The 115,343-nt window shown below is 60.7% G+C and carries 105 protein-coding genes and 3 pseudogenes (1 of these 108 running past the window's edge); 48 read left to right on the forward strand and 60 right to left on the reverse strand.

The genetic code is table 11. From position 1 onward, the window contains the following. From HY852_RS05485 to HY852_RS05520, 8 genes and pseudogenes are all read left to right on the forward strand, one after another. Positions 1-201 (forward strand): annotated as a pseudogene (locus tag HY852_RS05485) (phenylacetate--CoA ligase family protein); the annotation flags it as partial. Between the two features lie 360 nt (positions 202-561). Next, a complete protein-coding gene (locus tag HY852_RS05490; protein WP_291603218.1) occupies positions 562-1,044 on the forward strand; it encodes a hypothetical protein in 483 nt (160 codons plus the stop codon). A gap of 445 nt (positions 1,045-1,489) precedes the next feature. Further along, positions 1,490-2,674, forward strand: coding sequence for an HAD-IIIA family hydrolase (locus tag HY852_RS05495; protein WP_291603220.1), 1,185 nt, complete (start codon positions 1,490-1,492; stop codon positions 2,672-2,674). 244 nt (positions 2,675-2,918) lie between these two features. Beyond that, the gene (locus HY852_RS05500; RefSeq protein WP_291603222.1) at positions 2,919-3,875 is read left to right on the forward strand and encodes a GDP-L-fucose synthase; all 957 of its coding nucleotides are present in this window, start codon (positions 2,919-2,921) and stop codon (positions 3,873-3,875) included. Between the two features lie 30 nt (positions 3,876-3,905). Then, positions 3,906-5,111 (forward strand): glycosyltransferase family 4 protein, encoded by a 1,206-nt coding sequence (locus tag HY852_RS05505; protein WP_291603224.1) that lies wholly within the window; start codon positions 3,906-3,908, stop codon positions 5,109-5,111. A gap of 411 nt (positions 5,112-5,522) precedes the next feature. Further along, on the forward strand, positions 5,523-6,470 hold the full coding sequence (locus tag HY852_RS05510; protein ID WP_291603225.1) for a lysylphosphatidylglycerol synthase transmembrane domain-containing protein: 948 nt from the start codon (positions 5,523-5,525) through the stop codon (positions 6,468-6,470). Positions 6,471-6,561: 91 nt separating this feature from the next. Then, entirely contained in the window at positions 6,562-8,187 is a 1,626-nt protein-coding gene (locus HY852_RS05515) for a hypothetical protein (RefSeq protein WP_291603227.1), read from the forward strand. 114 nt (positions 8,188-8,301) lie between these two features. Beyond that, positions 8,302-9,027, forward strand: a complete 726-nt coding sequence (locus HY852_RS05520; RefSeq protein ID WP_291603521.1) for a class I SAM-dependent methyltransferase — start codon at positions 8,302-8,304, stop codon at positions 9,025-9,027. A gap of 98 nt (positions 9,028-9,125) precedes the next feature. On the opposite strand, the gene HY852_RS05525 is transcribed toward HY852_RS05520, so the two are convergent. From HY852_RS05525 to HY852_RS05555, 7 genes are all read right to left on the reverse strand, one after another. Continuing rightward, a complete protein-coding gene (locus tag HY852_RS05525) occupies positions 9,126-9,899 on the reverse strand; it encodes a class I SAM-dependent methyltransferase (RefSeq protein ID WP_291603228.1) in 774 nt (257 codons plus the stop codon). Then, positions 9,896-11,017, reverse strand: coding sequence for a DegT/DnrJ/EryC1/StrS aminotransferase family protein (locus HY852_RS05530; protein ID WP_291603231.1), 1,122 nt, complete (start codon positions 11,015-11,017; stop codon positions 9,896-9,898). The genes HY852_RS05525 and HY852_RS05530 overlap by 4 nt, the downstream gene beginning before the upstream one ends. Further along, positions 11,017-11,403, reverse strand: coding sequence for a cupin domain-containing protein (locus tag HY852_RS05535; RefSeq protein WP_291603233.1), 387 nt, complete (start codon positions 11,401-11,403; stop codon positions 11,017-11,019). Before HY852_RS05535 ends, HY852_RS05530 begins: the two co-directional genes overlap by 1 nt. Positions 11,404-11,468: 65 nt before the next feature. Next, entirely contained in the window at positions 11,469-12,707 is a 1,239-nt protein-coding gene (locus HY852_RS05540) for a class I SAM-dependent methyltransferase (RefSeq protein ID WP_291603235.1), read from the reverse strand. Positions 12,708-13,292: 585 nt separating this feature from the next. Continuing rightward, the gene (locus HY852_RS05545) at positions 13,293-15,209 is read right to left on the reverse strand and encodes a hypothetical protein (protein WP_291603237.1); all 1,917 of its coding nucleotides are present in this window, start codon (positions 15,207-15,209) and stop codon (positions 13,293-13,295) included. Positions 15,210-15,464: 255 nt separating this feature from the next. Continuing rightward, the gene (locus HY852_RS05550) at positions 15,465-16,550 is read right to left on the reverse strand and encodes a glycosyltransferase family 1 protein (protein ID WP_291603239.1); all 1,086 of its coding nucleotides are present in this window, start codon (positions 16,548-16,550) and stop codon (positions 15,465-15,467) included. A 41-nt stretch (positions 16,551-16,591) separates the two neighbouring features. Further along, complete coding sequence (locus HY852_RS05555; protein ID WP_291603241.1) at positions 16,592-17,626, reverse strand: glycosyltransferase family 2 protein; 1,035 nt, start codon at positions 17,624-17,626, stop codon at positions 16,592-16,594. A gap of 437 nt (positions 17,627-18,063) precedes the next feature. On the opposite strand from HY852_RS05555, the gene HY852_RS05560 reads away from it, so the two are divergent. Continuing rightward, positions 18,064-19,377: an aminotransferase class III-fold pyridoxal phosphate-dependent enzyme gene (locus HY852_RS05560; RefSeq protein ID WP_291603243.1), complete on the forward strand. Its 1,314-nt coding sequence runs from the start codon at positions 18,064-18,066 to the stop codon at positions 19,375-19,377. 6 nt (positions 19,378-19,383) lie between these two features. Here HY852_RS05560 and HY852_RS05565 read toward each other — a convergent pair whose 3' ends face one another. Genes HY852_RS05565 through neuB form a run of 8 tightly spaced genes read right to left on the reverse strand, consistent with a single transcriptional unit; the run spans position 19,384 to position 26,303 of the window. Continuing rightward, on the reverse strand, positions 19,384-20,043 hold the full coding sequence (locus HY852_RS05565) for a hypothetical protein (protein WP_291603245.1): 660 nt from the start codon (positions 20,041-20,043) through the stop codon (positions 19,384-19,386). A gap of 4 nt (positions 20,044-20,047) precedes the next feature. Further along, positions 20,048-20,824: an imidazole glycerol phosphate synthase cyclase subunit gene (locus HY852_RS05570; protein ID WP_291603247.1), complete on the reverse strand. Its 777-nt coding sequence runs from the start codon at positions 20,822-20,824 to the stop codon at positions 20,048-20,050. A gap of 9 nt (positions 20,825-20,833) precedes the next feature. Continuing rightward, complete coding sequence (gene hisH / locus HY852_RS05575) at positions 20,834-21,472, reverse strand: imidazole glycerol phosphate synthase subunit HisH (RefSeq protein ID WP_291603249.1); 639 nt, start codon at positions 21,470-21,472, stop codon at positions 20,834-20,836. A gap of 47 nt (positions 21,473-21,519) precedes the next feature. Then, positions 21,520-22,698: an N-acetyl sugar amidotransferase gene (locus tag HY852_RS05580; RefSeq protein WP_291603251.1), complete on the reverse strand. Its 1,179-nt coding sequence runs from the start codon at positions 22,696-22,698 to the stop codon at positions 21,520-21,522. 37 nt (positions 22,699-22,735) lie between these two features. Then, a complete protein-coding gene (locus HY852_RS05585; protein WP_291603253.1) occupies positions 22,736-23,548 on the reverse strand; it encodes an SDR family oxidoreductase in 813 nt (270 codons plus the stop codon). Further along, complete coding sequence (locus HY852_RS05590) at positions 23,545-24,585, reverse strand: nucleotidyltransferase family protein (protein ID WP_291603255.1); 1,041 nt, start codon at positions 24,583-24,585, stop codon at positions 23,545-23,547. The genes HY852_RS05585 and HY852_RS05590 overlap by 4 nt, the downstream gene beginning before the upstream one ends. A gap of 6 nt (positions 24,586-24,591) precedes the next feature. Beyond that, the gene (locus tag HY852_RS05595) at positions 24,592-25,224 is read right to left on the reverse strand and encodes an acetyltransferase (protein WP_291603258.1); all 633 of its coding nucleotides are present in this window, start codon (positions 25,222-25,224) and stop codon (positions 24,592-24,594) included. Continuing rightward, entirely contained in the window at positions 25,221-26,303 is a 1,083-nt protein-coding gene (gene neuB, locus HY852_RS05600; protein ID WP_291603261.1) for an N-acetylneuraminate synthase, read from the reverse strand. The genes HY852_RS05595 and neuB overlap by 4 nt, the downstream gene beginning before the upstream one ends. A gap of 172 nt (positions 26,304-26,475) precedes the next feature. Between neuB and HY852_RS05605 the strand changes: the two genes are divergently transcribed. From HY852_RS05605 to HY852_RS05615, 3 genes are all read left to right on the forward strand, one after another. Next, on the forward strand, positions 26,476-27,222 hold the full coding sequence (locus tag HY852_RS05605; protein WP_291603264.1) for an acylneuraminate cytidylyltransferase family protein: 747 nt from the start codon (positions 26,476-26,478) through the stop codon (positions 27,220-27,222). Continuing rightward, entirely contained in the window at positions 27,219-28,382 is a 1,164-nt protein-coding gene (neuC, locus tag HY852_RS05610) for a UDP-N-acetylglucosamine 2-epimerase (RefSeq protein ID WP_291603267.1), read from the forward strand. The genes HY852_RS05605 and neuC overlap by 4 nt, the downstream gene beginning before the upstream one ends. A 597-nt stretch (positions 28,383-28,979) precedes the next feature. Next, positions 28,980-29,933 (forward strand): NAD(P)-dependent oxidoreductase, encoded by a 954-nt coding sequence (locus HY852_RS05615; RefSeq protein ID WP_291603269.1) that lies wholly within the window; start codon positions 28,980-28,982, stop codon positions 29,931-29,933. An 8-nt stretch (positions 29,934-29,941) separates the two neighbouring features. Here HY852_RS05615 and HY852_RS05620 read toward each other — a convergent pair whose 3' ends face one another. The 8 genes from HY852_RS05620 to HY852_RS05655 all read right to left on the reverse strand — a co-directional run bounded on the left by HY852_RS05620 (position 29,942) and on the right by HY852_RS05655 (position 39,512). Continuing rightward, entirely contained in the window at positions 29,942-31,492 is a 1,551-nt protein-coding gene (locus tag HY852_RS05620) for a hypothetical protein (protein WP_291603271.1), read from the reverse strand. Between the two features lie 97 nt (positions 31,493-31,589). Next, a complete protein-coding gene (locus tag HY852_RS05625; RefSeq protein ID WP_291603273.1) occupies positions 31,590-32,915 on the reverse strand; it encodes a lipopolysaccharide biosynthesis protein in 1,326 nt (441 codons plus the stop codon). A 58-nt stretch (positions 32,916-32,973) separates the two neighbouring features. Then, entirely contained in the window at positions 32,974-34,362 is a 1,389-nt protein-coding gene (locus tag HY852_RS05630) for a hypothetical protein (protein ID WP_291603275.1), read from the reverse strand. Beyond that, positions 34,362-35,717 carry a LegC family aminotransferase gene (locus HY852_RS05635; RefSeq protein WP_291603278.1) on the reverse strand — a complete coding sequence of 452 codons (1,356 nt, stop codon included), beginning with the start codon at positions 35,715-35,717 and terminating at the stop codon, positions 34,362-34,364. Before HY852_RS05635 ends, HY852_RS05630 begins: the two co-directional genes overlap by 1 nt. Next, on the reverse strand, positions 35,600-36,598 hold the full coding sequence (locus HY852_RS05640) for an NAD-dependent 4,6-dehydratase LegB (protein WP_291603282.1): 999 nt from the start codon (positions 36,596-36,598) through the stop codon (positions 35,600-35,602). The genes HY852_RS05635 and HY852_RS05640 overlap by 118 nt, the downstream gene beginning before the upstream one ends. Before the next feature lie 279 nt (positions 36,599-36,877). Continuing rightward, positions 36,878-37,975 (reverse strand): DegT/DnrJ/EryC1/StrS aminotransferase family protein, encoded by a 1,098-nt coding sequence (locus HY852_RS05645; RefSeq protein WP_291603285.1) that lies wholly within the window; start codon positions 37,973-37,975, stop codon positions 36,878-36,880. 8 nt (positions 37,976-37,983) lie between these two features. Further along, the gene (locus HY852_RS05650; RefSeq protein ID WP_291603287.1) at positions 37,984-38,454 is read right to left on the reverse strand and encodes an acyltransferase; all 471 of its coding nucleotides are present in this window, start codon (positions 38,452-38,454) and stop codon (positions 37,984-37,986) included. After that, entirely contained in the window at positions 38,451-39,512 is a 1,062-nt protein-coding gene (locus tag HY852_RS05655; RefSeq protein ID WP_291603290.1) for a Gfo/Idh/MocA family oxidoreductase, read from the reverse strand. Before HY852_RS05655 ends, HY852_RS05650 begins: the two co-directional genes overlap by 4 nt. Before the next feature lie 172 nt (positions 39,513-39,684). Between HY852_RS05655 and HY852_RS05660 the strand changes: the two genes are divergently transcribed. From HY852_RS05660 to HY852_RS05675, 4 genes are all read left to right on the forward strand, one after another. Then, positions 39,685-40,983: a hypothetical protein gene (locus HY852_RS05660; RefSeq protein WP_291603294.1), complete on the forward strand. Its 1,299-nt coding sequence runs from the start codon at positions 39,685-39,687 to the stop codon at positions 40,981-40,983. Beyond that, on the forward strand, positions 40,980-42,329 hold the full coding sequence (locus tag HY852_RS05665; protein ID WP_291603297.1) for a hypothetical protein: 1,350 nt from the start codon (positions 40,980-40,982) through the stop codon (positions 42,327-42,329). Before HY852_RS05660 ends, HY852_RS05665 begins: the two co-directional genes overlap by 4 nt. Beyond that, the gene (locus HY852_RS05670; RefSeq protein WP_291603339.1) at positions 42,329-43,510 is read left to right on the forward strand and encodes a glycosyltransferase; all 1,182 of its coding nucleotides are present in this window, start codon (positions 42,329-42,331) and stop codon (positions 43,508-43,510) included. Before HY852_RS05665 ends, HY852_RS05670 begins: the two co-directional genes overlap by 1 nt. Positions 43,511-43,855: 345 nt before the next feature. Beyond that, positions 43,856-44,860, forward strand: a complete 1,005-nt coding sequence (locus HY852_RS05675) for a glycosyltransferase (protein WP_291603341.1) — start codon at positions 43,856-43,858, stop codon at positions 44,858-44,860. Positions 44,861-44,895: 35 nt separating this feature from the next. Here the strand turns inward: HY852_RS05675 and HY852_RS05680 are convergent, their stop codons facing one another. Together HY852_RS05680 and HY852_RS05685 are read right to left on the reverse strand one after the other, a co-directional pair. Next, positions 44,896-46,413: a hypothetical protein gene (locus HY852_RS05680; protein ID WP_291603343.1), complete on the reverse strand. Its 1,518-nt coding sequence runs from the start codon at positions 46,411-46,413 to the stop codon at positions 44,896-44,898. A 210-nt stretch (positions 46,414-46,623) separates the two neighbouring features. Then, a complete protein-coding gene (locus HY852_RS05685; RefSeq protein ID WP_291603345.1) occupies positions 46,624-48,873 on the reverse strand; it encodes a CARDB domain-containing protein in 2,250 nt (749 codons plus the stop codon). 177 nt (positions 48,874-49,050) lie between these two features. Here HY852_RS05685 and HY852_RS05690 point away from each other — a divergent pair, with 177 nt between their 5' ends. Continuing rightward, positions 49,051-49,350 (forward strand): hypothetical protein, encoded by a 300-nt coding sequence (locus tag HY852_RS05690; RefSeq protein WP_291603348.1) that lies wholly within the window; start codon positions 49,051-49,053, stop codon positions 49,348-49,350. Between the two features lie 263 nt (positions 49,351-49,613). On the opposite strand, the gene HY852_RS05695 is transcribed toward HY852_RS05690, so the two are convergent. The 5 genes from HY852_RS05695 to HY852_RS05715 form a co-directional block, all read right to left on the reverse strand. Continuing rightward, positions 49,614-51,125 carry a tripartite tricarboxylate transporter permease gene (locus tag HY852_RS05695; RefSeq protein WP_291603351.1) on the reverse strand — a complete coding sequence of 504 codons (1,512 nt, stop codon included), beginning with the start codon at positions 51,123-51,125 and terminating at the stop codon, positions 49,614-49,616. A gap of 16 nt (positions 51,126-51,141) precedes the next feature. Then, entirely contained in the window at positions 51,142-51,684 is a 543-nt protein-coding gene (locus HY852_RS05700) for a tripartite tricarboxylate transporter TctB family protein (RefSeq protein ID WP_291603354.1), read from the reverse strand. A 165-nt stretch (positions 51,685-51,849) separates the two neighbouring features. Then, positions 51,850-52,836: a tripartite tricarboxylate transporter substrate binding protein gene (locus HY852_RS05705; protein ID WP_291603356.1), complete on the reverse strand. Its 987-nt coding sequence runs from the start codon at positions 52,834-52,836 to the stop codon at positions 51,850-51,852. Positions 52,837-52,976: 140 nt separating this feature from the next. Beyond that, complete coding sequence (locus HY852_RS05710; protein WP_291603360.1) at positions 52,977-53,774, reverse strand: enoyl-CoA hydratase/isomerase family protein; 798 nt, start codon at positions 53,772-53,774, stop codon at positions 52,977-52,979. A 31-nt stretch (positions 53,775-53,805) separates the two neighbouring features. After that, positions 53,806-55,005, reverse strand: a complete 1,200-nt coding sequence (locus tag HY852_RS05715; RefSeq protein ID WP_291603363.1) for an aminotransferase class V-fold PLP-dependent enzyme — start codon at positions 55,003-55,005, stop codon at positions 53,806-53,808. Positions 55,006-55,174: 169 nt separating this feature from the next. Here HY852_RS05715 and HY852_RS05720 point away from each other — a divergent pair, with 169 nt between their 5' ends. Next, entirely contained in the window at positions 55,175-58,201 is a 3,027-nt protein-coding gene (locus HY852_RS05720; RefSeq protein ID WP_291603523.1) for an FAD-binding and (Fe-S)-binding domain-containing protein, read from the forward strand. After that, the gene (locus HY852_RS05725; RefSeq protein WP_291603365.1) at positions 58,194-58,622 is read left to right on the forward strand and encodes a heme-binding protein; all 429 of its coding nucleotides are present in this window, start codon (positions 58,194-58,196) and stop codon (positions 58,620-58,622) included. Before HY852_RS05720 ends, HY852_RS05725 begins: the two co-directional genes overlap by 8 nt. 39 nt (positions 58,623-58,661) lie before the next feature. Here the strand turns inward: HY852_RS05725 and HY852_RS05730 are convergent, their stop codons facing one another. Together HY852_RS05730 and HY852_RS05735 are read right to left on the reverse strand one after the other, a co-directional pair. Next, positions 58,662-59,438 (reverse strand): enoyl-CoA hydratase/isomerase family protein, encoded by a 777-nt coding sequence (locus tag HY852_RS05730; protein WP_291603367.1) that lies wholly within the window; start codon positions 59,436-59,438, stop codon positions 58,662-58,664. Positions 59,439-59,638: 200 nt separating this feature from the next. After that, entirely contained in the window at positions 59,639-61,732 is a 2,094-nt protein-coding gene (locus HY852_RS05735) for a molybdopterin-dependent oxidoreductase (RefSeq protein ID WP_291603369.1), read from the reverse strand. A gap of 331 nt (positions 61,733-62,063) precedes the next feature. Here HY852_RS05735 and HY852_RS05740 point away from each other — a divergent pair, with 331 nt between their 5' ends. After that, on the forward strand, positions 62,064-62,846 hold the full coding sequence (locus HY852_RS05740) for a cyclase family protein (protein ID WP_291603370.1): 783 nt from the start codon (positions 62,064-62,066) through the stop codon (positions 62,844-62,846). Positions 62,847-63,004: 158 nt separating this feature from the next. Here the strand turns inward: HY852_RS05740 and HY852_RS05745 are convergent, their stop codons facing one another. Beyond that, positions 63,005-63,730: a Crp/Fnr family transcriptional regulator gene (locus HY852_RS05745; protein ID WP_291603524.1), complete on the reverse strand. Its 726-nt coding sequence runs from the start codon at positions 63,728-63,730 to the stop codon at positions 63,005-63,007. 338 nt (positions 63,731-64,068) lie between these two features. Further along, a complete protein-coding gene (locus tag HY852_RS05750) occupies positions 64,069-64,782 on the reverse strand; it encodes a helix-turn-helix domain-containing protein (protein ID WP_291603372.1) in 714 nt (237 codons plus the stop codon). Between the two features lie 152 nt (positions 64,783-64,934). Here HY852_RS05750 and HY852_RS05755 point away from each other — a divergent pair, with 152 nt between their 5' ends. Next, positions 64,935-65,252 (forward strand): cytochrome c, encoded by a 318-nt coding sequence (locus tag HY852_RS05755; protein WP_291603374.1) that lies wholly within the window; start codon positions 64,935-64,937, stop codon positions 65,250-65,252. 20 nt (positions 65,253-65,272) lie between these two features. Here the strand turns inward: HY852_RS05755 and HY852_RS05760 are convergent, their stop codons facing one another. Genes HY852_RS05760 through HY852_RS05770 form a run of 3 tightly spaced genes read right to left on the reverse strand, consistent with a single transcriptional unit; the run spans position 65,273 to position 68,298 of the window. Continuing rightward, positions 65,273-66,376 (reverse strand): MlaD family protein, encoded by a 1,104-nt coding sequence (locus HY852_RS05760; protein ID WP_291603376.1) that lies wholly within the window; start codon positions 66,374-66,376, stop codon positions 65,273-65,275. A gap of 3 nt (positions 66,377-66,379) precedes the next feature. Further along, positions 66,380-67,159, reverse strand: coding sequence for an ABC transporter ATP-binding protein (locus tag HY852_RS05765; protein ID WP_291603378.1), 780 nt, complete (start codon positions 67,157-67,159; stop codon positions 66,380-66,382). A 2-nt stretch (positions 67,160-67,161) separates the two neighbouring features. Continuing rightward, on the reverse strand, positions 67,162-68,298 hold the full coding sequence (locus HY852_RS05770; protein ID WP_291603379.1) for an MlaE family lipid ABC transporter permease subunit: 1,137 nt from the start codon (positions 68,296-68,298) through the stop codon (positions 67,162-67,164). Between the two features lie 165 nt (positions 68,299-68,463). Between HY852_RS05770 and HY852_RS05775 the strand changes: the two genes are divergently transcribed. From HY852_RS05775 to HY852_RS05785, 3 genes are read left to right on the forward strand one after another with little or no spacing between them, the layout of a single operon-like run. Next, positions 68,464-68,739, forward strand: a complete 276-nt coding sequence (locus HY852_RS05775) for a hypothetical protein (RefSeq protein WP_291603380.1) — start codon at positions 68,464-68,466, stop codon at positions 68,737-68,739. A gap of 1 nt (position 68,740) precedes the next feature. Continuing rightward, entirely contained in the window at positions 68,741-69,247 is a 507-nt protein-coding gene (locus HY852_RS05780; RefSeq protein WP_291603381.1) for a phage holin family protein, read from the forward strand. Between the two features lie 21 nt (positions 69,248-69,268). Next, positions 69,269-69,697 (forward strand): hypothetical protein, encoded by a 429-nt coding sequence (locus tag HY852_RS05785; RefSeq protein ID WP_291603383.1) that lies wholly within the window; start codon positions 69,269-69,271, stop codon positions 69,695-69,697. Positions 69,698-69,759: 62 nt separating this feature from the next. Here the strand turns inward: HY852_RS05785 and HY852_RS05790 are convergent, their stop codons facing one another. Continuing rightward, on the reverse strand, positions 69,760-72,453 hold the full coding sequence (locus HY852_RS05790) for a bifunctional acetate--CoA ligase family protein/GNAT family N-acetyltransferase (protein WP_291603385.1): 2,694 nt from the start codon (positions 72,451-72,453) through the stop codon (positions 69,760-69,762). A 311-nt stretch (positions 72,454-72,764) separates the two neighbouring features. Here HY852_RS05790 and HY852_RS05795 point away from each other — a divergent pair, with 311 nt between their 5' ends. From HY852_RS05795 to HY852_RS05805, 3 genes are all read left to right on the forward strand, one after another. Further along, a complete protein-coding gene (locus HY852_RS05795) occupies positions 72,765-73,748 on the forward strand; it encodes a zinc-dependent alcohol dehydrogenase family protein (protein WP_291603387.1) in 984 nt (327 codons plus the stop codon). Between the two features lie 8 nt (positions 73,749-73,756). Beyond that, entirely contained in the window at positions 73,757-75,310 is a 1,554-nt protein-coding gene (locus HY852_RS05800) for a bifunctional aminoglycoside phosphotransferase/ATP-binding protein (RefSeq protein ID WP_291603525.1), read from the forward strand. Positions 75,311-75,407: 97 nt separating this feature from the next. Further along, positions 75,408-76,259: a CHAD domain-containing protein gene (locus HY852_RS05805; protein WP_291603526.1), complete on the forward strand. Its 852-nt coding sequence runs from the start codon at positions 75,408-75,410 to the stop codon at positions 76,257-76,259. A 15-nt stretch (positions 76,260-76,274) separates the two neighbouring features. Here the strand turns inward: HY852_RS05805 and HY852_RS05810 are convergent, their stop codons facing one another. Then, a complete protein-coding gene (locus HY852_RS05810; protein WP_291603388.1) occupies positions 76,275-78,137 on the reverse strand; it encodes an alpha/beta fold hydrolase in 1,863 nt (620 codons plus the stop codon). A 55-nt stretch (positions 78,138-78,192) separates the two neighbouring features. Continuing rightward, entirely contained in the window at positions 78,193-78,561 is a 369-nt protein-coding gene (locus HY852_RS05815; protein ID WP_291603389.1) for a hypothetical protein, read from the reverse strand. A gap of 169 nt (positions 78,562-78,730) precedes the next feature. Between HY852_RS05815 and HY852_RS05820 the strand changes: the two genes are divergently transcribed. Further along, positions 78,731-79,459, forward strand: coding sequence for a CBS domain-containing protein (locus tag HY852_RS05820; protein ID WP_291603390.1), 729 nt, complete (start codon positions 78,731-78,733; stop codon positions 79,457-79,459). Between the two features lie 199 nt (positions 79,460-79,658). Here the strand turns inward: HY852_RS05820 and HY852_RS05825 are convergent, their stop codons facing one another. The 7 genes from HY852_RS05825 to HY852_RS05855 form a co-directional block, all read right to left on the reverse strand. After that, positions 79,659-80,228 (reverse strand): flavin reductase family protein, encoded by a 570-nt coding sequence (locus HY852_RS05825; protein WP_291603391.1) that lies wholly within the window; start codon positions 80,226-80,228, stop codon positions 79,659-79,661. A gap of 9 nt (positions 80,229-80,237) precedes the next feature. Continuing rightward, a complete protein-coding gene (locus HY852_RS05830; RefSeq protein WP_291603393.1) occupies positions 80,238-81,470 on the reverse strand; it encodes an acyl-CoA dehydrogenase family protein in 1,233 nt (410 codons plus the stop codon). A gap of 105 nt (positions 81,471-81,575) precedes the next feature. After that, positions 81,576-82,844 carry a CoA transferase gene (locus tag HY852_RS05835; protein ID WP_291603394.1) on the reverse strand — a complete coding sequence of 423 codons (1,269 nt, stop codon included), beginning with the start codon at positions 82,842-82,844 and terminating at the stop codon, positions 81,576-81,578. Between the two features lie 213 nt (positions 82,845-83,057). Continuing rightward, on the reverse strand, positions 83,058-83,492 hold the full coding sequence (locus HY852_RS05840) for a GNAT family N-acetyltransferase (RefSeq protein WP_291603395.1): 435 nt from the start codon (positions 83,490-83,492) through the stop codon (positions 83,058-83,060). Between the two features lie 177 nt (positions 83,493-83,669). After that, positions 83,670-84,548 carry a hypothetical protein gene (locus HY852_RS05845; RefSeq protein ID WP_291603396.1) on the reverse strand — a complete coding sequence of 293 codons (879 nt, stop codon included), beginning with the start codon at positions 84,546-84,548 and terminating at the stop codon, positions 83,670-83,672. 19 nt (positions 84,549-84,567) lie between these two features. Further along, positions 84,568-85,932, reverse strand: a complete 1,365-nt coding sequence (locus HY852_RS05850) for an MBOAT family O-acyltransferase (protein WP_291603397.1) — start codon at positions 85,930-85,932, stop codon at positions 84,568-84,570. Positions 85,933-86,011: 79 nt separating this feature from the next. Then, positions 86,012-86,311 (reverse strand): hypothetical protein, encoded by a 300-nt coding sequence (locus HY852_RS05855; protein WP_291603398.1) that lies wholly within the window; start codon positions 86,309-86,311, stop codon positions 86,012-86,014. Positions 86,312-86,693: 382 nt separating this feature from the next. Between HY852_RS05855 and HY852_RS05860 the strand changes: the two genes are divergently transcribed. Continuing rightward, positions 86,694-86,879, forward strand: a complete 186-nt coding sequence (locus tag HY852_RS05860) for a hypothetical protein (protein WP_291603399.1) — start codon at positions 86,694-86,696, stop codon at positions 86,877-86,879. A 269-nt stretch (positions 86,880-87,148) separates the two neighbouring features. Further along, on the forward strand, positions 87,149-88,438 hold the full coding sequence (locus HY852_RS05865; RefSeq protein WP_291603400.1) for an NRAMP family divalent metal transporter: 1,290 nt from the start codon (positions 87,149-87,151) through the stop codon (positions 88,436-88,438). Between the two features lie 272 nt (positions 88,439-88,710). Here the strand turns inward: HY852_RS05865 and HY852_RS05870 are convergent, their stop codons facing one another. After that, positions 88,711-88,872: a hypothetical protein gene (locus HY852_RS05870; protein ID WP_291603402.1), complete on the reverse strand. Its 162-nt coding sequence runs from the start codon at positions 88,870-88,872 to the stop codon at positions 88,711-88,713. 212 nt (positions 88,873-89,084) lie between these two features. Here HY852_RS05870 and HY852_RS05875 point away from each other — a divergent pair, with 212 nt between their 5' ends. Beyond that, complete coding sequence (locus HY852_RS05875; protein ID WP_291603403.1) at positions 89,085-90,302, forward strand: mandelate racemase/muconate lactonizing enzyme family protein; 1,218 nt, start codon at positions 89,085-89,087, stop codon at positions 90,300-90,302. 7 nt (positions 90,303-90,309) lie between these two features. On the opposite strand, the gene HY852_RS05880 is transcribed toward HY852_RS05875, so the two are convergent. Further along, positions 90,310-90,600 (reverse strand): hypothetical protein, encoded by a 291-nt coding sequence (locus HY852_RS05880; protein WP_291603404.1) that lies wholly within the window; start codon positions 90,598-90,600, stop codon positions 90,310-90,312. Between the two features lie 140 nt (positions 90,601-90,740). Beyond that, positions 90,741-91,718 carry an arginase gene (gene rocF / locus HY852_RS05885; RefSeq protein WP_291603405.1) on the reverse strand — a complete coding sequence of 326 codons (978 nt, stop codon included), beginning with the start codon at positions 91,716-91,718 and terminating at the stop codon, positions 90,741-90,743. Between the two features lie 283 nt (positions 91,719-92,001). Here rocF and HY852_RS05890 point away from each other — a divergent pair, with 283 nt between their 5' ends. Further along, a complete protein-coding gene (locus HY852_RS05890; RefSeq protein WP_291603406.1) occupies positions 92,002-92,262 on the forward strand; it encodes a hypothetical protein in 261 nt (86 codons plus the stop codon). A 100-nt stretch (positions 92,263-92,362) separates the two neighbouring features. Here HY852_RS05890 and opgC read toward each other — a convergent pair. The 3 genes and pseudogenes from opgC to HY852_RS05905 form a co-directional block, all read right to left on the reverse strand. Further along, a pseudogene (opgC, locus tag HY852_RS05895) lies at positions 92,363-92,655 on the reverse strand (OpgC domain-containing protein); the annotation flags it as partial. A gap of 85 nt (positions 92,656-92,740) precedes the next feature. Next, entirely contained in the window at positions 92,741-95,503 is a 2,763-nt protein-coding gene (locus HY852_RS05900) for an EAL domain-containing protein (RefSeq protein WP_291603408.1), read from the reverse strand. A gap of 67 nt (positions 95,504-95,570) precedes the next feature. Further along, on the reverse strand, positions 95,571-96,788 hold the full coding sequence (locus tag HY852_RS05905; protein ID WP_291603409.1) for a FecR family protein: 1,218 nt from the start codon (positions 96,786-96,788) through the stop codon (positions 95,571-95,573). Between the two features lie 262 nt (positions 96,789-97,050). On the opposite strand from HY852_RS05905, the gene HY852_RS05910 reads away from it, so the two are divergent. The 3 genes and pseudogenes from HY852_RS05910 to HY852_RS05920 all read left to right on the forward strand — a co-directional run bounded on the left by HY852_RS05910 (position 97,051) and on the right by HY852_RS05920 (position 99,288). Then, a complete protein-coding gene (locus HY852_RS05910; protein ID WP_291603527.1) occupies positions 97,051-98,706 on the forward strand; it encodes a POTRA domain-containing protein in 1,656 nt (551 codons plus the stop codon). A gap of 62 nt (positions 98,707-98,768) precedes the next feature. Further along, positions 98,769-98,858 (forward strand): annotated as a pseudogene (locus HY852_RS05915) (alpha/beta hydrolase); the annotation flags it as partial. Positions 98,859-98,970: 112 nt separating this feature from the next. Further along, positions 98,971-99,288 (forward strand): c-type cytochrome, encoded by a 318-nt coding sequence (locus HY852_RS05920; RefSeq protein WP_291603411.1) that lies wholly within the window; start codon positions 98,971-98,973, stop codon positions 99,286-99,288. Positions 99,289-99,501: 213 nt separating this feature from the next. Here the strand turns inward: HY852_RS05920 and HY852_RS05925 are convergent, their stop codons facing one another. Continuing rightward, positions 99,502-99,843: a phasin gene (locus HY852_RS05925; RefSeq protein WP_291603528.1), complete on the reverse strand. Its 342-nt coding sequence runs from the start codon at positions 99,841-99,843 to the stop codon at positions 99,502-99,504. A 357-nt stretch (positions 99,844-100,200) separates the two neighbouring features. Between HY852_RS05925 and HY852_RS05930 the strand changes: the two genes are divergently transcribed. After that, positions 100,201-100,446 (forward strand): hypothetical protein, encoded by a 246-nt coding sequence (locus HY852_RS05930; RefSeq protein WP_291603413.1) that lies wholly within the window; start codon positions 100,201-100,203, stop codon positions 100,444-100,446. Positions 100,447-100,503: 57 nt separating this feature from the next. On the opposite strand, the gene HY852_RS05935 is transcribed toward HY852_RS05930, so the two are convergent. Continuing rightward, positions 100,504-101,556, reverse strand: coding sequence for a hypothetical protein (locus HY852_RS05935; protein ID WP_291603415.1), 1,053 nt, complete (start codon positions 101,554-101,556; stop codon positions 100,504-100,506). 255 nt (positions 101,557-101,811) lie between these two features. Between HY852_RS05935 and bamA the strand changes: the two genes are divergently transcribed. The 3 genes from bamA to HY852_RS05950 all read left to right on the forward strand — a co-directional run bounded on the left by bamA (position 101,812) and on the right by HY852_RS05950 (position 105,939). Continuing rightward, positions 101,812-104,148, forward strand: a complete 2,337-nt coding sequence (bamA, locus tag HY852_RS05940; RefSeq protein WP_291603417.1) for an outer membrane protein assembly factor BamA — start codon at positions 101,812-101,814, stop codon at positions 104,146-104,148. A 368-nt stretch (positions 104,149-104,516) separates the two neighbouring features. Beyond that, complete coding sequence (locus HY852_RS05945) at positions 104,517-104,876, forward strand: hypothetical protein (protein WP_291603419.1); 360 nt, start codon at positions 104,517-104,519, stop codon at positions 104,874-104,876. 64 nt (positions 104,877-104,940) lie between these two features. Continuing rightward, positions 104,941-105,939, forward strand: a complete 999-nt coding sequence (locus HY852_RS05950) for a DUF3592 domain-containing protein (protein ID WP_291603421.1) — start codon at positions 104,941-104,943, stop codon at positions 105,937-105,939. Between the two features lie 54 nt (positions 105,940-105,993). Here the strand turns inward: HY852_RS05950 and HY852_RS05955 are convergent, their stop codons facing one another. After that, positions 105,994-106,569 carry a hypothetical protein gene (locus HY852_RS05955; RefSeq protein WP_291603423.1) on the reverse strand — a complete coding sequence of 192 codons (576 nt, stop codon included), beginning with the start codon at positions 106,567-106,569 and terminating at the stop codon, positions 105,994-105,996. Between the two features lie 50 nt (positions 106,570-106,619). Continuing rightward, positions 106,620-107,153: a GcrA family cell cycle regulator gene (locus tag HY852_RS05960; protein ID WP_291603425.1), complete on the reverse strand. Its 534-nt coding sequence runs from the start codon at positions 107,151-107,153 to the stop codon at positions 106,620-106,622. 170 nt (positions 107,154-107,323) lie between these two features. On the opposite strand from HY852_RS05960, the gene HY852_RS05965 reads away from it, so the two are divergent. After that, positions 107,324-107,959, forward strand: a complete 636-nt coding sequence (locus HY852_RS05965; protein ID WP_291603426.1) for a S24 family peptidase — start codon at positions 107,324-107,326, stop codon at positions 107,957-107,959. A gap of 143 nt (positions 107,960-108,102) precedes the next feature. Next, positions 108,103-108,378: a hypothetical protein gene (locus tag HY852_RS05970; RefSeq protein WP_291603427.1), complete on the forward strand. Its 276-nt coding sequence runs from the start codon at positions 108,103-108,105 to the stop codon at positions 108,376-108,378. Between the two features lie 48 nt (positions 108,379-108,426). Here the strand turns inward: HY852_RS05970 and HY852_RS05975 are convergent, their stop codons facing one another. Further along, positions 108,427-109,401: a quinone oxidoreductase gene (locus tag HY852_RS05975; protein WP_291603428.1), complete on the reverse strand. Its 975-nt coding sequence runs from the start codon at positions 109,399-109,401 to the stop codon at positions 108,427-108,429. A gap of 110 nt (positions 109,402-109,511) precedes the next feature. After that, on the reverse strand, positions 109,512-110,180 hold the full coding sequence (locus HY852_RS05980; protein ID WP_291603429.1) for an NAD(P)H-dependent oxidoreductase: 669 nt from the start codon (positions 110,178-110,180) through the stop codon (positions 109,512-109,514). A gap of 168 nt (positions 110,181-110,348) precedes the next feature. Here HY852_RS05980 and HY852_RS05985 point away from each other — a divergent pair, with 168 nt between their 5' ends. The 3 genes from HY852_RS05985 (at position 110,349) to HY852_RS05995 (ending at position 113,046) form a co-directional block, all read left to right on the forward strand. Continuing rightward, positions 110,349-110,543 carry a hypothetical protein gene (locus HY852_RS05985; protein WP_291603430.1) on the forward strand — a complete coding sequence of 65 codons (195 nt, stop codon included), beginning with the start codon at positions 110,349-110,351 and terminating at the stop codon, positions 110,541-110,543. 173 nt (positions 110,544-110,716) lie between these two features. Next, positions 110,717-111,664 carry a MoxR family ATPase gene (locus HY852_RS05990; protein ID WP_291603431.1) on the forward strand — a complete coding sequence of 316 codons (948 nt, stop codon included), beginning with the start codon at positions 110,717-110,719 and terminating at the stop codon, positions 111,662-111,664. A 5-nt stretch (positions 111,665-111,669) separates the two neighbouring features. Continuing rightward, positions 111,670-113,046, forward strand: a complete 1,377-nt coding sequence (locus tag HY852_RS05995) for a VWA domain-containing protein (RefSeq protein ID WP_291603432.1) — start codon at positions 111,670-111,672, stop codon at positions 113,044-113,046. A 33-nt stretch (positions 113,047-113,079) separates the two neighbouring features. On the opposite strand, the gene HY852_RS06000 is transcribed toward HY852_RS05995, so the two are convergent. Further along, a complete protein-coding gene (locus HY852_RS06000; protein WP_291603433.1) occupies positions 113,080-113,265 on the reverse strand; it encodes a hypothetical protein in 186 nt (61 codons plus the stop codon). A 327-nt stretch (positions 113,266-113,592) separates the two neighbouring features. Here HY852_RS06000 and HY852_RS06005 point away from each other — a divergent pair, with 327 nt between their 5' ends. From HY852_RS06005 to HY852_RS06020, 4 genes are all read left to right on the forward strand, one after another. Further along, a complete protein-coding gene (locus HY852_RS06005) occupies positions 113,593-113,808 on the forward strand; it encodes a hypothetical protein (RefSeq protein ID WP_291603434.1) in 216 nt (71 codons plus the stop codon). Between the two features lie 237 nt (positions 113,809-114,045). Continuing rightward, positions 114,046-114,504 carry an Hsp20 family protein gene (locus tag HY852_RS06010; protein ID WP_291603435.1) on the forward strand — a complete coding sequence of 153 codons (459 nt, stop codon included), beginning with the start codon at positions 114,046-114,048 and terminating at the stop codon, positions 114,502-114,504. Between the two features lie 80 nt (positions 114,505-114,584). Further along, on the forward strand, positions 114,585-115,076 hold the full coding sequence (locus HY852_RS06015) for an Hsp20/alpha crystallin family protein (RefSeq protein ID WP_291603436.1): 492 nt from the start codon (positions 114,585-114,587) through the stop codon (positions 115,074-115,076). Between the two features lie 93 nt (positions 115,077-115,169). Then, positions 115,170-115,343, forward strand: the 5' portion of a protein-coding gene (locus tag HY852_RS06020; RefSeq protein ID WP_291603437.1) for a hypothetical protein. The gene runs 297 nt beyond the window's last position; only the first 174 of its 471 coding nucleotides appear in the window; its start codon is at positions 115,170-115,172; the stop codon falls past the right edge of the window.

Below are 115,343 nucleotides of genomic sequence, written 5' to 3' on the forward strand. Positions count from 1 at the left end.
CTGCTGCGCCTGGTTGTCGCCCGCCAGGGCGAGACCGACGCGATGAACTTACGGGCGGAATGCGCGGAGGCGACCGTGGCGCTGCGCGCCGAGGTCGCAGGCACATTGCGCACCGTGACCAAGCTCGGCGGCAATGTCGAACTGGTGACCCCGGGCACGCTGCCGAACGACGGCAAGGTGATTGCTGACGAGCGAAGCTAGGCTCCCCTGCGGCGCGATCGAGCCACGGTCACATATGCTTGATCCCTGGTGCTTGATTCCTGGTGCTTGATTCCTGGTGCTTGATTCCTGGAGCGAGATGGGACCAGGCAATCAGATCGTGCTCCAGGTTCCTGATTGAGCATGATCTGCGCGCAAACGCTTTGCGTTTGTCGCGTGGAAAACCGGTGCCCGTTTTGCGCTAACGCGGCCCTTCGGGGCCGGATCATACCTAGATGCGATCGCGAAGCGGTCGCAAATTGCGGCACTGTCAGCGCTTCATTGGGCGCTGACGGGAACTCCATTTCCTCGCGGCGCCCGCGGGTCTAGGTTCCTCCGCCGTATTGGTGCGGGAGGTCCGGTATGTTCTCACTGCGTGGAATTGGCTTTGCTTGGGGCAAACGTGCCAAAATCGCCACAGCCCTGATCGGGACAGCGCTCTATTTCGGCGCGGTGTCTTGGGCGAAGATCTCCTATCACCCCGACACCAACTTCACGGCCGGACCGAACGTTGCGGGCGAGAAGATCTTGCTCCTCAAGCCGTTCACAAGGACGAACGGATTTGGCTTCGCCAGCGAGCGGCCGACCTTGTTCGAATCTGTCGTCGACACCGATGAGGAACCGCATCGCTCACCCGTTGCGCTGTTCGAAAACACTACTCGTCTGGGGCCCGCACACAGTTCGAATGGCGACATTGGGGCATTTGGCCACGGCCGGTTTGCGCATCGAAGAACGAACGGCGCCACAGTCTTCTTTTCCGCGAGCGACAATACCGATCCGAATACGAATGGGCGGGCCTACTGGATCGTCAAACCTCCCCATCCTGTTGCATCTACTCAGGATTGAACCCCGATCGCCCGAAAACCTGGGTCTGCAATCACCCCTGCCGTCGCGATTGAAGACACCTCCGACATTGATTGATGTCGATGACGTGATTGCCTCCCGCTTAAACAAAAGCGCGGTTCATTGGAGGGAGGCGGCACCATGACACTTCACCCATATACGAACCCATATACGTATGATCACCTGCCAGTTGTCGATTATCAGCATCATCCCGCATATGGCGCAGCCTTTCCGAAGCCGAGCATCGGAGAGCGTATCTCGGCACTGGTGACGTTTGCTTCAGACGGAAGCTCATTGAGCGTGCGCAGGCCCGGCTGGGCCTGAACCTCCTTCTGCGGACGAAGCGTGAGCGCCCGTCCCCGCATCCGCGCGGCGGGCGCTCTGTCGTTTTGCAGCCGGTATATTCTTGACAAACTACCGGCAAGACGGTGAACAAGAGCCGCAAACAATGCTGCGGCAATCCGTCATATCCATTGGCAACTTCAGGGGTGACGAGCCCTCGTGTCAGCCGAGCTGCCTGAGGCTTCACATCGGGGGGCGCACTTTTCTGGACGTGCTGATCGACGAAGTTGCGCGTTACGACCTGTTCGACGAAATACTCCTTCTCACAGATGACACATCCGGCCTGATCGAAGCCGGTTACCACGCCACGGTCAGAGGCAGGTCGCGGCTGTCAGTCGCCATCGAGAGGGAATGCGTGGGCGTCGGTGGCGCTCTTGGCCGCGCCTGGAATCTGCTGAACAGCCGTTTTCTGCTCCTCAATGCGAATTCATTCTTCGATTTCAACCTGCTGGACCTGATCTCGCGTTCGGCCGACAGCCTCGTCCATGCCGCCCTGCTCGCCGCCACAAAGGACGACCGGCATGCAAGGGTTTCGCTGGACGGAGACATCGTTTCGGGGTTGCTCGCGCCCGGACAGGGCAGGACGTGTCCCATTGTGTCCGGCATCTGCGTTATTGACCGGCGAATCCTTGCCAAAATCCCCCGTCATCCTGCTTCGCTCGAGCAAGTGTTTGAGAAGCCGATCGCAAGCGGTGCGGTGCGAGGAACCGCGTATCACGGGTATTTCACGGATATCGACTTCCCCGATGAGTTTGCGCGCGCCGCTCTCGAATTGAAGGAAAGACTGACTCGCCCGGCCGTCTTCTTCGACCGCGATGGCGTTCTCAACCACGACGCCGGCTACGTATTCGAGGCGAGCAAGTTCCAGTGGATGGAGCGTGCGCGCGAGGCGGTCAAACTCGTAAACGATGCCGGATATTTTGCGTTCGTCATCACCAACCAGTCCGGCGTGGCGCGCGGGTTCTACGAGGAAAGCCACGTCCACGCCCTGCACCGGTGGATGGCGGACGAGTTGGCCACCATCGGCGCGCATGTTGATGCCTTTGAGCATTGTCCCGATCACCCGGACGCCGCCGTCGAGCGGTATCGTCGGGTGAGCCCACGGCGCAAGCCGGGACCCGGAATGATAACCGACCTGTTGGAACGTTTTCCTGTGGCAGCCGCCAACAGCATCCTGATCGGCGACCAGCCCACCGACCTGGAGGCGGCCCGGGCGGCCGGTATTCAGGGTCTGTTGTTTCAGACAGGAAACCTCGAAATATTTGTGCGGGAAGCGTTGAAACTGCCCTAGGCGAGTCGATCCACCAGCCTCTGAACAGTGGGTTCGGTCGACTCCCGGCTGTTGACACCAAAGCGGCCATGCCGAGGTAATCAGTGCCCTGCTCAAGGGAGTTGCCTGCCCGGGAGTTCGCTTGACAACCGATTCACACTGGAAAAGAAGTCGCGACGAAAGAAGCAAGATGCGTTAGACGACTTTTCGACAGCTCATCAGGGAAATGATTGCGAGCGATGTTGCGCACGCCAGGCGGTCTAAAATGACAAGAAGCGGGTTTGAACTGAAGAACAAGACCGTCTTTGTCGCCGGCCACCACGGCATGGTCGGCAGCGCGCTGGTGCGCCGTCTGGCGCAGGAAGACGTGCGGCTACTCACGGTCGATCGAGGCGAGATCGATTTGCGCCACCAGGCGGCGGTGTTCGAGTGGTTTGCCAAAGTGCGTCCGCAAGTGGTGTTCATGGCTGCCGCCAAGGTCGGCGGCATCGTCGCCAACAACACTTTGCGGGCCGAGTTCATCTACGACAACATCGCGATTGCCAGCAACGTGATCCACGCCGCGCATGTGCATGGCGCCGAGAAGCTGATGTTCTTGGGCTCCTCCTGCATCTATCCCAAGCTTGCGTCGCAGCCGTTGCGCGAGGATTCGATGCTGACCGGACCGCTCGAGCCCACCAACGAGCCCTACGCGATCGCCAAGATCGCGGGTATCAAGATGGTCGAAGCCTATCGCAGCCAGTACGGCTCCGATTTCATCAGCGTGATGCCGACCAACCTCTTTGGTCCGGGCGACAATTATCATCCCGAATACAGCCACGTGGTCGCCGCCCTGATCCGCCGTTTCCACGAGGCGAAGCTGTCCGGTGCCGCGAGCACGGTGGTGTGGGGCACCGGCACGCCGCGGCGCGAGTTCCTCTATGTCGATGATCTCGCGGATGCCTGCGTGCACCTGATGAAGACCTATTCGGACGAGAAGCTGATCAATATCGGCACTGGCAAGGACATCACCATCGCCGAATTCGCCCGCGTCGTCGCCGAAGTTGTCGGCTATCGCGGCGAGATCACCTTCGACACTTCACGCCCCGACGGCACCCCGCGCAAGCTGCTCGACGTCAGCCGCCTCGCCCAGCTCGGCTGGCGCGCGCGAACCCCGCTGCAGGAGGGAATCAGGCTCGCGTATCAGGCGTATCTCCGCGAACATACGACTCCTTCCAGCTGACAGCCGCTCCGGCCCTCAACACGTCATCAAATGCACAAGACACCGAAGGTCCTGATTGCCACGCAGTGCTTTCCTCCGGATCCAAGCACCACGGCAACCTACATAGGTGCTATCGCGAACGCGCTTGCGGCCGACAACAGGGTTGTTGTCTTGTCAGCCTCGCCGAACTCCGGCACGACTGGTCCCTGCAATCCCGAGGTGATCGCGATACCGAGCTGGACCCCGGAGAAAGGCGCGCTTGTCAAGCGCATGATTTCCATCGTTCTCCTTGCAGGACGAATGCTGTTTTCCGTGCTGACTCGCACCTCTGCGCGTGACGTCGTGTTCTGTGTCACGACCCCGTTCACGCTGCCCTATTTTGCTATTCTTGGGGCAAAGCTCCGCGGCGCCGCGGCTGTGCTGCTGATCTACGATCTTTATCCGGAGGCCCTCATCGCCGCCGGAATGGCCAGGCCCTCCTCGCTCACCACACGGCTCATAAGGTTTGCCAACGGGCTCATTTTCCGCGCCTCGGATGCGATCATCACCATCGGGCGCGACGTCGGACCTTTGCTCCTGCGCTACTCCGGGGTTCGTCCCGACAAGATCCATTTCATCCCCAACTGGACATTGCTGCCAGGCGGCTATCGCGAGATCGACCCGGCCAACCCGTTCAGGCGCGACCAACAGCAAAAGCTCGTGGTGGGGCTGTCGGGCAATCTTGGCTTTACCCACAGCCCCCGAACTGTCTTCGAAGCAGCGCAGCTGCTCAGGCACGATCCTGACATTCACTTTCTTCTGTCGGGCTGGGGCCTTGGCTGGAAAGAACTTCTCGAGCTGCAGAATTCTCAACGGCTGGAAAACGTCACGCTGATAGAGCCCGTGCCGGAAAGCGAGCTCGTTGATTTTCTCTCGTCAGCCGATCTCTGGATCATTCCGTACCGCCGCAACACCGCGGGCGTCTCGGTGCCAAGCCGGTTTTACAATCTGCTCGCTGTCGGGCGCCCGATCATGGTGTCGGCGGAATCAGACTCGGAAGCGGCGCTGGTGGTGAAAGAAGACAATGTGGGCTGGGCCGTGCCTCCCGAAGATCCCGTCAGGCTGGCGGAAGCGATCCGTCAAGCAGCGCAGGATCGCGCTGGCACGGCGCAGAAAGGCCAACGCGCGGCAAAGCTGGCGGTGAAATACGGTGAAGTGGACGCGCTTGCGCGCTACCGCAAGGTGATTCTCCAATCCCTGCGAACAGCGCAAGCTTAACGCGACCGGCAATGCGTCACGCGGTGCCGCAAGTCGCTCTCGTCGGTTGCACATAACGCAGTCAGAACACCGCCCCGGAGGCCGGGCCAGCGGCCAAGCTCCGGCTGCTCGGACAGGGGTTCCCCTTTCCCGCCTTTCTGGGTCCGTTACGAGCGGATCTCTCCAGCCTTAAAGCTTGACAACAAAAGGCAAATTCGGGACATGCTCGAACTCCTGAATGATGCACGCGTCCGTGCCGTGACAAGCGAGAGCGATGAATGACGGCGGATACGTCCAATAAGCGCCTCGCCCGATATCACCGTCCCTTTCGAATTGGTTTCGTCGCTTTGGTCGCGCGCAAAGCTGGTCCGTTCGCATGAGTGGAGCACAGAGAGATTCTCAATGAGGCCGCTCCTATCGCTCCTGAAGCTAGTGATCGTCCCGGCCATCATAGGGGTAGTTGTTTGGCTCAGCGGCATTCGGGAAATTTACGCCGTCATTCTTCGGTCTAGTTTCAGCGAAGTCGCGGGGGCCTTTGTCCTGTCCATGATCGCTGTCGGCTTGACTGCCATCAAATGGCGCTTCGTCATACCGGCGATCGGGGTAGCGGAGCTTTTCAAGGCGGCGCTGATCGGCCAATTCTACAGCTTTTTCTTTCTGGGTCAGGCCAGCGGAGAAGCCGCAAAGATCTACCTGATCTCCCGTGAATCCGGCAATGTCAGCGGCGCGACGGTATCGGTGTTCACGGACCGGTTGACTTCCTTCATCGGACTCCTCACCGTTTCGGTGCTCGGGTTCGCGATGTCCTCGAGCCACTATCCACAGAAGCTCCAGCAAATAGCGCTGATCGGACTGATGCTGCTGGTCGCCATACTGGTCGCACTGCGCCATGATGCCTTCTTCTTCCATGCTGAACGTATTGCAACATGGTTCGAGAGCAGGGCACCCGCCTATTCGTCCGCGATCGCAAGGGAATTGCGCAGGGCGATTGAACAATGGCACGCAGCGGTCAGCAACCCGTGGCGGGTCATGGCGGGGGTACTGGTCGGCGCGCTGGTGCACATCGTCAACGTTCTGACGTTCATGGTCTTGGCGGTCGGAATCGGGGTCAACATGGACTTTTACGATTGGTGCTGGGTCGCAGGGTTGACGAGCGTCGCCGGGCTCATTCCTATTACGATCGGTCAAATGACCGCGGGAGGCGCGCTGGTGGCTCTGCTTCACATGCAGAACGTTTCAATGGTGGATGCGGTGGCGCTTTCGGCGCTCATCATAGCGGTCAATGGCATGCTCGCGATCGTTGGAAGTCTACTGGAGTGGCGCCGTTTGCACTTTCGAGTCGCAGCGCCGTCCGCCTCGGACGGAATATCAAATCCATAGTGCTGGCCTGCCAGCAAGTACTCACCAACCTCCACTGCGCGCTGATTTGCCGATGCTCGTAGAGCCGATGCGGACAAGAACTGAAGATCTCATGGCCAAAGCAAGCGACCGCTTCGCACTCTGGATGCTGGCTCCTTGCCTTCTCTTTGCAATCGCCCAACTCGGTTTCAACGCACTCACGCTCGATACCTGGATGGACGAGGGCAAGTACCTGATGAAGGGCTACTGGTATCTGACCGGTCAGATCCCGCCCTATTCAACGATCGATCCGACATTCTACATGCCGCTGTCGTTCTACAGCGTCGGTTCGACCGAGTGGCTGTTCGGCATCGGCTACCTCCCCGGCCGGGCGCTGATGATCCTTTTCGCGGTCGCATGCCTCGTGCTGGTTTATCTGACTGGCGCGCATCTCGGCCGTTCGCGCCTCGCCGGCGTCGGCGCGACCGTCCTCGTCGCCGGCTACCCCGTCACCATGACCTATTTCGCGACAGCCACGCCCTACGCGATGGTGAGCTGCCTTTCCGTGGCGCTCATTCTCGTGCTTCTCACGGTGAGATCGCGACGGATCGCGTATGGCGCATCAGGCATCATTCTGTGGGCACTCCTGTTCACCCGACCCGATATGATGCCGATCGTCATGATCCTGGCCGGCTGGGCGCTGCTGATCGAACCGCGGCGAAGGATCGAGTGCCTTGCGGTCGCCTTTTTCACCTTCATCACGGCGTCCGTGGTCACGGTATGGGTGTTCGGACCGGGATTGCTGCAGGTCGTTCTGGACGTACCGGGGTTGGCGCAGATCGCAGCAGCCGTGGGCATACCGCCCGCACCGATCTCCGGAATCCTGCCGCTCACCGTTTCACCGCTGGATCCCGTGCTCCCGCTCCGCGAAGTTCCTAGGTATTTCTATATTTATTTTTTTCAGCCTTACTTCGCCGTGGCAAGCGTCACCCTAGTGACGATCGCGCTTCGGATTTTTTCCGTTTGGCGCGAGAGCAGCGAACGTCGGGTGAAGCCGATCGACCTGATCCTGGCTTATTTCTGGATCACCACCATACTTCATTATCTCCTGTCGCTGTCCTACTGCCTCAACTGCATCATTCCGTACACGAACTATTTCCTGCCGGTGGGGGCCCTGAGCGTGGCCAGCCTGCTCGGCGAAATTTTCAGGCTGACGCGTAGTCCGCGTCCGATGTACGCAGCGTTCGGCTACCTGTGCATCACGGCTGTGGCGATGCAGATCTCTCCGTCCTTTCCAACCCTGCTGCGTCCGGAGTCCGACAATGTCAGAGCAGCCGCGACGCAGCTTTCGACCGAGCTGCGGCCACGGCTCCCGCCTACGGGCCGGGTCCTGGTCCTGTGCGATCGCGTCGAGGCGGCGCAGGCGGTCTGGCTGGCCGGAGGTGTCATCGAGCCGCGGTCATTGTATCTTCCGCTGAACTTCCGCGAACCAAGACCCGGTTTGACGAAAGACGATCGTGACAAGATAGACTCCGTGGTCTGGGAAGCGGGATTTTGGAGCGAGGGCAGCATGCGTCGCGCCCTGACCCAGGGATATAGCACCCTTCTGATCGAGCGCCGCCAGAGCTACGGCGATCCGCTCGGCCGCACGGTGCGCGACGGCATTCCATTCGGCGACGTGGTGGCGATGCACTTCCGACTGACCGCGACTTTCACCGTGGGAGACCGGACCTTCGAACTCTACCGGCGGCGCGAGTAAACCGCCCGCGCAGACGCATCTCCGCAGGGCCCGCGATCAGTTGTGAATTCGCGGGCGGCGTGGCAAGTTAGAAGGAAAGTTCCAATCAGGCCTGTCTCAGAGGGGCGCCGGATAATGTCCGCACGGGAAGACAATCTTCAGCACTACGAATCCATCGCCGATCATTTCGACGAAACATACAATCGCGAGAATTCGAACCACCTCTACAAGATCGACCAAATCTCGAAAGTGATGTTCGACAACCTGCCGTCGCTCGGCCGATACGACATCATGGAGCTTGGCGGGGGGACAGGCATTCATGCCTTCCATTTCCTCGAAACCAACGCCCATCGCAACATCCGCTACACCCTATCGGACATCTCGCCGCGGATGCTCGAGAAGGCGAAAATCCGGCTTGGAAAATTCGACGTCGAGTATGTCGTCTCGGCGGCGGAGAACATTGCCACCGACAAGACCTTCGATGCGATCTTCTGCAGCGGCGCGATGCATCACTTCGAGGACGCGCGAGCGTCGATTGAATCGATTCGCGACCACCTGAACCCCGGCGGCGTAGTCGTGGTCTGCGAACCGATTGTCTGGAACCCGGTAAACTTCTTCAAGGCTGCGAAAGATCCGCTGGAGTGGAGTCAGTTTACGGTCACGCGCTCGAACGTCGCGCGCATGCTGGAGGAAAACGGCTTGACCATAAAGGTGAACCGCGTTCTTCACTGGCGTGCCGGAGCTGAATTCGCCCGACGCCTCTGGCCGTTTGAAAAACTCGAGGACTATACCTTCCTGAACATGGCCGCAGTGATGTACCTGCTGGCGGCGACCAAGGAGCCCGGTCCGCAAACCAGCTGAGCATGCTGGAGACCGGACGCCGCTTCTTCCGAAACGAGCCTGCTCGACAAATGGAACGAGGTGAGGATGCGAAGGCCGCCCATCTGCATCGGGAGGATTCAGACCGCCGTCGCGACCATGGCGGCAGCCCATTTACGGGCGCTCGCGGGAGCGTCGATATCCGGAAAACCCGTCAGCGCCGTCAGACGGAATCCGCTGATTCGAAGCATGAGCTCGAGCTCCAGCGGAAAGAAATATCTGACCCGATGCGTCTCCACCGCCTCATCGATCACCCGATCGCCCTTCAAACGCGTCACCTTGATCGACATTTCACAGCACTGGCTGTCGGGTAAATGGCGGCCCGACGAGGATCGAACGAGCCGCACGTCCTCGCTTTCGAACTCCCGCGTATTTTCTCCGGGGGGGTCAGCGACCACCGCGGGCCCATACCAGAAATCGGCAATCAGCAGGCCGTCGCGGCGCAAATTCCTTCGCGCAGAGCCGAACGCGTTCAGAACGTCATCATTGCTCGATAGATAGCCGATGACGTTGAAGTTCATCAGCGCTGCGTCGAACGGCTGTTCGGCCGAGAAGTTCCTGATATCGCCGCACTGAAATCCCGGATTGGCTTCAAGCTTTTGCTGCCTTGCGCGTTCTCGCGCACGCGCCACCATTGGTTCGGAGCGGTCGACACCGGTCACGTCAAATCCGCTCCTGGCGAATATGACGGCATGCTTACCGGTTCCGCAGCCGAGGTCCAGGAGCTTCCGAATCTCGCCGCGCCCGAATTTGGCGATCAGCTTTCCCATCGCCTCGCATTCGGCGGCATAGTCCTTTTCGGCATAGACCGTGTCATAGGCCGCCGCATACGAGTCGTTGAAAACCCCGGTCATGAAATGACATCCCTGACCGCTGCGCAAACGCGATCGATCTGCATCTCTGTCAAGGTGAGACCCGAAGGCACATAGAGGCCGCGGCGCGCAAGCCGCTCGGTCACAGGATAGCTGCTTCCGGCAAACAGCCCCCGTTCGCGCAGAACGGGCTGCTCGTGCATGCCGAGAAACAGCGGCCGCGTGTCAATCCCCTTCGCGCGCAGGCGTTTGGCAAACTCCACGGCGTCGAAGGGAACGTCATCCGCAAGCACGAGGCAGTACATCCAGTATACGTTCTTGGCCCAATCCCGCTCCACCGGCAGCGCGATTTGCGGCAGCTCCGAGAGCCGCTCGTGATAGGCCTTGGCCATCTGGCGTTTACGCCGGATATGATCGTCGACACGATTGACCTGCGCCACTCCGACCGCAGCCTGGAGATTCGTCAGGCGATAGTTGTGGCCGATTTCCGTATGATAGAACCGCCGCTCCGGACGGAAACAAAGATTGCGCAAGGATCGTAACCGGTCGGCGTAGTCGTCGTTGCTGGTGACAACCATCCCGCCTTCGCCGGTCGTGATGATCTTGTTCGCGTAAAAGCTGAAACAGGCCATGTCGCCGAGTCCGCCGACACGGCGGCCTTCGACTTCCGCACCGTGGGCTTCGGCAGCATCCTCAACGATGCGCAGATCGTGCCGGGCTGCGATCTTGAGGATGCGCCGCATATCGACCGGATGACCGAACATGTGGACCGGCATGATCGCTCGCGTCCGGGAGGTAATCGCGGCCTCCACCTGGTCGGGATCCATGCACCAGGTCTCGGGATCGCAATCCACCAGCACCGGCACGCAGTCGGCTTCGAGCACAGCAATGGCGCACGAAATGATTGTGTAGGAGGGAATGATGACCTCGGAGCCGGGCTCGAGGTTCAACGCCTTCATGGCTACCTGGAGCGCTGTGGTTCCATTGCTCACAGCAACGCCATGCGCCGCGCCGCAGTATTGCGACCATTTTCCCTCGAATTCGGGGATGAAACGTCCCTCCGAGGAAACCCAACCCGTTTCGACACACTCCTTCACCAGCGGCAGCGTATTGTCGCCGATCAGGGGCTCGGAAACCGGGATAAACGACCCCGGTTCCACTACGACCTCGGCACTATCAAGGGCTGATCAAGGCGAAACGTATCGGTCTCGTAATCCTCGCCGCCGCGCGGACCGCGCGTCAGCACGAGAAACGTCGTGTCTTCGAGAGCTTCAAACGCGTGCCGTTCATGGGGAACATTGAGGATCAAATCGTTGGGGACCAAGATCACTTCCGTCGGCTCTTTGCCCGGCATTTGCGAAACCACACGAAGCTTTCCGTCCAGCACATAAAGGTACTGGTAGGTTTCCTTGTGATAATGGTTGGCGCGAACCGCGCCTTTGCGGCTGCGGATGATCGTTACGTATTCGATATGCCCTTCCTTGAGCACATCGATGATTTCCCCGCGTTGATCCTGAAACGCGATCGGAACTTTCGTCACATCCATCTCGTAACCCCTACTGCCCAAAAACAGAAACTACAGAAGCGCCGGGCAGGAGCGTCTGGGTGGTGTCAGCCGACGATCCGCGGCGTCGGAATGGGGATGATGAACTTGCCTCCCCGGTCCGAGAATTCCTTCAGGTTGTTCATTATTTCTTCCGCAAAATTCCATGCAAGAAGAAGCGCATAGTCGGGCTGGTGCGTTAGTAACATATCGTCCGGAACGACTTCAATACGCATCCCCGGCGTGTAGCGTCCGATCTTCAGCTTCGATTTTTCCGTAACGAAGTCGAGGAACTCGGTTCCCAAGCCGCAATAATTCAGCAGCGTCATTCCCTTCGCCGGCGCGCTCACTGCCACAATCCTGTTGCCGCTCTTTTTCAGACTGATCAGCAACTCGCGAAGCGCCTTGCGATTGTTGGCCACGTTTTGCGCGAACTGCTTGAGAGTATCCAGTTCGTGAATCCGCTCCCGTTCTTCATTTGCAAGCATTTGGTCGACGATCGGAGCGACAGGATCGGCCGACGTTCCGATCCGGCGCACAAACAAGCGGATCGATCCGCCATGGATGTCGCGAAGCTGCGCATCGAAGATTTCCATGCCGAACTGCCTGAAAAACCCCACAAGAGGCTTGAGCGACAGATAGGACAGGTGCTCGTGATAGATCGTGTCGTATTCCAGGCTATGCAGTAGCTCGAGAAAATACGGCGCTTCAATGATGAAGGTGCCGCGCTCGGCGAGGAGCGTGGTGACCGCGCCCATCAAATCGTGCAGATCGCCGACATGGGCGAACACGTTGGTGCCCGTTATGACCGTTGCCTGCCCCTTGCTCGCGACAATCTGTCGGGCCGTTGTGCTGTTGAAGAACGCGGCAATGGTCTCGATCCCGTTCTTGTTGGCTATCTCCGCGATATTGGCGGCAGGATCAACGCCAAGAACCTTCGTCCCCTGCTCTTTGAACATCTGCAGGAGGACTCCGACGTTGCTGCCGATGTCGACCACGAGATCGTTCGCGGTCAGATGGAGCAAGCGCGACGTCGTTTGCGCAAATTCGCCCCAGTGCCGGCGGCCGGCTGAGGTGGTCGATGATTCATAGGGATAATCATCGCAATAGAGAATTTCCGGCGGAACGACATAGTTGAGCTGGATCAACCCGCAGTCCTCGCAGACCGCCACCTGAAGCGGATACGAGTCTCGATGCTGACCCAACTGCTCCTTGTGCAGGAACTGATCGGCGGGCGGCATTTCTCCCAGATCAAGGAAGAGAGAAAGACGCTCGCCCCCGCACATGCGGCATTTCTTTACGAACATATCGTGGCCCGTCGTTTTGGGAAACAAGACGTTACGATGCACCGGATCGGCCGGAGACAGGGCTTAAGAACATAATTTGCGGTGAAAATCGAGGGGGCTCGGGCCAATTTTAGCCGAATCATGGTGACGAAAGCCCGAGCCGCCGGTCGCATTCGGCGACACCCCTCTTCTGACCGAATCGCAGGATTCCTTGGCCCTGCAGCTGCCTCTCGTCGAACCAGCCGAATCTCAGCGCCTCCCCCTTTCGGGACAGGTCTAAGATCCTTCGGGGCCTCGACAACGAAGGGTCAGCCCGTTGGCGGGGAACGTGCATTGCGCCGCGCATGCGCCGCGAAAGGTATTCGGCGATGAAAACAAGCTGCCGCTGGAGCTCAACCTGGCCCCACTTTCGGTCCGGAGGCCTGCCCTTGATTCTCGTCAGGGACCATGCAATTTTGATTGGTTCGGTCTTCAGCGACGCTTCGACCTCTCCCTCGCCCGCGGAGCCAGAGCGTGATCCGGAAAAGTCGGCACCGGTTTTCCGAAAGGACCACGCTCAAGCAAAAACCCAAAGCGCGACGATGATCTAATCAATCTCAACGCACTTTAGCGGCGAAACGCCTCAACGACATCGGCGAAGCTGAACAACCAGCCGTATTCAATCCCCTGCTGGGTATCGACGAACACGGCTTTGTCGCGCATTCGACGCAAGATTCCGTTGAGGCACCACTGCCTGTTGCTCATGTTCTTGCTCACGATCATGAAGTCCACGGACTGCGTCTTCAGTTCCTGCAGGCGCTGCTTCAGATCATCCATCGAGCGGCATTTGCTGAAGTCGGCGGCGACCCAGGTTTGCCCTGGCGCGGTGTAGAACGGTGCCCAGTAATCGAATGCCACGGTAACCGGGCCCGCGGCGTTCCTTTCGATATACCGACTTATCGGATATGCGGTTTCGCCCCATCCCGGCCACGTCCACCAGATATAGTGATTCATGTCGAGCGGCGCGGCATTCTCCTGCGCGCGATCCCGCAGGATATTCTTGTACCTCAGGTACGACGGCGCGGCCGACAGCGCGACCAGCACCATCAACGCCGCGATCGTCGCCTGGACCGCCGCCGCAACCGAAGGCCTGACGTGGTCGAGCCAAAGCAGAACGGGATAGACGCCGTAAATCGTCAGCATGAGACTTACCAGAACGAGATATTTCGGCTCGAACGGCAGGTCGGCGAGGCTGAACACGGCCAGCAGTGCGACCGGGAACAGCAGCAGCAAGAAAAGCGGCGCTGCATGGGCGGCACGCAGCGACGGGCTTTTTCGCACAACCACCAGAAACAATGGCGCGGCTCCGACGATCATCGACAAGGTGATCTCCGGCAGCGTATAGAAAATCGCGCGTACCATGCTCCAGAACATCTTCAGATGCTGAAGCAAGGCGCTATGGTCCATCGTCGTGATCGCGCTGTAGGCGATCGGCCTCGCCACATAGATCGATTTCGCTCGCAACGCTTCGACGTCGATGTCGTTGCCTGCAATCGTCGGATCAAAGAGAATGTTGGACTGGAACAATATCGCGGACGCGCCAAGCGCGACGACCGCCAGCGAGACGATCGTAAAGAATGTCGTGACCGCCAAAGCCGACGCCTTCAGCGGCACGAGAGCGGGCCACCGTCTCCGCAACTCCGGCAATCCAAGATAGGCCAGCAGGAGTACCGCGACCAGCAACACGGCGAGCGAGGGCTGGATGTTGACCAAATACAGCGGCACGCTGTCAAATATCGAAAACATCTGGCGCGGGTTCAGCCAGATTTTCGGCACGAGCAGGCAGCACGTGACCAGAAAGATCGCCGTGAAGGTGACCGCAAACCGCACCGCAGTGTAGACGGCGGCCCACACAGCCGGCACGAAGAGCGGTATCAGCAGCAGCTCGATCCAGCAGATCAGGAGCGTGATCGAAAGCGACGTATCCTTCTCGAGATAGGCGAGACCGCAGAACACCGCGACGACGCCCACGCCGTTCCGTCCCAGAGCGCGATATCCGATATAGTGAAGGATGGCGATCGCAGCGAAGAGCGTAGATAGAATATCGTATTTGAGGACCTTCGCGATGCCCTTGAGCATCGGGAAATTCATCACCACCAGCAGGGTCAGGAGAAACGCGTTCAGCCGCCCCCGGCTCAAAGACGCGAGCCTGACGATGAGCACGGCCAGATACGCGATGACCGCCAACGCCACGACGACCTGGATTGCCGCAAACGGCAGAATTGCCGTGTAATGAACGTCGCCGATGATCGGATCGTTGAGTTGGTAGAAATGGCCGAGCGCCGCGTTCAGCCATCGACCCGGAACTGCCACAACAAGATCCGAGATCAGGGAGCCTTCGCTCAACTGGATCGACTTCACATTCGTCAGAAACGCTTCCAGGCGCTTCGCCGTCGAAGTCTGGTCAGCCGTCGAGTATTGGGACAGCGCCGAAAAGTACGTGACAACCGACAAGAGCGTTGCCGCCAGGAGTCCCAACGTCACCAGAATCCTGATGGCGCCACGCAACGGGCCCCGGGGTGGCACTGAAACTGCGGCCGACAATGGTGAAACAATCCTACGGTTGCAAAAAACAATACGCGTCTCGCCGGCCTGCGGCAAGCGTGCTGCCTGCGCGGTTCACAATGCCCGTTTCTTCACGATGCCTGTCTTCGCTGCCGGTGAACCGGAACAACGATCCGCTCCGAGACGATTGCCGGTAGGCGCGAACGCCCGCCGACACGCGCTAGCAACGCGATCTCATTCAGGACTCGAAGAGCGAACCCCCGACGCGTACCGCGCCTGGATCTCTTTCCAGAACTCCAGGTACTTCTCCGCCATCGCGGTCCATGACAGGGACTGGACGCTCGCCAGCGCCCATTTGCGCAACTCGTCATAGCGCTGACGGTCGGCCAGAAGGAGCATTATGCGCTTCGACAGTTCGGCCGGCGAATTCGGATCGACCAGGGACAGTTCATGGGTGAAAAAATCCGTCGAATCGAGAGTGCGCCCGGCGATGGCGGGCGTTCCGCATGCCATGGCTTCGACGGCGCTCATCCCGAACCCGTACCGTGAGGGAAACAGAAACAGGTCCAGCTCGGAATAGAACTGTCTCATCCCGTCCTCCGGCACGAAACCGACAAACTCATAGCGCCCTGCCGGAATAGTCTTGCTGGCGAGTTCCTTCATCTCTTCGATTTCGTTCCCGCCGCTTGCTATGACGAGAAATGCGTCCGGATCCTGCTTTGCGACCTCGGCGAAAGCCAGGATCGCGGTATCAAGCCCCTTTGCCCGCTTTGCTTCACCCAGGAATCCGATCCGCGACCTGCGCTTATGAATCGTCGAGTCAAACCAGAAACGCTTGTGATCGATCCCGAGTGGGATCACCCGAATTCGATCGGGCGGAACCCCAAACATACTTACGATCTGTTCGGCCGTGGAGGAAAACGGCACGATGAGGCCGTCGCTGTGTCGGCAGGCGAATTCGATGCAGCGCCGCTTGATGAAATATTTGAGCCAGTTGTCGTATCCCGGCGCAAAGAACGGGATGAGATCGTACACTCCCGTAACGACCGGGCGTTTCCCGCTGAGGATCGGAAAAATTCCGGCCACAGGATATACGCCAAACCAGACATCGTGGTGATGCCCGCGCAAGTCCCACAGGAATTTCGCGCTGTGCAAGACGGCAACCACCTCGTTGCGGAGAATGCTCCGCTCATGGAAGGCGTAGGGCTGCCCCAAAGTCTCCAGACCCGAGACAAGCTCCGCGATCACCCGCTCAAGCCCGCGTCCCGTGTCGTGCCCCTTCGAAAGGGGAAATGCGCTGATGCCAACCTGTTTCAGCATGAGCTAGTCAAAGAGCAGATCATCGGAAAACCAGCGCTCAATCAATCGGCGTTCGGCCGGGACCCATGCCCCCTTCGCTCGAAGCCCTCGAGATGCTCCTTACCCCGTTCTGTAGTGCCGTTTCGGATGACCTCCCACACCGAGTAGTAAGGTTCCGGCACGATCGCATAGTAAATCTTGATGAGAATATCGGTAAGAATGCCAAGCGAAAGAAACAGAAGGCCGGCAATGAAACTGAAGACGGTCAAGAGCGGCTCCAGCGTACTCGACAATTTCTGATCGGCGACAAACAAGTAAAGCGTGCGTATGCCGAAGAATGCCGAGATGAGAAAAAACAGAACGCCGATGCCACCGAGCAAATGGATCGGCCTCACCGAGTAGGTGCGCCAGAACCACAGCAGCACGATATCAGCCAGCCCCTTGATGGTTCTAACCGCATTGTATTTCGTCTTTCCACTTCGGCGTGGCCGGTGATTGACGGCTATTTCCCCGATCGAGAATCCGCGCATTTCAAGGAGAGCAGGAACGAACCGATGCATCTCGCCATAGAGCCGGACACTGTCGAAGCATTCGCGCCGGTAAATCTTCAACGAGCATCCGCTGTCATGAATACTGTCGTTCAGGAAGATCTTGCGCAGCAGATTTGCGCCACGAGATATCACGTGCTTGGAAACCGTGTCCTGACGATCGACCCGCCAGCCGCTGACGACATCGAGATCGTTGGCATTCAGATGCGCAATCAGATTGGGGATGTCGTTTGGATCATTCTGGCCATCGCCATCCATCGTAACGATGTACTTGTATCGAGCTGCGTGAAATCCGGCATCGAACGCCGCAGTCTGCCCGAAATTTCGCCGGAACCGAATGACCGTGACGTTCGGCTTCGAACCCGCCGCCTGTGCGCTGCCATCGGTTGATCCATCGTCAACGACGATGATTTCGTACTTCCAGCCGTCCTTGCTGCCAACACTGTTGATTTCGTCGATCAGCGCCTGGATATTATCCTTCTCGTTGAAGACCGGAATGACAATACTGAGCTCGATTGGATCGGATCCGTCAGTCCTGTTCGAAGTCATCTTGGTCTCTCAACAATTGCCGTGAACCACGCATCTGCTAGCGGTAGTTCAATCTCCCCGGTCTCGCCACGCTCATTGCATCGCTGTCGCGGATAGCCTGCGGAAAGATACGGTAAACGAACCCGTTCGAGCCCTGCCAGGTCCCGAACGCCGGTCCTTTTCCGATAGCGCCTCTTTTGATCAACTATTCACCTATCGCGGCCCAACTACAGAGAAAAGGGCAAGAATACAATGGTTATTGGGGGCCTCAGGCAAATTCGCGTCGATCCGTGGCACCCGCATGCCCCCGATGCTAGGGCGTTCCAGCCAGGTTGACGAAACAGGGTGCAGTCAGCCGTTCGTTGCCTGCAACCGCCTCGGTCTGCGCCTCGTAATAGAGGCCTTGCACGCTCATGGTGCTTCGGTTACCGACGTAGAAATTCGGTCGGAGACAGAGGATGTTGAGCACTGGTCAGATCCGCTATCGGCGCGCACGCCAACTCATGCCCGGCGGCACGCAACTGTTGTCAAAACGGCCGGAAATGTTCTTGCCGGAGCAGTGGCCGACCTACTTCAAGTCCGCAAGAGGCGCAGAAGTCGTCGACCTCGACGGGCGGACCTATCTCGACATGAGCTACTGCGGCATCGGCGCCACTGTGCTTGGCTTTGCCGATCCCGACGTCAATGCCGCGGTGAAGACAGCGATCGATTTGGGCTCGATGTGCACCCTGAATCCCGCGGAAGACATCGAGCTTGCGGAACTCCTGATCGAATTGCACCCGTGGGCAGACATGGTCCGTTTCGGCCGCGCCGGGGGCGAGGCGATGGCGATCGGGATCCGGATCGCACGCGCCGCGACGGGCCGCGACATGCTGGCGTTCTGCGGCTATCACGGCTGGCACGACTGGTATCTCAGTGCCAATCTCGGCGAGACCACTGCACTGGATGGTCATTTGCTGCCGGGCCTCGACACCAAGGGTGTGCCGCGCGGGCTTGCCGGGTTGATGCATCCGTTCCACTATAACCGGCTCGACGAGATCGAGGCCATTGTCGCCGCGAACGGCGATCGGCTGGCTGCGATCGTGATGGAGCCGGTGCGCAGCAGCGAGCCGACCCCCGAATTCATCAAGGGAATTCGCGCGCTCGCGGACCGCTGCGGCGCCGTGCTGATCTTTGACGAGGTGACATCGGGCTTTCGCATCAACTCGGCCGGAGCGCACCTCGCCTACGGCGTCAATCCCGACGTCGCGGTATTTGCCAAAGCCATCGCCAACGGATTTCCGATGGCGGCGATTCTCGGGCGGGCCTCGGTAATGGACGCCGCCCAGGAGACCTTCATCAGCTCGACCGCCTGGACCGAACGCGTCGGCCCGGTCGCGGCGCTGGCGACGTTGCGCAAGCACCGCGAACTGAACGTCTCCAGGCACCTCATGCGGATCGGCGCGCGCGTGCAGCAGGGCTGGGCCGAAGCCGCGCGCGAGGCCGGCTTGCCCGTTCATGTGTCCGGCATCTCGCCGCTCGGGCATTTCGCCTTTGATGTGCCGGAAGCGCAGGAAGTGCGCACCCTGTTCACGCAGATGATGCTCGACCGCGGCATCTTCGCCACCGGCTCGTTCTATGCGATGTGGGCGCACACCGATGCCCATGTCGACCGTTATCTGGAAGCGGTGAATGCGGTCTTTCGCGACCTGCGGACCGCCATCGACCAGAAGGCGGTCAAGCAGCTGCTGCGCGGCCCGGTCGCGCATTCCGGCTTCAAGCGGCTGACCTGAGGGTTTTCAAACGCCGAAGATATCGCGCACCACGTTGCGGGCGGTACGCGAGCGACCCGCATTCGGATAGATGCCGTGCAGGATGCTGTCGGCTTCAAGCGCCCCGCCGTCGATGATGATCGCGCCCGTCGACACGAAGCTGTTGTCGCCGACCGACGTTTTTCCGATCACCCGGCTGCCGCCATACATGACGACACCGCGGCCGAACGAGGGATAGTCGTTGTCGAGGTTCGCGCCGACAGTGCAGTTATGATAGCAGATGAAGTAGTCCGAATACCTGCCCCGGCCGAGCACCGTGCCGACCGGATGCTGGACCGCGAATACATCCGGCAGTTCGACCTCGTAGAACGCATCCAGCGCGTGCAGTGCCTTGTTGAGCGCGTAGGCCTTGTCGGCGATCGGATGGCCGGGCCGCTCCCGGAATGCGCTATTGGCAAGATAGTAGAGAAAGATCGCGTACTGGTCGGAGTGCCAGTGCGAAAATCGCGCCCGACCGTCGGCAAAGAATCCCTTCAGCCTGACGCGCGAGAAGCAATACTCGATCCGGCCAAGCGCAAGCTCGACGAACTTAGGTAGGTCGGCAAGGTCGGCCCCGTCCGGAAACAGGTTCTCGAACTGCTTGCGCACATAGAGCGAAAGGTCGCGGCGATCTAGCGAGAGCTGCACGATGCTAGTTCCTGCTGCTGGTACTGGCCCGCACGTCGAGACCGCGCGAGAAGAGATGGCTGCGCAGCTTGATCGGGCTGTGATCGGTAAACAGGAACATCGACGAGATCGCCACCGCGGATGCGCCGGCCTCCAGCGCGTCAATCGCATGCTGCAGTGAACCGCAGCCGCCCGACACGATCAAGGGCACGCTCAGCACATTGGCCGCCTTGTGGATCATGTCGAGATCGTAGCCGGTCATGGTACCGTCGCGATCGATCGATCCGAGCAAGACCTCCCCGCAGTGCAGGTCCTCGCAGCGAAGAGCCCATTCGATGGGATCGAGCGCAACGTGCTGGCGCCCGCCGTCGATGAACACGCTGGCATGATTGGGACTTATTCGCTTGTAGTCGATCGATACCGTCATGCACTGGTCGCCGAAGGTCCGTGCCGCCTCGCGCAGGAATTCAGGCCGCCGCACCGCTTCCGAATTGACCGACACCTTGTCGGCGCCGGCACGCAGCAGCATGTTGACGTCTTCCAGCGTCTTGACCCCGCCGCCGACTGTGAACGGCATGAAAATCTCTTCCGACATCCGCTCGATGATCTCGACGACTCGGCCTCGCGAAGCGGCGCTCGGCACGATGTCGAGCACGATGAGCTCGTCGACGCCGTAGTCGTTGTAGACCTTGGCCGTCGTCACGGGGTTTCCGGCCGCGCGCTCGTTCTCGAAGAACCTGACATACTTGACGAGCCTGCCGTCGCGGAGGAGGAATTTCGGTATCAGTCGCTTCTTCAGCATGGCGCGTCTTCAGGGATTCCAGCGCAGGAAGTTGCTCATCAGCTCGATCCCGCTGTCCTGGCTTTTTTCCGGATGAAACTGGGTGGCAACAATATTCTCCCGGGCGATGATCGCCGTCACCGGCTGGCCGTATTGCGCATATCCGACCACATCGTCCGAATCGTTGCAGCGCATTGCAAAGCTGTGCACGAAATAGAACGCGAGGTTGCTGTCGCGGATATTGGCGAGAATGGGATGGCTGCGCTCCTTTGCCACCATGTTCCAGCCCATATGCGGGATCTTCAAAGCCGGATCGTTCGGCATCAGCCGGACGACATCCGCCTCAAACCAGCCGAGCCCGCAATGCGGCAAGCCGTCCTCCGCGTGCTCTTCCGACGTCCTGGCCAAGAGCTGCATGCCGAGGCACACGGCCAAAAAAGGTTTGCCCTTCTCCCGGACATGGCGTTCGAGCACCTCATTGAGGCCACGCGAACGGATGTTGTTCATGGCATCGCCGAAAGCACCGACCCCGGGAAGGATAACGTGCGAAGCGTCCGCAATGGCATCCGCATCATGGGTCACAATGGGGTTGTAACCGCAATACTCGACCACGTTGCGGACCGACCGCACGTTGTTGATGCCATAATCGACGATCGCAACATCTGACATCACCCTGCTCCCCGGGCGCCATGGTCCGCCCGCCTTTCACGACTCGATTAGCCCTTGCCGCCGATCTCCACGCCTGGATGGTTCGGCCACGACACCTGCGTGTGGTCCCACTTGTCCATGTCGGGCATGCGCCGGCCAGCCTCGACCTGATTGGGCGAGAACTGCCACGGGCTGACCTCATGCCTCATCGCGATGCCGAGGAACTGGTCCTCGCTCAGCTGCAGATAATCCAGGAACAGATCGAGGCTCGGCGGTCGCTTGCCATCATATTCGCGCACCAGCGCCTCGCCCTGTTCGCGGGTCATGCGCTTGTTGCGGATGTCTATATTGGCGAGGTGATTGGTCCGGCCCATGCCGCGCTTGATGTATTTGAGATAGTCGCGCACGCCCTGAAAGAAGCACTCGACCTTTTCATAGTCGTACTCGGGCGGAATGCCCTCGACCTCCTGCCCCTTCCAGCCAAGCTCGTTCTTGATGATCTCGACGTGCTTCTTGGTGTCCCATTTGATGTAGCTGCCGAGGCAAATCGAACGGCACTTGATGCGCATCAGTTCCTTGCGCGGCGGATAAACGAACGGATAGAGGTCGCGTTTGGAAATTCGACCGCCGAGGAACTCGTACATGTCATCGGCGGTGATGCCGAGGTTCATGGCGCGGTTGAAACGCTTCTCGTCGACCTCTTCCATCTCGTCGTAGGAATAGAACGACTGATACTCCGCGAGACTCTCGCCCCAGATCAACAGCGGGGTCTCGTAGCGGAGGGCGATCTGCATGGTGTGGGCGTAGATGCCGGTGTGACAGTGCCAGCAGAAGTCGCCACGGCGCTTGAGCGACTCGAGCATCAGTTCGCGCACGACGTGCCAGTTCGGTGTGAAGTTCAGGACGTCGACGCCGAGCTGCTTGAAGACCTTGGTGTTGTTCTCCTCGATCAGCGGTCGATAGAACCAATGGTCGAAGCGCACCACAAGCGGCTTCAGGCCGAGCTTGCGCACCACGTACCAGAGCTGGAACACGCTGTCCTTGCCGCCGGAGTACGGCACGATGCAATCATAGAGGCCCTTGTCGCGGTACTGCCCGACGAGCTCGAGCAGCTGCTTATAGCGGTCGTCCCAGTCGATCTGGGTATCGCGGACCTCGATCTGGCGGCAAACGCTGCACGTGCCGGACTCATCAAACGACGTCGCTTCCGCCGTCTCCGGCAACAAGCACTTGCTACAGCTCAACATTTCGAGGATTCTCGCGATTGGGTGAATTGGTGCGGGCTTACCACGCGGTCCAGCCCCCGTCGACCGCAATGCACTGGCCGGTCACATAGGCCGACAGGTCGCTCGCCAGATAGGCCACAGCGCCCTTCATATCGTCTTCCCGGGCCATGCGCGCAAGCGGCGTCCGGGCCACATAACGGCTCAAAAACGGCTCCGGTGTGGCCCTGAACACGCCTCCGGGCGCCACCGCATTGACACGGACCCGCGGGGCCATGGTGGTGGCCAGCCATCGTGTCATCTGGATCAGCCCGCCCTTGCTGGCCGCATAGGCCGCCGGATTGCCGAGGCCGGTTCCCTCATAGAGCCGCCAGTCCGGGCCCGCGAGGCCGTAAATCGAGGAGATATTGATCACGCTGCCCCGTCCCGACTGGGCCAGGTCTTCCGCGGCGGCCTGAATCAGAATGAACGGCGCAGTCAGGTTGACCTCGAGCGCGCGCCGCCAGGTCGCGGGAGATTGCTGCTCGAAGGGGACGGCCCACCCTTCAAGACCGCTGGTGCCGACGAAGGCGGCGCAATTGACGATGATATCGATCCGCCCGAATTTCTCCCGCACGCGCCGCGGCAGGTCCTTCACGGCCTCAGGTTGTTCGAAGTCGCACGCAAACATCGCGGTCTTCACCGGCCAGCTTTCGCCGAGCATGGTCGCGACTTCTTCGCCGGCGGACGCCGCAATATCGACGATCGCGACGCTTGCATCGAGTTCGGCCAGGCCGCTCGCGATCGCGCGGCCGATATGACCCGCTCCGCCGGTAATGAGCGCCACGCGCCCGTCAAGCGACATCATTTCGCGCAGTGAACGTTCCTTGCTCACCCGAAGATCCTCTGGAATTCGTCGGAAGCGCGCTGCAGGTCGTCGAGCCGGCCGACATCGATCCAGTATTCCCGCAGCGGGAACACCACAGACCGCTTGCTATCTGCAATGGTCCGCCCGATCAGGGTCGGCATATCTATCGCCTCGTTGGCGGCAACATAGTCCAGCACGCCGGGATCGAGCAGATAGACGCCGGCATTGACGAAGAATTTCTTGGTCGGCTTCTCGCGAATTCCGAGCAGGCGATTTTCGTCGAAATCAATCACCCCGAACGGCACGGTGACCGAATGCTCGCGAACGCAGATAGTGGAGAACGCCTGATGCTCGCGATGATAATTCAGCATCTGCTCGAAATTCACCGTCGTCAGCAAATCACCGTTCATGACGAAAAACGGCTGTTTCGGCCGTTCGGGCAGGAGCGAAAGCGCCCCAGCAGTGCCGAGACGGTCGTTCTCCTGCAGATAGTTGATCTCGACGCCCCATGCCGAGCCGTCGCCGAAATATTCCCGGATCATCTCCGCTTTGTAATTGACCGAGATGAAGAACCTGCCGAATCCCGCCTTGACGAAGCCGCCGAGCACCGTCTCTAGGATCGGCTTGTCGCCGACGCGAATGAGGGGCTTCGGAAGATCGTCGGTCAGCGGCTTGAGCCGAGAACCGATGCCGCCCGCCATCAGCACCACCCAGTGCTCGGATTGCGGGGTTAGAGCCAGGTCGTCGATCAGCTTGACCTCGACCACCCTTCCTTCCAAGTCGACGATCGGCAGCTGGTGGATGGAATGCTTGCGCATCAGGTTCAGCGCAGCCGCATTGGTTATTCCGACCGGCGCGGTGATCGGCGAGCGGTTCATGACGAGATCGACCGAAGCGTCAAGCCCGACGCCGCCAAGCAGCGCGCGGCGCACATCGCCGTCCGTCACGGTTCCGACGATCTTTTCGTCTCGCACAACGACAGCGAGCTGCAGATGACCCTGGTCGATTCGCCGCAGCGTCTCGATCAGGGGCGTGTCTTCCGTGACGACGAACACTTCCTTCATGACGAATTAACCCCGGTTGGCACCGGCAAAAGATCCGGCCGCGACGTCCTTCGCGACCACCCCGCCCGCCGCCACGACGGAGCCCGCCCCCACGCTAACGCCGCCCAGAACCACCGCCCCGGCACCGATATGGGCGCCTTCCCCGACGGAAACGCCGCCGCACAGCACGGCGCCAGGCGCAACATGCGCGTGATCGCCAACCCAGCAATCGTGCTCCACCACGGCGCGGGTGTTGATTAGCACGTTCCGGCCGATGCGAGCGGCCGGCTGGATGACGGCACCAGCCATCACCTGCACTCCGTCCCCGAGCGTTACATCCGACGCGATCACCGCAGAGGCATGCGAGATCACAGGAAACCTGTACCCTAGTGCGGCGAAATGGCCAAACAGATCGCGCCGGCCCGACAGCCCCGAATCCGAACGCGAGGCTCGGTTTCCAAGTCCATTGGCGAGCTCGACCGAAGCGGCGGCCACTTTCAGAACTTCTTCGTCCGGACCAATGATCGGAATTCCGCCGACAAGCTCGCCGACGCGCGTCGCGTTGCGATCGGTCACGCCGACGGGACGTATGCCGCGACTGAGCAATGCCTCTATGACAACGCGGGCATGACCACCAGCACAGAGCACAATGAGGCTCATGGTTCCAGGGCCTCATCCACCGCGTAGTCGCGCGACGCCGTTTTGCCCAGATACATCCAGTATTCAATCGGTGGGATTCCGGTCCCCGGCCGTTTGACGCCGAGATTCTCCTCCGAGAAGCGCTCGCCGCTGCGAATGGGACGAATCGCGACAAGGCTCCTGCGCGCCACCGCTCGATTTGGCAACTCTTCCGGCGCCGGAATCTTGCGCCCGTCGCCGAGCGATGCCTCGATATCGCGGATCGCTGACACCATCGCCGCCATTTCGTCCGGCTCGATTGAAGCGCGGTGATCGGGTCCGGGCAGGTTACGGTCGAGCGTCATATGCTTTTCGACGACGGCCGCGCCAAGCGCCACGGCGGCCGCCGAGATATGAATGCCGCGGCTGTGATCCGAGAACCCGACAGGAAGTCCGAACGCGTCGCGCAGCGTCGCCATCGCGCGCAGATTGATTGAATGCGGATCGGCCGGATACTCGGTCGTGCAATGCAGGAGGGTGACCTTGCTGCGCAGCTCCGTCCAGGCGTCGCGATCGAGCAGGACGTTCGCGAAGTCGGCCGGCGTCGGTCGCGCGCTGGCCTCGCGGAGATAGCCGAACGCGATAACTCCGAGTGCCTGCTCCACTTCCGTAAGCGTCGCCATGCCGGTCGACAGAATGATGGGCAGCCGGAAACGGGCAAGATGCAACAGCAGCGGCGCGTTCGTCAGATCGCCAGATCCAACTTTCAACGTGGTAACGCCGATTCGCCGGACGAGATGTGTTGCGCTGTCGGCATCGAACGGCGTCGACATGTAGGTGATATTGGCGGCGACGCAGGCGCCCGCAATGCGCTCTTCGTCCTCATCGCTGAGTTCGAGTGCGCGCAACATCTCAAGCTGCGACTCCTCGCTCCCGGTGGTAGCTCGCTGGTAGCTCGCTTTTGCCGCCTGCTCGGTTGCCAGCCGCTCTGCGCGGAACGATTGAAACTTGACCACATCGGCCCCCGCGCGCCCGGCGGCTTCCACCAGCGCGAGCGCGCGGGCGCAATCACCGTTATGGTTGACGCCAGCCTCGGCAATGATCAGGGTTCGGCGATGCATGAGTTTTCGTGGCGGAGCGGTGCGGGCGGTCGAATTTGCCCTCTGATCAAGCAGTTGTCTTAGTCGAGTACACTGGTAAAAGCAACGCAGGCGGGCTTCTTGCGCGTTCTCAAGCCCCGGGGACGGTGAACCATCGCGCCCACGCGCAAACGGCGGGATTGTTGCAAACAAAATGACCGATTCGGTGCAGATACTGTTCCTGCTCGTAGGCCGCGGTGGATCGAAAGGTTTGCCGGGGAAGAACTTGCGCGAGATCGGAGGCCTCAGCCTGATCGGATACAAGGCCAGGGCGGCCCGGCAGTCGCGCTATTGCACGCGGCTGATAGTCTCCAGCGACAGCCCGGAAATCCGGGCTGAAGCAGTCCGACATGGCGCCGAGATGCTGTTCGAGCGCCCGACCGAACTCGCAACCGATACCGCCTCATCCAACGACGTCGTGCTTCACGCCATGGACTGGATCGAGACGAACGAGGGGCGGCGCTACGACGCCATCATGCTGCTTGAGCCTTCCTCGCCCTTCGCGCTGCCCGAGCATTTCGATCAGGCCGTCGAACTCTCCGTCGCACGCAGGGCGAGCCTCGTGGTCGGCATGCGTGAGACGGAGGTATCCTCGGTCTTCGTCGGCACGCTTGCAGCGGACGGTTCGATCGGCGGCATCGTCGAGAAAATGCTCAAGATGCCGGCCCAGCGCCGGCAGGACCAGCCGCCCGAAGTGACCATGAACGGCGCTCTTTACCTGATCGGTTGGGATGCCATGCGCAAGCACCGCAAGATCTACGCCGACCCCACGACCAGCTACGGCATCCTGATGGACCGCATGCACTCGATCGAGATCGAGACCGCGGCCGACCTCGCCTATGCATCATACGTGATCGAGCACGGCATGCTCGATGCCTCGCCCTGGCGACAGCAATCATGAGCGCAACACGCCGCCGCATCGCCGTCGTCACGGGGTCGCGCGCAGACTATGGGTTGCTGCGGGGCATTCTGACGCGTCTGCAGAAAATGGATGACATCGATCTCAGTGTCATCGCCTGCGGCATGCACCTGCTGCCCAAGTTCGGCGAAACGTGGCGGATCATCGAGGCCGACGGCCTTCCGATCGCAGCGAAGGTCGACCTCAAGCTCGATGACGACCGCGCCGAGACGGTCGCCCGCGGCACCGGCATCGGCATCAGCGGCTTCGCCGATGTGTTTCCACGGCTCGCCCCCGACATCGCGGTGGTGCTTGGCGACCGCTTCGAGATCCTGTCGGCGGCGGTCGCGGCTATGATGCTGAACGTCCCGATCGCGCATATCCATGGCGGAGAAGTCACCGCCGGCGCCTTCGACGACGCTATACGCCACGCCATCACCAAGATGGCGTGCCTGCACTTCGTCGCCGCCGAGCCCTATCGGCGCCGCGTGATCCAGATGGGTGAGAATCCGGACTTCGTCTTCAGCGTCGGCGCGCCGGGTCTGGATTTCGCCAGCGCTGCGCGCCCGATGACCCGTACCGAGCTCTATGCGGAGCTCGGTATCAGCGGCCCGGAACGCTTCCTGCTGGTCACCCTTCACCCAACCACGGCACAGCCGGATACGGACAAAGGAAATATTTCCGCGTTGCTGGGTGCGCTGGAACAGGTCGAGGACCGCAGTTTCATCTTCACCGGCGTCAACGCCGATCCCGGCTATCGTGCGATCGACGAAGCGATCACCGCGTTTGTGGCAGCGCGCCCAGGCCGGGCGTACCTTTTCTCCTCGCTCGGCAGCGAGCGCTATTGGGCGGCGCTGCGGCTGACCGATGCGGTGATTGGCAACTCCTCCAGCGGCATCCTCGAGGCGCCTGCGGCCGGAGTGCCATCGATCAATATCGGTGATCGGCAGCGGGGTCGGCTTCGCGCCGCATCGATCATCGACTGTCCGGCCGACCAGGCGGCGATCGTCGCGAGCCTTCGCAGCATCCTTGAAGGCACGTTCCAACCCGACAGGTCGATCGAGCCGCCCTACGGCCGCGGCGGAGCTTCGGAGAAGATCGCCGAAACTCTCCGAAAGATCGACATCGGTCGCGCTTTCCCCAAGCACTTCCATGACCTGTGACGCCGTCGGACGCGCCGGAAACCGTCGCATGAGCCCTCGCGCGGTTGCTGACGTACGGCGGCAGGGAAATAAAGTTCTGTACGCCTTCGGAGACTCCGACATGACGACAGCCGACACACTCGCCGATAGGGCGCCAGCTGTGCGTATAGCCGGTATCAGCGAAGTGCCGATTCCGCCCTACCGCGGCAAGCGACCTGGCTGCGCAGCGGGCTGTCCTTGCGAACAAAGGCGAGATTAATCTGCGAGCGCACCGTCGAGCGCGCGCACGCGCACCTCCAGCACGTCATAAACCGCAAACCCGGCCTCGTCACAGAAGCGCACGATGTTGGCAAACTGCGGGATGCCGTGACGCATCGGCTGCGCATCAGGCGCAAGCCCATCGGCTCCAAGGCGCCATTGATGGCCTGGAACACGCCTGAACAAAATGCCTTCATGAAAGCGCGCGCGTCGAAAAGGCTGGGAGGAGGCGATCCGATCGCAAGAGTACCTTCAGCGAGAAGAAATTCGCCTCGATTTGCAATCGATTGTTCGGTTTGCTAGATCAGCGCGACCTGCTGGTCAAGCGACCGCGCACCTTTCGAAAGCAGCGAAATCAGCATGAAAGTTCTAGTGACCGGCAGCTCCGGCTTTATCGGTCAGGCGGTGGTGCGCCGCCTCCGGGCCGAAGGCTGCGACGTCGCCGGGCTCGATAAGGCATCGGGTGCCGCAACCGACCTTGTCTGCGACATCCTCGATGCTGGCCGGCTCAGCGAGGCCGTGCAGGGCTATGCTCCGGACACGCTGGTTCATCTTGCGGCCCGCATCGACCTCGATGAAAAAACCAATCTTGCAGGCTACGCCGCCAATATCGAAGGCGTAGAGAACCTGCTCGCCGCCGTTCGCTCGACGCCCTCGATCCGGCGGGCAATCTGGACCTCGTCGCAGCTCGTCTGCCGCGTCGGCTATGTGCCACGGAGCGAAACCGACTACAACGCCGACACACTGTACGGAAAGAGCAAGATCCGCACCGAACAGATCGTGCGCGAGGAAGACGGCGCCGGGCGCGAATGGTGCCTGGCGCGTCCGACGACTGTGTGGGGCCCCGGCATGAGCACGCATTATCAGCGCTTTCTGCACATGATGGAGCGCGGATACTACTTCCACGTCGGAAACAAGCCGCTGTGGAAGTCCTACAGCTATATCGAGAACATCGCATTCCAGTACTGGCGCCTGCTCCAGGCTCCGGCTGAGCAGATCCATCGCAAGATGTTCTATCTCGCCGATTACGAGCCGATCGACCTGCTTGCCTGGTGCGACGCGTTCCAGCGTGCATTCGGCGCGCGGCCCATTCCCCACGTGCCCGTCGGCATCGCCCGTATGCTCGCCCTCTGCGGCGATGCCGTGAATGCGATCGGAATGAAGGGATTTCCGTTCAATTCGTTCCGCCTGAACAACGTGCTGACGCAGTACCAGTTCGACCTCAAGCCCACCGCGGCAGTGTGCGGTCCACTCCCATACACTATGGAGCAAGGCGTCGCGGCAACCGCGGCATGGCTTCGATCGGCGCGCTGAACGCCGCCTCAACTCGCCGTGCTGCTGAGGTGAAGCTTACCCGTTTTGCGTCGCGAACCCCATCCCACCGTCATCACATCGAGGGCTATTCCGGTGACGAGGATCGAGAGCAGGACCAGCGCGGAGTTGGCCACTCCCAGCGGTCCCTGGATCGGGCTCAACAGTATACTGGCGAGGACAAAGATGAGGAGCAGCGCCGGCGTGATCAACGTGGAGCGCATGTGCCCCGCCGCGCTCCAGCCAGCGGCGAATCCCCAGATCAGGACGTAGACGATCGCGCCAAAGATCCCGAAATCAATGAACGCAGCGACCCACACGGTCGGAAAGAACCCAAAGATCCCCGCGGACCGCAGCTCCGTTTCCATGAGAGTCACTTGCTCGCTGCCCGGGAAGAACACCCGAAGGATCGGCGAAAGCACGCCGACCTCGTAGACCCCCCATTTGGGACTGATCTTGTCGCGCGCATGCCAGACGACATCGACCGTCCGTACACCGTGGCTCAGATAGAAATAGGTACTGAGCCCGATCAGAGCCTCTGGGGGTGAAATATAACCAGATTGCATGGCCGACGTGACGTATCCACGCGGCTTCACGTTCCACGTTTCCAACATTATAGCCAGGATGTCCTCCGCCGCCATTGCCGCAGACGGGATGGCCCTCGCAGCCCTCGCTTCCGCGACCTTTTGATTGAGGTCGCTCGCGGTGATAAGGGAACTGGAATACGACCGGATGTCTTTCCGGCCCGGAGCGGTGTCACCAGACAGTCGGGAGTCCCGCTCAGTCTTTTCCTGCGCCAGTTCTTGAATCAGCGGAAACATCTGGTTGCAGAACATTTGCCGGCTGGCCCACATCGAGTTCGAATAGACTGCAAAGACACCGACGGCCACCGCTAACTTGAGCAACAGGTGATGGCCGCGCGGGAAAGGCGGCCGGCGCTCGCTGAGACGAACCAGCATCGCCGCAACGATCAGCACAAGCACGAACAGGATCGACATCCGACCCGAATAGAGCAATGCGTAGCCGACCGGAGAAATCAGGGACAATTGGGCAAGCGCCGCCGCCCAGCCTTTGATTTCCTCACCCTTCAGCAGGAACAGCACCACTGACACAAAGCCGAAGGAGAAAGTGAGATATCCGAGGTAAAGCAGTGGCGTACGTTTTATCGCGATCGCATCCACCAATCCGGGGGCGCAGCGCAACAGCTCGGAATACTCAATGTTTCTCACGCCGCTCAGCATCGTGCGATCAACGGCGATCAGTCCGATTCCGACGATCCCCATCAGCGATGTCACAAGCACCACACGATTCAATGTCACGGCCGTAGATGCAGACATTTCTGCCTGGCGTGCGAACCAGGTGTTGAAGACGAACTTTCCGCCAACAAATCCCGCCAGGAACAGCGCGGTTCCGGCCGCAATCAACCCCGACGCCACTGCGGACGGCTGTCCGGGATAATCGATTGGGCCAATCGCGACACTGGCGAACGCCGCGAACCAGACCAACAGGATCAGAATCGCGGGTGACGACAGACCGCCAGCCAACCAAATTAGCCGCTGCATTTTGGCAGTCGAACCGTTTGATAATCCAAGGTTGTGTAGCAAGGTCATACTGACACCGTAATGGCGGCCGGCCGCGGCCTCGCAGGATGCGCTCGGGTTACGGATAGAGCATGTCGGGATCAGTGGGAAGGCCGACGCCCTGCGGTGACGCCGGTTCCCCTTTGCCTTGGCGAATCCTGTAGGCGGCAAAAGCCACCAGCGAAACGAATAGGGCCGCATTCGCGACGCCGCCGGCCAGTGCCGCACCATAGATCCCGAGGACCGGCACCAGAAGGAAGTTGAGCAGCGTAGATACCAGCGCGGAGCCAACATTACAGAGCAGAAGATATTTGTCGGATCGCGCCGCATAGAGCGCATAGGATGGCACATCGGCCATCATCCGCAGGAAGATCCCGGGCAGCATGGCATAGAACACCCAAATATCCGACGCATAGGTCGACAGGCCGAGCAAGCCAAGCATCGGTCCCATAGCGACGCCGGAGATAACCATTGTCGCTGACGCCAGCGCAAGCATCGACCAGACGAAAGTGCGCAGGGCCGTGCGGTAGGCCTCCATGCCCGCCGCATATCCGGCGATGACCTTCGGCAGGAACTGGTGCGATACCGACGCGCCGAGCGACAACAGGCCGATCAGGATCGTCGAATAGAACGTATAGATGCCGAGCGCATCGCGTCCGACGAAGCGATCGATGACAAAGCGATCGACATAGGAAATGACCAGCGCGCCGGCCGCGGTCAGCATGAATGGGCGTGCCGTCCGCAAGCCCTTGAGAATCTCTTTCCAGTCGGGTCGATAGCCCCCGAGCTCTCGCCACGGCATTTCGGACAACGAGAACGCCGCGAATGCGATCGAAAGCACGCCTCCCAGGGCCCACCAGACCAGCACCGTCTCGAGCGAACGCGTCGATGGCACGACGAACATGAGCAGCGCGATCGCATAGACCCAGATGCCGCCGCGAAGGAATACGCCGATATAGGCCCGCACCGGCCGCCAGGTGATGATCAGGATGCGCGTCGCCTCCAGGGAGACGTGCTCGGTGAGCAGGATCAACAGAAACCACGGGGCAAGATGCGCGGGAAATCCCCCCGCGAGAGCAGCCGCCGCGACAACAAGCCCGACGACTATCAACGCCGCCGAGGCAAGCGCCATCTGGTCTACGATGATACGGGCACGCCGTAACGGGCTCGCTGGCACCAGTTCGCGCAGCGTATACGAATAGAATTCGAGTCCGGTCGCGAGCAGTGCGAAGGCCAGCGCGGCGGTTATTAGGCCGTACTCGCCCATTTCGGCAGGCGACAGCATCCGCGCAAGCAGGAGCGAGAGCAGAAAGCGGCTCGCCAGCGTCACTGCGCGCAGAATCAAGGCAGAGACCGTGCCCGCGATCGCAGGCCGCTTTACAAGGTCTACCAGACGAGAGTGCATCGCGCTGTTCCATCGGGCTTGCCGCCCGCCGTCGTGGGTTGCGAACGCCGCGAAGACCTCAAGCGGCGCTTCTGTAGGACTTGAGAAATCTTGGCAAATGGGCGTTAAGCGAGCGGACCAGCGACTTCGCGGACTCGCGCGCGGCCTCACTCTCGGGATCGAATTTGCGCCAGCCGAAATAGTCGCCCTCGACGCTGATCGAGGCGAGATGCCGCATGATCTCGAACCGGGTCCTCGCAAGATCGTCAGGGAAGTGCCATTGCTCTAGCCTATCGATCAGATGGTCGATCTCGCCGACGTTGCGGATATGGAGGAAATGCCGCTCTGTCGCATAGTAAGGCTCTGTTGCTATGGAACAGAGCCCTGCCAGCGCGGCCTGGAATCCGATCGTTCCCGTGAAGGTGAGCGAAATCGCGCATTTGGCGATCAACAGGTTGGCCGGCACGTCATATGGCACCAGCGTAACGTGCGGCAGCCCCGCCAACCGTTCAAACAGCTCGCGCTGGCGGAAGCCAAACTGGAGCGGATGATCCTTGACGAAAATCCGGTAACCCGCGCGGCCAAGCACCTCGCAATAGCGCACCACCACGTCATCATGCGCGAGCATGTCTCTTGAGCTCAGCCAGTAGTCCATCGAGGCTTCCGGAAACAGCTGCAGCCCCAGGAACACTCGACGCTGGCGCGGCACCTCGCCAAGCCGCTTTTCCCAATCCGGATCAAGAAGCCTGAGGACCGCGACATCGCGGATGCGAACCTTGTGCTTCAGCCGCTTCAGCGCATCCATGTAGTGGCAATTGTACGGGTCGCGTTTGAGGAAGCGCCAGAGATTGAAGAACGCGCCGCGCACCGCGTAGTAGCTGAACACACGCCAGAATCTCGCGCGCGAGAAGCGCGTGGCGTCACGCACATAGGCTGGCGCGAAATCCTCTTGGCAGAGCTGGCCGACGGCCGCCTCGATATCCTCGCTGGAAGGCTCGCGAAGCCAGACCGGCCGTCCCCGGCGCATGAACATCACTTGGTCAGGAATGATCGAGGTAGTCATCTCAAGAAGATCGATCCCGCGCTCCCGTGCCGTCCTTTCCATGACATCCATGACGTACCGGTCGATGGTGAAAGTCATGACGAGTTCGGGCGCGAGTTCGTCGAAGGCATGTTCGATGGCCTGCGCCATGCCGCCGATCATCCGAAGCGCGAGATTGCGGTCGATGCTCCTTAGGACCCGGCATCGAAGAATGATGTCGGCACACCCCTCGTCGCCGAACCGCGCGATCGCCGCCTTCGCCGCATCAGCCCTGCGCACGAAGCGATTGAAATCGTTCACCAGCGAATAATCCCCGTCCCCGCGCAGATCGCTCAGGACCACGGCATCGGCGAAATCAATCTGCGAAGCCAGGTATTTCCACCACGCCGTCGTGCTGTGAATGGTAAAAAAGACGATACGGGGCATCAGCTCTTGTTCGCGCTTGGCTGCCCGCCGGCGGCAAGGAACGGGCTGCTCGGGAGATTGATGCAGCGCGCATACATATCCTCCGCAACGCGAAGCGGCGAGCGCGGGCAGTTCCGATACATTGGAAGCATGTGCATCGGCGTCCACAATGGACGAGCGCGAACGCCGTGTTCGTGCAAGGCCGACAGCAGCGCGTCGCGCGCGCCGGCGCATTCCGGATCAAGCACGAGCGTATTCAGCCAATAGTTGCTGCGCGCCCCGGCCGGCTCGCGATAGACGCTCGCTCCGGAGAACTTATTGAAAGCCGCAAGATAACGCTCGGCAAGTTCTCGCTTGGCGTCGACCATCGCCAAGAGTCTCTCCATCTGCGCGCAGCCGAGCGCGGCATTGAGATTCGGCAGACGGTAGTTGTACCCGACCTCATCGTGCTCGAACGCCCAGAGGTGCGGCTTCTTGGCTGTGCTGGTGAAATGACGTGCCCGCCGAGCGTACTCGTCGTCATTTGTGACGATCATGCCGCCGCCGCCGGTGGTGACAATCTTGTTCCCGTTGAAGCTTAACACAGCGGAATGACCGAACGTGCCGCACGCCTGCCCTTTCAGGGTCGAGCCGAGCGATTCCGTTGCGTCCTCGACGACCACTAGATCGTATTTCGCCGCCACCGCGCCCAGCGCCGCCACGTCAACCGGATGACCGAAAATATGAACCGGAACCACCGCGCGCAGTCGCCGACCCGTGTGCCTGTTCACCCATTCGCCGTTCCGCCGCACCGCGATATCGTCCAGATGAGCTTCCAGCCCAGCCGGATCCAGCCCCAGCGTGTCCCAGGTCGAGTCGACGAAATGCGGAATGGCGCCGGCGTGGCTGACGGCATTGGCGGTCGCAACGAAGGTGACGGCTGGCAGCAGGACCTCGTCATTTGTCTGCACGCCCTCGAGCAGCAACGCGGCATGGAGAGCTGCGGTGCCATTTACGATAGCAACGCCGTGACGGGCTCCGGTTGCCGCGGCGCACATCTCCTCGAACCGGGTCACATACTTTCCCGCAGAGGAAACCCAGTTCGTATCGATGCAATCAAGCACTAGCTCGCGCTCACGCTCGCCAAACCGGGGTTCATGCAATTCCACCGGACGTGCGGCACTACCGAGAACGAAGTCGACCGCCTCGAGGATAAGCCTGATGTCGAGCGTCGCCGGACGGTTGCTATTGGCTTGCGCGGGCGAATTGCTCATCAGGGTCACAAATTGTAGACGTTCGCACGATAGCGAGACAGGTTCCCCTGATTGCTGAACCAGGAGATCGTCTGCTCCAGACCCTTGCGCAGCCCGGCGACTCCAGCAAAGCGCGGCGACCATCCCAGCAGCTCTTGCGCCTTGGCGTTGCTGGCCCAGAGGCGATCGACCTCGCTGCGCTCCGGGCGGACGCGGACGTCCTCATGCTCGATTTCGATCTCGGCGCCCATCATCTCCGCGATCAGTCGCGCGGTATCCCCGATCGAGATCTCGAACCCGCTACCGATGTTGATGACTTCGCCAACGCCGGATCTGGTCTCAAGCGCCGCCAGGAAGCCACCGACGGTATCGGCGACATAGTTGAAATCACGCGTCGGGTGGATGCTGCCTAGCTTGATCCGACGCTGACCAGCCGCGATCTGAGTGATGATGGTCGGAATCACAGCCCGCGCGGACTGCCGGGGACCGTAGGTGTTGAACGGACGTACGACCGTGACCGGGGTACCGAACGAGCGCTCGAACGACAGCGCTAACTGATCCGCTCCGATCTTGGTGGCGGAGTAAGGCGACTGCCCCTGCAGCCGGTGATCTTCCGTAATCGGAACGAACTGGGCAGTACCGTAGACCTCGCTGGTTGACGTGTGGACGAGGTGGGAGATCCCGAGATCCCGGGCGGCCTGCAGGACATTGAGGGTGCCCCTGACGTTCGTTTCGACGTAGGTATCCGGCGAGTGGTACGAATAGGGGATGGCGATCAGAGCCGCCAGGTGAAGCACTACATCACACCCTTGCATGGCAGTGCGCACGCCATTCGGATCGCGGATGTCCCCCGAAAAAAACTCCAAATTCTCCCGGATCTCGCACGGCGACGTATCCAGCCAGCCCTGCGAGCCCATGCTGTTGTAGTGCACAAACGCGCGGACACCGAAATTCCTTCGCACCAGCTCTTCCGTGAGATGCGATCCGATAAATCCAGCGGCGCCTGTTACCAGCACTTTCTGCAAGGTCGCGTCCCTACCTTTCTCAACTTCGCCGAAGCACCGTGGCAAGCGACGCTTCTAACAGAACGGCCATGCAACGCCAGTTCGAATGCTCAAACAGGCATCGCTGTTGACGACCGGTTCCCCACGATCAGCCACCACCAGCTCGCCGCCCACAACACGCTAAGACACTGATTGATATCGACTTTTCCGACATCCGCACACTGCGACGCCCCGGAATTCCGCGGATTGCGACTACGGCGGTGCTGCAGGGCGTGCGGCCATTTCGCGCCCCTTGGTCGATCAAAAACTGCGAATGAGATCGACCACCAGCTGCTGCTGGTCATTGGTGATTTCAGCGAACAGTGGGAGGGACAATATGCGGTTCTGATCGCGATAAGCCTTGGGGAAGTGCTCTGGACGATGCTTCAGCCGTGCGTACGCTGGCAGAAGCGGCAGCGCCGTCGGGTAATTGATCGCGGTCTGGACACCATTCGCCTTCAGGTAAGCCGCCAGTGCCTCGCGCCGGGGATGCCGGATCGTATAGAGATGATAGACATGGGTTCGCCCTGGTGCGACCTGCGGCACCTCCACATCCTCGATCTGGTTCAATGCCGTATCATAGAAGACTGCGGCGTGTTGGCGCGCTCGCGTCCAGGCTGTGAGATGCCGAAGCTTGGCGGACAGGATCGCCGCCTGCATTCCGTCGAGCCGACTGTTGATGCCCTCGATCTGGTGCTGGTGCTTTACGAGTCCGCCATGACGGGCCAGCATCGCAATGTGCTCGGCGAGCGCGGCGTCGTCGGTGACGACCGCCCCGGCATCTCCCATCGCTCCCAGATTCTTGCCGGGATAGAACGAATAGGTCGCGGCATTGCCAAACGTCCCGATCGGCTGCCCCTTGAACTGGGCCAGATGAGCCTGCGCGCAATCCTCGATCACCCAGAGGCCATGCTTTCTGGCGATTGCCATGATCGCTTCCATGTCCGCCGGCTGACCATAGAGATGGACAGGGACAATGCCGACCGTACGCGGGGTGATCGCGGCCTCGACTGCCGCCGGGTCGATGGTGAACGTCGTGCCGTCCGTGTCGCAGAACACGACGTTGGCGCCGGCATGGGTGATCATTGCCGAGGTCGAAATCCAGGAATGCGCGGTCGTGATCACCTCGTCCCCGGGCCTGACCTTCAGGGCCGCCATCGCAAGGTACAGGGCATCGGTCCCATTGGCGCAGGACACGCAGTGCTTGACGCCCGCGGCGTTGGCAAAGTCGCGCTCGAAAGCTTCGACATAGGGGCCGCGAATAAAGGCGCTGTCGCGGATCACGGCAGCAATCGCCGCGTCGACCTCGTCCTTGATGGTCTGGTACTGAAGCTGCAGATCGGCGAAAGGTACCGCCATACGAGCCCCTATTTGCCTGTCCGAAGCCGACGTGCCGGATTTCCGGCGTAGACACCGGCAACCGTGATGTCCCTGGTTACCACTGCTCCCGCCCCGATCACGACATCATCAACGATCTTTACCGGCAAGATCGTGGCGTTGGAGCCGATGGAAACCCGATCGCCGATCCTCGTTTCGCGCCAGAGCTCCTTGGCTCCGCGGGCCGGTCCGCCCGAGGAAAAGGAATCGTTGATGAACATCACCCCGTGACCGACGAAGCAGTCCTCGCCGATCGTGACGAGTTCGCAGATGAAGCTGTGCGACTGCACGCGCGTGCGGGCGCCGACCGCCGCGCCTTTCTGGATCTCGGTGAACGGCCCGATGAAACAGTCATCGCCGATCCTGCAGCCGTAGAGGTTGCACGGTTCGACGACCTTCACACGCGCGCCAAACTCGACGTCGTTGCGGATGGCAGCGCTGTGCAGATCGGGCCTGTTCACGTTGCGACGCCAAGGCGGCTGAGGCGCGGCATGAATCGGAGAGCCACCTCCTGCCCCGTTTCAATCGACTCGTAAAGCGCCGAGATCAACTCCAGGCTCTTGCGCCCCTCGAGGCCATCGACCAGCGCCGAGCGCCGGTTCGTGAGGCAGTCGACCACGTGCTCGTAGTAGGCCTGATGACCGAACCCGTAGACGTTTGGAGGATTGACCGAGAATTTCTCAACGACCTCCTTGTCGGACGGAAACTCGTCGACGAACCGCCAGTGCCGAATCCGGTTCACCGCAAATCCGGCGATTTCCACCGTGCCTTTTTCCCCGAGAATGGAAAGCGAGCCCTCAAGATCCTTCGGACGGGTCGCCGTGGTCGCTTCGATGATACCCAATGCGCCACTGCGGAACTTCAAGGTCGCAACCGCCGTGTCCTCGGTTTCGATATTCACCAGCGCCGTCGTTGCACGGGCATGGACGCTGATCACGTCACCGAAAAACCATTCCAGCATATCGATGTGATGGCTGGCCTGGTTCGTAAGCACGCCACCGTCGTAGGCCCAGGTGCCGCGCCAGGCATCCTGGTCGTAGTAGGCCTGGTCCCTGCACCAGCGGACGCGCACCGTCCCCAGAATGAGCTTGCCAAATCGGCCGGCCCTCAAAGCCTCGCGCGCCTTGACGACAGGAACGTTGAAACGATTTTGCTTGACGACAAAGAGCTTCACTCCTGCCTCGTCGCAAGCGCGGATCATGTCATCGGCGTCCTGTAGCCGAAGGGCCATCGGCTTCTCGACAATGACGTGCTTCCCGGCCTTCGCGCTGGCAATCGCGTGTTCTGGATGCATGCCGCTCGGCGTCAAGACGGCAACAGCATCGAGGTCCGATCGAGCCAGCAACTCGCCGAGATCATAATGCGCAGTAACACCAAATTTCGCGGCAACCTCGTCGGCCCGAGCGCGTATCGGATCGCAGACCGCGACCAACCTCGCCCCAGAGATGTGACCGCCGCCCAGGAGGTCGGCATGACGCTTGGCGATGCGTCCGCAACCGATCAGGCCAAACCTAATCATGAGAACTGTCTCGGCGAAAACGAAAGGAGCACTGGAGCCTGCCTGAAAAGGCTTGATGTATATTAACAAACCGTCCTAAAGATCAAGAAGTGTAGTTTTGGACCGCCTTCACCCGGTTCCCGTCGTGACCAGCAGAAATACCTCACGCATTGAGCGTCAGTGGGCGACGCCCATGGATGCCGCTCTCCAGCTGCGTGGCGAGAGTTTCAGACTTGCCTTGCTCGTTCTCTCGCACGTCGGCCTCTGCTGTATCTCGCTGATCTGCGTTGCGCTGATTTATCCCCACTATCATTTCGTCTTTTATCCCCAACAATTATTGGTTGCAACCGCGATGGTGCTCCCGATGGCAGCCCTGTCGCTGCTGTTTGCGACAGCTCCCTTCACATTCGGCTACAGCGTCAGCTTCAGCCTTTACACGATGCTGCTCGGGTATGTCTGGCTGAACGTCTTTTCGGAGCTTCCGTATGACCATCTCCTGGCGTTTGTATCCACCCTCGCGGCCTCAACGGCCTTTCTGTTTCCCGCCCTCTTCATTGGCTCACCGGTACGCCAGCTCTACGTGCTTTCTCCGAGCGCGCTAGATCGACTGCTGCTGTTCGTTTTCGCGCTTGCGATCGCAATCATCGTGATGGGGTCCAGCTACAATTTTCGGTTCATTGATATCGAGCACATTTACGCCTTCCGCGACCAGATCGTCTTCCCGAAAGCATTGAGCTACGGGATCGGAATCACTTCCAGCACCTTGCTGCCGTTTGCGTTCGCGTGCTTCATCGAGCGCGGCCAGAGACTTCGCGCGGCGTTGGTATTGCTCCTTCTTGCCTGCTTCTACCCGATCACGCTTACGAAGCTCGCGTTCTTTGCGCCGGTCTGGCTTCTGCTCCTGGTGATCGCTTTCCGATTCTTCGGTGCCCGTACAACATGTCTGCTGTCGGTGTTCGGCCCCATGCTCATCGGACTACTCCTATTCCCGCTGGTAAGGAGCGATACCGCTCTGACCGGACCAGCGGCATCCTATTTCTACGTGATAAACCTGCGCATGTTTGCCATTCCGTCCCTTGCCATGGACTACTATGGATATTTCTTTTCCAATCACCCCCTGACCTATTACTGCCAGATAGGTGTCGTGAAGGCCGCCTGGGGTTGCCCGTATCAAGCCCCCTTGGCGATCGTCATCTACAACTATTTCGGAATCGGCGGTAACCTCAACGCCTCGCTGTTCGCGACCGAAGGCATCGCCTCCGTCGGGCCGGTCTTCGCCCCTGTGGCTGCCCTGGTCGGCGGCCTCGTCGTTGCGGTGGCTAACCGGCTATCAAGCGGACTTCCGCCTCGGTTCGTGCTGGTTTCCAGCGGAATGATGCCGCAACTCTTGCTCAACGTCCCGCTTTCGATCGCCCTCGTGACCTATGGGGCAGCAGTTCTCTTCCTGCTTTGGTATTTGATGCCGAGCTCGTTCCTTGAAAGTAAGCAATGACGGACCCCAAGCTTTACTCTCTCGCAAATCAAAGGGGACTGATAATCGCGCTCCTTTGCGTCCACATAGCATCGTGCTCTCTTTCGCTCGTCTATGTTGCGCATTATTATGAGTACATTGGCGTTTTCACGTTCGACCGCAGCCAACTGCCGGCGGCAATTCTCTTGGTCAGTCTCTTCGCGCTCGTCTCGCTAGGGTTCGTAATCTGCAAATTCAGTTTCGGGTACTTGATAGGTTTCTATTTCTACACAATGGTTCTGGGCTACCTGTGGCTCGCAAATTTCTCTCGCCTTGAGTACAACCATTGGGCTGGCGCCATTTCGGCAATCGCTTCGATACTGGCGTTCCTTGCTCCAGCGCTGCTTGTCACCTCTCCGTTTCGACGAACTATTGCTCTTTCGAAGCGGCAACTCGACTGGCTCGTTTATTCGCTGATAGTCATAGCGGTCTGTGTAATTGCGTATGGGGCACGCTACAGTTTTCGAATTGTAGGAATAGCAGATATCTATCGCTTCCGGAACGAACTCGAGTTCCCAACGATCCTCCGATACTTGATCGGCACCACCTCGAACGCGCTACTTCCCTTTGCATTCGCGATATCTTTCGTGCGAGGCAAGTTCCTTCTTGCTGGAGCAGCTTTGTTTCTCCTTCTTCTTTTCTATCCGGTGACGCTTTCCAAATTGACAATCTTTGGACCGATCTGGCTGCTGTTCCTGGCGGTCCTTTGCCGAGTGCACAGCCCAAGAATAACCGTCTTGTTGAGCTTGCTGATTCCGATATGCCTAGGCGTCGTCCTTGTGGCGCTCTTTAGTTCCGGTGTCGCACCATACCAGGTTCTCTTCAGCTATTTTTCGGCAGTCAACTTCAGGATGGTTGCCGTTCCGTCTGCGGTATTGGAGCTTTACAGTGATTTCTTCTCGACGCACGAACTCACCCATTTCTGCCAGATGAATTTTCTGAAGTATTTGTTGACATGCCCCTACAGCGAACAGCTTTCAGTCGTGATGTTGAACACGTACAATCTTGGTCACGCGAACGCCTCTTTGTTTGCGACTGAAGGTATCGCATCGTTAGGGCTGGGCTTGGCGCCGCTTTCTGCTGCGGGCTGCGGTCTTGTTATCGCTATCTCCAACCGAGCATCGGCCGGACTCCCAGCAAGTTTTGTGATCTTGTCCAGCGGGATGATAACCCACGTCCTCGTAAATGTGCCACTTGCGACGACGCTCCTGTCGAATGGCGCCGCTCTCCTGTTCCTGCTGTGGTATGTCGTACCCCGGTCAATCTTTGATTCGACCGAAGCAGACCAGCCTCTGCCCGAGTCAGAGCAGGCGCGGCGTGGCTCTTGATGCGCGTACTCATCCTCAACTCCGATTATCCGCGCTTCCTGGCCTGGCTGTACCAGCGCGCGCCAGGGCTTCAGAACGCCTCCTATGCTGAGCAGATGGTGGCGCGGAACGCGAGCCTCTTCGGCGTCGCCGATTTCTACTCGCGCAGTTTCACCGCGCTGGGACACCCAGCCGCGGACATCCATGTCAACAACCCCTTGCTTCAATCGGCGTGGGCGCGCGAGCGTGGCATGGCTATCGAATTGCCGCCGCCCGGAGTGTCTACCCGGCACGCGCTGCCGGGATGGTTGCAGCGCGCAGTCGCACCCTTCAAGCCGATGCTGCGGCCCTTGGCGCGCAAAGTGGGGCTGAGCCCGCGGCTGGATGTGCAATCGGAGCAAATCCTCCTCGCGCAGATCGAGGAGTTCAAGCCGGATCTCGTGCTCAACCAGGATCTTTTCCACATCGACACGCGACTGGTGCGCCGGATCAAGGGAATCGGCCGTCCCATCCTGGTCGGACAGGTCGGCATCGAACCGTCACGCGGAGAGGATTGGACGGTCTACAATCTGATGATTTCGCAACTGCTCCGGATCGTGCAGTCTTTCCGAAGCGCCGGCGTAAGGGCCGAGGTCGTGCACCTTGCTTTCGCTCCCGCCGTTCTCGATACCCTACCTGAGATGGCGGCTGCTCCCAACATTGACGTCTCCTTCGTCGGCACCGTCTCGTCCGATCATCAACAGAGAACGGCGCTGCTCGAGGCCGTTGCCGAGCGCTATCGCCTGAAGTTGTGGGGCAACCTCGATCCGTCCCTGCCCCCTTCGTCCCCGCTCCATCGCTGCTTCCAAGGCGAGGTCTGGGGCAAAGCCATGTATGAGGTGCTCAGAAGGTCACGAATTACCCTCAACTCGCATATCGATCTTGCCCGGCGCGAAGCCGGAAACGCGCGCCTGTTCGAAGCGACTGGCGTCGGCGCATTCCTGCTCACCGACTTCAAGGAAAATCTGCATACCCTGTTCGAGCCCAACAGCGAGGTCGCAGCCTGGCGCTCGATCGACGAATGCCTCGCGATGATCGATCGATATCTGAAGGACGAGGACAGCCGTGCCGCGATCGCCGCCGCCGGGCAGGCCAGGACGCTGAAATCCCACACCTTCGAAAGCCGTGTGCGGGAAATCCTCAGGCTTGTTCAGGGAAGCTGACGGGCTGCGATTCCTTGAGCTCTGCGCCCTTGACGGTGCAGGGCAAAATGGCCAAAGTCGCGCCGCTCAAGACCTGTCTAATTCCAGCTGTTTTTGAGAAGACCTAAGCCGCCTCTCGATCGTCCGCAAGAGAACCTACCCGTGAAACCGCTTCGCTTCGCCGTGATGTTGGAACAGCCTTTGGAGATCGGAGGCGGGTTTCAGCAGCCACTGAACGACATGCTCTGGTTTCGCGAATGGGCCGCGAAATCCGGTAACGAGATCGTGGTGTTTTCCCAGGATCGGAAGACCCTGCAGATCCTGAAGGAGTTTGGTGTCGAAGGCAAGCTGCTGAAATTGGGCGCCTTGGACAAGCTGCATCTACTTCTGAAATATTCCCGGCTGTTCGATGTTCTCCAGATCGCCCTGCGATGGACGTCCCTTTTTGAAAAGATCCTCATCAGGTCTGGTATCGACGCCGTCTACTTCACCTCGACGTCGAAAAGATATCTGCTGCTTAACAAGCTGCCATTCATCATCGCAATCTTCGACGGCTGTCACCGCGACGCTCCCGAATTCGAGGAAGTGCGGTCGTTCGGCGAGTTCGAACGCCGCGAAGCCCTGTTCGGGTTTGCAAGCATCAAGTCGGCCTTGGTGATCGCGAATGCGCCCGAACTGATCGACCTGCTTTGCCGGCGCTACGGGATGGAGCGCGACCGCGCGATCTGCATCCCGCTATCGCCGTCGACCTATGTGAGCAGATCTGCGCCGGATGAAGCAGCCGACGCGGCCGTTCTAAAGAAATACGGAATCGAGCCCGGTTATTTATTCTATCCGGCTCAGTTCTGGCCGCACAAGAATCACGCCGCTCTTTTGGCTGCGCTTGCCCTGTTGCAGAAGCAGGGCTCCAGCGAAAGGCTGGTGCTATGCGGGTCGGACCGCGGCTTTATCGACAAGATCAGAGCAATGATCGCGGACTACGGGCTGACTGACAAAGTCTCCATCATCGGGTTTGTCGAGTCTTCCGAACTTGCAGCACTCTACCGCGGTGCATTGGCGCTGGTGATGCCAACCTATTTCGGCCCGACAAACATCCCACCGCTCGAAGCTTGGACGCTCGGAACGCCGGTCATCTACCCTGAGGCCTTCAAGGCGCAGGCCGGCGACGCAGCCCTCCTGTTCGATTACGACGATCCGCACTCATTGGCAGAGGCAATTGTCAGCGTCCGCTCGGCCGAGACTCGCGAGCGGTTGCGCAAGGCGGGCTACGACCGACTGCAGCACTTTGCCTCTGAGATCGAAGCAGGCCGCCGCCAGCTCGCGTTCCATCTGGAACGCCTGAAGAACCGCTTGGTGCTGACCCGGCGCTAAATTCGCGCCAGGCAACAGGACCTACTCTGGTGCCGTCAGCCCGGAATTGAACCGGCAAGACGCTCGCGAACGCCCCTGCTCGCGAGAGGACTGGCGATGAGGCTCAATAGAGCCAGCCAGATCGCGCATTCGCCGACAAAGTGCGAAAGACCGGCGCCGGGCACCAGCGATGCCACCACGACCCCGATTCCCCATCCTGGCAACAGGATGCCTGCGGCAAGAAGAGCCAGGAACGCGACGTGCTGAAACGGGCGTTGCAGCGTCTCCCGCATGATCGTCAGGGCAAGGAGGCCGAACTGGATGGAAAGATCGCTCGCAACCAGCGCAATCGCTGCGCCAAGCGGGCCTAGGGCGCGGATAAGGACGAGCGACAGGCCCAGAAACACCACGAGCTGCAGTCCCTTGCTTCGGGCCAAAAGATCGCCGCGGTTGCTGTAATTGGCAAAGCCAAGCGCCAGTATCGAGGGCGCAACGATGCCGGCGCCGACGAGCAGCGTAATGGTAAGCGGGGCATTGTAGGGAATGCTGCCCCGTGTCCACAAGTCGAAGAAGTCGGGCCAGAACGGCAGAAGGCCGGAGACAATCAGGCTCGCCAGAGCCGTCACCAGGGCCGACCCGCGCGCATAGAGCCGGCGCGTTCGCTCCCTGTCGCCGGTGGCGTGATCGTAGCCGAGTTCGGCAGCAACCGGCAGGGTCACTTGGACGCATAGCGCGCGGAGCAGCCCGGCGGCGACCCGTGTAAGAGCCCATTGCGCGACGGCGATTCGGTCGGAAACCAGCGCACTGACCAATAGGACCGGCGCATTGAGCAGCGCCAGTTCAGTGATGCCGGCGACGGCGAACGGAAAGGCCGGCCCAAATTGCCCGATGCTCCATCGCCAATGCTGACGTCCGCGGCCGCGGCGCAAGAATGGAAACAGGCGCGGAGCTTCAATCGCAACCAGATAGAGCGCGACCGCGACCTGGATGGTAATATACGCAACAGCAACCGACAGCAGGGTGCCGACTGCAAGGATCGCAAACAGCTGCGCCGGCAGCGCGAGCGCCATAGCGCAGTTCTGCAGCCAGACTGCCCGGCCGTACTTGCCGCGCGCGCGATAAAGCCCGGAGGCCAGGTTCGAGGGCAGCGTTAGAGCCGTACCGATCGTCATCACGAGAAAGGCGGCGTCAAAATCCGAAACGGCCTGGAAACCAAGCGTCGACGACGGTGGTAGCAGCCGTGCGCCGATCAGCAGCAGCAGGCAGACCCCGGCGGCGACCGCGAAATAGATCCGCTGCATCCCCGCATGGAAGCTTGCCGTCCGCCCGTCAGGATCAGCGCTCGACCTGAACGCCAGGAAACGATTGATGGCACGGAGCTGCAGACCGGCGTCGGCCACAAAGACGATGCTCGCGGCCGCGTAGATGACGAGCCAGGCCGCAAGCAGGTCACTCGTCCAGAAGCGCAGAAAAACCGGAACGAGGAGGACCTGTTGGGCTATTCCCAACGTCGTCTGCACTGCATTTGCCGACCAGCCCTGGATAAGTCGACGGGCGCGGCCAGGCACGTTCATAGGGCTCCCCAGCCGCGGCGTCTATTGGATGAAAGACAGGTAGTGCTCAAGGCTTTGAGTCCGCTGAGAGCCGCCAGCAACGGATCACGAACCGAGCACCGGACGTCCCCAGGCCCGCTCTCGTCTATGGCCGTCCATGATCAAGCAGATACTCCACCCAAAGTCGATACCCGGATGGGGCGGGAGCCCCAGAACTTGCCTGCGGGCGCTTCAGCGGATGATAAAATGGTCCATCGGGTCGAGGAAATGAAAGTTCGTGTGGCTGGCATCGGGCTGTCCGGCACCGCCGACCGCATCCGCCAAGTTCGTCTCAATACTGGAAAGCACTCCCTTTTCGGGGCCGAAAAGCGAAGCCAAGTGGCCGAGATCTGGTCCGATCGTATTGCCGGCATCAGACGAAGCTGAGAGGAATACAAAAGAGTCGTTTTCCGCGTTTGCCAGCGCTGCGGATGGAGCAAGCACCGTAATCGGCGTTACGTTATGGTTGTTGTTCGCCTCGTTGCTCTCGGCAATCGCATTATCATAGTCCGCGATCCCCCCGATATAATAGGTGCCCGGAGCCAGGTTGCTGGGGAGCGCCAATGACACGGCCTGATGATCGTAATAGCCCGCCGTACCGTTGGCTGTCAGTGCCAGAGAGGCAACCGTGGTCAGCAAGGTGTCGCTCGTGCTGATTGTCGCGTCCGTCGAGAGATAGAGCCCCGAGGTCGATGCTGCGGCTGCTCCCTTGCCGAAGTTCACAAGCCAGAAGTCAACGGACGTGGTGCCGCCCGCTGCGATGGTCGTGCTGCTGACGCTATCGAAAGAAGCCGTCAGATCGGCCTGCGCCGGTCCGGTGACCGTGATCTGCGTTACGTTGTGGGTGTTGTTCGCCTCGTTGCTCTCGGCAATCACATTATCATAGTCCGCGATCCCCCCGATATAGTAGGTGCCCGGAGCCAGGTTGCTGGGGAGCGCCAATGACACGATCTGATGATCGTAATAGCCCGTTGTGCCGTTGGCTGTCAGTGCCAGAGAGGCAACCGTGGTCAGCAAGGTGTCGCTCGTGCTGATCGTCGCGTCTGTCGAGAGATAGAGCCCCGAGGTCGATGCTGCAGCTGCTGCAATGCCGAAGTTCACGAGCCAGAAGTCAACGGACGTGGTGCCGCCCGCTGCGATGGTCGTGCTGCTGACGCTGTCGAAAGAAGCCGTCAGATCGGGCGATGACGGCAAGCTGACCGTGCCGTCGGCAAACTGGAAATATTCCACGCCGTAAACGGTATCGATGCCGTCAGGCGCCCCGGGTCGCTGGTCGCTTATCGTCCACGTTTGCGAATTCGCATTGTAGGTGATGAGATAGTTTGCCGAAATGCCCGAATAGACCGCCGTGTCGGCGCCTATGCCGGCAATGAGCGTGTCATTTCCCGCACCGCCTGTCAGCGTGTCGTTGCCAGCACCACCGTTCAGCGCGTTTGCGATCGCATTGCCGATCAGCGTATCGTTGCCTGACCCGCCATTGGCGTTGTCGATGTACGAGCGCGGGTCGTTGTTGTACAGATAGGCATTGTAGACGTTGCCGGACGCATAATGGCCGTTGCCAAGATAGGCCAATTGTACGGACGAGAACACCGACACGGCGCCGGGATTGAGATTGATCGTCAGGTTCGTCGTGTAGTTCGACAGGTCGTAGGTATCGACACCGCCGCCGTCCCAGATCGTCTCGAAGATGCGGTTGGCCGAACCTCCGACACCGCCGCCCGGCGCCAGTTGCGCGACACCGTTGATGAATTCCTGCCCGGTGGTCGGGCTCCAAGTGTAGACCGTGTTCTCGCTGTGGGTAGAGTAGTTCGCACCATAAAGCGTTTGCAACGCGAGGATATCGTTGGCCATATAGGTCTGCGGATATCCATAGGCCTCGTTCGTGTAACCGCTCAGCGGCCCGCTCACATAGCTACGATAGCTCATGAGGGTGTATTCGAGATCATCATGCGCCGTCGGCACAGCGACGTTGGCGACACCTCCCGTCTCGTGGCTGTGCTTGAGGCCGAAGGCGTGACCTAGCTCATGCAGCGCGGTCAGGAAGTAATAGTTGCCGAACGACGCCAGCGAATAGTTGTAGGCGGTGCCGAACCAGACATCACCGCCGGCCGGAGCGCCCCAGGGATAGTAGGCGTAAGAGGTCGGATTGGCGGCGGGGGATTGTGCCACCATAATGTCCGCACCGTCGGTTCCGGCGTACTGGATGGTGGCGTTGGTGTAGCCCAGGATCAGCGTAACGGCGTAGTTGACCGCCGCCTGCATTTGGCTAGGCGCCTGAGCGAAGCCCGGCGTGGTCGGCTCATTGTCGATGGAGTAGTTGACGGGATAGTCGCTCGGAGAATTCGGAAAACTATAGGTGATCGTGCCCGCCCATTTGAAGTAGAAAAGCAGGCCATCGATCTCCGCATTGTTGGTGGCGCTTACAGTTACGGCGGTCGCCAATAGAGTCTCCTGAGAACCTCACGCGCAGCCTGATTCGGACGCTGTGCTGATGCTAGCCTTAGATCAATACGTTTGGTTTAATTTTGGCTTGTGCGGCGTGGTTCAACAACTTCTAATCGAAAACCCGGTATTTTTACGACCGGCGGAACACAGGCTCAGCGAATTCGGAGCGATGTCATGAAGCTGCGACCCCTTGCGGCCGGCATCTTTAGCACCATCATGGCGCTCGGCGCGGATCATCCCCTCTCAGACGGACAGCCAGTCATGGCCAACAAGGCTGCTGCAGACGAAATCGGTAAGCAAGTACGCGACCCCACGGTTCCGCCTGCCCGGGATCCCGCAATCGCGGTCGCCGAGGAGTATGAACTTGCCCGCCGGAAGGGAACGGCCGAGGCACTCGAGCTTTTCATTGCGCGCCACAGCGACGATCCGCTCGCCGAAAAGGCGCGTGCCGAGTTGCGGCGGCTGTCGCGGTGAGTCCCGAGCCGGTCGTCGCTTGGTGCAAAGGCAGCCAATATTGATTACGACTTGCGGCGAGAGGCCGTGACAGCGGCGCCGGGGAACCGTTCCGCTCCATGGCTCCGGCCAGAACATCAATTGCGCTCATCTGCACCCCGCTGATGTCGGACGTTTTTGAACGCTCGCATCGCCTCTCGGTTAACGTTGAGTAAACAGCGACAAGGCGCTGGCCAGACTGAACAATCCGAAGAATGCCGAGACTTCGCGCAAGCTGCTTCGGATCACGCTTTAGCCGGCCGCCACAGCCGTCCGAGGCTGCCGAAGAGCCTGTCGATCACCGGCCAGAACAACAGCACGATCGCGAGCGTCGTGATCGTGCCGACGAGTCCATTCGACCAGAACACTTTCAGGTCGCCGCCCGAGCCGATCATCGAGAGGCGAAAGGCATCCTCGGCGCGGCTGCCGAGCACGAGCGCCAGCGTGAAAGGGGCCAGGGGAACGCCGATCTTCTTGAACACATACCCGACCACGCCGAAGCCGAGCATGAGCCAGATGTCAAACATGGCGTTCTGAATGGCATACGCGCCGATCGCGCAGGACACCACGATCATCGGCGCGACCGCCGCGAACGGTACCCGCAGGATCGAAGCGAAGATTGGCACCGTGGTCAAAACCAGCACGAGGCCGACCACGTTGCCAAGGTACATCGAGGCGATCAGCCCCCAGACAAAGTCCTTGTGCTCGACGAACAGCAGCGGCCCGGGGTTGAGCCCCCACACCATAAGGCCGCCAAGCAGGATGGCCGCAGTCCCGGAGCCGGGAATGCCGAGGGCCAGCATCGGCAGCAGCGCCGCGGTCCCCGAAGCATGGGCGGCGGTCTCCGGCGCGAACACACCCTCGATGCGGCCCTTACCGAAACTTTCCGGGTTCTTGGAAAAACGTTTTGCCAGGTTATAGCCCATGAACGAAGCGGCGATCGCCCCACCCGGCGTGATCCCGAGCCAACAGCCGATGAATGAGGAACGCAGCAGCGTCATCCAGTATTTCGGCAGATCGCGCCACACCGACAGTACGACGCGCAGGCTGATGCCGGCGGCATGCCCCCGCAGCGCCAGACGTTCCTCCATGGTCAAGAGGATCTCGCTGATACCGAACAGGCCGATCACCGCGACGAGGAAATTGATCCCGCGCAACAGCTCCGCCGAGCCGAATGTCATGCGCAACTGGCCGGACACCGTGTCCATGCCGATGCTGGCAAGCAGAAGCCCGAGGGACATCGAGATGACCGTCTTGTGTTTTGCCTCCCGACCAAGCCCGACAAAGGAGCAAAACGTCAGCAGATAGACCGCGAAAAACTCCGGGGGACCGAATCTGAGCGCGAACGAGGAGATCAGCGGCGCGAGGAAGGTGATCAGGAGGACCGCGACCAGCGAGCCCACGAAGGACGAGGTGAAGGCGGCGGTCAATGCTTCGGCCGCCCTGCCCTGCTGCGCCATGGGATAGCCGTCGAAGGTGGTCGCGACCGACCAGGCTTCGCCCGGGATGTTGAACAGAATGGAGGTGATTGCTCCACCGAACAGGGCGCCCCAATAGATGCACGAAAGCATCACGATCGCCGAGGTCGGGTCCATGGTGAAAGTCAGGGGCAGCAGGATCGCAACGCCGTTAGGACCGCCGAGGCCAGGCAGGACGCCGACGAAAATGCCGAGTACAAGCCCAACCATCATCAGGAGCAGGGTCTTCCCCGTCAGAAGGACGGCAAAACCGTGCAAGAGGAGACCGAAGGCTTCCATCTAGTTCCCGCGCGCGTTAGTGGCCGAACGCCGCCTCAAGCGGCCCCTTTGGCATGATGACATCGAAGGCGATGTCGAAGGTCACGAACATGATCGCCGTGAAGACCAAGGCGGTCAGCAGCGACTTCCACAACGCGATCTTTCCGATTACGCGCATGAAGCCGGCAATCAGCAGGAAGCTCGCAACGTAAAGCCCCAGAAGCTGCATGATGAGGCAGAACAGCAGGGTCGGAAAGAACACCGCCATCACCCGCCGGAGCTGCGCGCGGGTAACGAAGGTGGCTGAATATCCCTGGCGCGACAACGACGCGGCAATCAGCCCGTAGAGGCTGCCCCCGGCGAGAATGACCGACAGGTAAAAAGGGAAATAGCCAGGCTCGGGACCGGTTGCATCCCACGAGATACCGGTGCGCCAATTGTCGTAGCCGAGCGTGACGGCGAGCGCGAACAAAAGCAGCGAGACGATGATCTCGATGACTCTCGTATCGACTACTGCGGGCGAATCTTCTTCGGGAGCGGTCGGATCGTCGACAACGATTTCAAGATCGGAATTGGACATGGACCACGATGGTGAGCTGTCTGGCTTTTCACTTCTCGCCGCTTGCGGGAGGAGGTTGCGCCGAAGGCGCGAGTGAGGGAGATCTTCCACGATTGCGCTTGCGGAGTTTCCCCCTGACCGCGCCCTCCCCCACAAGCGGTCACAAGCGGGGAGACGGAAAGATGATCACTTCGCGACGAATCCCGCTTCGGTCATCAGCTGCTTGTTTAGGGCATCGTCCTCCTCAAGGAACTTCAGCATGTCCTTGCCGGTAATGAAAATCGGCTTCAGCGCCTGCTTTTCCATGTATTCCTTGTATTCCGTCGTCTGGGTCACCTTCTGGAACAGGTCGACATAGAAGGCCTGCTGCTCGGGTGTCACCTTGCCCGGCAGGAACATGGCGCGCAGCATGAGATACTGAACGTCGATCCCCTCCTCCTTGCAGGTCGGGATGTCGTGCCAGGACTGCGTCTCCGTCACCTTGGCCTTGTAGGAAATCCGCTCCTCGTCGAACACGCACAGCGGCCGAACCTGGCCGGCGCGCCAGACCTCGAGATTCTCGGACGGATTGTTGACGTTGGACTCGGTATGGTTACCGACCAACTGGGTCGCAGCCTCGCCGCCGGACTTGTAGGGCAGATAGGAGAATTTCGCGCCGGTCTTCTGTTCGAGGAACACGGTCAGCACGTGATCCTCGCGCTTCGACCCAGTGCCGCCCATCTTGAATGGAGAACCCGCGGCTTTGGCGGCGGCGACGAACTCCTTGACCGACTTGGGCCCTGCGGCGTTGTCCCACAGCACGAACTGATCCAGCGCGACGACCGCGACGGGGGTCAGATCACGCCAGTTGAAGGGAATCTTGGCGGACAGCGGCAGCATGTAGATCAGCGAATAGGCAATCAGCACCTTGTTGGCATCGCCTTCACTGGACTTCATGTACATGAGCGCTTCAGCGCCCGAGGCCCCGCCCTTCAGCGAGACCACGATCGGCTGCTTCATCAGATTGTTCTTCTGGATCGCGGCCTGCATCATCCGCGCCATCTGGTCGGATGCGCCGCCCGCGCCGGCTGCAACCACGATCTCAACAGGCTTGGTGGGTTCCCATCCCGCGAACGCCGGCGCACTCGCCGAGAACGCCGCTGCAATGGACGCGGCCGTGATTATCTTTCGCACGTGCTTCTCCCCTGGTTTCTATAGACCCGTGACGCCGAAGGTTGTTGCCGCCGCATTGTGCGGGCTAACGGCAGGGAGTTCAAGCGGCTGCGCTACCCGCCACTTATGACTTTTCGAATTCAGCCGGGCACGCGAGCTAGCTATTTGCCCTTCCAGTTGGGCGGGCGCTTGTTGAGAAAGGCTTCCATACCTTCCCGGAAATCCTCGCTCATATAGGCCTTGAGAATCAAATCCTCGCCTTCGTCGCGCGACAGCGTTCGCCGGATACGGCGTACTGCCTCCTTTGTGGCCTCAAGCGTGAGCGGGGCATGGCTGGCCACGAGCTTCGCCGTCTCCTCGGCACGACGTTGCAGCGTCGGCACGTCCGGGACCACTTCGTTCAACAGCCCGAGCGCCAACGCTTCCGGGGCCTCGACCAGCCGCGCCTTGAAGATCAGATCCTTGGTCCGCGCCGGTCCAACCAGCGCAACCAGGCGGCTGATGTTTGACATCGACAGGCAGTTGCCGAGCGTGCGCGCGATCGGAAAACCGATCCGCGTTGCCTCGGTGCCGATCCTGATGTCGCAGCAGGCGGCGATGCCAGCGCCGCCGCCGGTGCAGGCGCCGGCAATGGCCGCAATGACGGGTACCCGGCACTGCTCCAGCGTGCCGAGCACGCGATCGATCCTGGCCTCGTAGTCCAGCGCGTCCTGGGCCGTCTTGAAGGCGCGAAATTGCGAAATGTCGGTGCCGGACGCGAACGCCTTGTCGCCGGCGCCGGTGAGGATCAAAGCCTTGATTGAGCGATCGGCGTTGATGTCCTCGCAGATCGAGGCCATCTGCTCGTACATCGCAAAGGTCAGCGCATTACGCGCCTGCGGCCGGTTGAACGTAATCCGCGCCATGCCATCCTCGACGGAGTAGAGCAGGTCTCCATTGGTCGTCATGACGGCATTCATGCGCGCTCTCTGGTCAAATCGAAACTGATGTTCATGCGACGGCGGCCTTGGTCATCGACACCACGTCCCGGCTTTTCAGGACCTCCATGGCTGCCAGCACGCCGCCACCGCGATGCGGAACGTTCGCTAGATCCAGGCCCATCTCGACGCCCGACAGCGTACCCATCAGCATCAAGTCATTGAAATGACCGATATGGCCGATCCGGAATACCTTGCCTTTGATCTTGTTGAGACCGGTGCCGAGCGACATGTCGTAATTCTCGAGCACCACTTTCCGGAAATTGTCGGCGTCGTGGCCATCCGGCATGCGAACGCCGGTCAGCGCTGGCGAGTGGGCATTGGCGTCCTGGCACTGCGGCTCGAGGCCCCAGACCTTCATCGCGGAGCGCGTCGCGGCGCTGTGGCGCTTGTGGCGCGCAAAGACATTCTCAAGCCCCTCCTCCTCCAGCATCCTGACGGCCTCCTTCAGGCCCATCAGCAGGTTGGTGGCGGGCGTGTAAGGGAAGGTGCCGGCCTTGTTAAAATTGATGACCTCCTGCCAGTCCCAATAGGACCGCATGCCCGGATTTGCCTTGGCTGCGGCAAGCGCCCGTTCCGAGACGGCGTTGAAGCCGAGCCCCGGCGGCAGCATCAGGCCCTTCTGGGACCCGGCGACCGACACGTCGATGCCCCAGCTGTCGTGCTCGTATTCCAGGGAACCGAGGCCCGAGATGGTGTCGACCATCAACAGCGCCGGATGCTTGACGCGGTCGAGCGCCTTGCGGACCTCGAGCGGCGGGGTCACGCAGCCCGTCGAGGTCTCGTTGTGCACGATCATGACTGCCTTGATCTTGTGCTCGCGATCGGCGGCGAGCCGGGACTCGATCTGGTCGACATCGGCGCCGTGGCGCCAGTCGCCTGGAACGAAATCGACATCGAGCTTGAATTTTGCGGCGATGCCGCGCCACAAAACGGCAAACTGGCCGGTCTCGCACATCAGGACCTTGTCGGCGGGCGCCAGCGCATTGACGATCGCCGCTTCCCAAGCCCCCGTCCCGGACGAAGGATAGATGATCACCGGCTGTTTGGTGCGGAACATACGCTGCATTGCAGCGAGAACTTCGAAGCCGAGCTCGGCGAACTCCGGTCCGCGGTGATCCAGCGTCGGCATGTCCATGGCCCGCAACACCCGGTCGGGCACATTGGTCGGTCCCGGAATCTGGAGAAAATGCCTTCCAGTGTGCACGGTCATGGTGTCCTTCCAGATCTTGCCTTGGCTTGGTGAGCCGCTCGAATAACACTATTCGCAGGGCTTGTCCCCCGGCGGGCAGGTGCCGTCAATGCACAAGGACCAGATGTTCGCCTTGCCAAGGCCAGGGACGGCAGGCAAGACGTTGACGGCGAAAGGCGAGATTGAAGCAATGGCGGCTAAAGCGGCCGAAAACAGACAGAATTCGGCTCGAGACAAATCGGCTGACGACAGCGGCTTGGCCGCGCGTCTGAAGCGTGAGATTTCAGGCGAGGTGCTGTTCGACCCGTTCAGCCGCGGCCGGTACGCGACGGACGCCTCCTTCTATCAGATCATGCCCCTTGGCGTGGTGATCCCGCGCACCATGGACGAGGCGCTGAGCGCGCTCGCCATTGCCCGCGACCACGGCACGACGGTTACTCCCCGCGGCGGCGGCACCTCGCAATGCGGCCAGGCGATCAACAACGGCGTTGTCGTCGATTTTTCCAAACACCTCAACCGCGTGATCTCGATAGATGTTGCGAGCCGTAGCTGCGTAGTCGAACCGGGAATGGTGCTCGATGACCTCAACCGCCATCTCAAGAAGCATGGATTGTGGTTTCCGGTCGACGTCTCCACCGCGTCCCGCGCCACCATCGGTGGCATGGCCGGGAACAATTCCTGCGGCGGCCGTTCGCTGCGGTACGGGACCATGCGCGACAACACGATGTCCATGGAGGCGGCGCTCGCCGACGGCACGCTCCTACAATTCGGCGAGGTGGCGCGTGATCTTTCCCCAGTCAAGGCCGGGGGCGGCGGTCTGGCGCTCTTCCGTGACATGCTTGATCTCGGCGAGCGGGAGGCGGAAGAGATCGCGGCACGATTTCCGAAGGTGCAGCGGCGCGTCGGCGGCTACAATCTCGACGCGCTGGTGCCGCGCAACGTTCCGAACAACTTGGCGCACCTCCTGGTCGGCTCGGAAGGTACTCTCGCCTTCACCACCAAGCTCGAGTTGAAGCTTTGGCCACTGATCCGCAACAAGGCTGTCGGGGTCTGCCACTTCGGCAGCTTCTACGAGGCGATGGACGCCGCGCAGCACCTGATAAAGCTCAAGCCCATCGCGGTGGAGCTGGTCGACCGCACCATGATCGCGCTCGGCCGCGACATTGCAATGTTCCAGCCGGTCATCGGCGCCGCCATACGCGGCGATCCGGACGCGGTGCTGGTGGTCGAGTTTGCCGAGGAGGACCAGGCGGAAAACCTCGGACGACTGAAACGCCTTTCCGAATTGATGGCGGACCTCGGTTTCGGCTGGAACAATTCTCCTCGCAAATTGGGAGGCGTGGTCGAGGTCACCGACCCAGCGCTGCAGGCCGGCATTGCCGAATTCCGCGCCGCCGGCCTCAACGTCATGATGTCGATGAAGCAGGAAGGCAAGCCGGTGTCCTTTGTCGAGGATTGCGCGGTCCCCCTGCCTAACCTCGCCGACTACACCGCCCGCCTCAATGACATCTTCAAGAAACATGGCACCAGCGGCACGATGTATGCGCACGCCTCCGAAGGCTGCCTGCATGTGCGCCCGGTGCTTAATCTGAAGCTCGAGAAGGACGTCAAGGCGATGCGCGCCATCGCCGAGGAAGCCTTCGCGATGGTCCGCGAATACAAGGGCTCTCATTCCGGCGAGCACGGCGACGGCATCGTGCGCTCGGAATTTCACGAGACCATGTTCGGCCAGCGCATCCTCGCCGACTTCAAGGAGGTCAAGCGCCGTTTTGATCCCGAGAACGTCCTTAATCCCGGCAAGATCATCAACGCCCCTAAGATGGACGACCGTTCGCTGTTCCGTTATCGGCCGGACTATCGCGTCGGCGAATTAAACACGGTGCTCGATTGGTCCGCCTATCCGGGCGCCGGCGGCGGCTTCCAGGGCGCAATCGAGATGTGCAACAACAACGGCGCCTGCCGCAAGCTCGAAGGCGGTGTGATGTGTCCGTCCTATCGCGCGACCCGCAACGAGAAGGACGTCACACGCGGCCGCGCCAACACCCTGCGGCTTGCGATCTCGGGTCAGTTGGGACCGGATGCGTTGGCCTGCGACGAGATGATGGAGACCATGAAGCTCTGCGTCTCCTGCAAGGCGTGTCGTCATGAATGCCCCACTGGCATCGATATGGCCAAGATGAAGATCGAAGTGCTTGCCGCGCGCGCCGCACGTATTGGACTCTCGCTGCGCGACCGCCTCGTCGGCTACCTGCCGCGCTATGCCGATCTTGCCGCGCGCTTTGCCCCGCTCGTCAATTGGCGCAACAACAGCCTGATCTTGCGCGAATTGTTCGAGCGCTTCGCCGGTATCAGCGCGCGTCGCGCCTTGCCGGCTTTCCGGCGCGACGTATTCAAGTCCGAAGCCGAGGCGATAGGACCCGCGGCAGGCCGCGAGGTCGTGTTGTTTGCCGACACATTCAACCGCGTCTACGAACGCGAGAACCTCGATGCGGCACTTCGCGTGCTGACCGAGGCTGGCTACCGCGTGCACCTGCCGAAGCCTTCCAAGGGAAGCCGCTCGCTCTGCTGCGGGAGGACCTTCCTGTCGGCGGGACTGGTCGATGAGGCGCGCGCCGAGCTCGACCGGCTGGTCGAGGCGTACGCGCCGTTCGCCGCGCGCGGCGTGCCGATCGTTGGGCTGGAGCCTAGCTGCCTGTTGACGCTCCGCGACGAGCTGCTGTCGCTTCGCAAAGATGATGACGCGAAAACAGTCAGTGCGCACGCGATGCTGTTCGAGGAGTTCTTGGTACGCGAGGCGGAGGCCGGCCGATTGCGATTGCCCCTGAGCGGGGTGGCTGGCAAGGCCCTGGTACACGGCCATTGTCACCAGAAGTCGTTTGGCGCGTTCAAGCCCGTTGAGAAGGTGCTTCGCCTCATTCCCGGACTGAAGGTCGAGACGGTCGAATCTAGCTGCTGCGGCATGGCAGGCGCCTTCGGCTACGGCGCGGACACCTATGACGCATCGATGGAGATGGCCGAGCTGTCGCTCTTGCCCGCGGTGCGGCGCGCGGACGATGACACCCTGATCGTCGCGGACGGCACGTCCTGTCGCCACCAGATCAAGGAAGGTGCCCGGCGCAACGCCCTTCATGTTGCGCGCGTCCTGGCGATGAGCCTGGAGAGGGCGAAATCCAATCATCCACCCTCATCTGCCACAGAGGAGCCCAATCATGGCTGAGCTCAAGCTCGACGTCGCCCGCAAGATCCTCGATGCCGCGCTGGCCAAAGCCACCGAACTCGGATTGAAGCCTCTTGTCGTGACCGTTCTCGACGCCCGCGGCTGCATCAAGATCGCGGCCGCGCAGGACGGCACCAGCCTGCTGCGCGCCGAGGTTGCCCATGGCAAGGCGTATGGCGCGCTCGCGATGGGCATGGGTTCGCGCGCGCTGTTCCAGCGTGCGCAGGAGCAGGCCTACTTCATCAATGCTGTGAACACGCTGGCCCAGGGGCGCCTCGTTCCCGTGCCGGGCGGCGTGCTGATCCAGGAAGGCAGCACCCTGCTCGGCGCTGTGGGGATCAGCGGCGACACCTCGGATAATGACGAGGCGTGCGCCGTCGCCGGCATCGAGGCGGCCGGACTGAAGGCGAAAGCGGGATAGCTCCTTCCACCGGTCCGCCATCCGCCTCCAAGCGGCCCGTCAGCGGCCAGTCCACGACGGCTTGCGTTTCTCGGAGAAGGCCCGGAGGCCCTCCTTCGCATCTTCCGTCAACGCCAAGAGTGCGATCTGGCCTTCTGTAAACGCGATGCTTTCGTCGAATGACATAGAGGCAATCGCGCGCATCGCGTATTTGCCACGCCGGATTGCCGTCGGCGATTTGTCGATAAGGCGTCCGATCAGCCACTCGATCTTGGCGTCGAGTTCAGCGGCGGGGACGACATAGTTGAGCAATCCTGCGGCAAGCGCGCTATTTGCGTCGAATGGCTCGCCCGTCAGCGCCCACTCGTTGACGAGACGCGGCGGCGCAATCGATTGCAGGAGGCTCAGCACCTGCATCGGGAACACGCCGACCTTCACTTCCGGAAGACCGAAGATCACCTGATCGGCAGCGATCGCCATGTCGGTCATGCACAACAAACCCATTCCGCCGGCCATGCAGACGCCGCCAACCCTTGCGATCGCAGGCTTGGTCGAATTCTGAGCCAGCCGCAGGAGGTCGGCATAGTCGACGTTCGGCCGGGAGTAATCCATCGCGAAAGCCGCGCCGCTGTTCTGAAGGTCGGCACCCGCGCAAAATGCCTTGTCGCCCGCGCCGGTAAGGACGATGACGCGCACGTCACTTTCCTCATGCGCCTGCCGATAGCCTTGCGCGATCCGGGCAATGACGTCCCCGTTGAGCGCGTTGCGCTTATCTGGACGATTAATGGTGATCCACAAAGCCTGTCCGCGCTTGTTGATGATAACGTTTTCGCTCATGGCCTGTCCGCCTGTTGCCTTATCCTGATCAGCATTTGCGACAGGAAGCAGGCCGACCGCAAGAACGATTTCGCCTCGTATGCGACGGAAATCTGGATCCGCTACTCGCCTGTCGGACAACATCAGCGTGTACACGCAAGAACCTAGAGTTCGTCGGTTACGGCGTCACGAAGTGCTCGCCGTAGTCCGACGCGACCTCGTCAAGCGCTGGCGTTCGCCTTCCGGATCCAGACCTTGTTGTCGTGGAAGGCCGCGCCGCCGATCGGCGCAACGGTATCAGCGCCGGTCAGCATGTTGATGCCGCGGCTCCCGATGTGATCCTTGTTCGGATGGATCGACTCAGCAATCACGACACCGCGGCGCACGCCGTCGAACAAATTGGCGAGCAGCGTCGTCTCGCCGCGGCCGTTGCCGAGCGTAACCGCATCGCCCTCTTTGATGCCGAGCGTTGCCGCATCCAAGGGATGGATCATCACACTCGCCTTGCCCTCGCGGGCCTGTGACGACGGCGTCTCGTTGAAGGTCGTGTTCAGGAAGCTGCGCGACGGGCTGGTCGCCAGCCGGAACGGATGAGCCTCATCCGCGTGCTCGATGACGTCCCAGTGGTCCGGCAGCGAAGGCATCTTTGTGAGTTCGCCCATCGGCAGGCCGAACGGCGGATGGGCCCAGTCGGCCTTGAAATGGAACTTCTTGTCGGAATGGGCAAAGCCGTCGAGATAATGCGAGGTGCGGAAGTCCGGCTGCAGGTCGCGCCAAACGTCGGCTTCAAGTGCCTCAATGTCGCCGTGGCCGCTCAGCTTGAGCGTCGCGTCGATCAATTCGCGCGCCGACATCTCAAATCCCCAATGGACCGCTCCAACGCGGCGCGCCAGAGCCTGAAGCACCTCATGGTTGGAGCGGCATTCGCCCGGCGGATCGATCAACTTCGCGCCGACCGAGATGTACTGATGGCCGCCGCCGTAATAGACGTCGTCGTGCTCCATGAACATGGTCGCCGGCAGAACGATATCAGCCATCTGCGCGGTCTCGGTCGTGAACTGCTCATGCACGGCAACGAACAGATCCTCGCGGGCAAAACCCTTGCGCACCAGCGCCTGTTCGGGAGCGACCGACATCGGATTGGTGTTCTGGATCAGCATGGCCTTGACCGGCCCCTTGCGCTGTAGCGCTTCGGCATCGCCGGTCAGGATGCGGCCGATCTTGGACTGGTCGAGCGTCCGCGTCGAAAGATCGATCGCGTCATGGCCTTCGATGATCGATTCGTTGAAATGCCACAGCGCGTAATTGTTGAAGAATGCGCCACCGCCCTCATATTGCCAGGCCCCGGTCACCGCCGGAATGCACGCTGCCGCATGCATCTGCGCGGCGCCGTTGCGGCTCCGGGTGAAGCCGTAGCCAAGCCGGAAGAAGGTGCGCTTGGTCTCGCCGACCGCGCCGGCGAACGCCTCGATCTCGGCGGCCGGCAAGCCGCAGATGGCCGACGCCCATTCCGGCGTGCGGCTCTTCAGGTGCGCCTCAAGTTCACCGGGGCAATCAGTGTAGCGTTCCAGATAGGCGCGATCGGCGTACCCGTCGCGGAACAGCGCGTGCATGACGCCGCAGGCAAACGCACCATCGGTGCCGGGGCGCAGGATGATCTTGATGTCAGCCTGCTTCATGGTCTCATTGTCGTAGATGTCGACCGCGGCGATCCTGGCGCCCCGCTCCTTGCGGGCGCGGGAGGCGTGCGTCATCACGTTGACCTGGGTGTTCACCGGATTGGTGCCCCAGATCACGACAAGATCAGAAACTGCCATTTCGCGAGGATCGACGCCGGCGATCTTGCCGGTCCCGACCGCAAACCCGACCCGCGCGACATTGGCGCAGATGGTGGAATAAAATCGCGAATACTTCTTCGCGTGCGTGAGGCGGTTGAGGCCGTCACGCATCACAAGGCCCATGGTTCCGGCATAGTAATAGGGCCAGACAGACTCCGCCCCGAACTCGCGTTCCGCTGCGTTGAAGCGGTGGGCAATTTCGTCGAGCGCCTCGTCCCAGGAGATGCGCGCAAACTGCCCCGAACCTTTCGGCCCGGTCCGACGCAGCGGATGAATCACCCGCTCGGGATGATGGATGCGCTCCGCATAGCGGGCGACCTTGGCGCAGACAACGCCGGCCGTATAGGTCTGCCGCTTCGAGCCGCGAACCCGGCCGATGGTCTGGCGTCCGATGACCTCGACGTCGAGTGCACAGGCCGATGGGCAATCGTGCGGACAGGTCGAGTGGCGGATCTCGATTTTGGCTTGCTGGTTCATGCCAAGATAAGTAACACCAAAATACCGGCTTGCCGAAGGGCATTTATCCGGTAATGCTCATGTGAATTCGGCTTGGGACCTGTGGAGCGCAAACTGTTCCGGAATTTGCCGCGGGTCTGGAACACCAACCAAATCGGCTGGACCGATGCAGCGGCATCGTATCCGCTCGCCGGCCTTTTCTTGCGGTGGCGGCTACCGGACCATAGCTCCCGACTATTCGGCAGGAGCACTGGCGTAATAGCGTAGCCTCATGCCTGGTACAGGCTTGACGGGCTCTCGACGGTTCAGAAAGTTCGGCGACAAACTGAAGACAACAATGATGAGGAGCCCCATGGCGCGCAGGCTGATCGACATTTCCGTGCCGCTGCAAAACGACGTGCAGGCCGATCCGCCAGGCAATCACCCGACCATCCAGTATGTCGATCACCAGCAGGGGCTGCCGCGCATGCTGCAGTTCTTCGACGGCCTAAAGGCCGATGATCTGCCCGAGGGGCAAGGCTGGGCGGTCGAGCAGGTGTCGCTTTCCACACACAACGGCACGCATCTGGACGCACCCTGGCACTTTCACCCGACCATGAACCGCGGCGAACGCGCTTGGACGATCGACGAAGTGCCGCTCGAGTGGTGCATGCAGCCGGGAGTCAAACTCGACTTCCGCCATTTGCCGGATGGGTACGTGGCGACCGCGGGAGACGTGAAAGACGAGCTCACGCGTATCGGACACACGCTTTCGCCGCTCGAAATCGTCGTGGTCAACACCAGTGCCGGCGCCAAATACGGCGGACCCGACTACGTCAATTCCGGCTGCGGCATGGGCTATGAAGCGACCATGTATCTGCTCGAACGCGGCGTGCGACTGACTGGCACCGACGGCTGGAGTTGGGACGCGCCGTTTGTCTATACGGCAAAAAGATATGCGGACACCAGAGATGCGAGTCTAATCTGGGAGGGCCACAAGGCGGGCCGTCACATCGGATATTGTCATCTCGAGAAGCTGCACAACCTCGAGCAGCTGCCCTCAGTTGGATTCACCGTGTGTTGTTTTCCGGTCAAGATCGAACGTGCCTCGGCTGGCTGGACGCGCGCCGTCGCCATCCTCGATAGCTTGCGATGAGCTATCCACTTGAGTTGCGACGTCGTGAGGGAATTTGCAGAACAGTTTGCTTGCCGAGATCATCCGTATCGTTGCGATAATCTTTCGCTGGAATCCGACATCTGGGACGGCGACGCCTGGCGATTTGCCGCGAGTCCGGTGCCGGCCATCTCTAAAGATTATTCGGTGTCCGCGCCACTTTCAGCCAGGTCGCGCAGCGATTCGGCGTTCAGGACGACAATGGCGCCGTGCTCGAGGCGAACCCAATTGCGCGCGGACCAGGCCCGCAACTGCTTGTTGATGCTTTCGCGCGTCATGCCGACCATCTCGCTAATCTCCTGCTGCGTGATCGCGATCGTCCCGCGGCCGGAGTCCAGCTTGTGTTTCTCGGTCAGGCCGAGCAGCGCGCTGGCGAGCCGGGCTGGCAGATTCTGAAGAATGACTTGCTCGACCTGCTGGCTGGTCCAGCGCAGTCGCGCACACAACAATTCGATGAATTTCATGGCCAGCGCCGGCTGGCTACGCACGAACGGAAGGAAATCCCGACGGTCGATAATGTAGACTTCACAGTTGGTGTTCGCCGTGGCATCCGCCGTCCGTGGCGCTCCGTCGAGGACGGCGATCTCCCCAAAGATCTCGCCGGGACCGATCAGATTGAGGATTGCGCTGCGGCCGTGGGGAGAGGAGGAAGAGATCTTCACCGTGCCCGAGATGACCGCAAAGAGACTGTTGCCGGGGTCTCCCTTGGCAGCGATCGTCGACCCACGCTTGAAGGTGGTGTGCTTGGCGTAGCGACAAAGCTGATCGAGCGCCTCGGGCTCAAGATCAGAGAAGATCGGGTGCTTGCGCAGTACCGACAATTTGCTGCCCGATGAACGGGCACCTCCCGTCTTGTCCTGGGGCACGCCGCAATGCTCCTCAGACTGCAAGGTATCTAGTTCCTCCCTAGTCAACAGCAGCGGGCTTTTCAACTGGAAAGGAGATTGACAATTTTAGACGGGCAAGGCGGGCGGCGTCTGCAAGCCCGCAGCCAAAGGCTGCGCCGTCACCGACAACGCGCCTCAAGATTGTACGTTGGGGAGCGCAAAGGCCACAACTCCCGTTACGACGGCAATGGTGACCAACAATGCATCAGCAGGCATGCGGCCCCTCCCTTGAAATTCAGGGCATCATCGGGTGCATCAGACAGCCATCGTTGATCTGGGTCCGGGAAAGCATCCTCCGGCCTTCCCCCAGGATACTTCTAGGCTGCGGCCAAGGCCTCGGCCCGCGCCAGATCCAGGAAGCTGATACCGCCCGGAATGATCTCGATGATGCGGTCGCGCTCGAGCTTGGTAAAGGTGCGGCTGACCGTCTCGATGGTCAGACCGAGAAAATCGGCGATGTCCTGCCGACTCATGGGCAGCGGCACGGTATTCGATGGCCCGTACAGCAGGATAAGCCTTTCGCGCCAGCAGAGCAGGAATGTAGCAACTTTTTCCTCTGCGGAGCGACGCCCGAGCAGGACCATGTGATCCCTCGCCTGGCTCAGTTCCCGAATCGCAAGCTCGTTGATGCGACGTAACAGGTGCGGCTTTTCCTCGATAAAGCGAGCGAATGCAGCTTTGGGAAACTGGCAAACGATGACAGGTCCAATCGCATCGGCGGAGAAGTTGTGTCGGCCCGAAATGTTCATCCCCAGGAAATCGCCGGGCAGGGCGAAGCCTACGATCTGCCTGCGTCCGTCGGGCAGCAGCTTGTAAAGCCGCATCACTCCATCAAGAACATTGTAGAAGGAGGACGTTAGTTCTTCTTCGGAAAAGATGGTCTCGCAGGGCGCGAACGCCACATGCCGTCCCAAATGCTCGAAATCGCGCACTTCGTTCGCGTCAAGCGATGCGCAGACGCTGAATTTGCGGACCGAGCAATCACTGCAGATATGCCCATTCGGCTCGACCGCGACTAAAGAATGCTTCATCCACCACTCCAGCGGGGGCGCAGGCTACGTCGTTGTACGCGACCCCCACGGCTCGCATCTTACCCGAACGTTCAGATGGCAGTTGACTCAGATCAAACGGGGCGGGCCTTAGCGGCCTAAACTAACCTAATTATTCAAAAATCTGCCCGGTAATGCTGCAATTCGTCCTTCGCCAGACCCTGATCGCCCTACTCCTGACCACGCCCGTCTTGGCAGCCTCCAAGGCCGAGCAGCGCGGCAAGGCCTTTGCAAGGGCCAACTGCGCTCGCTGCCACGCGATCGACCGGATATCCGGAAGTCCGCTCAAGACCGCCCCGCCGTTCCGAACCCTGCACCAGCGCTATCCTATCGAGACGCTTGGAGAGGCGCTTGCCGAGGGTATCTACGTCGGTCACGCCGAAATGCCAGCGTTCGAGCTGAACCCTGACCAGATCTACGACCTGTTGTCCTATCTGAAGACCCTTGAATGACTGAGCCGATGGCGCCCGCCTCAGGCCGCTTGCACGGTCCAGCCGATCAATGTCTTCGCGATTCGGCCGAAAGCCGCATTGAAAGCTTCGACCGCCGAAGCCGGCTCGACCTTGTCCAGCTTTTGCCTCTCCTCAAACAGGCGCGAGGCGACGACCTTCCCGTTCTTGTCCACCAGCCTCGCCGACAGCACGACTTCCGCCGCTGGCGCGCCCTCGGTAGCGATTGCAAAGCGCCTGATGTCGAGCAGCAGCTGGTATTCGGCCTGGCCGACATCCGCCGCCCGCAAGGGCGCATGAGCAATATCGTAGTTCTCGAAACTGTCGATCAGACGGGCCTGCAACAGCTTCGGTATGCTGTCGGCCCAGAGAAAGTCGGCAAAGCCCGGGTAATCCTTGGCGGGAGCGAACAGCATCCGCTGTGTCTCCAGCATCGCTACCGCCGTGGGCTCTGGAATAGCCAATTGGCCCTTGAGGGTCTTGTTGGCAGGTCCGAGATCCTGCGGGGCGCGGAGGTCGTAGGTGACTTTCTGCGCCGGTGTCCCGCCACCTGTCATCTTTTCCAGACCAGCCACAATGCTGTCGAGCTTGCCAGTGTTGCGCGCGAGCCCCTCCGAGAAGGTCTTGAAATTGGCGATCGTGTCCTTGAGCGGCCCCGAATTCTCCTCAAGCACCGAATCGACCCGCCGCAATGCGTCGCGCGCCGCTTGGGTCATGCCCTGACCCGCGCTAGGCTCGGCGATCAAGGTCGGCATTTCGCCGGGTTTTGTCGATCCCGTTCCGCCCTCCAGCGCGATAACGGGAACGCCCGTGAGGCCCTGGAACTCCAGGCCCACCTTGGTATCGGCGCGTACCGGCGTGTTCCTCGCCACTGAGATCGTCGCACTGACGTAGCGGGGACTGTCCGGAACAAGGGAAAGCTCCGTCACCTCGCCTACGCGAATACCGTTAAACAGCACTCCGGCGCCGACCAGGAGGCCTGGCACGGGGCCCTGAAACTGCACGTGGTAGGCGGTGCGGGGCCCTAATCCTCCGGTGTTATTCAACCAGTAGACGAAGCCGAACACGGCGATGATCGCCGCCAAAACGAAGGCGCCGATGAGGACGTAAGGAGCGCGGGTTTCCATGTCTCAACTCGTCTGAGGTTGCAGCATTTGCGAGCGCTTGCCATGGAAATAGGCCCGCACCCAGGGATGCTCGGATTCAAGCAATTCGCTCATCGGACCGATCGCCACGATTTTTCCGTCAGCCAGCGCCGCAACGCGATCGCAGACCGTATTGAGACTCGCGAGGTCATGAGTGACCATGAACACGGTCAATCCGAGCGTCTTCTGCAACGTTTTGATCAACGCATCGAAGTCACCCGCGGCGATCGGGTCCAGGCCGGATGTCGGCTCGTCGAGAAAGACGATCGCCGGATCGAGCGCGAGCGAGCGCGCCAGCGCCACACGCTTTGTCATTCCGCCGGACAATTCGGCCGGATATTTGTCACCGTCCTCGGGTAGCAAGCCGACCATCTCAAGTTTTGCCGTGGCGATCTCGTCCATCAATTCCTGCGAGGCCACTAGGTTCTCGCGTAGCGGAAACTGGATATTCTGCCGCACGGTCAACGACGAAAACAGTGCGCCCTGCTGAAACAGGATGCCCCACATGCCCGCCGCGGCCTGGGTGCTGCGCTCGTGAGCACCACCGATCGCCTGCCCCATCACCTCAATCTCTCCGCTTCGCCGCGGAATGAGACCGATGATCGTGCGCATCAGCACCGATTTTCCGCCGCCCGATGCGCCTACAAGTCCGAGAATCTCACCCTTGCGGACATCTAGCGACAAGTTGTCGAGAACGATCTGCCGTCCGAAGCCGACGACAAGGTTGCGTACCCGAATTGCGATCTCGGAGTCGCCTTCCTGCATTACTACATTCCAATCGATGCAAAAAAGACGGCGAACAGCCCGTCAAGCACGATGACGAGGAAGATCGACTTTACCACCGACGTCGTCGTCTGCTTGCCGAGCGACTCGGCGCTGCCCTTGACGCGCAGGCCTTCGCTGCAGGCTACGATACCGATCACCAGCGCCATGAAGGGCGCCTTCAGAATTCCTACCTTGAAGTGGGCGACCGTTATGGCGTCGTGAACCCGGGCGATGTAGATCGCTGGTCCCATGTCACCATAGAATTGCGCAACAATGCCGCCGCCATAAAGTGCTGCTATCGAGCCAATGAAGGTGAGGATCGGCAGCGCAATAACTAAGGCGGTGATTCGCGGCAGAATCAGCACATCGATCGGGTCGAGACCCATGGTCGAAAGGGCATCGATCTCCTCGCGCATTTTCATCGAACCAAGCTCGGCGGTGTAGGCGCTGCCCGAACGGCCGGCGACCATGATCGCGACGATCAGAACCCCGAGTTCGCGCAGGACCAGGATGCCGACCATGTCCACGGTATAAGATTCGGCTCCGAATCTTCTGAAGTGGAAAAAGCCCTGTTGCGCGATAATCGCGCCGATCAGGAATGTAATCAGAGCAATTATCGGAATGGCCTGCCAGCCGATGCGGTAGAGCTGGTAGACCAGTGACGTCATCCGCAGCGTTTGCGGCCGGCGCAGCACGGCAACAATCGCCATAAACAGCGATCCCAGCATCTGCAGGAACACGGCAATGTCTTCCCTGGCGCTGACGGTGGACTGACCGATGTCGTTCAGCTTGGCAAAGATCGGACTCGGCGCGATTAAAGGCGGCGGGTTGTGCCGATTGACCTGCCGCACCTCATCGATCAGACCAGCATAATTGTCGGCAACGCCGACGATTTCCGCAGAACGACCGGCGGATATCGCGCGCCGGGACAGCTTTTCGATCAGCCAGGCTCCGAGCGTATCGAGTTCGCTGACCCCGGCTATATCGAGCCTCACGGACCTCGCCCGCGCCAGCTGCGCGGATACGCCGTCGGACAGCGCCTCCAGCTTGGCCACATTGGCCGCAATCCAGGACCCGGCCGGACGCAGTTCAAGCACATCTCCCGATGGGGTCGCCGCTAAGAAGGGTTCGGAGTTCAAGGCCTTGCTCCTCTTCGGGCAGTCGATTCCAGATTAGTACAAATATTTCTATGTGTTGGCATGAGGGCTCAACGCAAATTACACCCGTTTCGCACTCTTGAGGCAAATCAACAAAGATGCCTCGCGGGTGCCTAGGATTCTATACGGCAGTTGGGAGTATAATCCATGTTCGACGCGGGCAGGTTGAGTGACGAACTGAAGGCCCTGAAGGTCGATGTATCCCGCCTCTTGGGCACGACCGGGGAAGAGGTTCCCGACATGTCCAAGAGCCGGGCCGACTCGCTCGCGGATCAAATCAAGACGGCCCTCAACGAGCTTGGCGGGACGCTCAACGAGGAAGAAGATCTGCTCCGAGGGCTTATCGCCGAACGCCCGGTCGCCTCGCTTGCGTCAGCCTTTGCGCTCGGCGTCGTGGTCGGCTTCATGCTGAGGAGGAACTAGCGTGGACCCGGAAAACGTCGTCAAACATCTGCGCGTACTCTGGCGCACGGACAGAATCATCGCCGACATCAGGCTGCGTCATTTACTGGTCGGGCTTGGACTGCGCGCGTTCGCCGCCCTGATCGCCACGTTCGGACTTTTGATGCTCGAGCTGGCGGCCTATTTCGCGCTGGTCCAGATCTGGAGCGCCATGGCGGCCGCGGCTATCCTCGCCGCAATGAATTTCGCGATCGCAGCCATACTTTTCGTGATCGCGGGCAGGCCTCCTTCGGGCCGCGAGCTCGATCTGGCTAACGAAATCCACGGGGCGTCGGTTGACGCTCTGCAGGTCGAAGCACGCGCGTTGCAGTCGCAGGTGTCCGGCATCATTCACCACCCGCTGAACGGAATCCTGCCGTTGCTGATTACCCCACTGATTACCATCATCATCAAGAGCCTGAAGAAGCCGGCGGAAAGGGCAGCCGACCCGAATCATGTTGCGAGGGCAGCCGCATCCGACCAAAAGTAGTTAGAACAAATAAGATTGCGAATGAGGAGCAATCCTGAAATGCCCAACAAAACCCCTAAGCCGATCCTAAACACGTCACTTCCAGCACACTTTCGACGGATAAGGATCGAGTTGGCGCGCGAGCACGGCCATCCCGAAGGCGATGCCGGCGTTGCCTATGTCCTTATTGCGCCGCTTGCGGCTGACGACCGCATCGACGCAGAGCTATGGCGGCAGCATCGCGAGGCATGCCGTGTGACCCGGTTGCGGCCGGGCGAAGGTGACGCGCATGGCCATCTCGTTCATCGTGGAGGTAACGGCTGGGCTTTCCACTACGATGCGGACGCCGATATGCCGGACGAGGTCGGCTTTCATTTCGCTGACGAGCGCTTTGTGGCCGGCGAATACGTCTCGATCAACGAAGGCAAGAAACTGCACACCTACCGCGTGACTACAGTCTCGCGCCTTTGAGACCAGCCCGGCTTTTTCGTCCCTTTGGGCTTCCTGCGCCTCAGGTCGGCTCCTCGGTGGCCTCAGAGATCGAGCCGCACATTGCATATGTCCGGCTCAACCGGATCCGGCTTCACTTCGAAGCCCAGTTGCCGGCACATATCCAGCATCACGGTGTTCTCCTTGAGCACATCGCCCGAGATCTCGCTGAGGCCTTCTGATCTTGCATATTCGATGATCAGTTGCATCAATGCCCATCCCAGACCCCTGCCCTTGAGGTCGGAACGAAGCATAATCGCGTACTCTCCGCTCTCATACAGCGCGTCGGAGTGAATCCGAACCACGCCGATCATCTCATGAGTAATTTCATCGAAGGCGATGAATGCCATGGCACGCGCGTAGTCGAGTTGGGTAAGACGCGCGATGAATTCGTGGGTGAACTCCTTCATCGGGGCGAAGAATCGCAGACGGAGGTCGTGGGCCGTCACGTGGTGCAGGAATTCGTGGAGGATCGGCTCGTCTTCGGGCCTGATCGGGCGGACAAAGACACGCCATGCGCCCTTCACCTCGATGTGCCGCTCCCACTGCGAGGGATAGGCCCGCACTGCAAAATTGCCGGGACCTGAGCCTGCAAACTTGCCTTCTGGTTGCCCGACCGCAATGCGCGCATCAACGGCCATTACCCCAGTCTCATCTGCCAGCAGGGGGTTGATGTCCAGTTCCCGGATCTCGGGAATGTCGGCGGCCATCTGCGCCAACTTAACAAGGACCATCGCAACCGCATCCTCCTTCACCGCCGGGACGTCACGATACGCGCGCAACAACCTGGAAACCCTGGTGCGCTCGATGAGGTCGCGAGCAAGCTTCAGATCGAGCGGCGGCAATGCGAGGGCCTTGTCGTTGATGATCTCGACAGCCGTGCCGCCGCGTCCGAACACGACCACGGTCCCGAAGGTCGGATCATCGGCGAGGCCCAGGATCAACTCACGAGCCTTCGCCTTGACGACCATGGCCTGCACGATGACGCCCGAAATGCGTGCGTCGGGGCGAAGTTGCTTTGCGCGTGCCATGATGCCGCCCGCTGCCATCCGGACCGCGTCGGGTTTCGTAAGATTGAGGACAACGCCGCCAACGTCCGACTTGTGGATGATATCTCGCGACAAGATCTTCAGCACTACGGTCGCGCCCTGCGCGAAGATTTCCTTGGCGTATTCGACCGCCTGCTCGACGTCGGCTGCCGCATAGGTCGGAACCATGTCGATGTCGTAGGTCTCGAGCAATCGCTTGATTTCCACCGGATCGAGCCATCTGCGACCATCGGCCATTGCCGCCGCAACGATCTGCCTCGCCTTGTCGACATCAGGCGCGAACGTATCAGGCATTGCGGGCGGTACCTGGGCCAATTCGTCGACCACCTCGCGATGGCGGACGAGATGCATGAATCCGCGTACGGCATCGTCCTCGGTCGGATAGTTCGGAATGCCGGCGCTGCTGAGACTGTCGATGATGTTCTGATCCGCGCCAACCCAGGCCGCAAGGACCGGCTTCGCCCAGCGGCGATGTCGCTCGCGATACTTCTTGACGAGCTCGGTCACAACGATTGCGATCTCCTCTGCTGATGCGATCGCGGTCTGAACATTCACTACGAGAACCGCATCATTGCCGGAATCGGCCAGCAACACCTCCAGGGCAGCCGCATAACGCGCTGCATTGGCATCCCCAATGATGTCGATCGGATTTGACTTAGACCAGGTCGGCGGCAGAACGGCGTCGAGCTTCTGCCGTGTGTCCGGGGTCAGCGGCGCCGGAATCCCCTCGAGTTCGACCAGCCGATCAGTCGCCAGCACGCCGATGCCGCCGCCATTGGTCAGGATCGCCAACCGCTTTCCGGTCGGCGACTCGACGCGGCCGAGCGTCTCTGCGCAGTCAAACAGCTCGCGAAGGTCGGACACGCGCAGAATACCGGCGCGTCGGAACGCTGCATCATAAACCGCATCCGAGCCGGCAAGCGCTCCGGTATGGGTAGCAGCGGCCTTTGCACCCTGCGCCATTCGCCCCGACTTGACGACGACAACGGGTTTCACCCTTGCGGCCGCGCGTGCAGCCGACATGAACTTCCGGGCATCCTTGATCGCCTCGACATAGAGCAGGATTGCCCTCGTCTTGGCGTCCAGCGCAAAATAATCCAGCAGGTCGGAGATATCGATGTCGAGCTGGTCTCCGATCGAAACGATGCCGGAGAACCCCACGCCACGCTGCGCCGCCCAATCCACCATGCCAGCGGCAATCGCGCCTGATTGAGAAATCAGCGCCAGGTTCCCTGGTCCGGGCATGTGAGCCGAGAAGCTGGCATTCAGGTTGGCGTTCGGCATCATGATGCCGAGGCAATTCGGCCCTATCAGCCGCATGCCGTATTTCTGTGCGATCTGTCCCGTGATCTCCGCGATCGAGCCGGGACCGTGGCCAAGGCCGGCCGTGATGATCAGGGCTCCCGCCGTGCCGCGTTTTCCGGCCTGGTCGATGATCCCCGGGATCGCGCTTGCCGGCGCTGTGATCACGACGAGCTCGGGAACGAACGGTAGCTTGTCTACGCTGGTGACGGCCGGAATGCCGCAGATTTCAGCATAGCGCGAATTGACCAATCCGAATTCGCCCTTGAACCGGGCCTTTCGGATGTTCTCCAGTACGGCCCGGCCGACGGAACCGTCGCGCGGACTTCCACCGACAAGCGCGACCGACAGCGGCGCCAGCAAGTTGTTCAATCGGGAAGTCGACAAGCCTTTGATTGTCCGGTTGGGCATCGGTGCGGGTACCTAAGGGCATGCTTGGTCAATCTGCGGCGGCAGGGTGCCACGTCATGACCCAGCAGGTTGGCTATCTGATGACTGTTATTATTTCGCCACCCGGTCGCGGCGTAGAGGCGAGAATCGCGATTATCGCGTTGAACTTATAGCGAAACGTTATCTCGTTCCTTTGATTCTCATCAATCCGGTTCGCGGGGCCCAAATGGTCTCCTGAGGAACGTCAAGGACTGGCCGCTCTCTGCCCTTATGCGTTATGCTGTTTCCGGTCCGCTCTGGAGAAGCTAATGCGTGCGATGGTATTGCAAACCCCGCGAGCGCCGCTCCAGATGGAAGAGCGTCCAGATCTGATCCCGGGCGAAGGAGAGATTCGTGTGAAGGTGAGTGCATGCGGCGTTTGCCGCACCGACCTGCACGTCGCCGATGCCGAACTTCCAGACATCAAATACCCGATCGTCCCTGGTCACGAGATCGTGGGTCGTGTCGATTTCATCGGTCCGCATGTCACGACCCACCAGATCGGCGATCGCGTCGGAATTCCCTGGCTCGGCCATACCTGCGGCACTTGCCGTTTCTGCAGCAAGGGGATGGAGAATCTCTGCGATGCTCCGCTCTTTACCGGCTATACGCGTGACGGTGGCTTTGCCACGCATACGATTGCCGATGCTCGTTATGCCTTTCCGCTTGGTGAAGACGGCGACGATGTTGCCATCGCCCCGCTATTGTGCGCGGGTTTGATAGGCTGGCGCTCGCTGGTCATGGCCGGAAACGCCGAGCGGCTTGGGATCTACGGCTTCGGCGCCGCGGGTCACATCGTTACCCAGGTCGCGCTCTGGCAAGGACGCTCCGTCTATGCTTTCACGCGCGCCGCCGATACTGCCGCGCAGGACTTTGCTCGCCAGCTCGGCGCAGCATGGGCAGGCGCCTCGGATCAGGCGCCCGACGTTCCGCTCGATGCGGCCATTATCTATGCGCCTGCAGGAGAACTGGTTCCTCGGGCCCTGCGAGCGGTACGCAAGGGCGGTCGTGTCGTTTGCGCCGGGATTCACATGAGCGACATTCCAAGCTTTCCCTATCATCTGCTGTGGGACGAACGGCAACTGGTGTCCGTCGCGAACCTCACGCGACAGGATGGGATGGATTTTCTCCGGGTCGCGCCACAGGCCCGCGTCCACACGCAAACGTCCGCATTTCCACTGGCCGAAGCCAACGAAGTCCTGAACAAATTGAGGACAGGACAAATCCTTGGCGCCGCGGTGCTCAGACCTTGACTCGTCCAATGGATGCTTCAACCCAAAACGACGCAGCGATCCAGGAGCGCGTGTTCGCGTACCTCACCGATCCGGCTGTTCATCCTGGCACGCTGCGGATCGACACGCACGCAGCTTCCGTATTTCTGGAAGGTGACCGGGCCCTGAAGATAAAAAGGGCAGTCCACTTTCCATTTCTCGACTATTCGACCCTGGAAAAGCGCAAGGCCGCCTGCGAAGAAGAGATCAGGATCAACCGGCCCTTTGCGCCGCGGATCTATCGGGGGGTCGTAGCAATCACGCAAGACCCGGACGGATTGCTGAGCGTGGACGGCAAAGGCGTGCCGATCGAATTTGCGGTGGAAATGTCCCGTTTTGACGAGCAGCAAACGCTCGATCATCTCTCCAAAGCCGGTCCTCTCGACGCGAAGCTCGCCTCCGACATCGCCGATGCGATCTCGGTCTCGCATGCCATCGCCCCTGGCGCCGATGCAGCGCGCTGGATCAAGTCGATTCCAGCTCTCATCGACAGCAACACCGCAGGTCTGCAGAATGGCGCCCGTTTTCCGGCGAGCGAGATCGAAGACCTGGGAAGGACCTCGCATGAGATATTCGCCTGTGTCCGGGGTCTCCTCGAAGAACGCGGCCGAAGCGGCCATGTGCGGCGCTGCCACGGTGACCTGCATTTGGCGAACATCGTCCTGATCGCGGATCGGCCCGTCCTGTTCGATGCCATCGAATTCGACCCAACGATCGCCTCTGTCGATGTGCTCTACGACCTCGCTTTTCCGTTGATGGATCTCCTGCGTTATGGGCAACCCTTGGCGGCCAATGTCGTGCTCAACCGCTATCTCGGGACGACTTCGGTCGAAAATCTTGAAGGGCTAGCAGCACTTGCTCTGTTTCTATCCATGCGGGCTGCGATCCGCGCACAGGTGCTGATCGCCCGGCTCGAGCGGCCAAACGCCGATCACGCCGGCTCACTCGCGGACGCACACGAATATTTCAAGCTTGCGCAATCCTTGATTCGTCCCCCCGCGCCTCGATTGATTGCCATCGGTGGATTATCGGGTACCGGAAAATCAGTTCTGGCGCGTGCGCTTGCGCCCTTCGTGGCGCCACAGCCCGGAGCCGTTGTGTTCCGCAGCGATGTCCTGCGAAAGCAATTGTTCGGGGTAGGCGAAACAGAACGGCTGCCGGCGGACGCCTATCGCCGCGAGGCCGGCGAACAGGTTTATGCGACGCTCCTGCGGCGCGCGAATTCTGTCCTGGCGCATGGCCATTCGGCCATTGTCGATGCCGTGTTCGCACAAGAGGACGAGCGAACCGCTGTTGCCAAAATCGCGAGCGAGCTCAGAGTGCCGCTTTCAGCCTTCTTCCTTGTGGCCGATTTGGCGATCCGGCAGGCACGCGTCGGCCATCGGCAAGGCGACGCCTCGGACGCCACGCCGGAGGTTGCGGCGCTACAGGAGCAATATAGTATTGGTAGCGTCGGTTGGACGATCATCGATGCATCCGGGACACCCGAGCAGACGCTCGAACAGTGTCGAAGCCGGATCGCTGACAAGGGGCAGGCCATCTGATTGGCCGGAGCGTATGGCGCAGTTTGAAACAGCGTTTCGGACAGCCGACAACACCGGCCGGGCGTCTACTCGGGGCTTTTCCCGGCTGAACTCGGCCATGGCGTGTGATGTCGCCTTCCGGATCATGGCGCGCCGTTACCTCGATGCGGTCGCGGCGCAGCACGACGGCACTTGTGATGGCGACGTTACCGCTCTGCATGACATACGAATTGCGCTCACGCATCTGCGCACCACGATCCGTTTCTTCTCCCCGATAATTGACGATACGGAACGCCGGCGCATTTGGGCCGGATTGAAATGGTTGAACGGCCAGCTCGGCAAGGTGCGGGACCTGGACGTAGCGATCGACACAATCAGACGGGCGGCAGGGGGTGATCCGAAGGCCCTATCCCAAGTCCAATCCTGGAACGAAAAGCGGGAATTGGGACACCGGCTGCTGGCACGGGTGCTCAAATCCGCGCGATACCGGAACCTGATTGAAAACACCTCAAACTGGATCGACGGTGGGCCGTGGTCCACCTCAAAGAGCAAGGAGGAGGTCAAGGCGCGCGGCACTCCTATCGGCACCTTCGCCACGCAACAACTGGCGGCATGGGAAAAAAAACTCCTAAAGAAATCCCGCAAGCTCAAGGATATGAATGTCAACGAGCGCCATCAATTGAGGCTGCTCAACAAGCGCCTGACCTATTCGATTGAATCGCTTCAGGATCTGTTTTCGGACAAACGGTTCTCGAAGCAGAAAACCGCCCTCAAGCATCTGCGCAAGGCGCAGCGCTGCCTCGGTCAGCTCAATGATGCTGCACGTGGAGAAGCGCTGGCCGCCGCCTTGTATGGCGAGAAGTCCGATGCGATCCCTCACTTCATCAGCCGCAAACGGGAAAAGCGGCTGCTGCTAACGGCGGCAACGGCCTACGACAAGCTGGACAAGTTGAAGCTGTTTCGTGTTTGACGCTCAGAGAGCCCGTTAGGTGCGGACGTAATCACCGGGCGCATCAGGCAGATCCTCGGTCGCATCAAAACCCATTCGCGGCGGCTCGCAGGGCTCGCCGGAATGCGCCTTGAGCCAACTGACCCATTCCGGCCACCACGACCCTTCAAAGCGCGGGGCGACCTTCAACCACTCGTCGGGACCGATATAGGGCGCATCCGCAGCCTTCATCATGACTTGATAGACGTGCCCGTTCTCGCCGGGCGGCGCTACTATTCCGGCATTGTGACCGCCGCTTGTCAAAACGTAGGTGACGTCCGCATCGACCTGGTAGTGGATCTTGTATGTGGACTTCCAGGGCGCCACGTGATCCCTCAGCGTTCCAACCACGAACATCGGAGCGTGGATATCAGAAAGCGCGATCGGCTTGCCGTCAACTAGATATCGTCCCTCGGCCAGAGCGTTATTGAGGAAGAGCCTGCGCAAGTATTCCGAATGCATTCGGTACGGCAGGCGCGTGGCATCGGCGTTCCAGGCCATGAGGTCGCTGGATTGCGCGCGCTCACCCATCAGGTAGTCGTGCGAAAGGTGCGACCAGATCAAGTCATTGGAACGCAGGAGCTGGAACGCGCCCGCCATCTGCGTGGTATCAAGGAAGCCGCGCTCCCACATCACGTCTTCAAGAAATGCGACCTGGCTTTCGTTGATGAACAGCGTCAACTCGCCGGCTTCCGTGAAATCGGTCTGCGCCGCCAGCAGCGTGATCGACCTCAACCTGTTGTCGCCGTCGCGCGCCATCGCAGCGCTGGTGATCGACAGCAAGGTGCCGCCGAGGCAATAGCCGAGCGTATGGATCCTGCGACGCGGAACAATGCATCCGATGGTATCAAGTGCGGCCCTGACGCCCAACTTGCGATAGTCATCGAAAGCGATCTCGCGATCGTCCGCGCCAGGATTACGCCAGGAAATCATGAAGACCGTAAAGCCCTCGCCGGTCAGGTATTTCACCAATGAATTGCGCGACGACAGATCGAGAATGTAGAACTTCATGATCCACGCCGGCACGATCAGGATTGGTTCCGGATGCACCATTTCGGTGGTTGGAGAGTACTGGATCAGCTCGATCAGTTTGTTCCGGTAAACCACCTTTCCGCGTGAAGTGGCGACCGTCTTTCCAACCACGAATGGCTGATCGGCGGCAGCCGCCTTGCCGCCCGACAGCGCCCGCCTCAGGTCGCTGCACCAGTTCTGCCAGCCCCGAACAAAGTTCTCCCCACCACTCTGAAGCGCCTTCTGTAGCACTTCAGGATTGGTGGCTATGAAATTCGATGGCGCGAGCATATCGAGCACCTGCCGCACAGAGAACTCGACGACCGCTTCGTTCGCCGGCGCAACGCCACGCACGCCGGTCGTGGCCTTGTGCCACCATTGCTCCCTTGCCAGAAACTCCTGCGCCAGCAAATTGAAGAGCGGATTCCGCCATTCGGGCGCCGAAAAACGCCGGTCCTGTGGCTGCGGCTTGATGATCGACCATGGTTCCTGGTTTGGCGAGCCGGCGTGGAGTGCAGCCCCGAATAGGCGACCGGCATTGCGCCACGCGTCCTGCACGATTGCCATCTGACGCTGCGGGGCAGCGATCAGGTGCGCGGCCCAATCGATATAGGCGAGTGACATGGCAACCGGCGAAATTCCGCCAGTCAGCCGCGCCACCATGGCGTGGAAGGCCCGATCGGCCTCATAGGAGTCGGATCCCAGTCGGGACTCGGAAGCAGGCTGCTCGACGGTAACGCCACGAACATCACTGTCACCCGCAAACCTCACCGGCAGAGGGACCTCTGACACTACGGTGGGCTTTACAAGCTCGGGCTTGACGAGGGTCGAGGTCGTAACGACACTCATTCCTTCGGCTCTTCAGTTGTTGATATTCGAAACTGGTGGCGCCTGCGAACTCAAATCAAATTCGCGGCCGGCTGTCGACCAGCTTCGACGTTGTCTCAATTAGCCTTTCGCCATGCTTAAAAATCCGTTCACAGTCGCGCCTGATAAAGTCGAGCTGATGCTGACCGCACTCCTGACACATGGTCCTAAGATCCTTGACGGAATGAGACCCGGCCAGTTTCGAAATATATTCAGCGAATAGATGCGACTCGGTCCGAAACCGCTCCAGGAGCTCGTCGTTCATGAAAACGACTTCCTCGAGAAAAATCCGTTGTGCACCGAACAGGAAGTCCATGGCATGCTTGTTCGCCTCGCCCAGTCGAGCGATCGCATTGGACTCCGCCAGTTCGGCCGTGACATCATGGAATCTGGCCGATTCAGTCATCCCGACCTCCTAGCTTGTCGCAAGATTCGAAGTTGGAAGATATGGTTAGTAATTGGCACCACATTGAGCTGCATCAAGGGGGTGCTGTCCCCATTGATATGGGTCAAATCGGCCAGCGTCCCTTGGATTAGCCTATTTCCGATAATCGCTCGAACTTCCGGAGACCTCCATGCGCGCCCACCAAATCATGACCCGATCGGTCATTTCGGTCACACCCGAAACTACCATCGTAGAAGCCGCGAATATGATGCTCGAGCGGCACGTCAGTGGCTTGCCGGTGGTGGATGAGGCCGGCAAGCTCGTCGGCATCGTTTCCGAGGGGGACTTCATTCGCCGCAGCGAGATCGGAACTCAGCGCAAGCGCGGGCGGTGGTTGAAGTTCATTCTTGGCCCGGGCAAGTCGGCCAGCGATTTTGTGCATGAGCACGGCCGGAAGGTTTCCGAAATCATGACCGCCCCGCCGTTGACCATCACTGAAGATACTTCGCTGGCGGAAATCGCCAACCTGATGGAAAGAAACAATGTCAAACGACTGCCGGTTGTTCGCGGCGACGAGGTAGTCGGCATTGTTTCCCGCGCCAACCTGCTCCAGGCCGTGGCAAGCCTCGCCAAGCAGGTGCCCGACCCGACTGCGGATGACGATCATATTCGCAACCGCATTATTGAGGTGCTGGAAAAGAACGACTGGTGCCCATTCGGCCTGAACGTTATCGTTCGTGACGGCATCGTTCATTTGAGCGGTGTCATCACCGAGGAGCGCTCTCGGCAGGCGGCCGTCGTAGCGGCCGAAAACATCGATGGGGTAAAGAAGGTGCACGACCATCTGTGCTGGGTCGACACCATGTCCGGCGTTTATCTTAACTCGCCGGAAGACGAGGAAATGTCCAAGGCAAGCTGACTACAGCAGCTTGCCGAAGAACGGATGTGGCCCGTCGAAAGTGCCAATCGGCACATGATGGGTCACGACGTGGCCGAACCCCTCCCCCGGAAACCACGTGTGGAGATGGAAGGCCGGCATCAACCTTGAACGACGGTTGCCGGAGATTTGGCGACATCGGGATCCACCGCGTAGTTGGGGACCGGACTGATCTCGTCCATCAGGCGGAATTGTCGGCCTTAGAGCGGTCGTCGGCAGCCATAAACCGGCCGTAGGTGCCGCGCGCAAACAGCAACGGCTCCTTCCGATTGTAGGAGTAAGCTTCAACAGCTCCGAGAAAGATCACGTGATCGCCGCCGTAATAGCGGTTCACGGCGCGGCATTGGAAATTGGCAACGCATTCCGGAAGAAGAGGAGCGCCGCCGAGCCCTGGCGTCCAATCGACTCCCGCGAACTTGTCCTCAGACGATCTGGCAAATTTGTTTGCGAGTCCCTGCTGCGAAGTGCCGAGCACATTGACCGCGAAATGGCTGGCGTCCTGGAAAACCGTCAGGCTCGAGGAATAGATCACCAGACTCCAAAGGACGAGCGGCGGGTTCAGCGATACCGAGGCAAACGAATTGCAGGTGAAACCGTACGGTTTACCGTCAGACGCGACGGCCGTGATGATCGTAACGCCTGTGCCGTAAGTACCGAGAGCGTTGCGGAAATCACGCGGATCAATGGGCGAGCTGTCGCTCGCCAATTCATTGGCCGGGACCGCGGTCGGATGCTTTGGCGCGTCGTTCATTGGCCGGCCTCAAAGCGTCAGGTTTTCGGACGGCAAACCAAGCGCCACGCGGCCGTAGTTCGTTCCGGCTGCGTCGAAGCTGAACGCGAGATGGGAGTTGATTGCGTGGGCGTCGCGAAATTGCCGCTGCAACACCCCGCTCGTGAGTAGTCCCCTCGCGCCACTTGCCGCAAACAGCATCGAGACAGCAGCAGTGCAGAGGTTGACGGAAAAGGCACCATCGCGGCGGTACCTGGTCTTGGTCGCCATATCAGGGATCTGGCTGCGACGCGCTTGTTCCATTGCTTCGACACAAGTGGAACGCATGATCAGTCGCGCGGCATCGATCTTTGCCGAAGCATCTGCGATTTTGATCTGCGTGCTCTGCAAGTCACCCAGCTTGGCGCGGTTGTAGGTCGATGCACGGTGCCGCGTGACCTCGACGTAATCATCAAGGCACGCCTGCGCATTCCCGGTAGCTACGCCGGACAGCACGTACGGGAACAACGAGAACACGGGCAACGTATAAAGCGGGTTTGGGTTGGCCGCACTTCCTGGCGTCGGGCCGCCGGCAAGATCGCTGACGGCAACACTCATGTAATCGGCGACAAAGGCGTCCCTGACCTCTACGTCATTCGAGCCGGTTCCGCGCAGCCCAGCTGCGTCCCAGGTGTCTAGAATCCTGTAGTCGCTCCTGGGAAGCAGGAAGATCCGATATCCGATACCGTCGGCCTCATCGTCAGAGTAGACGACGCTGGCGAGCCTGTTCCATTCGCAGGAGGCGACACCCGAGGAGAACGGCCAGCTACCGCGCAACTGATAGCCCCCCTCGATTTTCGTTGCCCTTCCCGCCGGAAAGATGAACGAGGATGCGATCAACGCATCTGGCGCGCTGCCCCAGACCCGGTCCTGCGCCCTCTCGTCGAACATGCCCAGCATCCAGTGGTGGCTTGCAAGGTTGACGACATTCCAGGCCACGGATGCATCAGCTCGTCCAAGCAAGTCGGCACAATCGATGAGCGCAACATAATCGAGTTCGGCTCCGCCAACACGCTTGGGCTGAACGATCCTGAACAGACCGGCCTCGTGCAAATCGCGCTCGGTCTCCGGGGGCAGCCGGCGAAGCTCTTCGGTCCGTGCCGCCCGCGTCTTCAATCGCGGGATGAGCTCCTGCGCTCGAGCAATCAACAGCGCGTAGGCTGCGTCGTCGGACTCGGCTCCGGCAATCTGAGTTACGCTTGGCTTTTGACCAACACCCGCCATCTGACGTCCCTCACAGTAGGACAGTTATGCGGCTGAACCTCCGCCAAATCAAGCCAAGGCTGGCGCGCCCTACTGTCGGAGCGCGGCAGGTCTGCCAGCAGCAGCTTAAGATTCATCGACCGCAAGAGCCTTCCCGAAGACGCCAATGCCGGCAAGCTCGGCGATCCGGCCGTCATCATAGCCGAGCGTTGTCCGCAACACTTGCCTGGTGTGCTCGCCCAAGAGAGGCGCAGCTACGGGATCTGTGGCCGGTGTCAGGCTCATATTGATCGGTGACTCGATGTTCGGAACCCACCCTGCTGTTGGGTGTGGAATCCGGCTTAGCCGATCGCGTTCGCGCGCCTCCGGCGCATTAAACCCCTCCTCGACGGTTCGAAGATAGCCAACCGGAACATTGGCCTCCTTCATCTTGGCGATCCAGTTCTCGAGCCGGTCGCCTGCGAAAATCTCGGCAAAGGTGGCGCGAAGCTGCTCCTTGTTGTCCAGCCGTGCTTTGCGAACAGCGAACCGAGGATCGGCAAGAAGATCCGGCCGGTCGAACACCTCGGTGACCAACCGGCGAAACAGCCGCTCATTCGCGCACGCCATGTAGAGCGGACCGTCCGAGGCTTCGTACATGCCCACCGTGGGTACGCCATTCGGGGAGTTGCCAAAACGGCCCGGATTTTGGCCGCTGATCAAATAGGCCATGCCGAAGAAGCTCGTCATTGCCATGGCCATATCGAACAATGCGACTTCGACATTTTGTCCGCGGCCAAGCCGATCGCGGGCAAGCAGAGCAAGCAGGATGGCGTTGCAGGCCGCCATCCCCGTCGCGACGTCAACAATCGGCGGGCCGGTACGAACCGGTGGGCCATCGGGGAAGCCGTTGAGCGACATGAAGCCGCTTTCGGCCTGAGTGATGGGATCAAATCCTGGGCGAGTTGCAAACGGGCCTTTCCGCCCGTACGCCGAGATCGAGCAATAGATCAGCCGCGGATTGGTTGCGGCCACGGACTCGTAATCGAGTCCGAACTTTTTCATGACCCCGCCGGAGAAGTTCTCCACCACCACGTCTGCCTTGCTGATAAGCTCTCGAGCGACCTCGCGAGCTGCTGGCACCCCGAGATCCAGCGCAATTCCTCTTTTGCTGCGATTCAAGCTGAGGTAGGCAGCACTCTCACCCCCGATCTCGGCGTGCTCGTAGGCCCGCGTATCATCTCCGCCGTCCGGGTTCTCGATCTTGATCACCTCCGCGCCAAAATCGGCGAGCGTCTGAGTACAGGCGGGCCCCGCAACCACCCTGGTAAAATCGATGACCAACACGCCATCGAGCGCGGTGGGACTTCCAGTTGCCCGCGCCCCGCGCTCCGGCAACTGCGGCTTGGCAGTCATAATCAGCGTTCCCTCGTTATCGGCTATCTTGCCTTTAGGGCCCCGACATTAAGGGACCGCTTCGACAAGTCCACAGCTACTTCGGTATCCAGCCCTTCGACTGGTCCCCGCCGGTGTACGGACCTATCGATCGACCAAGGAGAATTTCGCCAGACAGCAAAAAAAGCCCGGCAGCCATTGGCTGCCGGGCTCAAGAACGCATCGGATTGCGCCTTAGCGGGCTTTCATTTGCCTGCTCCAGTAGAGCGTGTTCGCCCATCCCCAGGGAAATTGTGGTTGGTACAGCCGATACCCCGCTCTGATGAAGTTATTGGCCGAGACCGGGTTGTCCGTCGTGTCCGAGACGACGGAATCCCAGCCATTGCGGCGCGCTTGCGCTTCCAGCGCGCGCGTCAGGCGCAGCTGAAGCCCACGGCCCCAATGCGGCCTCAGTATGCCAACACGGCAAAAATATCCGGAATTAGGCACATGCGTCGACGGAACAAGACCGGCAAACCCGATTGGCTGGCTAGCGCAACAGGCAAACCACCAGCAGCCCGATTCGAAGTCCGGGATAGGAGCGCTATCGAAGAATGTCAGACGGTGAAGGTCGCTCAACGTCTCGGCGATCTCCTCATCACCTCCATCCACCGCCCGAATTCGGTACATGCGCTCTCCCAGGGATCCCACGTTGAGGTCCGTTCGACCAAGTTACGGCCGGTTGCTTCTTTGCGGGTTTCGACGTGCGACCCCAACAGGATCGCCGCACAGGACTCCCGTCGGACGAAGGCTTGTCCAGATACGCCGTCGTGCCGAACTATCGGTGAAATCGAACCAGGAAGTATCTCAGTTGGAAGGCTTGGTGGTTGACCTGTCTGCGAGAGCCTTTTCGATCGATCGCACGACAAGCACAGCGGAGCGCTCATCTAGATGGACGCCGTCAGCCCAACGCAGTTCGGCTCTCGGTGCATCAATTTGAAGCCACAACGCTGGATCCGGGAATGCGCTGCGGAGACTCTCTTTCGTGAGCTCAACAAAGCGAGACCCTTCGATCGCTTGCGAATAGGGTACCTCGATTAGGAGAGCTTTCGCCCCACGGCCCTCAATTAATTCGAGCTGCCGCCTCAGCTCCTCCACATTGGCCCGAACGGCTTCGACCGGATACTCCTCGTTCATCTGCCGAAGTGCACGCTCGGCAAAGACGTGGTTATCGAAGTTGCTTGGCGCCTGGCTGAGCAGCTTGTCGCGTGCCGCATGCATCTGCGCGTAACCAGGCGGGGAGTGCAGCCAGGTCTCATACGCTGCCACGGCGGTCCTAACCGGACGAAAGAACAGCGGATCAGGTCGGCTCATTCCCGCAAATTTCTCAACCAGTCGCGTGTCGACCGCCCGAGACAGGACATTCGTTTCGATCAGAATGATCTTGGGAAGCTTGGGTTGATTTGCGACGACCATCAACCCGGTCAGCGGCGATCCACCTGCCAGGGCCAGGTTTCGCACCTTCCCATTCAGAAAGTAATCTTCCTTCAACCGGAAGGTAACGGAGCTTCCGACGAGAACAACATCAGGCATCGGTTCTCGGACATAGCGATTGAGCGTGACTAGGCTGCCGTCGCGCGTTGTGACCGTCGGCTGCGCAAGGCCAGCACCGAACCATGCCGTCGCGACTCGGCACGCCAGCACAAGCATCACGGCGCCGAGCAGGCATCTAGATAACCAGCCCATTCCTTCCCGCATTGATCCGTCAGAATTGGAAATAGATGAATGCAGTGTCTGGGCCTGCTTCCAGGAATGCCAGCGCACCCATCAGACCATACAAGTAGGGCTCCCACCGCGACAAACGCTGAGACGCCAACGATCCAAAACCGAGATGCTGAATCAGGACCGGCAAAGAATAGAGCAGCGCAAGATTGTAGAACAGCTTTGGGGGATTGGGATTGTTGGTCGGCACGAACATACCCTTCAGGTAATCCAGTGCTTGGCCGAAATCCGGCAGTTTGAAGAATATCCAGAGCATCGTGACGCAGAAGAACACGACCAGCATGCGAACCGCTCGCAAACTTGCCGAATCAATTGCATGGAGACGATCCAGGAGAGGACGCTCGATCACCAGCAGCATTCCGTGCATTGTTCCCCAGAGCGCATAGCTCAGACCGGCTCCATGCCAGAGTCCGCCAAGCATCATGACAATCATCAGATTTAGATAGGTTCTTGCGGCGCCGTGCCGATTACCTCCGAGCGGAACATAGAGGTATGTTCGTAACCACGTGGACAAAGAGATGTGCCAGCGAGTCCAGAACTCCGAGAACGAAGTGGATATGTACGGCAGATTGAAATTGATCGGGAGTCGGTAACCGAACAGCAACCCAAGGCCAATCGCAACCGCGGAGTAGCCGAAGAAATCCGCATAGATTTGGTAGCTGTAAAGGAGAACGAGAAGCCACCGGTCCTGCGTCTGAAGAGTCTCATAGAGAGGAAAGTCCATATAGGACGTCATCTCATTGAGGTTGTTCGCCACATAAAGCTTGAAGAAGTATCCGATCAGAATCCATCTGGCCGCATCAACAAATTGAACATCCTGCAGGCGTTTCGGCGCGATCTGCGGCATGAAAATCGCGGCACGGGTGATCGGACCCGAAACCAGCTGTGGGAAAAATATGATATAAAGAAAGACGCCGGTCAGACTGACAGGCTCGCCTTTCTGCCGAGAAAGGTCGACCAGCAGACTGATGTTGTGAAACACGAAGAACGAAATGCCGATCGGAAGCGGCAGTCTCAACAGGAAATCGACGAGCGCAATGTCGCTCAGGCGGCTCGATGCCGCATCAAGAAACAGAAACTTGTACTTGAAAAACGCGAGCAACGCGAGGTTGAAGGTGATGACGACAGGCATCCAGGTCGCACGATTGCGGAAGGCCAGGAGAAGGAAGACATAGGTGCCGAGCACCGCAAGGAGGAGAAGCGGCACCAGTTCGGGCTGTCCATAACCATAGAAGAAAATGCTGGCGATCACCAGCAACTGGACCTGGCATTTCCTGAACGGCGGGAAGTAGTACGCCCCGAATACTACCGCAGCGAAAATGCCGAATTGCCACGATACGAAAGTCATGCCCCATGCCCTAATGGCGCAGAATTAGCACCTCGTCATGATCTGGCATAGACCGAAAGCGGGCGAACCGGAGTCAGCTCTACCTTCCCAACGCGACCTTGATCCCTAGCCACAGAGCACCAAGGAAACCCGCGACGATCACGGTAATTGCAGCCTTGAAGGTATAGCTTTGGGCCTGCTCGACGCTCTTGCGCCAGCGCCGTAAGTGCGCGAGATCGGCGCGCAGCTCGCGCCGATCATCCTCGTCGAGGCCGAACGAATTCAGCGTGGTGGCAACGGCCTTCAGGACGATCGAGTCGATGCTTTCGTGCTGCAGCTTTTGCTGCTCGGCAAGTGTCTGAACGACAATCGCCCGGATCTCGTCAGCTCTATCACTCACCGCCGGATAATCCTCGCCACATTCTCAAACCCGCGCTTGGCGAAATAGAACGAGACCACAAGGTTGGCTGTTACGGATGCAAACCCCGCCAGCGGATCGGTTGACCCAAGCCCAAGCACCTTTGCCCGACGTGTCAAACTTTATCAAAAATGCAGCAAATGCTTTTGGCCGGTTGAAACCGACTTGCGAATGAGTGCAGTGCACATGAAAAAGCCCGCTGCCGATTTGCGCGGCGCGGGCCTTATGATTTTTTCGATGATGTCGATATGCCCCTGATTTGCCCGACGTGTCAACCGCCTGATGATCGGCAAATCAGCGAGGTCAACCAACGCCGGTCATTGCGCAGCACGGCCTATGTCCGTGCGTCGAACAGGAGGGACCGATGTACTTCGTCGCCACTATGTTGGTCGTGCTGTCTGGACTGTTCTATGCCGCGGGCAATCGCGAGATCGGCGCGCTCGGCACCACCATGTGCACCTACGGCAGTCCGTTCTGCGACAATCCACTCATCGTGCTGGTCGGCGCGGGACTGGCCGCCGCCTGGGGCAAGTTCGTCAGCATACGCTAACCCGGCGGAAACCGATCGATACCGGATGGACAACTCGGCCAACAAAAATCCCGCGGTCGATACCAACCGCGGAGTCGATGATTTTTCGATGATGGCGATATGCCTGTGATTTGCCCGACGTGTCAAACGCATCAGCAGCGTTTCGATGTGACCGGCCCCTGAAATCGTCGGGTCGTCCGACCCGCGGAACCTTCGTTGCTTGGCTCGCGTTTACATGGAAGAGAGCTAATGGCGCGTCAGGCACAGGACCTATCAAACAGCATTCCTTCATGGCCGAAACCACCCTCTCCGGATCCAAGAAGAACGCAAGGATGCTGTTGCGCCTGCTCGGTCCGGGATTGGTGACGGGAGCGGCCGACGACGATCCGTCGGGCATTGCGACGTATTCACAGGCAGGGGCGAAGTTCGGCTTCGGCCTGTTATGGACGGTGTTCCTGACCACCCCGTTCATGATCGCAATCCAGCTCGTCAGCGCGCGGATCGGTCGTGTGACCGGAAAAGGTCTTGCGGCAAACGTCGTGGAGGTCGCGCCGCGCTGGGTCGTGCTCACGCTGATCTCTCTGCTCGTTGCAGCCAACACTTTCAATATCGCCGCCGACATCGCCGCGATGGCCGAGTCGCTATCGCTGGTGATCGGCGGGCTCAATCACGAGCACGCGCTCATTTTTGCGGCGACATCGACCTTGCTGCAGGTGTTCGTCCCCTATCGCCGCTACGCTCCAGTTCTGAAGTTTCTCACGCTCGCCCTGTTCGCCTATGTCGGCACTGCGCTGATGGTGGAGATCCCCTGGAGTACCGCATTGCTCGCGGCCGTCTGGCCGAAGCCGAATGTGAGCGCCGACTACTTTCTCATGGTGGTGGCCGTTCTCGGCACCACCATCAGCCCCTATCTGTTTTTCTGGCAGGCTTCGCAGGAAGTCGAGGAAATGAACCGGGGCAAGAACCGGCGCCCGCTTCGCGAGGTCGCCAGCGGCGGCGATACCGAGCTCGAGCGCATCAGGCTCGACACGATCATCGGCATGATCTTCTCGAATGCCATTGCGTTCTTCATCATTCTGACCACGGCCGCCGTCCTGAACGCCAACGGCATCACCAGCATCAACTCGGCGACACAAGCCGCCGAGGCGTTGCGGCCCCTCGCCGGCGAGTTCACCTTTCTGCTCTTTGCGGTCGGAATCATCGGCACTGGCATGCTGGCCATACCGGTATTGGCCGGTTCTGCCGCGTACGGCGTCTCTGAAGTCTTCGGATGGCCTGCCACGCTGGAAGCAAAGGCACCGGACGCGGTGGGCTTCTACACCATCATCGCAGCTGCCACTGTCATCGGATTCGGCCTTGGCTTCACCGGCATCGACGCCATCAACATGCTGGTTTGGAGCGCCGTCCTCAACGGCATCGTCGCCGTACCGATCATGGCGATGATGATGGTGATCGTCTCAAGCTCCAAGCTGATGGGCCGCTTTAGGGCACGCTCATGGCTGATAGGGCTTGGATGGGTCGGGACGGCGCTCATGGCGCTCGCCGTCCTCGCCCTGTTCGGGTCCTTCGTGATCGGCTGAGGCGACACAGAACGGTCGCACCCACGAAAGCGGAGGCTCCCTCATTAGGCGTTCTTGCGGAAATCCGTAAACTGATACCGGGACGCCTCAGCTCGGCCCGATCAGGCCGCCGCTGCGCTCGGCCACGTGTGGCTTAGGTCGGAGTGAGCGCCGCCGAAATCTGCGATGCAATGATAAAGGCCGCGAACAGGGCCGGAACGCTGATCAACCTGAGAAACTGGTCTACGGAAAGCATCGCATCATCCCCCAAGATAACGCTTGCCGAGCGGGCGCTAGTTCACGATTTGCGCCGCCTGCCGATTGCTGATGAGAAGCTGGTCGGAAATGGCGGCTCCCCCCATCGTGAGCAGCGCCAGAATCGACATAACGGCTAACGTCTTCATGGCCGGATGGTCGGTTCCGATTGTGGCCGAAAATGTCAGATACTGGCGCATTTTCAGGACGATCTAAGGAAAGATCGTGGCCGGACGGGTGTCCGACCCTTCGTGCGCAGCAATTCAAAGGCTGGCCGCCAACGGGCACCAGCCCCATTCGTCGGCTCCCATGGTTCAGCCCGCTTGCGCGGAGGGATAGATCGAATGCGGAAGCATGGGCATAATGGGCAAAAAGCCTAATCGAAAAAGGGGCAAAGCAAGAAGGGAGCGATATGACGAAATCATCAAAGGCAACCGGCCTCGACGTCCTTTCCTGCGACGCCGGCTGGCGAAACTACCATTTCGTCAAGCTCACAACCGAAGACGGCGTCGTAGGCTGGAGTGAATTCGACGAGGGTTTCGGGTCTCCAGGCGTGACCGCGGCGATCCAGCGCCTGTCGACCCGCGTGATCGGACAGAATATCTTCCGGCACGAACGCATCCATGCCGAACTGTTCGCGGCAACACGTCCGGCGGCGGGCGGCGTGGTCGCCCAGGCATTGGGAGCGATCGAGAATGCTTTGCTCGATGCCAAGGCCAAGTCGCTCGGCGTTCCCTGTTACGAGCTGCTTGGCGGGAAGATTCGCGACCGGGTCCGCTTGTACTGGTCCCATTGCGCCACCTGGCGTATCAACCACCCGAGTTGGTATAAGCCGCCGATCGAAAGCCTCGATGGCGTGAAGGCGATGGGGCGCGAGGTGCGCGAGAGGAAATTCACCGCGCTCAAGACCAACATCTTCACCTACGACGACGGCAAACCCACGGGCTGGCGGCCCGGCTTTGGTTCACCCTTCGCGGCGGAAATCAACGTCGACCGCAAGGTCCTGCACGACCTGCGCATGCATCTTGAGGCAATCCGCGACGGCGCTGGACCGGATGTCGATCTCCTCCTCGATTGCAACTTCAACGCCAAGACCGAAGGCTATCTGAAGATCCTGCGCACGATCGCGGATCTCGACATGTTCTGGGTCGAGATCGACAGCTTCAACCCGGAGGCGCTCGGCTACGTCCGCAGACAAAGCCCGCACCCCATTTCCTCCTGCGAGACGCTGCTGGGGCTCCGCGAGTTCCTGCCCTATTTCCGCGAGCAGGCGATGGATGTGGCCATTATCGACACGCCATGGAACGGAGTCTGGCAGTCGATGAAGATTGCCGCCGCGGCAGAAGCTTTCGAGCTAAACGTTGCTCCGCACAATTTCTACGGTCATCTGTGCTCGATGATGAACGCGCATTTCTGCGCCGCGGTACCGAACCTGCGAATCATGGAAATCGATATCGATCGCCTGGCTTGGGATCAGGAACTCTTCACTCACCTTCCCGAAATCCAAGACGGACACCTCATCGTTCCGGACCGGCCCGGCTGGGGCACCGAACTCAATGAAGAAGCTCTGCGCGCACATCCGCCGAAAACAACAGGTGGACTGTTAAACTATGGGCGAAAGGCCTCTTGACCGTGCGCTAGGGGATCACGGGATTCACTCTACGCGAGATATTCGGCCCCGCCTGTTCCGGTTCGATCGGGGACTTCGGCGTGGTCGGCGTGACTGCCGCTCCGGCGGCACGGGCTGCTTCGCCGGTCGTCCGGTACATGGCGAGTTCCGCAGTCTGAATCTTCGCCCTGCTCCACGGTCCATAGTCGACAACCACGATTGCGCCAATTCCAAATACTGCAACCGCCAGCGCGATTATCCCCGGGTGGCGGATCATCGAGGTGGAAGGCGACCTTCCTCTTTCGCGATCAGCGTCCATCGTTATCGGCCCTGCAATGACCTCCCACTAACAACTCAAACGGCGCATGCGAAGTTCCCAGACGCGTGACGCGGACGCACGCTGCCGGACAGCATCGTCGCATTCGCGTACTCTAAGGGCTCCGCACCGCTCGCGGCTGTTCATTCGCCCGGAAAAATCGCGTTGCTGGGGGTCGTCCGGTCTGTGATCTGCTGGCCGAACAGGCTGCCGACCAGTTCGACGGCGATGCGTGCGGTCCGCCCTCGCTCGTCGAGAAATGGATTGAGTTCGACGACATCCATCGAACGAACCAGGCCGGAGTCGTGCAGGAGCTCCATCACGAGATGCGCCTCGCGGTAAGTCGCCCCGCCGGGCACAGTCGTGCCCACGCCGGGGGCGACGCAGGGATCTAGAAAGTCGACGTCGAAGCTGACATGCAGCACGCCGCCACGGGCCTTCACCTTGTCGATGATTCGCCGGACCAGAACCGCGACCCCGAACTCGTCGATCTGGCGCATGTCCGCGATGCCGACGCGGCGTTCGCGCAGCAGCTCGCGTTCCAGCTTGTCCATCGAACGGATGCCGAACAGTTCCAGCTGATCGGGAGCGATGGAGGCGCGCGGTTCAGCACCCAAGAGCCTCTCGAGGCCCGGTTCACCACACAGGAATGCTGCCGACATCCCGTGCATGTTTGCCGATATTGTCGTTGCCGGCGTGTTGTAGTCGGCGTGCGCATCGAGCCACAGGACGAAAAGCTCACGGCCCTGCTCGTGCCAATGGCGAGCCACTGCGTTGACCGAACCCATGGACAGCGTGTGGTCGCCGCCGAGAAAGATCGGCACGGCACCGGTCTGGGCTATCTCGTAACCGCGCTTGCTTACGATGCCGGTCCACCGTTGGATCTCGCGATAGTGGTTGGCCTTGTCAGGCGGCGCGTCGGTCAGTTCGCGGACGCCGACAACTGAGAGATCGCCGTAGTCCTCGACTTCAAGCTCGAGAGTTTCGAGCAAGCTCAGAAGACCCGCCGTCCTGAGCGCCGCAGGCCCCATCAAGGTCCCGCGCTGCGAGGCTCCCATATCGATGGGAGCGCCGAGCACGGCGATCCGCATGGGCCGATCCGACTTCGTCCGGTCGATCACGACAACCTCCTGATGGGCCATCCGACACTCAGGCTAGCAGAGAATCGCGACGGTTTCGGAATGTCGCCGCCTCGGAAAGTTCGGCGGTGGGCCGGGAACCAAATGCGGCGAACCGCATTCTTAACGCGACGCCGTCGCCGCCGTTCACAACGGCGACTATCACGGATAGCCAAATGGTCGAGAGACCCCCGCTGTCCAGAACAGGCGCTCGCGAGGATAGCCAAGGGCGGCGGCCGCTCCCCCCATCCGGCGCATCGGGAAGATCAGGCACAGGGCTCCAGAGATGAGCATGGAACCATCCTCCCCCACCCTCCAGCCCGGGATGGCTGAGCGCGCTATCGACACTGCAACAGACGTATCCCGCACGCTCGGCGAGGTCACGGCAGGCCTGCGCGCCGCGGTCGACAACCTCACTTCGGCCCTCGAGGACGCGCGCAGACCGGGTAAGCCGCTTGCGACCATCAGCGCGATTGCTCGTGAGGCGCCACTCACAAGTCTTCTTGTCGCCTTTCTGTTCGGTGTCGCGGTCGCCCGCCGCCGCTAGCCGAAACCGCTCCGAGAGCACTTCGTCAGAACAGCTTCGGACCGCGCCGATCAAGGCGCGCTTCCCGGGTTGCAAGATTTGCGGCGCCGACCATGATCACGATCTCCAGGCTGCGGCGCACGGCCCGGGTAACGATCGTAACCCAGCCCTGCTCGCGCAGGGCGCTGCCATAGGCCAGCATGCAGGTGTTCCCGAAACGAACACGAAGACCTCGGTGGTGTCGCTGAAGCCTTAGTTGCGTAGCGTCAGCCAGGCGAGCGAATTTCCGGGAATGTGATCGATGAAGATGAACCACAGCGCCAGGCCGCGGCCGATGTCGAGCCGCAAGTCGCGGCATTTCCCTGCGTCATGCGCGGCAGCGGCCTTGGCCGCATCGGGTCGGCAATCCCTCACGTGTCAGCGACCCAAAACATCGAGCGTCCGTCCGCAAGCCAATGATAGCGATTCGGCGGTTGTCTTTACTGGAACAACGTGGTTCTCAGGCGGCCGCTTCCGCCCTGCAAACGCGTTGCAGGGTATCCTGCGACCCCAGGAATTCGCGCTCGAAGACTTCAGCCGGCATCGGCCGGCCAAAGAAATAGCCTTGCCCCTCCTCGCAGCCCAAGGTGAGGAGAAACTCGACCGTGGCGCGGCTTTCGATGCCTTCAGCGACGACGCTCAGGCCGAGCTGTTTGCTCAGCGTGATCGTCGAACCGACGATCGCAGCGTCGTCCGAGTTACCCAGCACGTCCATGACGAAGGATCTGTCGATCTTGAGCCCGTCGAGGGGGAATTTCTTCAGATAGCTGAGGCTCGCGTAGCCGGTGCCGAAATCATCGAACACGATGCGAACGCCGAGTTCTTGAATGCGCTTGAACGTATCGAGGACGCGCTGCTCATCGATCAGCAGGATGTCTTCGGTGACTTCCAGCTCCAGCAACGAGGGCGTGAGGCCGCTGGCGCGCAGCAGCTCGGAGACCGTTCCGGCGAGGTCTCCCGTATGCAGCTGGGAGGGCGACAGATTGATGGAGACGCGGATACGCTTGCCCGCCAGCTCCCATTCCCTGGCTTGCCTCAGCGCGGTATCCAACACCCAACGCGCGATACGCTCCGACAATGCGGACGTATTGACGACCGGCATGAACTCACCCGGCGAGACGCAACCCCGCTCGGGATGCTGCCATCGGATCAGCGCTTCGACACCAATCAGGCTGCCGTCCATCAAGCGAACCTGCGGCTGATAGAACATCTCGAACTCGTTGCGGTCGATCGCTGACGCAAGCTCCGCCTCGAGCGTCAGCCGATTCTCCAGTTCTTCCCGGATCGCGCGTTCGAACACTACATGATGACCGCGCCGGGTTGCCTTGGCACGGCAGAGCGCGAGGTGGCCGTTGCTCAACAGATCGTCCGCACTGCGGCCGCCTTCGGGATAGATTGCCACGCCGATGCTGGCCTTCACGCGGTGATGACGTGCCCCTGCCGCAAGCGGATGATCGAACGCGCGCGCGATGCGTTCGGAGAACTGCCCCACGGGCTCACTCACGGACGCGCAGTCGATCGCGATCGCAAACTCATCCCCGCTCAGGCGCGCCACCACCGCCATGCCGCCGGCCTCGGCTTTCAGCCGCTCGGCGACGGCACACAGCAGGACGTCGCCGCTCGAATGGCCAAGCATATCATTGATGCGCTGGAAGCCGTCGAGTCCGACTACCAGCAGCGCCGCCTTGCCCGACTGCGTTTCCGCTGCCGCGATCAAGGCAGCTAGCACGCTGTCGAGCGTGTTGCGGTTGGCAAGCCCCGTCAGGGTGTCATGCTCGGCGAGATATCTGATGCGCTCGGCCTCGCGCTTTCGTATCGAGATGTCGCGGAGGATTGCACCGTACTGAAAACCATCAGTACCTTCCCACCCCGAGAAGCTTGCCTCAACCGGAAAAACCTCTCCATTCTTTCGCCGCCCCTCGAACTCCACTACCACGGCTTCGCCAGGGACCAGGAGCGCCTGCCGCGCCGCCTCTCGCATCGAAAAGGTACCGGCGCGGCCACCGTTACTCTCGGCGCAAAGTATCTCGAAAGGCCGGCCGATCATCTCTGCCGGCAGGTAGCCGAAGATCGTGCTGGCACCGGGATTCCACACTGTGATCCGGTGGTCCTTGTCGGTACAGACCAGTCCGTCGCAAAGCGACATCGCAATGCGATGAAACCGGCTTTCGGCAATGCGGCTCAGGAGCCCGCGGAAATCGATTTCATCGAGTGCGATTGCGCACAGGTACACAAGGATTGCGATGTCGAGCAGGGACGTATCGATCACCAGCGGCCACTTCAGCTGGACAAACGCGGCCGTCAATTCGACCACGGCGCCGGTCGCGACCAGCGCTGCAACGCGAGTGCCGGGAGCGAAACGACGCCAGATCAGCATCATCGCCAGGCAGAGGCCCCCAAGGCCGATTGCCGTCGCACTGCCGGAGGTCCAGCGCAGGGTACGGTTCTGCAGGATCGATTCCGCGGCGAGCGCCTGTAGCATGGGGCCGGAGACGATGGCGCCGTTTGGCACGCTGAATCGATCACCCAACTCGAGGGCCGTGCCCCCGACGATGACTTTCTTGTCCTTCAGTTTCTCCAAAGTCGTGGCGTCGCCTCTCAGGACGTCGACATAGGAGACCGTGGGAATAGATCGGGAGCGGATGCCGAAGTCGATCAGAAAAGCTTGACTGCGATCGTCATGTCGGCCGGCCAATACCGCAGCCATCGAGGGAAGGAATTCGCCCTCCAATCTGTCGCCGAACGGGTAACGGCGCACGAGTCCATCAGGCTCGACTGCAACATTCACGATCGCTGACCATGAGTGAGCGGCGAACTGCTTCAGCGGACGGTTGACGTGTATGCCGCCACCGATCGGAGAAGGCTGTCTGAACGTGGGCAGAATAACCGAACCGCCAGACTCCTTCAGTGCTTTCACGAACTCCTCGTCCGTCTTCGGATCAGACGGGGTGCTGAAATCGATGTCGAAAGCAATATCCCGCACGCCCGCGCGATCGAGTTGCCGCAGCAGGTCAGCGTGCAACCGGCGGGGCCAAGGCCAGACGCCGATTTGATCGATGGAGGGCGAATCGATCGCGATCACGACGATTTCGCTGATGGCGGGGCGGGATTGCCAGCCAAACCGCAGATCCGTAAGTGCGTTGCGCATGGCGCCGTGCCATCCCGCAGACAGCACGATCGCTAGGGCAACCACCACAAGAATATGCGGCCGATACTGTTTCACCTTGTCCCCCCGCACATCTCCTTCGATCGAGATGTGGCCCCCGAACCTCGAACTGCGACTGCAACCGCTATTTCAAACGGCCGTAGGCGTTACCGTTTCCGTTTCCGTTACCATTGCCGTTGCCATTGCTGTTGCCGTTGCCGTTCCCGTTATTCCCGTTACCAGCAAAGGCATAGCCGTTGGCATTGGCGGCGCCATTCCCGTTGCCGTTGCCGCCAGCATTGCCAGTTCCCACGACCGCAGCGACCGCTGCCGCGGCGCCAGCCGAGTTCGTCCCACTGGCAGCCCCGTTGCCGCTATGGAAATTGCCGCCGTTCGAAGAAGCCTGACCGCTGCTACTCGCGTTGACGCTCGCCTTCGCGTTGGTCCAGACCGTTTCCTTCTTCGAGGCGCTCCGGCTTGGATCGGAAGTCGCCGGGCCATGGGCGAGTCCATGAGTCACCTTCGCGAAATCGAGCTTGACCTCGCCTAGTGAGTTCGAGATGTGCACCACGCCAGGCTTAACACCGGCCTTGGCCGGCGTGCCGCCCACAACAAGCTGAGGCTTCGCATTTGGAGTGCCGCCAGCAATCGGCTTGCCGGAGCCGCTCAGCGCGTGAATAGCGCGACCGCTCGACGCATCACGCTGCGCGGGCATTCCTGACTTCGGGACCGGAATCCGCTCGATCGTCGAAGCGCGCGGCTTGCCCTGTTCAATCGGATTGAACGTGCCGGAACCACTGAGGGTGAGGCCGGCTTTACCATGCACGAAAACCGTCGCCGCCTGCCCCGGCATGACTTGGGCGATCTGACCCGTCTTGAAATCGGACACTTCCACCTGTCCTCGACGCACCTCGACACTGGTGCTGGCGGCATTCACGGTAACGCTGAACTGCGTTCCCTTGACCACTGCGGCGAGGTAGGGCGTCTCGACTTCGAAATGCTTGACGTTGCGCTTTTCCACTTCGAGCAGGATCGAGCCGGCCTTCTGCACGATGGTGGTGGAGAGCCCATCCTTCTTTTCGGCCGGCACGCCGATCACCGAATTCGGCGAGACCATGATGGTTTCCTCGCCGCGGACCAGGAGCACCCGACCGTTGCGCCCGGTGCGGATGGTATCGCCGGGCTTCAATGTCTCTTCCTGCTTCTTCAGAGCGACCTGCTGGGCACCGCTCGTGCTGATCCAGACCTCGCCGGAAGACCTACTGACTGACCAGTCGCCATTCTCGGCCGCCAAGGCATTCGGGGCCGCTCCAAGCAGCCCCGCGATTGTTAGAGCGCACCACAAGCCGTTCCTGCCGAGCATGATGAAACCTCAGTCCGCTTAGAGCAATTTCTGAGGGTTAGTGAGAATCCTTCAAAATAGAATTAGCCGGAACGAGGAATTCCGGCCGCCGCATTAACCAATCCTTGACCTTAAAAAACTATGAAAAATCATGCGATTAAGGAATCCTTTGCGGCTGTCGGGAGTTCTGGCTTCCACGGACGCAGAACCTCTCTCGGGGGCATCCGGGGAGCACAATTGGCAGGCCCGCTGCATCGCGTTCGCGCTGCTGGCGTCTTTCTTGATGTTTTCCGACGCCTCCGCCCAGCAGGGCTTTGATCCGCGCCAGATCGAAAGGCATTTCGAAGAGGAATCGGAACAGACCCAGCCGTCCCAGCCCTTAGAACTGCCGGTCCAGGCCCGCCCTGCGATCAGCGGCGACACGAGGCCTCAATTCGTGCTGACCGGTGTTTCGGTGAGCGGCGCCATCGTGCTTCCTCCCGACCGCATCGCCACCGCCTACCGACCCCATCTCGGAAAGCAGGTCTCCCAGGCTGACCTTGCAGCAATCGCGTCCGCCATCAGCGACATTTATCGCGCCGCCGGTTTCCATCTGAGCCGTGCGATCGTCCCGCCCCAGGATGTTCAGAACGGGCGCGTTCAGATCCAGGTGATCGAGGGCAGCATCGTCCAGGTAAACCTGAAAGGAGAGGGCGCCGAGGAGTTCGGTGTTCGGCCGATGCTCGCCCCGGTGTTGGCCGAACAACCCTCGCGTCTTTCAACGCTGGAACGACAACTGCTCCTGATCAACATGCGACCAGGTGTCCGTATCACGGATAGTTCGATCGAGGAGATCGGCGGGACGAGCGGCCGCTTTCGTCTCACTGTCACGCTGAAGACTTGGCACGTCTATACGTCGTTCGGGCTCGACAATCTCGGATCCTCGTCGGTTGGCCCATGGCAGACCTACGCGACGGGAGCGTTCAACTCCTACCTGACGCCGGGCGATAGTCTGGCCGTCAATCTTTCGACGATCGCCAACGACCCGCGCGAGCTCGCATTCGGGCGCTTGTCTTATGACACTCCGGTCGGCACTGACGGCGTGCGCCTGGGCGCATCCGCGGTGTACAGCGAGGTGCGCCCGGGCGACATCCGGCGCCTCTATAACGACTGGACCAAGACGGAAGCCTTGGAGCTTCGGGGCAGCATCGCGGCCGTTCAATCCCAGTCATTGACACTGACGCTCACCGCGGCTGCGGGCTTCAGCAACGTGTCAGAGCGCGACGTGTTCGGGCCGATCTATAACGATCATATCCGTACCGTTAGCCTGACTTCCGATTATCGCGTGCAGGACGGGTTCGGCGGCAACAACTATCTGACGCTGAGCTACCGGCAGGGTCTTGGAATCTTCGGGGCCTCGGGGTTCGGCGACAACTTCGTTTCGCGTAATGGCGCGTCGTCCAGTTTCTCGGTGCTCGACTCCTGGCTCACGCGCTATCAGACGATCAATGAAGCCTGGTCTATCAAGCTGGCGGCAGCGAGCCAGATCGCCTCCGGTCCGCTGTTCAAATCCCAGCAATTCTATTTGGGCGGCGCGGCCTACGGCCGCGGCTACGGCAGCGCCGAGATCAGCGGCGACAACGGCCTGGCGGGCTCGTTTGAGCTCCGCTTCGATCAGAAGCTCAACTGGCGCTACTGGAGCGGCTATCAGCTATACGGCTTTGCCGAAGCCGGCGCGGTCTGGAACGACGGCTACCGCCTGAACGACGGCTTGTCCCTGACCTCGGCCGGTGCGGGCGTGCGGTTGTTCCTTTGGGACGATCTCCAGGCCGATCTTGGCGTCGCGCTTCCGCTCAGCTACCGCGCCCCCGACAACGAACAGCGCTCGGCGCGTTTCCTGTTCTCGCTCTCCAGCGCGCTGAAACTCTGCCCGGAACGCGGCAAGGCGAGCTGCCTGTAGTGCCGACCCTCACCTCCCGCAGTTGCTGACAGTTCCAGGGGACCCTGAGGCACTTCGGTTGGCACTCCAACGGCGGCGACGGTTCGATGTATGTCGCCAAGCAGCATCCTGAGCTGGCGTCGAAGGTCATCACGCCGGACAATTCGCGGGTGCGTTCGTCTCAAACTCCCCACCGATCGACCTCATCTCCCGCCGCTACGTCAGCGCGGTCTTGCGCTGAGGCTCAAGAATGGCGTAGGTCTGCCAACTCAGAGGAGAACAGCAATGCACGCGGGATTGAAACATCTTGGGATTTCATTGGTGGCAATCGCCGTCCTGTGCGGATCAGAGGCGAGCGCCGCCGATGCCAATCACGGTGCCGACCTCGCCAAACGCTGGTGCGCGAGCTGCCACGTGGTTGCGGCCGAGCAGAAGCAGGCGAGCGCCGACGTTGCTCCTTTTGCAGAGATCGCGCGCAAGCCGGGCTTTTCCGCAGATAAACTGGCTTTCTTCCTGCTCGAGCCGCATCCAAAAATGCCGAACTTCCCGCTGAGCCGGTCTGAAGCGACCGACATTGCCGCCTATATCGCCTCCTTCCGCTGATCGTCACGCTTTTGGGGCGAGCGCCGGCTGGAGCACATTCCGCTCCAGCCATGAGCGCAAACTCCACACAGCCATCCGCATTTATCGCAGAACCGGCAGCACCCGCGAGGGGTCGATGCAGCCGCGAGTTCGGCCATGCTCCGGTAGCCAGCCGGCACCGTGTCTCCGCGGATTTCCTAAGGTCCGAACACTCCGGTAGATCGGTCGCGGAGATCAGGACCTGCCCTTGTCGCCAGACATCCAGGCGCCGGTGATCTGCCGCATATGTTCTCCGGCGTTCGTAAACTGGCTCCTCAGGAATTCGGACTGGATCTGCATCGCCTCTTGAAGATCGGTTGCCTGTACAAGCTTCCGCGCGTGTTCGAAAGCCGCTTTCATGTTCTGCTCCGTGAAGGCAAGTGCCTGCTTGGAAACCTCCGTTCCGGCCCCCGGAAGCGCGGGCATCGATTTGCCAGCGGCGTCGAAAAACAGAGCGAAGGCTTTTTGCGCCTGGTCAATGGACTTCTCAGCCAGTTCGCGCAATTCGGCCGGAACTTCGAGCTTTGGTTCAGTCATGCCACCGTCCTCCCTATCGAACCTATCTGCATTACCACATTTGGCCGGACGCGCTGACGCCGATCCGGTCGCCGGACGGACTTCCCCGGCAGCCGGACCGAGGTCGGCCTCCTTCGAAGCTCGCCGGCGCAAGCGGCCACGCTGGCAAACACCGGACAAGCCGAGTTCGAAAGTTGAAAGTATGCCTAGGAACAACCGAACCAGCAAGCCGAACTGAACGGTCAGCTCGCCTTGCCCGGGGCTTGATCAGTGTCAATGCGAGGCGCAAGGCCCATGCTTTGCTGGCGGTGCGGCAAATCGCAGTAAACCGTCAACGTGTCATTGTGAAGATCGCGACGCGACAGCAAAAAGATTCCGATGCGAACATTCTATTTCGACCTGAAGGACGGCATTCCGGTCAGAGATCGGAAGGGGCTGCAATTTCCGTCTGTGGACGCAGCAATCGAGCACAGCAAGGAGCTGGCGCGGCGGCTTCGTGCGGACGCGCGCCTCAATGATCCTGCACTGGCGGTGCTAGTGGTGGATGAATCCGGCACCGAAATCCGCGAGCGGGTTTACCCGGACAACGGCGACGGCGCCGACCGAGTTGGCCGGATGAATTGAGCCTGGGTGCGTGTGCCGGTCCAATCTTGCCGGTTCAGCCCATCGGCGCCCTGCCGTTCACTGCTGCTTTTCCCAGAACGACAGCAACCCTTGCGAGGCGGAACCGCCGATCACACAGGGGATGCCGACGGCGACCTGGCCGAGCGCGGCCGCCGAGACGCAGCCGAGCGCTATCGCGCCGACTCCGACCTGGCCCCAGAAATCGAGATTGCGTCGCGCATCCGAGCCCTTGGTCTTGAGCTCCTCGACCGCGGCAATGGCATCCTTTCGGACGGGACCGAGCTGAACGGTATCGGCGGCCCGGATCACCTCGGAAAGTGGGCCCTTCACCGGCTCCGGCTGGCGCGGCAACTGACTGCGCAGGAATTCGCGCAGGGCGGCATCGCGGACTGCGTAGCTCGCAAGGGTGTAGCGCGCCATGCTTCCGATAGTGAGCTTGTCGATGGTATCGCGACTCTTGGACCATGGCAGCATCTGCATGATCCGAAGGATTGGCGCATGCGAACCGGTCGCAAAATAATAGCCCCAAAGCGTGTCAAGCAGGTCCTGGTTGCTCGCAAAGGTGATCCTGGTGTCGAGCTTTTTTTCCTCCTTAGCGAAGGGATTGCGGGTGAAGGCGCCGCGCAGCTTGTCGAGCATTCCAGGCCTCTCCTCTTCCAGCGGGATTTCGCCGAGCGTGGGCAGCGTGCCGTTGAGATAGCTGTCGATCATGACCCGCCTGCCCGGCATCTTTTGTGCGATCCGACGCAACAAATTGCGCCAGCCCGGCAGGCCGGAATAGGCGACGGCGCGCACGATCACCCACTCGTCTTCCGGTGGCACAGGAAAGAAGCTGTTTACGAGTTGCTCGGCCTTAGCCGGGTTCGAGCCGATCGCACCGGCGATGAAGCCGACATAGATCCCTGCATTCTCCGGCTCCTTGAAGGTCTGGGAATGGAAGAGCACGCGAACGGCCGCCGGCACGTGCGCGTAATCCGGCTTGGCGCGGTAGTTGTAGATCCACTGCTGCACCACGGTGAGTGAAGCGCGCGGATCGATCTCGGGGGTGACTGCGGCAAGGGCAGGATTGCCCAGGAGAAGGAAGGCGACAACGAGGGCCGTGTAACGCATGATGCTCCCCACCGTCTGCGCATAGCCTTTCGACCGTAGGCGCGAGCGTTATTTCGCATCCTGGCTAGGCGGTATTTGAAGCAGCTATACGACGAATCTTGGATTCAGCCCGCTCGGCACTGCGTCAAAATTGTGGCGGCAATTAAGATTGGCCCGCAACAGACCCCACCTCCGACATTGTTTCGCCCCGGCCGGGCAGTTCGATCTGGCCGCCAGACCATCGACGGGCGAGACGTGGCGAAAACCAGCAAAGTCATGCATCGGCAGCGACTCCGCTTTCAGGTCTCGCCTGCATTGCTTGCGGCCGTGCTCGGTTTTTGCGCTCTCAGCCCCGCCGGCGCCGAGGCTCCGACGGTTGAGGGTAGCTCGATTAGGGTCGAAGGCAATCGGCGCATCGACGCCGAGGCGGTCCGCGCCTATTTTCACCCTACGCCGGACGGGCATTACGATGCCGAGACACTCGATGCCGCCCTGAAGGCGTTGCTCGCGACCGGACTGTTCGACGAGGTAAAGATCGGTCTCGCCGGCAGAGGCGTCATTGTTCAGGTAACCGAGGCGAAGGTACTCGGTCGCGTCGCCTTCGAGGGCAACCGGAAGATCAAGGACTCCGATCTTTCGGCAACGGTTCAATCGAAGGCGCGCGGCTCACTACAGCGCGCGACCGTGCAGGCCGACGTCGGACGGATTCTCGAAGCCTATCGGCATATCGGGCGCGATGACGTCAGCATCGTGCCGGAGACGATCGACCGTGGCAACGATCGCGTCGATCTCATCTTCAGGATCGCTGAAGGCGGGAAGACAACGGTGCGGCAGATCAATTTCGTCGGCAATCGCGCATTCGGCCGTCGTCAGCTAGCCGCCGTGATCAACACCTCCGCAAGCAATCTACTCAGTTTCCTTACCCACTCGGACGTCTATGATCCGGATCGTATCGCGAACGATCGCGAGCGACTTCGCCTTTATTATCGCAATCACGGCTATGCCGATGCCAACGTCGCCGATTCGCATGTCGAATATGATCCGGCGCTCCACGGTTTTGCCGTGACATTCGCGATCGATGAGGGCGAGGCCTACCGCTTCGGCAACATCGACATTGAATGCAATGTCCCCGGGCTGGATGCTTCAGCATTGCGCTCTCGTTTGTTCGCCCGAACAGGCGCGGAGTTCGACGGCAGTGCGATCGAGAAGAGCACGGAGGCGCTGGCCATCGAGATGGCAAAGCTCGGCTATCCCTTCGCGCACGCCCTTCCCCGCACGGCGCGCGACCCGTTGACTCATCGGATTGACGTCACTTTCGTCATCAATCAGGGCTCGCGCAGCTACGTCGAGCGCATCGACATCCGCGGCAACGGCCGCACGCGCGACTATGTCATCCGCCGTGAATTCGACATCGCGGAAGGTGATGCCTTTAACCAGACGCTGGTCGATCGCGCCGAGCGCCGGCTGAAGAACCTGAACTACTTCAGAAGCGTCAAGATCTCGACCAGACCGGGCTCCAGTTCCGATCGCGTCGTGCTTGACGTCGAAGCCGTCGATCAGCCCACCGGCAATTTCTTCGTTTCAGGCGGCTACTCGACCACGGACGGATGGCTTGGCGAGGTCAAGCTCGGCGATCGTAATTTCTACGGCACGGGAACGGCCTTGGAGGGCAAATTCAGCTACGGGCAGTATGCCCGCGGCGTGGATCTCTCGGTCTCGGAGCCCCATTTTCTTGGCAGCCGTGCCACCGGCGGCGCCGAACTGTTCGCGAGACAAGGTTTCGCCAGCAGCTACCAGTCGTACGGCAGCGACGTCTATGGCGCCAACCTTACGCTCGGCACGCCGATCAGCGAGCAAACCGGCGTGCAGTGGCGCTATTCGATCTACAACCAGGATGTCACGCTGTCGCCGCTCGCATCAGGCGCGACGGTGTCGCTGCCGATCCAGCAGGCCGCATTGGCTGGCCCAGCCTGGGTGTCGGCGGTTGGCACCACCACCACTTACAGCACGCTCGACAACAGCAAGAGCCCGACCAGCGGCATCAACTCGCAGCTACGGCAGGATCTCGCCGGCCTCGGCGGGGACGTAAGGTTCCTGCGCACCACCGAGGATGTGCGCTACTACCACGCGCTGAATAATGGTCTGGTCGGCATGGTTCGCGCCCAGGGCGGCTACGTCACTGGCTGGGGCGGACAGCAGGCCCCGCTGCTCAACAGCTTTTTCGGCGGGCCGAGCATGGTCCGCGGGTTCGCCCCCAACGGCTTCGGTCCGCGCGACGTGACGGCTGGCAGCACCATGGATAACGTCGGCGGCAGCATGTACTGGGCGACCACGGCGGAACTGCAGAGCGGCATCCCCGGCATTCCCGATGAATATGGCCTGAAGGCTTCGGCCTTCGTCGATGCGGGATCGGTGTTCCGTTATACCGGCCCGACGACGTTCGGTGCCCAGCCGGTCAAGGTGGCAAACGCGAACATCCTGCGTTCGTCGGTCGGCGTAGGTCTGAGCTGGGCCTCGCCCTTCGGGGCGCTGACCGTGAACTATGCCGTACCCGTCACCAAAGCCGCCTATGACGTGACGCAGCCGTTCAGCTTCGGCGTCTCTCCGTTTTGAGAACTCGACGATTCAGCCGAAGGCATATCTCAGCATCAACTACACATAGGCGCAGGTGAACGGCGTCGGCCTGAGATCTGCTTCGCCCTGAAGGCGACGTCTTCCCCAGCAGACTTGTATCGACCTTTGCTGCGAATCAGCCCAGGGCGCCATAACCGCGCCGGTGATTTTCCGCGTCTTGGAACGCGTCCGGCCGCCACCGAGGCGAACGCAGCAGCAGCCGCGAAGTTCTGATGAGGCGCGGACCTTAATTGCTTTGAACCGCCTTTCAGCCGACCGCGACCAAACGCTGTGCGAACGGCCACGCAGATCACGGGCGCCATGGCTGCATCGAACAATCAGGGCGCGCCAGCTCAAAGGAAGAGTTGATGTTTTCTCGCTGCAATCTCATCACAGGTGGCGCGTTTGCGCTTCTCGCCCTTGTTGGTGCACATGGCGCATGGGCGCAGGAGGTCAAGATGAACCTGTTCAAGATTATTACCGTCAAGGACGAAATTGTTATCGGCCTGTCTGCCGAAGAACTCAAGTCGCTCGGCGGCAACGATGCCAGCGCGGTTGCGCACGCGCTGGCGCAGAAGGGCGATCTCACGGTGTGGCAGTATAACGTCCACCGCGGTGCGAACGGCGAGCTGCAGCAGGCCCCCACCGCCAAGATCGGACTGCTGGCCAACTCGTCGCTGCGCGTCGAACCCTATACGACGCCTTATACGGTATTGCCGCACCCGTAGCCTGCTTGACGCTGCAGCCGACCCAAACTCGTCATCCTTGCTCCGGGAACGTAAGCGCTGGACCATGGATAGCATCCAATTGCTCTGGACCCAGATCGGCGCCGGAGTTTCGACAGTTCTGTTTGGCGGCACGCTGTTCAACCTGCTTCGCTTGCGAAGTCGGATCGCGGCCGCCGCCAGATGGACCCGCGTTGAAGGCGTCATCCTGGCATCGGAGGTCCATGCACCCCTCGTACCCGTGTCTGATGACCAGGACGACGCCACTCCGACCGTCCGCTATCGTTACCGCGTCGGCGAGCGGGAGTTCGAGAGCGACAGGACCATGATCGGCGGCGAACCGCTTACGACGCGCATGCTCGCACGCCGGCTGGTGGCACGCTATCCGGTCGGAGCCCTTGTCGATGTTCATGTGGACCCAAAAGATCCGGCCAATGCGGTCCTGGATCCGACGCACACCAGCAATTTGGCGGCGCTGACTGCACTGATGGTGACGTTTGGCGCGATCGCAGCGGTCTTGATCGCGCATACGATCGCGGGTCGGGTACTCTATACCAGCAACGGCGTTCCTCTCTTCGCATTCCTCCTCCCCGCAGCCGCCTTCGCCGCTGCCATCGCCTCGGTCCTTTCCTTCGCGGGGAAGCGCAGGCTCGCAAGCGCCAGCTCGGGATGGCCGACCGTGCCGGGAAAGATCACCTCGTCGACCGTGATCGAGGAATTGATCGAAGAACACAGCGACGATGACGAGGGACGGATCAAGATTATTCGCCGGTATCAGGTCGACCTTCGCTATGCCTACCGGGTCGGCAGGCGGGATTTGGTTGGTCTCAACGCCCATTGGGGATGGACGGGGGTCTATGGCCTTCGTGATCTCGCGGGAGCCGAGGCGAGCCGTTATCCAGAGGGACAGGCCGTGACGGTCTACTATGACCCGCAGCATCCAGCCAACGCCGTGCTCGAACCGGGAGGCCGTCAAGGCTCGGCCGCTCCGCTGGCCTTCGGCGCGGTCTGCGCCATCGTCGGTATGGGCTTTCTGATCTTCTTCCTGCGGGTCGGCTTCGCCTGAGCGAAGACGCGACTTGTCCTGTGACTGAGTCCGAGAATGCGCCGAACCTCATGATCAGCCACGCGGAATACCGGCGGCCCCCTGGGTTGCCGTTGCAAAGCCATAGATCGACGCCAGCCGATCGAGACATTCCCGGAAGCGGCGGGCAAAATATTCGTTCCAGCGCTGGCTGCGCACGGATCGACGCTGCCCCACCTGCTCCATGGTCAGCCCGAGGACCAGCACCTCGTGCACCAGCGCCGCGCCGTCGGTACCGAGCTCGCGCTCGATCCTGTTGAGCCGCAGCACCGCATGGCGCTGGCTCTCGGTGAAGGGTTCGCGTGTCCTCACGCCATCGACATATTCTCGGGTTGGATCAATCGCCTGCGGACCCCGCTCCGCGCGCTCCCAATCGTTCTGGAAGGCGCGGCCGGCCCTGTACTGCGCCTCATCGATCTGGTGGTGGGAATGGAGCCGGCCGAGCGGATCATTGCGGATCGACCGCAATACGACGATCTTCTCGCCCGGATCGAGCGCCAGCGGGTTGTCGACATCGACCGAGGCGACCTCCGCGTTGAGCGGCAGATCGCGCGTTCGGCGATCATAGATCTTTGCCAGCCTGTACGATTTGCTGCGTTTGGCCCGTGCCACTTGTAACTACTCCTTGCCACAATGAAGATGAGGGATTCCGGCACGTCCGGTCAGGCGCTGGTCACGAGCCTCAAGACGACCGGACGGGCGGCACGCTCGGACGCGGTGCCAAGGCCTCTGGTCAGGTCAAAATGCGCCGCGCAATAGCTCGAACCCTGCCGCTTGGGATGGCCGCAAAAGGCGATCGCCTCGCCGTCCCTGTCGCCCCCGTAAGGGTATCGGCAATCGCCCGGCTCAAGCTCGTCCAGCGAAAGAAGCCGCGGACTGAGGCCGACGCAGCGCAGTTTCACCGGTTCGGCGCGCCTGAAGGCCGCCATGGGCGGCCGAACCAGATCCAGCGGCGCAGTCTTGGGCGGCCGGACCAGTCGCGGCCCGTTGGGCAGCGGCGGCACGATCGGCGGGCTTTCCACCCGATCGGGCGCAACGAGGCCCATCCGCTTGCCGCGCCCGATCGCGGCGCTCCGCGTGTAGCGGGTGCCGAATTTCTCGTTGATGGCTCTTGCAGCCTCCGAAAAGGACATGCCCCTGGCCAATAATTCGCGCAGCGCGTCGGAATGCCCCGGCGCCCAGTTGCTCGGTTCCATGTTGTCTGCCTTTTAATGAGCGCCGATCGGCCCGAAACGCCCCGGACGCCACGCCATTACTTTCCGATATTCCGAAATCAATGTCAAGCGCGATTTCGGATCTTCGTAATTGCTATAATTCTGAAATTCGGAAATAGAGGAGTGGCAAGGACTTATGCGAGGAAATGACCATGCTTGATGTCGCGATGATCGAACGGGGACTGGCAAAACCGGGCAAGACCAAGGGGGGCCTGGCGGACGCCATGGGGGTGCGCCCGGGCGCCGTGTCCGAAATCCTGGGCGGGGAACGCCTGATCAAGGCGTCGGAAATTCTGCCGATCATGGAATACCTTGAGCTGAACACCGCCCCGATCATGGGTCGGGTGGGCGCCGGGGCCGTCATTGAGCCTGACTTTGAGCAGGTCCCGCCGGACGGCCTTGGGGAGGTTCAACTGCCCTTCCCCATCGTGGAAGAGACCGTCGCATTCGAGGTAATGGGGGATTCCATGCTCCCGAAGTATGAGAACGGCGACATCATCGTCGTCTACAAGGAGCAGCGGTATCCGCTCTCGAGTTTCTTCGGCGAAGAGGCCGTGGTGCGACTCAAGACCGGTCAGCGCTACCTGAAAACCGTCGAGCGGGGAAAATCCCCCTCCGTCGTCAACCTCACGAGTTTCAACGCCAAGCCGATCGTCGGGGTGAAACTGGACTGGATCGGCGAGATCTGCCTCACCCTGCCGCGAGGCCAGATCGAGCGGCTGCGCGCCAGAACGGCGCGGACGCGGAAGACGACCAAGGGGTCGGGCTCCCGCGGCCACGAGAAATGAACGGCCGCCCCGTCGATTCGCGCCGAACAGGCCGTCACGCCAGCCAATTTCTGGTTTACAGAAATTAGGGCTTGACGAAATTCTGCTTTTCAGAAATACTGCACGTCATCCTCGGGCCACCGAGGATGACAGAGAAGGTCTCCATGCAGTATTTCGTCGTGATGATTGATTATGGCAGGCGCGGCCGCGAGGCGGTCGTCGACCCCGAAATCACCCGGCGCGAGGTGGTCAGCCGCGTAGCATCCGGCGAGTACAGGAATATCTGCTTCATCCACGAGATCGCGGACTCCTTGGTCGAGGACATCACGGACGAGATTCTCGCCGAGGCGGCGCTTCCCGAAGTTCCGCCCGATGAGACCGACCTTCAGTCGATCCGGTTCGACCATGCCCGCGACCTGCGCAAGCACGAGCGGGCCTGACGCTGGCGGCGCCACCCTCGTGCCATTCCGCGCACCTGAGCGGGCTTTTCAGACTAGGAGCACCGTCGATCCGGTCGTCTTTCGCGCGGCGAGGTCCGCGTGAGCCCTCGCCGCCTCCTTGAGCGCATAGGTCTGGTGCACCTCGATCTTCACCGCGCCCGACTTCACCACCTCGAACAGCTCGTTGGCCATGGCGACCAGGCTCTCGCGCTTGGCGGCATAGGTGAACAACGTCGGCCGGGTGACGAATAGCGATCCCTTCTGCGCGAGCAGGCCGAGGTTGAGCGGCTCGACCGCGCCGGAAGACTGGCCGAACAAGGCGGCGACTCCGAGCGGGGCAAGGCAATCCAGCGATTTCAGGAAGGTGTCCTTGCCAACGGAATCATAGACGACAGGTACTTTCCTTCCGCCGGTGATCTCGTCGACGCGCTTCACGAAATCCTCGCGCGTATAGATGATGACATGATCGCAGCCATGGGCCTTCGCGAGCTTGGCCTTTTCGTCGCTGCCGACCGTGCCGATCACGGTTGCGCCGAGGTGCTTGGCCCACTGGCTCAGGATGAGGCCCACCCCACCGGCTGCCGCATGCAGCAGGATGGTGTCGCCAGCTTTGATCCGGTAGGTCTGCCGGATCAGATATTGCGTCGTCAGCCCCTTCAGCATCATCGCCGCTGCGGTCTTGTCATCGATGCCGTCGGGCAGCTTGAGCAGGCGTTCGGCGGGAATGAGACGCGCCTCGGAATAGGCACCGAGCGGAGCGGCCCCGTAGGCGATACGATCGCCAGGCTTCAGATCGGTGACGCCCGCGCCCACTTCCTCGACGACGCCAGCCGCTTCACCGCCGAGCCCGCTCGGCAACGGCAGGGGATAGAGCCCGGTACGATGATAGATGTCGATGAAGTTCAATCCGACGGCGGTATGGCGGATGCGCGCCTCGCCGGGTCCGGGCTTGCCGACACTGACCTCCTCCCAGACCAGGACTTCGGGACCTCCGGTCTTGTGAAAGCGGATGGCGTGCGTCATGGCGTGCTCCTTGGGATTGTTGATTGTGATCCGATGTCGAGAAACGGCAGGAAAGGTTTTCAGTCCATTTACATGTGCGTGAACGAACCCGATCCGGGTCGCATCCGAAATCAATAGATGCCGACGTCGAACGGCCTCTCATCCCCGATGTGCTTGAGGCGGCTGCCATAGGCGGCGAGGAGTACGGTCCGCTGCTCCTGGTCCAGCCGGACCGGCCCGTACACGATGTGCGGCTGTAGCACGTCAAAGCCGACGAACTGCAGGATTCCGCGATGGATGGGGCGCAGGATGGCATGGATATCGCCATTGAATCCCCCCTTGCCGTAGGCCTGCTGGGGACCGCCGGTCGTCAGCGACAGCATCGCGCGCCTGCCCGTAAAGACGCCGTTGGCATAGAGCCTGTCCCCGCCATAAGTCCGTCCCATCGCGAACACCCGGTCCACCCAGCCTTTGAGAATGCCGGGAAGGGCGAACCACCAAAGCGGAAACTGCCAGATCATCAGATCGCACCATTCCAGCTTCTTCATTTCGCGCTCGATATCCTCGGCAAAGCCGAAGGTTTCCGTCGCGTGCATTTCCTCGAGCTGCTGCTTGAAATAGTCCGGGTTCTTGAGGGTGAGAAAGTTGTGGCGCCCGGAAACCGGATCGAACTGCATGGAGTAGAGATCCGAGGTAGCAACCTCGTGGCCCGCGGCCGTGAGCGTATCAACCGCCGTCTGGAACATTGCCCCGTTGAAACTCTGGTGTTCGGGATGCGCGAATACGAGCAGCATTTTCATGAATTGCCCCCGGGGAAAGCGATGTGGAACCGCCGACGTTACAAGAATGCCACAGCCGGCCACAAATATCGCGCGTTCCGCTTGTAATCGAAAGAGTTGATGGGGAGGCTTGGTGCGGTCGGCGGTAGATTCGTCGCGGGTTGAGTTCGCCTGCAAAGGAGAGCCGAGATGCCAGCTTACGTCCAGCATCACGCGATCGATACCGCACCGGTGATCTGCCCCAGCTGCATGGGCGTGTTGCCAATGTTCGTGCGTGAAGTCGAACCGCACTGGAGCATGGCCAAGATCGATTTCGTATACGAATGCGTCGACTGCGGAGCGGAGGTCCGCCACACAGTCGAAAAGCCCGAAGCTCGCCACTGATCCGTTCGGCACCTTCGCGCATGGACCGCTCAACTGAGCACAATGCTCTCCGGCTATTTGCGGGACGCGGAAAATCGCCCCGTTGGGACATAGTCATGTCCTAAACGAGGCTTGTTCTTTGCCTGGAACACAGGCAGAACAGTCACACAGCAATATGTCCGGAGCGCCTATTCGTGGCTGAACATCGGCCCTCGACCTCGATCGAGGCAGTAGAAAGCGGCCTTGCCGCTCAAGGCTATATCGCGAGCCGGCAGATTGCGACCGCGGTCTATCTTTCGCAAGCGATCGATAAACCCATACTGGTCGAAGGTCCCGCGGGCGTCGGCAAGACCGAGCTTGCCAAGGCGATCGCCGCATGGCGAGGCCAGAAGATGATCCGTCTGCAGTGCTATGAAGGGCTGGATGAAGCCAAGGCGCTTTACGAGTGGAAGTACGCCAAGCAGCTCCTCTACACCCAGATCCTGAAGGACAAGCTGGGCGAGGTGCTGGGCGGCGCCGCAACGCTCCATGCCGCTCTCGAGCAGTTGCACGATTTCGGCGACGTGTTCTTCTCTAAGGAATTCGTCGAGCCGCGGCCCCTGCTGCAGGCGCTGGAGCAGCCCGCCGGCTGTGTGCTCCTGGTCGACGAGATCGACAAGTCCGATGCCGAGTTCGAATCCCTGCTTCTGGAAATCCTTTCTGATTTCCAGGTCACCATTCCCGAGCTCGGCACCGTCTCTGCGATCACGCCCCCCACGGTGATCCTGACCTCCAACAGCGAGCGCGATCTGGGCGACGCGCTGAAGCGGCGCTGCCTGCACCTGCATATTGGGTTTCCCGAGCAGAAGCTGGAGGAACGAATCGTCGAAAGCCGCGTGCCGGGCATTTCACAGACGTTGCGCCGGCAGATGGTCGGCTTCATCAACGAGATCCGCACGCTCGACCTGAAGAAGCTGCCGTCAGTCAGCGAGACCATCGATTGGGCCCGCGTTCTGGTGCTGCTGCAGGCTTCCGAGCTTGACCACCAGATCGTGAAGGACACGCTCAACGTCCTCCTGAAGTACGAATCCGACATCGAGGCGGCGCTGCCCCAGGTCACCACGTTCGTTGCCAAGGCCATCCGCCAGAACGTTTTCGGCTGAACGCCATGCGCGAAAACCTCCATCGCTTCTTTAGGGCAGCGCGGGGGGCCGGGGTCCATGTCTCCCCCGCGGAAAGCATCGATGCGATGCGCGCCGTTGGCCAGGTCGGCGTGTCCGATCGCGGCATTCTGCGCGATACCCTCCTGCTGACGCTCGCCAAGACGCAGAATGAGAAGCGCGCGCTCGCTGATTGCTTCGATCTGTTCTTCAGTCAGCCCGAGCCGCCGAAAGATACGTCCGAACGGAATCGCACCCAGGACTCGGATGAGACCGCGTCGTACGAGGTGCCAGCCCTTGCACCTGCCGCGGGCAGCTCCCAATCAACTGATGGACTCGGTCCGCTCGCGCAGCTGCTGCTGTCACAGAATCGCAACGCAATCGCGGCAGCGACAGCCAACGCCGCGAGTGCTGCATCCCTGTCGGACATCCGCTATTCCACCCAGCGCGGAATCTTTTCCAGCCGCATTCTGGAGGCGATGGGCATCCAGCGCCTGCGCGATGACCTCGACGAGTTGACGGCGACCAATCCCGCGTTGGCCGAACGACTTACCGCTCTGCTCGAGGGCCTTCGCGAAAGCGTTCGCGAGACGGTTTCCCAGGGCCTGGTCCTCTACGGACGCGAGGAAGCGGAGAACCTGCGGAATGAGATCCTGCGCAACGCGCCGCTCGCCCGGATCGAGCCGCGCCAGGTCGAGCAGATGCGATTTCTTATCCGCCAGATTGCCCGGCGCCTGCGCGAACGCTACAGCAAGCCGCGCAAGCGCCAGCGGCGCGGCCATCTCGATGTCCGCCGGACGTTGCGGCGCAACGCGGCCTGGGGCGGAGTTCCTTTTCTCACGGCCTGGAAACGCAAGCACCGCGACAGGCCGAAGATCGTGGCCCTGTGCGACGTCTCAGGTTCCGTCGCGCGGGTCTCCGACTTCTTCCTGCTCCTGATCCACAGCCTGCACGAAGTTGTCGACGACGTGCGCTCGTTCGCCTTCTCCGGGAATCTCATCGAGGTCAGCGACATCCTTGAATCCAAGTCGCCCGAAGAAGCAATGAAGGACATCATGTCCAAAGTCGGCTTCGGCTCGTCCGATTACGGCTCCTCTTTCGCCGATTTCGAGAAGGAGTGGATGAGCACACTCACTCCGCAGACCACCGTGATCGTCCTCGGAGACGCGCGCAGCAACAATCTCGATCCGCGCGCGGACATCCTGCGCCGCATCTCCGAACGGTCTAAGCGGCTGGTATGGCTCAATCCCGAAAGCCGCATGACGTGGGGCTTCGGCGATTCCGAGATGACGCGCTATGCGACCTTCTGCAGCGTCATACGCCAGTGCGCGACCGCGCAGCAGCTTGAGCGCGCGGTGTCAGATATCGTCGCGACGTATCAGTAGCGACCGGAGCTCACGGATTTCAAGGCTCGGTGACTAGCCGGCGACTCGCGGGTCGCCATGCGCGAGATTGCGCTCCCTGAAGTGAAATGCGATCTCGTCCAGCGCGCGCTGCTCCCACTCTTCGGCCTGCGCCAGCCAGAAACTCCTGCGTTCGGAATCCAGAGCTGCCCGTTCGCGGCACAGCGATTCCTGGCTTCGAATTTCCACCAGCCTGTTCATGAACTCCACTCCCGCGCGCGAAGCCATTGGTCGTACGAGCAATGCTAGCAAAGTCGGGCGGCGGAGTCTCAGCTGACCACAAAGAGACCTGGCAGCCTCGCTGTCCTGCAACAATGATGACGTTGCAACGCAATATGGCGGGCCGATCACACTCGCGATTTCTTGATCGAACGCAGCGGGGCAATTCGGCTGCGGATCAAATTTCTTTTATCTCCATCCCAAGCCAGCGAACCTTTTCTTCGAAATCCGGACTCAATGTTGTCGCACGGTTTTCATGTGGCGCACGTATCAGCCCGTCAATACCGCACGCCTTGAGGCAGAACGAGCATGGAATTCGATGTCGATCTTACGCCGGATCAATGGGAAACCCTGAAAGCCCTGCGCAAGCCAGTCGCCCAACAGCGCCCCGCAATGGGATACGTCGTCGAACAGCTCGTTCTCCTAGGCCTCGTGGCCACGACTAACGGCATGCACGTCATTACTCCGGCCGGGCGCAAGGTCCTGATCCGCGGCTCTTCAAGGCTGCTTGACCTCGCGGCCTGAGCGCAAGCCATCGAGCTCTGGTTAATGGCATGGAAAGCCGGCGCGCCGGCTTCTTCTCGGGCTGAAAAATTTTCCGCCACCCCCTTGAAACCGTTGCGTCGGCTTCTAAGTCGTTTTTCGCCGCGAGAGCGGCGTGCCGGATGCCGAATCGGATCCGGCAATGGGCGCCGGACCGGGGATCTTTAACCCCTGTCCTGCGCACCTTCGTATCCATCTTGCTCTTAGGAGGACTTGGCTATGAGGACCCTCGACTTTGCGCCGCTGTGGCGCTCCACCATCGGTTTCGATCACTTGGCCGACCTGGTTGACAGTACCCTTCGGCAGGCGACCGAAGATAACTATCCCCCTTACAACATCGAACGTTCCGGCGAAGATGCCTACCGGATCACGCTGGCGGTGGCCGGCTTTGGCGTCCAGGACATTACCGTGACGGCCGAACAGAATGCCCTGACCATCGAAGGCAGGAAGCCCGACAGCGCGGCGCATGAATATCTCTATCAGGGTATCGCCGCGCGACCGTTCCGGCGGGTGTTCAATCTGGCCGATTACGTCCGGGTGAAGGAGGCCTCGTTCAAGGACGGCCTTCTGATCGTCGATCTCGTTCGCGAGATCCCGGAAGCGATGAAGCCGCGCAAGATCTCCATCGCGACCGGAGGCTCTTCGTCGCCGCAGATCGAGCAAAAGGAAGCAGCCTAGGCTCAACGACACGTTGAGGCCGAGCGCGGAATGCGTCTCTTCCGCGCTCCCCTTCCCGTGTCAGTGAGAAGGAGAGAACCATGGCTTTTCGTGATCTCATTCCCTGGTCCAGAAATCAGGAGCTTGCGCCCGCGCGCGAGGGCTTTGACCCATTCCTCACGTTGCATCGCGAAATGAATCGTCTGTTCGACGATGCGTTTCGCAGCTTCGGTGCGCCGAGCCTGTCGCCCCTGATGGAAGGCCGCTTCGGCTGGCCGAAAATCGAGCTCAATGACACCGACAAGGCGCTGACCGTTTCGGCCGAACTGCCCGGAATGATGGACAAGGACGTGCAGGTCGAAATCGCCAACGGCGTCCTCACCATCCGCGGCGAGAAGAAGGCCGAGCACAACGGCGAAGGCAAGTACTTCACCGAGCGCTATTACGGCTCCTTCGAGCGACGGATTCCGCTGGAGGACGTGCAGGAGGACAAGGCCGAGGCGTCGTTCAGGAACGGCGTCCTGACGATTTCGCTGCCGAAGTCGGACCATCCGCGTCCGGACGTCAAGCGCATCGCGATCAACGCGCAGTAACGTAGAACCAGGGACGGCGACCGGCACGGCCGCCGTCCGTCTCTCGACCGCAGGACCATCCCTTGGAAAGGAGCGATAAGGGAGGCACGACCCATGACCCACATCAACGCCGATACGACTGACCTTCACCCCCTATTTCACCCCGCTGCCCATTACGATTCCCCGACCGACGTGTTGAACGATGAGGAGCTCACCACGCCGGAGAAGCGGATCATTCTGTCGTCCTGGGCATCGGACATGTATGCCGTCGAATCCTGCCCGGGATTG

Origin of the sequence: Bradyrhizobium sp., assembly GCF_016213215.1 — a bacterium.
Taxonomy (GTDB): domain Bacteria; phylum Pseudomonadota; class Alphaproteobacteria; order Rhizobiales; family Xanthobacteraceae; genus Bradyrhizobium.

Bases quoted from the DNA above. Each gene is read 5' to 3' on its own strand.
- HY852_RS05490 (WP_291603218.1), top strand. From the start codon at position 562: ATGTTCTCACTGCGTGGAATTGGCTTTGCTTGGGGCAAACGTGCCAAA.
- HY852_RS05495 (WP_291603220.1), top strand. From the start codon at position 1,490: ATGCTGCGGCAATCCGTCATATCCATTGGCAACTTCAGGGGTGACGAG.
- HY852_RS05500 (WP_291603222.1), top strand. From the start codon at position 2,919: ATGACAAGAAGCGGGTTTGAACTGAAGAACAAGACCGTCTTTGTCGCC.
- HY852_RS05505 (WP_291603224.1), top strand. From the start codon at position 3,906: ATGCACAAGACACCGAAGGTCCTGATTGCCACGCAGTGCTTTCCTCCG.
- HY852_RS05515 (WP_291603227.1), top strand. From the start codon at position 6,562: ATGGCCAAAGCAAGCGACCGCTTCGCACTCTGGATGCTGGCTCCTTGC.
- HY852_RS05520 (WP_291603521.1), top strand. From the start codon at position 8,302: ATGTCCGCACGGGAAGACAATCTTCAGCACTACGAATCCATCGCCGAT.
- HY852_RS05525 (WP_291603228.1), bottom strand. From the start codon at position 9,899: ATGACCGGGGTTTTCAACGACTCGTATGCGGCGGCCTATGACACGGTC.
- HY852_RS05535 (WP_291603233.1), bottom strand. From the start codon at position 11,403: ATGGATGTGACGAAAGTTCCGATCGCGTTTCAGGATCAACGCGGGGAA.
- HY852_RS05540 (WP_291603235.1), bottom strand. From the start codon at position 12,707: ATGTTCGTAAAGAAATGCCGCATGTGCGGGGGCGAGCGTCTTTCTCTC.
- HY852_RS05550 (WP_291603239.1), bottom strand. From the start codon at position 16,550: ATGCTGAAACAGGTTGGCATCAGCGCATTTCCCCTTTCGAAGGGGCAC.
- HY852_RS05555 (WP_291603241.1), bottom strand. From the start codon at position 17,626: ATGACTTCGAACAGGACTGACGGATCCGATCCAATCGAGCTCAGTATT.
- HY852_RS05560 (WP_291603243.1), top strand. From the start codon at position 18,064: ATGTTGAGCACTGGTCAGATCCGCTATCGGCGCGCACGCCAACTCATG.
- HY852_RS05570 (WP_291603247.1), bottom strand. From the start codon at position 20,824: ATGCTGAAGAAGCGACTGATACCGAAATTCCTCCTCCGCGACGGCAGG.
- hisH (WP_291603249.1), bottom strand. From the start codon at position 21,472: ATGTCAGATGTTGCGATCGTCGATTATGGCATCAACAACGTGCGGTCG.
- HY852_RS05580 (WP_291603251.1), bottom strand. From the start codon at position 22,698: ATGTTGAGCTGTAGCAAGTGCTTGTTGCCGGAGACGGCGGAAGCGACG.
- HY852_RS05590 (WP_291603255.1), bottom strand. From the start codon at position 24,585: ATGAAGGAAGTGTTCGTCGTCACGGAAGACACGCCCCTGATCGAGACG.
- HY852_RS05595 (WP_291603258.1), bottom strand. From the start codon at position 25,224: ATGAGCCTCATTGTGCTCTGTGCTGGTGGTCATGCCCGCGTTGTCATA.
- neuB (WP_291603261.1), bottom strand. From the start codon at position 26,303: ATGCATCGCCGAACCCTGATCATTGCCGAGGCTGGCGTCAACCATAAC.
- HY852_RS05605 (WP_291603264.1), top strand. From the start codon at position 26,476: ATGACCGATTCGGTGCAGATACTGTTCCTGCTCGTAGGCCGCGGTGGA.
- neuC (WP_291603267.1), top strand. From the start codon at position 27,219: ATGAGCGCAACACGCCGCCGCATCGCCGTCGTCACGGGGTCGCGCGCA.
- HY852_RS05615 (WP_291603269.1), top strand. From the start codon at position 28,980: ATGAAAGTTCTAGTGACCGGCAGCTCCGGCTTTATCGGTCAGGCGGTG.
- HY852_RS05620 (WP_291603271.1), bottom strand. From the start codon at position 31,492: ATGCAGCGGCTAATTTGGTTGGCTGGCGGTCTGTCGTCACCCGCGATT.
- HY852_RS05625 (WP_291603273.1), bottom strand. From the start codon at position 32,915: ATGCACTCTCGTCTGGTAGACCTTGTAAAGCGGCCTGCGATCGCGGGC.
- HY852_RS05630 (WP_291603275.1), bottom strand. From the start codon at position 34,362: ATGCCCCGTATCGTCTTTTTTACCATTCACAGCACGACGGCGTGGTGG.
- HY852_RS05635 (WP_291603278.1), bottom strand. From the start codon at position 35,717: ATGGTCGCCGCGCTTTGCTGGAGTCGCCGGGCTGCGCAAGGGTCTGGA.
- HY852_RS05645 (WP_291603285.1), bottom strand. From the start codon at position 37,975: ATGGCGGTACCTTTCGCCGATCTGCAGCTTCAGTACCAGACCATCAAG.
- HY852_RS05655 (WP_291603290.1), bottom strand. From the start codon at position 39,512: ATGATTAGGTTTGGCCTGATCGGTTGCGGACGCATCGCCAAGCGTCAT.
- HY852_RS05660 (WP_291603294.1), top strand. From the start codon at position 39,685: ATGGATGCCGCTCTCCAGCTGCGTGGCGAGAGTTTCAGACTTGCCTTG.
- HY852_RS05665 (WP_291603297.1), top strand. From the start codon at position 40,980: ATGACGGACCCCAAGCTTTACTCTCTCGCAAATCAAAGGGGACTGATA.
- HY852_RS05670 (WP_291603339.1), top strand. From the start codon at position 42,329: ATGCGCGTACTCATCCTCAACTCCGATTATCCGCGCTTCCTGGCCTGG.
- HY852_RS05680 (WP_291603343.1), bottom strand. From the start codon at position 46,413: ATGAACGTGCCTGGCCGCGCCCGTCGACTTATCCAGGGCTGGTCGGCA.
- HY852_RS05690 (WP_291603348.1), top strand. From the start codon at position 49,051: ATGAAGCTGCGACCCCTTGCGGCCGGCATCTTTAGCACCATCATGGCG.
- HY852_RS05695 (WP_291603351.1), bottom strand. From the start codon at position 51,125: ATGGAAGCCTTCGGTCTCCTCTTGCACGGTTTTGCCGTCCTTCTGACG.
- HY852_RS05700 (WP_291603354.1), bottom strand. From the start codon at position 51,684: ATGTCCAATTCCGATCTTGAAATCGTTGTCGACGATCCGACCGCTCCC.
- HY852_RS05710 (WP_291603360.1), bottom strand. From the start codon at position 53,774: ATGAATGCCGTCATGACGACCAATGGAGACCTGCTCTACTCCGTCGAG.
- HY852_RS05715 (WP_291603363.1), bottom strand. From the start codon at position 55,005: ATGACCGTGCACACTGGAAGGCATTTTCTCCAGATTCCGGGACCGACC.
- HY852_RS05720 (WP_291603523.1), top strand. From the start codon at position 55,175: ATGGCGGCTAAAGCGGCCGAAAACAGACAGAATTCGGCTCGAGACAAA.
- HY852_RS05725 (WP_291603365.1), top strand. From the start codon at position 58,194: ATGGCTGAGCTCAAGCTCGACGTCGCCCGCAAGATCCTCGATGCCGCG.
- HY852_RS05730 (WP_291603367.1), bottom strand. From the start codon at position 59,438: ATGAGCGAAAACGTTATCATCAACAAGCGCGGACAGGCTTTGTGGATC.
- HY852_RS05735 (WP_291603369.1), bottom strand. From the start codon at position 61,732: ATGAACCAGCAAGCCAAAATCGAGATCCGCCACTCGACCTGTCCGCAC.
- HY852_RS05740 (WP_291603370.1), top strand. From the start codon at position 62,064: ATGGCGCGCAGGCTGATCGACATTTCCGTGCCGCTGCAAAACGACGTG.
- HY852_RS05750 (WP_291603372.1), bottom strand. From the start codon at position 64,782: ATGAAGCATTCTTTAGTCGCGGTCGAGCCGAATGGGCATATCTGCAGT.
- HY852_RS05755 (WP_291603374.1), top strand. From the start codon at position 64,935: ATGCTGCAATTCGTCCTTCGCCAGACCCTGATCGCCCTACTCCTGACC.
- HY852_RS05760 (WP_291603376.1), bottom strand. From the start codon at position 66,376: ATGGAAACCCGCGCTCCTTACGTCCTCATCGGCGCCTTCGTTTTGGCG.
- HY852_RS05765 (WP_291603378.1), bottom strand. From the start codon at position 67,159: ATGCAGGAAGGCGACTCCGAGATCGCAATTCGGGTACGCAACCTTGTC.
- HY852_RS05775 (WP_291603380.1), top strand. From the start codon at position 68,464: ATGTTCGACGCGGGCAGGTTGAGTGACGAACTGAAGGCCCTGAAGGTC.
- HY852_RS05785 (WP_291603383.1), top strand. From the start codon at position 69,269: ATGAGGAGCAATCCTGAAATGCCCAACAAAACCCCTAAGCCGATCCTA.
- HY852_RS05795 (WP_291603387.1), top strand. From the start codon at position 72,765: ATGCGTGCGATGGTATTGCAAACCCCGCGAGCGCCGCTCCAGATGGAA.
- HY852_RS05800 (WP_291603525.1), top strand. From the start codon at position 73,757: ATGGATGCTTCAACCCAAAACGACGCAGCGATCCAGGAGCGCGTGTTC.
- HY852_RS05805 (WP_291603526.1), top strand. From the start codon at position 75,408: ATGGCGTGTGATGTCGCCTTCCGGATCATGGCGCGCCGTTACCTCGAT.
- HY852_RS05810 (WP_291603388.1), bottom strand. From the start codon at position 78,137: ATGAGTGTCGTTACGACCTCGACCCTCGTCAAGCCCGAGCTTGTAAAG.
- HY852_RS05815 (WP_291603389.1), bottom strand. From the start codon at position 78,561: ATGACTGAATCGGCCAGATTCCATGATGTCACGGCCGAACTGGCGGAG.
- HY852_RS05820 (WP_291603390.1), top strand. From the start codon at position 78,731: ATGCGCGCCCACCAAATCATGACCCGATCGGTCATTTCGGTCACACCC.
- HY852_RS05825 (WP_291603391.1), bottom strand. From the start codon at position 80,228: ATGAACGACGCGCCAAAGCATCCGACCGCGGTCCCGGCCAATGAATTG.
- HY852_RS05830 (WP_291603393.1), bottom strand. From the start codon at position 81,470: ATGGCGGGTGTTGGTCAAAAGCCAAGCGTAACTCAGATTGCCGGAGCC.
- HY852_RS05835 (WP_291603394.1), bottom strand. From the start codon at position 82,844: ATGACTGCCAAGCCGCAGTTGCCGGAGCGCGGGGCGCGGGCAACTGGA.
- HY852_RS05840 (WP_291603395.1), bottom strand. From the start codon at position 83,492: ATGTACCGAATTCGGGCGGTGGATGGAGGTGATGAGGAGATCGCCGAG.
- HY852_RS05845 (WP_291603396.1), bottom strand. From the start codon at position 84,548: ATGGGCTGGTTATCTAGATGCCTGCTCGGCGCCGTGATGCTTGTGCTG.
- HY852_RS05850 (WP_291603397.1), bottom strand. From the start codon at position 85,932: ATGACTTTCGTATCGTGGCAATTCGGCATTTTCGCTGCGGTAGTATTC.
- HY852_RS05860 (WP_291603399.1), top strand. From the start codon at position 86,694: ATGTACTTCGTCGCCACTATGTTGGTCGTGCTGTCTGGACTGTTCTAT.
- HY852_RS05865 (WP_291603400.1), top strand. From the start codon at position 87,149: ATGGCCGAAACCACCCTCTCCGGATCCAAGAAGAACGCAAGGATGCTG.
- HY852_RS05870 (WP_291603402.1), bottom strand. From the start codon at position 88,872: ATGCGCCAGTATCTGACATTTTCGGCCACAATCGGAACCGACCATCCG.
- HY852_RS05875 (WP_291603403.1), top strand. From the start codon at position 89,085: ATGACGAAATCATCAAAGGCAACCGGCCTCGACGTCCTTTCCTGCGAC.
- HY852_RS05880 (WP_291603404.1), bottom strand. From the start codon at position 90,600: ATGGACGCTGATCGCGAAAGAGGAAGGTCGCCTTCCACCTCGATGATC.
- HY852_RS05890 (WP_291603406.1), top strand. From the start codon at position 92,002: ATGAGCATGGAACCATCCTCCCCCACCCTCCAGCCCGGGATGGCTGAG.
- HY852_RS05905 (WP_291603409.1), bottom strand. From the start codon at position 96,788: ATGCTCGGCAGGAACGGCTTGTGGTGCGCTCTAACAATCGCGGGGCTG.
- HY852_RS05910 (WP_291603527.1), top strand. From the start codon at position 97,051: ATGTTTTCCGACGCCTCCGCCCAGCAGGGCTTTGATCCGCGCCAGATC.
- HY852_RS05920 (WP_291603411.1), top strand. From the start codon at position 98,971: ATGCACGCGGGATTGAAACATCTTGGGATTTCATTGGTGGCAATCGCC.
- HY852_RS05925 (WP_291603528.1), bottom strand. From the start codon at position 99,843: ATGACTGAACCAAAGCTCGAAGTTCCGGCCGAATTGCGCGAACTGGCT.
- HY852_RS05930 (WP_291603413.1), top strand. From the start codon at position 100,201: ATGCGAACATTCTATTTCGACCTGAAGGACGGCATTCCGGTCAGAGAT.
- HY852_RS05935 (WP_291603415.1), bottom strand. From the start codon at position 101,556: ATGCGTTACACGGCCCTCGTTGTCGCCTTCCTTCTCCTGGGCAATCCT.
- bamA (WP_291603417.1), top strand. From the start codon at position 101,812: ATGCATCGGCAGCGACTCCGCTTTCAGGTCTCGCCTGCATTGCTTGCG.
- HY852_RS05945 (WP_291603419.1), top strand. From the start codon at position 104,517: ATGTTTTCTCGCTGCAATCTCATCACAGGTGGCGCGTTTGCGCTTCTC.
- HY852_RS05950 (WP_291603421.1), top strand. From the start codon at position 104,941: ATGGATAGCATCCAATTGCTCTGGACCCAGATCGGCGCCGGAGTTTCG.
- HY852_RS05960 (WP_291603425.1), bottom strand. From the start codon at position 107,153: ATGGAACCGAGCAACTGGGCGCCGGGGCATTCCGACGCGCTGCGCGAA.
- HY852_RS05965 (WP_291603426.1), top strand. From the start codon at position 107,324: ATGCTTGATGTCGCGATGATCGAACGGGGACTGGCAAAACCGGGCAAG.
- HY852_RS05970 (WP_291603427.1), top strand. From the start codon at position 108,103: ATGCAGTATTTCGTCGTGATGATTGATTATGGCAGGCGCGGCCGCGAG.
- HY852_RS05975 (WP_291603428.1), bottom strand. From the start codon at position 109,401: ATGACGCACGCCATCCGCTTTCACAAGACCGGAGGTCCCGAAGTCCTG.
- HY852_RS05980 (WP_291603429.1), bottom strand. From the start codon at position 110,180: ATGAAAATGCTGCTCGTATTCGCGCATCCCGAACACCAGAGTTTCAAC.
- HY852_RS05985 (WP_291603430.1), top strand. From the start codon at position 110,349: ATGCCAGCTTACGTCCAGCATCACGCGATCGATACCGCACCGGTGATC.
- HY852_RS05995 (WP_291603432.1), top strand. From the start codon at position 111,670: ATGCGCGAAAACCTCCATCGCTTCTTTAGGGCAGCGCGGGGGGCCGGG.
- HY852_RS06000 (WP_291603433.1), bottom strand. From the start codon at position 113,265: ATGAACAGGCTGGTGGAAATTCGAAGCCAGGAATCGCTGTGCCGCGAA.
- HY852_RS06005 (WP_291603434.1), top strand. From the start codon at position 113,593: ATGGAATTCGATGTCGATCTTACGCCGGATCAATGGGAAACCCTGAAA.
- HY852_RS06010 (WP_291603435.1), top strand. From the start codon at position 114,046: ATGAGGACCCTCGACTTTGCGCCGCTGTGGCGCTCCACCATCGGTTTC.
- HY852_RS06015 (WP_291603436.1), top strand. From the start codon at position 114,585: ATGGCTTTTCGTGATCTCATTCCCTGGTCCAGAAATCAGGAGCTTGCG.